General features: G+C 73.7%; 109 protein-coding genes and 2 pseudogenes (2 of these 111 running past the window's edge). 63 read left to right on the top strand and 48 right to left on the bottom strand.

The genetic code is table 11. From position 1 onward, the window contains the following. The 5 genes from ACIRG6_RS24685 to ACIRG6_RS24665 form a co-directional block, all read left to right on the top strand. Positions 1–14 carry the final stretch of an amidohydrolase gene (locus ACIRG6_RS24685; RefSeq protein ID WP_364682525.1) on the top strand. Its footprint begins 1,612 nt before the window's first position, so 14 of the gene's 1,626 nt are visible here — the last part of the coding sequence; the start codon falls outside the window, past its left edge; it ends in the stop codon at positions 12–14. 77 nt (positions 15–91) lie between these two features. Further along, complete coding sequence (locus ACIRG6_RS24680; protein WP_403324601.1) at positions 92–790, top strand: type 1 glutamine amidotransferase; 699 nt, start codon at positions 92–94, stop codon at positions 788–790. Positions 791–1,079: 289 nt separating this feature from the next. Next, the gene (locus ACIRG6_RS24675; RefSeq protein ID WP_403324600.1) at positions 1,080–2,018 is read left to right on the top strand and encodes a hypothetical protein; all 939 of its coding nucleotides are present in this window, start codon (positions 1,080–1,082) and stop codon (positions 2,016–2,018) included. Between the two features lie 334 nt (positions 2,019–2,352). Continuing rightward, positions 2,353–3,156 (top strand): hypothetical protein, encoded by an 804-nt coding sequence (locus ACIRG6_RS24670; RefSeq protein WP_403324599.1) that lies wholly within the window; start codon positions 2,353–2,355, stop codon positions 3,154–3,156. 125 nt (positions 3,157–3,281) lie between these two features. Then, positions 3,282–4,184, top strand: a complete 903-nt coding sequence (locus ACIRG6_RS24665; RefSeq protein ID WP_350726104.1) for a DMT family transporter — start codon at positions 3,282–3,284, stop codon at positions 4,182–4,184. A 23-nt stretch (positions 4,185–4,207) separates the two neighbouring features. Here ACIRG6_RS24665 and ACIRG6_RS24660 read toward each other — a convergent pair. The 3 genes and pseudogenes from ACIRG6_RS24660 to ACIRG6_RS24650 all read right to left on the bottom strand — a co-directional run. Beyond that, a pseudogene (locus ACIRG6_RS24660) lies at positions 4,208–4,300 on the bottom strand (NADP oxidoreductase); the annotation flags it as partial. A gap of 108 nt (positions 4,301–4,408) precedes the next feature. Next, complete coding sequence (locus tag ACIRG6_RS24655; RefSeq protein ID WP_403324598.1) at positions 4,409–4,684, bottom strand: hypothetical protein; 276 nt, start codon at positions 4,682–4,684, stop codon at positions 4,409–4,411. A gap of 118 nt (positions 4,685–4,802) precedes the next feature. Beyond that, positions 4,803–5,693, bottom strand: a complete 891-nt coding sequence (locus tag ACIRG6_RS24650; protein ID WP_364682516.1) for an MBL fold metallo-hydrolase — start codon at positions 5,691–5,693, stop codon at positions 4,803–4,805. A 108-nt stretch (positions 5,694–5,801) separates the two neighbouring features. Here ACIRG6_RS24650 and ACIRG6_RS24645 point away from each other — a divergent pair, with 108 nt between their 5' ends. The 4 genes from ACIRG6_RS24645 (at position 5,802) to ACIRG6_RS24630 (ending at position 8,502) form a co-directional block, all read left to right on the top strand. Beyond that, entirely contained in the window at positions 5,802–5,978 is a 177-nt protein-coding gene (locus ACIRG6_RS24645) for a hypothetical protein (protein ID WP_364682514.1), read from the top strand. Next, positions 5,965–7,335: an amidase gene (locus ACIRG6_RS24640; RefSeq protein WP_403324597.1), complete on the top strand. Its 1,371-nt coding sequence runs from the start codon at positions 5,965–5,967 to the stop codon at positions 7,333–7,335. The genes ACIRG6_RS24645 and ACIRG6_RS24640 overlap by 14 nt, the downstream gene beginning before the upstream one ends. A gap of 28 nt (positions 7,336–7,363) precedes the next feature. Further along, positions 7,364–7,927: a TetR/AcrR family transcriptional regulator gene (locus ACIRG6_RS24635; RefSeq protein ID WP_403324595.1), complete on the top strand. Its 564-nt coding sequence runs from the start codon at positions 7,364–7,366 to the stop codon at positions 7,925–7,927. Between the two features lie 134 nt (positions 7,928–8,061). Then, complete coding sequence (locus ACIRG6_RS24630) at positions 8,062–8,502, top strand: hypothetical protein (RefSeq protein ID WP_403324594.1); 441 nt, start codon at positions 8,062–8,064, stop codon at positions 8,500–8,502. A gap of 27 nt (positions 8,503–8,529) precedes the next feature. Here ACIRG6_RS24630 and ACIRG6_RS24625 read toward each other — a convergent pair whose 3' ends face one another. Beyond that, on the bottom strand, positions 8,530–10,914 hold the full coding sequence (locus tag ACIRG6_RS24625) for a phosphoketolase family protein (RefSeq protein WP_403324592.1): 2,385 nt from the start codon (positions 10,912–10,914) through the stop codon (positions 8,530–8,532). A 552-nt stretch (positions 10,915–11,466) separates the two neighbouring features. Continuing rightward, positions 11,467–11,745 carry a metal-sensitive transcriptional regulator gene (locus ACIRG6_RS24620; RefSeq protein ID WP_189232753.1) on the bottom strand — a complete coding sequence of 93 codons (279 nt, stop codon included), beginning with the start codon at positions 11,743–11,745 and terminating at the stop codon, positions 11,467–11,469. A gap of 75 nt (positions 11,746–11,820) precedes the next feature. Here ACIRG6_RS24620 and ACIRG6_RS24615 point away from each other — a divergent pair, with 75 nt between their 5' ends. The 4 genes from ACIRG6_RS24615 to ACIRG6_RS24600 all read left to right on the top strand — a co-directional run bounded on the left by ACIRG6_RS24615 (position 11,821) and on the right by ACIRG6_RS24600 (position 16,726). Further along, a complete protein-coding gene (locus ACIRG6_RS24615) occupies positions 11,821–12,468 on the top strand; it encodes a TetR/AcrR family transcriptional regulator (RefSeq protein WP_318215862.1) in 648 nt (215 codons plus the stop codon). 54 nt (positions 12,469–12,522) lie between these two features. Continuing rightward, entirely contained in the window at positions 12,523–14,139 is a 1,617-nt protein-coding gene (locus ACIRG6_RS24610; protein WP_364682504.1) for an MDR family MFS transporter, read from the top strand. 444 nt (positions 14,140–14,583) lie between these two features. Beyond that, positions 14,584–16,218 (top strand): ribosomal protection-like ABC-F family protein, encoded by a 1,635-nt coding sequence (gene abc-f / locus ACIRG6_RS24605; RefSeq protein ID WP_364682502.1) that lies wholly within the window; start codon positions 14,584–14,586, stop codon positions 16,216–16,218. Between the two features lie 55 nt (positions 16,219–16,273). Further along, positions 16,274–16,726, top strand: coding sequence for a flavodoxin family protein (locus ACIRG6_RS24600; RefSeq protein ID WP_239769326.1), 453 nt, complete (start codon positions 16,274–16,276; stop codon positions 16,724–16,726). A gap of 81 nt (positions 16,727–16,807) precedes the next feature. On the opposite strand, the gene ACIRG6_RS24595 is transcribed toward ACIRG6_RS24600, so the two are convergent. Beyond that, a complete protein-coding gene (locus ACIRG6_RS24595; RefSeq protein ID WP_364682500.1) occupies positions 16,808–17,740 on the bottom strand; it encodes a M56 family metallopeptidase in 933 nt (310 codons plus the stop codon). Between the two features lie 6 nt (positions 17,741–17,746). After that, a complete protein-coding gene (locus ACIRG6_RS24590; RefSeq protein ID WP_350723527.1) occupies positions 17,747–18,133 on the bottom strand; it encodes a BlaI/MecI/CopY family transcriptional regulator in 387 nt (128 codons plus the stop codon). Positions 18,134–18,359: 226 nt separating this feature from the next. Between ACIRG6_RS24590 and ACIRG6_RS24585 the strand changes: the two genes are divergently transcribed. After that, a complete protein-coding gene (locus tag ACIRG6_RS24585) occupies positions 18,360–19,658 on the top strand; it encodes a phytase (protein WP_403324588.1) in 1,299 nt (432 codons plus the stop codon). Between the two features lie 53 nt (positions 19,659–19,711). Here the strand turns inward: ACIRG6_RS24585 and ACIRG6_RS24580 are convergent, their stop codons facing one another. After that, positions 19,712–21,787: a DUF1996 domain-containing protein gene (locus ACIRG6_RS24580; RefSeq protein ID WP_403324586.1), complete on the bottom strand. Its 2,076-nt coding sequence runs from the start codon at positions 21,785–21,787 to the stop codon at positions 19,712–19,714. Between the two features lie 116 nt (positions 21,788–21,903). After that, positions 21,904–22,917 (bottom strand): zinc-binding dehydrogenase, encoded by a 1,014-nt coding sequence (locus ACIRG6_RS24575; RefSeq protein WP_403324584.1) that lies wholly within the window; start codon positions 22,915–22,917, stop codon positions 21,904–21,906. Positions 22,918–23,030: 113 nt separating this feature from the next. Here ACIRG6_RS24575 and ACIRG6_RS24570 point away from each other — a divergent pair, with 113 nt between their 5' ends. The 21 genes from ACIRG6_RS24570 (at position 23,031) to ACIRG6_RS24470 (ending at position 41,211) form a co-directional block, all read left to right on the top strand. Beyond that, entirely contained in the window at positions 23,031–23,621 is a 591-nt protein-coding gene (locus ACIRG6_RS24570; RefSeq protein WP_364682494.1) for a TetR/AcrR family transcriptional regulator, read from the top strand. A 112-nt stretch (positions 23,622–23,733) separates the two neighbouring features. Further along, entirely contained in the window at positions 23,734–24,186 is a 453-nt protein-coding gene (locus ACIRG6_RS24565; protein WP_364682492.1) for a hypothetical protein, read from the top strand. An 11-nt stretch (positions 24,187–24,197) separates the two neighbouring features. Beyond that, positions 24,198–25,019, top strand: coding sequence for an SDR family NAD(P)-dependent oxidoreductase (locus ACIRG6_RS24560; protein WP_364682490.1), 822 nt, complete (start codon positions 24,198–24,200; stop codon positions 25,017–25,019). Positions 25,020–25,102: 83 nt separating this feature from the next. Further along, positions 25,103–25,759 (top strand): class I SAM-dependent methyltransferase, encoded by a 657-nt coding sequence (locus tag ACIRG6_RS24555; RefSeq protein ID WP_364682488.1) that lies wholly within the window; start codon positions 25,103–25,105, stop codon positions 25,757–25,759. Between the two features lie 127 nt (positions 25,760–25,886). Beyond that, positions 25,887–26,204 (top strand): gas vesicle protein GvpO, encoded by a 318-nt coding sequence (gene gvpO / locus ACIRG6_RS24550; protein ID WP_350723512.1) that lies wholly within the window; start codon positions 25,887–25,889, stop codon positions 26,202–26,204. A gap of 36 nt (positions 26,205–26,240) precedes the next feature. Further along, on the top strand, positions 26,241–26,771 hold the full coding sequence (gene gvpJ / locus ACIRG6_RS24545; protein WP_364824471.1) for a gas vesicle protein GvpJ: 531 nt from the start codon (positions 26,241–26,243) through the stop codon (positions 26,769–26,771). Continuing rightward, positions 26,768–27,547, top strand: coding sequence for a GvpL/GvpF family gas vesicle protein (locus tag ACIRG6_RS24540; RefSeq protein ID WP_364682483.1), 780 nt, complete (start codon positions 26,768–26,770; stop codon positions 27,545–27,547). Before gvpJ ends, ACIRG6_RS24540 begins: the two co-directional genes overlap by 4 nt. 4 nt (positions 27,548–27,551) lie before the next feature. Beyond that, positions 27,552–27,830: a gas vesicle protein GvpG gene (locus ACIRG6_RS24535; protein WP_318215846.1), complete on the top strand. Its 279-nt coding sequence runs from the start codon at positions 27,552–27,554 to the stop codon at positions 27,828–27,830. Beyond that, positions 27,827–28,402, top strand: coding sequence for a hypothetical protein (locus ACIRG6_RS24530; RefSeq protein WP_364682481.1), 576 nt, complete (start codon positions 27,827–27,829; stop codon positions 28,400–28,402). Before ACIRG6_RS24535 ends, ACIRG6_RS24530 begins: the two co-directional genes overlap by 4 nt. Continuing rightward, positions 28,399–29,313, top strand: coding sequence for an SRPBCC family protein (locus tag ACIRG6_RS24525; protein WP_364682479.1), 915 nt, complete (start codon positions 28,399–28,401; stop codon positions 29,311–29,313). The genes ACIRG6_RS24530 and ACIRG6_RS24525 overlap by 4 nt, the downstream gene beginning before the upstream one ends. An 18-nt stretch (positions 29,314–29,331) precedes the next feature. Continuing rightward, positions 29,332–29,676 carry a gas vesicle protein gene (locus ACIRG6_RS24520; protein WP_350723501.1) on the top strand — a complete coding sequence of 115 codons (345 nt, stop codon included), beginning with the start codon at positions 29,332–29,334 and terminating at the stop codon, positions 29,674–29,676. Then, entirely contained in the window at positions 29,673–30,518 is an 846-nt protein-coding gene (locus ACIRG6_RS24515; protein WP_403324579.1) for a GvpL/GvpF family gas vesicle protein, read from the top strand. The genes ACIRG6_RS24520 and ACIRG6_RS24515 overlap by 4 nt, the downstream gene beginning before the upstream one ends. Positions 30,519–30,553: 35 nt before the next feature. After that, complete coding sequence (locus ACIRG6_RS24510; protein WP_350723540.1) at positions 30,554–30,763, top strand: gas vesicle protein; 210 nt, start codon at positions 30,554–30,556, stop codon at positions 30,761–30,763. Further along, positions 30,760–31,053, top strand: coding sequence for a gas vesicle protein K (locus ACIRG6_RS24505; protein ID WP_189232733.1), 294 nt, complete (start codon positions 30,760–30,762; stop codon positions 31,051–31,053). The genes ACIRG6_RS24510 and ACIRG6_RS24505 overlap by 4 nt, the downstream gene beginning before the upstream one ends. Positions 31,054–31,144: 91 nt before the next feature. Then, a complete protein-coding gene (locus tag ACIRG6_RS24500; protein ID WP_364682474.1) occupies positions 31,145–32,248 on the top strand; it encodes a substrate-binding domain-containing protein in 1,104 nt (367 codons plus the stop codon). Positions 32,249–32,374: 126 nt separating this feature from the next. After that, the gene (locus ACIRG6_RS24495) at positions 32,375–33,706 is read left to right on the top strand and encodes an ABC transporter substrate-binding protein (RefSeq protein WP_364682472.1); all 1,332 of its coding nucleotides are present in this window, start codon (positions 32,375–32,377) and stop codon (positions 33,704–33,706) included. A gap of 26 nt (positions 33,707–33,732) precedes the next feature. Continuing rightward, positions 33,733–34,722, top strand: coding sequence for a carbohydrate ABC transporter permease (locus ACIRG6_RS24490; protein ID WP_403324576.1), 990 nt, complete (start codon positions 33,733–33,735; stop codon positions 34,720–34,722). Continuing rightward, positions 34,719–35,582 (top strand): carbohydrate ABC transporter permease, encoded by an 864-nt coding sequence (locus ACIRG6_RS24485; RefSeq protein WP_318215837.1) that lies wholly within the window; start codon positions 34,719–34,721, stop codon positions 35,580–35,582. The genes ACIRG6_RS24490 and ACIRG6_RS24485 overlap by 4 nt, the downstream gene beginning before the upstream one ends. A gap of 56 nt (positions 35,583–35,638) precedes the next feature. Beyond that, positions 35,639–36,619, top strand: coding sequence for a hydroxyacid dehydrogenase (locus ACIRG6_RS24480; protein ID WP_364682542.1), 981 nt, complete (start codon positions 35,639–35,641; stop codon positions 36,617–36,619). Further along, positions 36,616–38,505 carry a DUF2264 domain-containing protein gene (locus ACIRG6_RS24475; protein ID WP_403324574.1) on the top strand — a complete coding sequence of 630 codons (1,890 nt, stop codon included), beginning with the start codon at positions 36,616–36,618 and terminating at the stop codon, positions 38,503–38,505. Before ACIRG6_RS24480 ends, ACIRG6_RS24475 begins: the two co-directional genes overlap by 4 nt. A 426-nt stretch (positions 38,506–38,931) precedes the next feature. Further along, positions 38,932–41,211, top strand: a complete 2,280-nt coding sequence (locus ACIRG6_RS24470; RefSeq protein WP_350723482.1) for a catalase — start codon at positions 38,932–38,934, stop codon at positions 41,209–41,211. A gap of 54 nt (positions 41,212–41,265) precedes the next feature. Here the strand turns inward: ACIRG6_RS24470 and ACIRG6_RS24465 are convergent, their stop codons facing one another. Together ACIRG6_RS24465 and ACIRG6_RS24460 are read right to left on the bottom strand one after the other, a co-directional pair. Further along, on the bottom strand, positions 41,266–42,147 hold the full coding sequence (locus tag ACIRG6_RS24465; protein ID WP_403324572.1) for a YegS/Rv2252/BmrU family lipid kinase: 882 nt from the start codon (positions 42,145–42,147) through the stop codon (positions 41,266–41,268). Positions 42,148–42,262: 115 nt separating this feature from the next. Beyond that, entirely contained in the window at positions 42,263–43,858 is a 1,596-nt protein-coding gene (locus ACIRG6_RS24460; protein WP_364824464.1) for an FAD-binding oxidoreductase, read from the bottom strand. Between the two features lie 71 nt (positions 43,859–43,929). On the opposite strand from ACIRG6_RS24460, the gene ACIRG6_RS24455 reads away from it, so the two are divergent. Together ACIRG6_RS24455 and ACIRG6_RS24450 are read left to right on the top strand one after the other, a co-directional pair. Then, positions 43,930–44,547 (top strand): TetR/AcrR family transcriptional regulator, encoded by a 618-nt coding sequence (locus ACIRG6_RS24455; protein WP_403324571.1) that lies wholly within the window; start codon positions 43,930–43,932, stop codon positions 44,545–44,547. After that, on the top strand, positions 44,544–46,127 hold the full coding sequence (locus ACIRG6_RS24450) for a glycerol-3-phosphate dehydrogenase/oxidase (protein ID WP_364824459.1): 1,584 nt from the start codon (positions 44,544–44,546) through the stop codon (positions 46,125–46,127). Before ACIRG6_RS24455 ends, ACIRG6_RS24450 begins: the two co-directional genes overlap by 4 nt. Before the next feature lie 245 nt (positions 46,128–46,372). Here ACIRG6_RS24450 and ACIRG6_RS24445 read toward each other — a convergent pair whose 3' ends face one another. Beyond that, complete coding sequence (locus ACIRG6_RS24445; RefSeq protein WP_239769699.1) at positions 46,373–46,651, bottom strand: hypothetical protein; 279 nt, start codon at positions 46,649–46,651, stop codon at positions 46,373–46,375. A 162-nt stretch (positions 46,652–46,813) separates the two neighbouring features. Between ACIRG6_RS24445 and ACIRG6_RS24440 the strand changes: the two genes are divergently transcribed. Beyond that, on the top strand, positions 46,814–47,179 hold the full coding sequence (locus ACIRG6_RS24440) for an STAS domain-containing protein (protein WP_350723472.1): 366 nt from the start codon (positions 46,814–46,816) through the stop codon (positions 47,177–47,179). A 33-nt stretch (positions 47,180–47,212) separates the two neighbouring features. On the opposite strand, the gene ACIRG6_RS24435 is transcribed toward ACIRG6_RS24440, so the two are convergent. Next, on the bottom strand, positions 47,213–47,599 hold the full coding sequence (locus ACIRG6_RS24435) for an ATP-binding protein (protein WP_364824456.1): 387 nt from the start codon (positions 47,597–47,599) through the stop codon (positions 47,213–47,215). Positions 47,600–48,003: 404 nt separating this feature from the next. Between ACIRG6_RS24435 and ACIRG6_RS24430 the strand changes: the two genes are divergently transcribed. Continuing rightward, positions 48,004–48,432, top strand: coding sequence for a VOC family protein (locus ACIRG6_RS24430; protein WP_350723468.1), 429 nt, complete (start codon positions 48,004–48,006; stop codon positions 48,430–48,432). On the opposite strand, the gene ACIRG6_RS24425 is transcribed toward ACIRG6_RS24430, so the two are convergent. Beyond that, positions 48,417–48,944, bottom strand: coding sequence for a cellulose binding domain-containing protein (locus ACIRG6_RS24425; protein WP_403324570.1), 528 nt, complete (start codon positions 48,942–48,944; stop codon positions 48,417–48,419). The two genes, ACIRG6_RS24430 and ACIRG6_RS24425, sit on opposite strands and share 16 nt — an antisense overlap. Positions 48,945–49,087: 143 nt before the next feature. Here ACIRG6_RS24425 and ACIRG6_RS24420 point away from each other — a divergent pair. The 3 genes and pseudogenes from ACIRG6_RS24420 to ACIRG6_RS24410 form a co-directional block, all read left to right on the top strand. Further along, positions 49,088–49,499, top strand: a pseudogene (locus ACIRG6_RS24420) (SpoIIE family protein phosphatase); the annotation flags it as partial. Between the two features lie 10 nt (positions 49,500–49,509). Then, positions 49,510–52,260 carry a SpoIIE family protein phosphatase gene (locus ACIRG6_RS24415; protein ID WP_364824451.1) on the top strand — a complete coding sequence of 917 codons (2,751 nt, stop codon included), beginning with the start codon at positions 49,510–49,512 and terminating at the stop codon, positions 52,258–52,260. A 43-nt stretch (positions 52,261–52,303) separates the two neighbouring features. Then, a complete protein-coding gene (locus ACIRG6_RS24410) occupies positions 52,304–53,140 on the top strand; it encodes a chitosanase (protein WP_403324569.1) in 837 nt (278 codons plus the stop codon). 85 nt (positions 53,141–53,225) lie between these two features. Here ACIRG6_RS24410 and ACIRG6_RS24405 read toward each other — a convergent pair whose 3' ends face one another. After that, on the bottom strand, positions 53,226–53,399 hold the full coding sequence (locus ACIRG6_RS24405) for a CsbD family protein (RefSeq protein ID WP_052841170.1): 174 nt from the start codon (positions 53,397–53,399) through the stop codon (positions 53,226–53,228). Between the two features lie 156 nt (positions 53,400–53,555). On the opposite strand from ACIRG6_RS24405, the gene ACIRG6_RS24400 reads away from it, so the two are divergent. Further along, the gene (locus ACIRG6_RS24400) at positions 53,556–53,702 is read left to right on the top strand and encodes a hypothetical protein (protein WP_239769294.1); all 147 of its coding nucleotides are present in this window, start codon (positions 53,556–53,558) and stop codon (positions 53,700–53,702) included. A gap of 33 nt (positions 53,703–53,735) precedes the next feature. Here the strand turns inward: ACIRG6_RS24400 and ACIRG6_RS24395 are convergent, their stop codons facing one another. Continuing rightward, a complete protein-coding gene (locus ACIRG6_RS24395) occupies positions 53,736–55,202 on the bottom strand; it encodes an MFS transporter (protein ID WP_364682451.1) in 1,467 nt (488 codons plus the stop codon). A 219-nt stretch (positions 55,203–55,421) separates the two neighbouring features. Here ACIRG6_RS24395 and ACIRG6_RS24390 point away from each other — a divergent pair, with 219 nt between their 5' ends. Beyond that, positions 55,422–56,786 (top strand): FAD-dependent oxidoreductase, encoded by a 1,365-nt coding sequence (locus tag ACIRG6_RS24390; RefSeq protein WP_225637514.1) that lies wholly within the window; start codon positions 55,422–55,424, stop codon positions 56,784–56,786. 79 nt (positions 56,787–56,865) lie between these two features. Here the strand turns inward: ACIRG6_RS24390 and ACIRG6_RS24385 are convergent, their stop codons facing one another. From ACIRG6_RS24385 to ACIRG6_RS24370, 4 genes are read right to left on the bottom strand one after another with little or no spacing between them, the layout of a single operon-like run. After that, positions 56,866–57,240: a roadblock/LC7 domain-containing protein gene (locus ACIRG6_RS24385; RefSeq protein ID WP_239769292.1), complete on the bottom strand. Its 375-nt coding sequence runs from the start codon at positions 57,238–57,240 to the stop codon at positions 56,866–56,868. A 45-nt stretch (positions 57,241–57,285) separates the two neighbouring features. Further along, entirely contained in the window at positions 57,286–57,822 is a 537-nt protein-coding gene (locus tag ACIRG6_RS24380) for a roadblock/LC7 domain-containing protein (RefSeq protein ID WP_364682448.1), read from the bottom strand. Positions 57,823–57,863: 41 nt separating this feature from the next. Beyond that, the gene (locus ACIRG6_RS24375; RefSeq protein ID WP_364682446.1) at positions 57,864–58,649 is read right to left on the bottom strand and encodes a hypothetical protein; all 786 of its coding nucleotides are present in this window, start codon (positions 58,647–58,649) and stop codon (positions 57,864–57,866) included. Further along, on the bottom strand, positions 58,646–59,044 hold the full coding sequence (locus tag ACIRG6_RS24370) for a hypothetical protein (RefSeq protein ID WP_239769289.1): 399 nt from the start codon (positions 59,042–59,044) through the stop codon (positions 58,646–58,648). The genes ACIRG6_RS24375 and ACIRG6_RS24370 overlap by 4 nt, the downstream gene beginning before the upstream one ends. 349 nt (positions 59,045–59,393) lie before the next feature. Between ACIRG6_RS24370 and ACIRG6_RS24365 the strand changes: the two genes are divergently transcribed. Together ACIRG6_RS24365 and ACIRG6_RS24360 are read left to right on the top strand one after the other, a co-directional pair. Then, the gene (locus ACIRG6_RS24365; protein WP_364682444.1) at positions 59,394–60,461 is read left to right on the top strand and encodes a YihY/virulence factor BrkB family protein; all 1,068 of its coding nucleotides are present in this window, start codon (positions 59,394–59,396) and stop codon (positions 60,459–60,461) included. Between the two features lie 38 nt (positions 60,462–60,499). After that, complete coding sequence (locus tag ACIRG6_RS24360; RefSeq protein WP_364682442.1) at positions 60,500–60,838, top strand: hypothetical protein; 339 nt, start codon at positions 60,500–60,502, stop codon at positions 60,836–60,838. A gap of 25 nt (positions 60,839–60,863) precedes the next feature. Here ACIRG6_RS24360 and ACIRG6_RS24355 read toward each other — a convergent pair whose 3' ends face one another. Further along, entirely contained in the window at positions 60,864–61,658 is a 795-nt protein-coding gene (locus tag ACIRG6_RS24355; protein ID WP_350723448.1) for an SDR family NAD(P)-dependent oxidoreductase, read from the bottom strand. 197 nt (positions 61,659–61,855) lie between these two features. On the opposite strand from ACIRG6_RS24355, the gene ACIRG6_RS24350 reads away from it, so the two are divergent. Continuing rightward, the gene (locus tag ACIRG6_RS24350; protein ID WP_364682439.1) at positions 61,856–63,010 is read left to right on the top strand and encodes a hypothetical protein; all 1,155 of its coding nucleotides are present in this window, start codon (positions 61,856–61,858) and stop codon (positions 63,008–63,010) included. A gap of 23 nt (positions 63,011–63,033) precedes the next feature. Here the strand turns inward: ACIRG6_RS24350 and ACIRG6_RS24345 are convergent, their stop codons facing one another. Next, on the bottom strand, positions 63,034–63,726 hold the full coding sequence (locus tag ACIRG6_RS24345; RefSeq protein WP_364682437.1) for a maleylpyruvate isomerase N-terminal domain-containing protein: 693 nt from the start codon (positions 63,724–63,726) through the stop codon (positions 63,034–63,036). A 111-nt stretch (positions 63,727–63,837) separates the two neighbouring features. On the opposite strand from ACIRG6_RS24345, the gene ACIRG6_RS24340 reads away from it, so the two are divergent. The 6 genes from ACIRG6_RS24340 to tgmB all read left to right on the top strand — a co-directional run bounded on the left by ACIRG6_RS24340 (position 63,838) and on the right by tgmB (position 70,086). Further along, on the top strand, positions 63,838–64,404 hold the full coding sequence (locus ACIRG6_RS24340) for a (2Fe-2S)-binding protein (RefSeq protein ID WP_403324564.1): 567 nt from the start codon (positions 63,838–63,840) through the stop codon (positions 64,402–64,404). Continuing rightward, on the top strand, positions 64,401–65,393 hold the full coding sequence (locus ACIRG6_RS24335; RefSeq protein WP_364682435.1) for an FAD binding domain-containing protein: 993 nt from the start codon (positions 64,401–64,403) through the stop codon (positions 65,391–65,393). The genes ACIRG6_RS24340 and ACIRG6_RS24335 overlap by 4 nt, the downstream gene beginning before the upstream one ends. 25 nt (positions 65,394–65,418) lie before the next feature. After that, a complete protein-coding gene (locus ACIRG6_RS24330) occupies positions 65,419–67,548 on the top strand; it encodes a xanthine dehydrogenase family protein molybdopterin-binding subunit (protein WP_364682433.1) in 2,130 nt (709 codons plus the stop codon). A gap of 921 nt (positions 67,549–68,469) precedes the next feature. Beyond that, positions 68,470–68,775 (top strand): YkvA family protein, encoded by a 306-nt coding sequence (locus ACIRG6_RS24325; protein ID WP_350723436.1) that lies wholly within the window; start codon positions 68,470–68,472, stop codon positions 68,773–68,775. Positions 68,776–68,894: 119 nt separating this feature from the next. Next, positions 68,895–69,086 (top strand): putative ATP-grasp-modified RiPP, encoded by a 192-nt coding sequence (tgmA, locus tag ACIRG6_RS24320; RefSeq protein ID WP_003978169.1) that lies wholly within the window; start codon positions 68,895–68,897, stop codon positions 69,084–69,086. A gap of 16 nt (positions 69,087–69,102) precedes the next feature. Next, positions 69,103–70,086: an ATP-grasp ribosomal peptide maturase gene (gene tgmB, locus ACIRG6_RS24315; protein WP_403324561.1), complete on the top strand. Its 984-nt coding sequence runs from the start codon at positions 69,103–69,105 to the stop codon at positions 70,084–70,086. 6 nt (positions 70,087–70,092) lie between these two features. On the opposite strand, the gene ACIRG6_RS24310 is transcribed toward tgmB, so the two are convergent. The 5 genes from ACIRG6_RS24310 to ACIRG6_RS24290 all read right to left on the bottom strand — a co-directional run bounded on the left by ACIRG6_RS24310 (position 70,093) and on the right by ACIRG6_RS24290 (position 73,904). Then, positions 70,093–70,308, bottom strand: a complete 216-nt coding sequence (locus tag ACIRG6_RS24310; protein ID WP_225637498.1) for a hypothetical protein — start codon at positions 70,306–70,308, stop codon at positions 70,093–70,095. Between the two features lie 200 nt (positions 70,309–70,508). Beyond that, on the bottom strand, positions 70,509–70,772 hold the full coding sequence (locus ACIRG6_RS24305) for a DUF5133 domain-containing protein (protein ID WP_239769277.1): 264 nt from the start codon (positions 70,770–70,772) through the stop codon (positions 70,509–70,511). A gap of 166 nt (positions 70,773–70,938) precedes the next feature. After that, positions 70,939–72,708 (bottom strand): ABC transporter ATP-binding protein, encoded by a 1,770-nt coding sequence (locus ACIRG6_RS24300; RefSeq protein WP_350723430.1) that lies wholly within the window; start codon positions 72,706–72,708, stop codon positions 70,939–70,941. A gap of 223 nt (positions 72,709–72,931) precedes the next feature. After that, positions 72,932–73,477, bottom strand: a complete 546-nt coding sequence (locus ACIRG6_RS24295) for a hypothetical protein (RefSeq protein WP_403324558.1) — start codon at positions 73,475–73,477, stop codon at positions 72,932–72,934. 28 nt (positions 73,478–73,505) lie between these two features. Continuing rightward, complete coding sequence (locus tag ACIRG6_RS24290) at positions 73,506–73,904, bottom strand: ATP-binding protein (RefSeq protein ID WP_403324556.1); 399 nt, start codon at positions 73,902–73,904, stop codon at positions 73,506–73,508. 360 nt (positions 73,905–74,264) lie between these two features. On the opposite strand from ACIRG6_RS24290, the gene ACIRG6_RS24285 reads away from it, so the two are divergent. Beyond that, on the top strand, positions 74,265–74,492 hold the full coding sequence (locus tag ACIRG6_RS24285; RefSeq protein WP_189232693.1) for a DUF397 domain-containing protein: 228 nt from the start codon (positions 74,265–74,267) through the stop codon (positions 74,490–74,492). 139 nt (positions 74,493–74,631) lie between these two features. Next, the gene (locus tag ACIRG6_RS24280; RefSeq protein ID WP_403324650.1) at positions 74,632–75,552 is read left to right on the top strand and encodes a helix-turn-helix domain-containing protein; all 921 of its coding nucleotides are present in this window, start codon (positions 74,632–74,634) and stop codon (positions 75,550–75,552) included. Between the two features lie 102 nt (positions 75,553–75,654). Here ACIRG6_RS24280 and ACIRG6_RS24275 read toward each other — a convergent pair whose 3' ends face one another. The 9 genes from ACIRG6_RS24275 to bdeA all read right to left on the bottom strand — a co-directional run bounded on the left by ACIRG6_RS24275 (position 75,655) and on the right by bdeA (position 87,204). Beyond that, the gene (locus ACIRG6_RS24275) at positions 75,655–76,473 is read right to left on the bottom strand and encodes an SAM-dependent methyltransferase (RefSeq protein ID WP_318215809.1); all 819 of its coding nucleotides are present in this window, start codon (positions 76,471–76,473) and stop codon (positions 75,655–75,657) included. 146 nt (positions 76,474–76,619) lie between these two features. Continuing rightward, positions 76,620–77,900 carry an ABC transporter substrate-binding protein gene (locus ACIRG6_RS24270; RefSeq protein ID WP_364682420.1) on the bottom strand — a complete coding sequence of 427 codons (1,281 nt, stop codon included), beginning with the start codon at positions 77,898–77,900 and terminating at the stop codon, positions 76,620–76,622. Further along, a complete protein-coding gene (locus tag ACIRG6_RS24265; protein WP_364682418.1) occupies positions 77,897–79,042 on the bottom strand; it encodes a branched-chain amino acid ABC transporter permease in 1,146 nt (381 codons plus the stop codon). The genes ACIRG6_RS24270 and ACIRG6_RS24265 overlap by 4 nt, the downstream gene beginning before the upstream one ends. Beyond that, entirely contained in the window at positions 79,035–79,931 is an 897-nt protein-coding gene (locus ACIRG6_RS24260; protein WP_364682416.1) for a branched-chain amino acid ABC transporter permease, read from the bottom strand. Before ACIRG6_RS24260 ends, ACIRG6_RS24265 begins: the two co-directional genes overlap by 8 nt. Continuing rightward, positions 79,928–80,728, bottom strand: a complete 801-nt coding sequence (locus ACIRG6_RS24255; RefSeq protein WP_350723416.1) for an ABC transporter ATP-binding protein — start codon at positions 80,726–80,728, stop codon at positions 79,928–79,930. Before ACIRG6_RS24255 ends, ACIRG6_RS24260 begins: the two co-directional genes overlap by 4 nt. Beyond that, complete coding sequence (locus ACIRG6_RS24250; protein WP_350723414.1) at positions 80,725–81,507, bottom strand: ABC transporter ATP-binding protein; 783 nt, start codon at positions 81,505–81,507, stop codon at positions 80,725–80,727. Before ACIRG6_RS24250 ends, ACIRG6_RS24255 begins: the two co-directional genes overlap by 4 nt. A 450-nt stretch (positions 81,508–81,957) precedes the next feature. Beyond that, entirely contained in the window at positions 81,958–83,226 is a 1,269-nt protein-coding gene (locus tag ACIRG6_RS24245; RefSeq protein WP_318215804.1) for a helix-turn-helix domain-containing protein, read from the bottom strand. A gap of 117 nt (positions 83,227–83,343) precedes the next feature. Next, positions 83,344–86,064 (bottom strand): helix-turn-helix transcriptional regulator, encoded by a 2,721-nt coding sequence (locus ACIRG6_RS24240; protein WP_403324553.1) that lies wholly within the window; start codon positions 86,062–86,064, stop codon positions 83,344–83,346. A gap of 228 nt (positions 86,065–86,292) precedes the next feature. Beyond that, positions 86,293–87,204 (bottom strand): bis(hydroxyethyl) terephthalate hydrolase, encoded by a 912-nt coding sequence (gene bdeA, locus ACIRG6_RS24235; protein WP_239769265.1) that lies wholly within the window; start codon positions 87,202–87,204, stop codon positions 86,293–86,295. 429 nt (positions 87,205–87,633) lie between these two features. On the opposite strand from bdeA, the gene ACIRG6_RS24230 reads away from it, so the two are divergent. Continuing rightward, positions 87,634–88,518: a Gfo/Idh/MocA family protein gene (locus ACIRG6_RS24230; protein ID WP_403324552.1), complete on the top strand. Its 885-nt coding sequence runs from the start codon at positions 87,634–87,636 to the stop codon at positions 88,516–88,518. 6 nt (positions 88,519–88,524) lie between these two features. On the opposite strand, the gene ACIRG6_RS24225 is transcribed toward ACIRG6_RS24230, so the two are convergent. The 3 genes from ACIRG6_RS24225 to ACIRG6_RS24215 all read right to left on the bottom strand — a co-directional run bounded on the left by ACIRG6_RS24225 (position 88,525) and on the right by ACIRG6_RS24215 (position 90,144). Then, a complete protein-coding gene (locus ACIRG6_RS24225) occupies positions 88,525–88,872 on the bottom strand; it encodes a hypothetical protein (protein WP_403324649.1) in 348 nt (115 codons plus the stop codon). Between the two features lie 115 nt (positions 88,873–88,987). After that, the gene (locus ACIRG6_RS24220) at positions 88,988–89,359 is read right to left on the bottom strand and encodes a MerR family transcriptional regulator (protein ID WP_403324648.1); all 372 of its coding nucleotides are present in this window, start codon (positions 89,357–89,359) and stop codon (positions 88,988–88,990) included. Between the two features lie 26 nt (positions 89,360–89,385). Further along, positions 89,386–90,144, bottom strand: coding sequence for an SDR family NAD(P)-dependent oxidoreductase (locus tag ACIRG6_RS24215; protein ID WP_364682409.1), 759 nt, complete (start codon positions 90,142–90,144; stop codon positions 89,386–89,388). 437 nt (positions 90,145–90,581) lie between these two features. On the opposite strand from ACIRG6_RS24215, the gene ACIRG6_RS24210 reads away from it, so the two are divergent. After that, entirely contained in the window at positions 90,582–91,691 is a 1,110-nt protein-coding gene (locus tag ACIRG6_RS24210; protein ID WP_364682407.1) for a PP2C family protein-serine/threonine phosphatase, read from the top strand. Here ACIRG6_RS24210 and ACIRG6_RS24205 read toward each other — a convergent pair. Continuing rightward, complete coding sequence (locus ACIRG6_RS24205) at positions 91,663–93,936, bottom strand: MMPL family transporter (RefSeq protein ID WP_403324551.1); 2,274 nt, start codon at positions 93,934–93,936, stop codon at positions 91,663–91,665. The genes ACIRG6_RS24210 and ACIRG6_RS24205 overlap by 29 nt on opposite strands. Before the next feature lie 205 nt (positions 93,937–94,141). On the opposite strand from ACIRG6_RS24205, the gene ACIRG6_RS24200 reads away from it, so the two are divergent. Beyond that, positions 94,142–94,363 carry a hypothetical protein gene (locus ACIRG6_RS24200; protein ID WP_350726659.1) on the top strand — a complete coding sequence of 74 codons (222 nt, stop codon included), beginning with the start codon at positions 94,142–94,144 and terminating at the stop codon, positions 94,361–94,363. Between the two features lie 96 nt (positions 94,364–94,459). On the opposite strand, the gene ACIRG6_RS24195 is transcribed toward ACIRG6_RS24200, so the two are convergent. The 5 genes from ACIRG6_RS24195 to ACIRG6_RS24175 all read right to left on the bottom strand — a co-directional run bounded on the left by ACIRG6_RS24195 (position 94,460) and on the right by ACIRG6_RS24175 (position 100,670). Continuing rightward, on the bottom strand, positions 94,460–94,945 hold the full coding sequence (locus ACIRG6_RS24195; protein WP_364681466.1) for a DUF5709 domain-containing protein: 486 nt from the start codon (positions 94,943–94,945) through the stop codon (positions 94,460–94,462). A 69-nt stretch (positions 94,946–95,014) separates the two neighbouring features. Further along, positions 95,015–96,490, bottom strand: coding sequence for a hypothetical protein (locus ACIRG6_RS24190; protein WP_403324550.1), 1,476 nt, complete (start codon positions 96,488–96,490; stop codon positions 95,015–95,017). A 171-nt stretch (positions 96,491–96,661) separates the two neighbouring features. After that, entirely contained in the window at positions 96,662–99,016 is a 2,355-nt protein-coding gene (locus ACIRG6_RS24185) for a glycoside hydrolase family 65 protein (protein WP_364681470.1), read from the bottom strand. Further along, positions 99,013–99,753, bottom strand: a complete 741-nt coding sequence (locus ACIRG6_RS24180) for a beta-phosphoglucomutase family hydrolase (protein WP_364681472.1) — start codon at positions 99,751–99,753, stop codon at positions 99,013–99,015. Before ACIRG6_RS24180 ends, ACIRG6_RS24185 begins: the two co-directional genes overlap by 4 nt. A gap of 377 nt (positions 99,754–100,130) precedes the next feature. Continuing rightward, positions 100,131–100,670, bottom strand: a complete 540-nt coding sequence (locus ACIRG6_RS24175) for a GNAT family N-acetyltransferase (protein ID WP_364681474.1) — start codon at positions 100,668–100,670, stop codon at positions 100,131–100,133. Positions 100,671–100,854: 184 nt separating this feature from the next. Between ACIRG6_RS24175 and ACIRG6_RS24170 the strand changes: the two genes are divergently transcribed. Next, positions 100,855–102,456, top strand: a complete 1,602-nt coding sequence (locus tag ACIRG6_RS24170) for a serine/threonine-protein kinase (protein WP_403324547.1) — start codon at positions 100,855–100,857, stop codon at positions 102,454–102,456. A gap of 11 nt (positions 102,457–102,467) precedes the next feature. On the opposite strand, the gene ACIRG6_RS24165 is transcribed toward ACIRG6_RS24170, so the two are convergent. Beyond that, on the bottom strand, positions 102,468–103,934 hold the full coding sequence (locus ACIRG6_RS24165; RefSeq protein ID WP_403324545.1) for an MFS transporter: 1,467 nt from the start codon (positions 103,932–103,934) through the stop codon (positions 102,468–102,470). Between the two features lie 148 nt (positions 103,935–104,082). On the opposite strand from ACIRG6_RS24165, the gene ACIRG6_RS24160 reads away from it, so the two are divergent. Beyond that, a complete protein-coding gene (locus ACIRG6_RS24160) occupies positions 104,083–104,649 on the top strand; it encodes a TetR/AcrR family transcriptional regulator (RefSeq protein ID WP_364681480.1) in 567 nt (188 codons plus the stop codon). Between the two features lie 160 nt (positions 104,650–104,809). On the opposite strand, the gene ACIRG6_RS24155 is transcribed toward ACIRG6_RS24160, so the two are convergent. Continuing rightward, on the bottom strand, positions 104,810–106,462 hold the full coding sequence (locus ACIRG6_RS24155) for a TlrC/CarA/OleB/SrmB family ABC-F type ribosomal protection protein (RefSeq protein WP_403324542.1): 1,653 nt from the start codon (positions 106,460–106,462) through the stop codon (positions 104,810–104,812). 971 nt (positions 106,463–107,433) lie between these two features. Between ACIRG6_RS24155 and ACIRG6_RS24150 the strand changes: the two genes are divergently transcribed. Next, complete coding sequence (locus tag ACIRG6_RS24150) at positions 107,434–108,000, top strand: dihydrofolate reductase family protein (RefSeq protein WP_364681484.1); 567 nt, start codon at positions 107,434–107,436, stop codon at positions 107,998–108,000. 226 nt (positions 108,001–108,226) lie between these two features. Here ACIRG6_RS24150 and ACIRG6_RS24145 read toward each other — a convergent pair whose 3' ends face one another. After that, entirely contained in the window at positions 108,227–109,180 is a 954-nt protein-coding gene (locus ACIRG6_RS24145) for a LysR family transcriptional regulator (RefSeq protein WP_350714771.1), read from the bottom strand. Between the two features lie 162 nt (positions 109,181–109,342). On the opposite strand from ACIRG6_RS24145, the gene ACIRG6_RS24140 reads away from it, so the two are divergent. Together ACIRG6_RS24140 and ACIRG6_RS24135 are read left to right on the top strand one after the other, a co-directional pair. Continuing rightward, a complete protein-coding gene (locus ACIRG6_RS24140) occupies positions 109,343–110,464 on the top strand; it encodes a PrpF domain-containing protein (protein ID WP_364681486.1) in 1,122 nt (373 codons plus the stop codon). Between the two features lie 106 nt (positions 110,465–110,570). Beyond that, a protein-coding gene (locus tag ACIRG6_RS24135) for an SLC13 family permease (RefSeq protein WP_403324539.1) crosses the window boundary here: on the top strand, positions 110,571–110,963 show its start. The gene runs 861 nt beyond the window's last position; only the first 393 of its 1,254 coding nucleotides appear in the window; it begins with the start codon at positions 110,571–110,573; its stop codon lies beyond the right edge, outside the window.

The raw sequence follows: 110,963 nt of genomic DNA, 5'->3' as shown, positions 1-110,963 counted from the left end.
CCGCCAGTCTGTGACGTCCCCCGAGGGTTGGCTCCCGGCGCGGTGCGGGCAAGGGGCTGGTGTCCGGGTGCGGTGAGCGGGAGGTGGGCGGTTGTCACGGCTGCTGGTGGTGCAGAACGGCCGGAGCGGCGGGCCGGGCCGGTTCGGTGACTGGCTGGCCGCGGAGGGGACGGCACTGGACGTGGTGCACGCGTACGCCGGAGCGCCGCTCCCCCGGCGTCTGGACCACTCGGGCGTCATGGTTCTGGGCGGCGGCTACCTGCCCGACGACTACCTGGGCGCCCCCTGGCTGGCGTCCACGCGCGCGTTGGTCGCCGAGGCACTGGAGCGGGGTGCCCCCGTGTTCGGCATCTGTCTCGGCGGCCAGCTGCTCGCGCATGTCGCGGGCGGCACCGTCCGGGGGCGGCACGGCGAGCCGGAGATCGGCAGCACACCGCTGAGCCTGCGCCCGGAGGCCGGGGCCGATCCGCTGTTCCGGGGGCTGCCGGACCGGGTGAGCGCGATCGAACACCATGTCGACGCCGTCACCACCCTGCCGCCGGGGGCGTCCTGGCTGATGGAGAGCGAGCGGTGCCCGTACCAGGCGTTCCGGGTCGGTGACCGGGCGTGGGGCGTGCAGTTCCACCCGGAGGCGGACGCGGACCGGGTGCGGTCGTGGGATCCGGAACGGATCCGGGCCCTGGGCATGGACCCGGCGGAGCTGTCCCGCCGGGCGGAACACGACGGTCCGGCGGCCACCGAGGTCTGGCACGAGGTCGCCCGGCGTTTCGCCGCGGTCCTCGGGGAGTGAGTCGCGAGCCTCGGGCACGGGGCAGGGCGGGCGTGAGGACCGGGCTGTGCCCCGGGGCCGGCTCCGGTCACACACGCGCCGGGGTGGGGCGCAGAGTCCCGTGCCGGCGACGACCGTGTCCGGGTGCGAGCGGGCGGGACGAGGCGTCCGGGTGGGCACCGTCCGGGTCGCGGGGCGGCCGGGGCGGCCGTAGACAGGAGGGAGGAGCGCGGGCAGACCGCACATGGCGTCGCGGAGCGGGCGCAGCCGGCCGTGGCGGTCGTGGACGTCCGAGTGGAGGCCGAGGAGCATGCAGCGTAAGGGCGGGCGCCGGCGGAGCGCGGGCGAGCAGGACGTGGAGGCGGTCCTCGACGAGCTGTACACCACGCCGCCGTCCGACTTCGTCCCCCGGCGTGAGGAGCGGGCCGCCGCCGCGAGAACGGCCGGTCACGCGCAGGACGCCCGCCGCATCCGTGCCGCACGCCGGCCCACCCGCGCCGCCTGGGCGGCGAACCTGTTGCTGCGCTCCCGGCCCGAGGAGAGCCGGCGGTTCCTGGAACTGGGCCAGGAACTGCGCGAGGCACACCGCACCCTGGACGCCGCCGGTCTCAAGGAGCTCTCCGCGCAGCGCCGGAAGGTCGTCTCCGCCCTGTCCCGGCAGGCGGTCCAACTCGCCGACGAGGCGGGTCACCAACTGTCGGAGACGGCGCGGCGGGAGGTCGAGTCGACCCTGCGCGCGGTCCTCGCCGATCCGGACGCGGCCGGCCGATGGGCGGAGGGACGCCTGGAGAACTCACTCACCCCGCCGTCGGAGTTTCCCGCCGCCATCGCACCACCGGATTCCGCACCGGTACGAAAGCCGTCCCGGCCGGCGGCGAAACATGCCCCGGCCGGAACGCGGGCCGAGGACGAGCTCGCCGAGCGGCGGCGCAAACGGCAGGAGGAACTCACCCGGGCCCAGGAGGTCGCCGAGGCCGCCGAGCGCCGTGCCGATGAGCGGCGTGCGGCACGGACGGACGCCGAGGAGGCACTGCGGCAAGCCCGTGACGACCATGACCGGGCGCGACAGCAGGTGTCCGCCGCCGAGCGTCAACTGCGCGACGCGCGCGAGGAGTTGAAGCGCACCGAGCGCGAACGGCGAGAGGCCCGGGAGAGGAACAGGGCGGCCGGCGACGCGCTGGCGGGGGCCGAGCGGGAGGCACGGGAGGCGGCGCGGCACATGGAGCGGCTGGCCGCCCGCGTCCGGTAGTCCGGCCGGACCGTTTGCTGTCCGGGCGTCGGGTGTCTGCGTTCCGAACACCCGGGCGACAACCGGCACCGGGCAGCGCCCCCGAGAGCCACTGAAGGCGTCGATGTGCCGGTGACGCGTACCACGGTGCAGACCTGACGTGGTATACCGGCCCGAAAGCAAACAGACGAACAACAGGCGCCGTCGTCCGTACCATTTGGGAGTCGACGCGGTCGGCAGCAGTACCGAACACTCCGCTGCCCGGCGCCGACCGGACATGACCTCCATGTCCCACGACTTATGTCCTGCCGTCCTCCCGTGCCTTCACGGCCGCGAATCGAGGAGAGTCAACACCATGTCCGAGAGCACCACGCAGACCGCCACCGAACTCGCGTCGCAGTACAGCGTTCAGGTGGCGAGCGACCTGGAGCGCAACGTCAAGGAACAGGAGCGCATCAGCGGGGAGATCACCGACCTGCAGCAGCAACTCGCCGCGCTGCAGCACGACCACGCCCTGCTGGTGAACATGCAGCAGGCGCTCGGTGTCACCACGCCACCCGCCCCGTCGGTGACCGACAAGGCGCCGGTGCCCGCACCCCGTGACAGTGCCGCCGCCGAGACGGCCGCCGGGAGCAAGCGCACGCGGGGCGGGAAGGCCGGTGCCGCGCCCAAGCGCGCCGCGGCCGCGAAGCCGGCGACGAAGCCCGCTGCCAAGTCCACCGCCAAGTCCGCGTCGAAGTCGCCCGCGAAGCCGGCCACCAAGTCGGTCACGAAGGCGGCCACGAAGGCGGTCGGGAAGCCGGCGGCGAAGAAGTCGACGGACCGGTCCTCCTCCCCCGCGGCCGCCGTCTCCTCCGCGTCGTCCTCCTCCGCCGCGAAGCCGGCCCAGCCCACGCTGGTCGAACTGGTCCGCAAGCACCTGAGCGAGCAGAAGGAGCCCCGCTCCGCCGCCGAGGTCACCACGGCACTGGGCCAGGCCCACTCCGACCGCACCATCAAGACCACGGTCGTGCGCACCACGCTCGAGGGGCTCGTCGCCAAGAACCAGGCCCAGCGCACCAAGCAGGGAACGTCCGTCTACTACACCGCCTCCGACACGCCGGAGCCGAAGCAGGACGACGCCGGGGCACAGTCGGGTTCCGACGGCGCCGACGACTGACCCGGCTCCCCGGAAACACGGCCGCGCCGGAGCACCACACCGCCGGGCGGGCCGGACGGCCCTTCGCGCCCGCTCCGGTGGTGCTGCGGCGCGCGGCCGGGGCGAAACGGGGTGAGGATCGGTGGATGGGTGTTGTCCTGCCGGTGCTCTTCGCTCTCGTCGCCGCGTTCAGCAACGCGCTGGCCACCGTGCTGCAGCGGCGGGCCGCGCTGAGCGTGCCGCAGTCCCAGGGGTTCCGTCCGGGCCTCGTCGTCGACCTGTTGCGGCGGCCGGTCTGGCTCGGCGGCATGCTGGCCGTCGTCGTCGCCGGGGTGGGGCAGGCGGCGGCCCTGGCGACCGGGCCCATGTCACTCGTCCAGCCGTTGTTCGTGCTGGAACTTCCGCTGGCGTTGCTGCTGGCCTCGCTGCTGACCCGCCACCGCCTCGCCGACGTCCTGTGGCTCGCCGTGGGCGGTGTGGTCGTCGGCCTGGGGCTGGCGCTGGCGGCGGCCGCGCCGGGCGGCGGCAGCAACGACGTCTCCATGGACCGCTGGGTGCCCGCGCTCGGGGCCTGTGCCGGGGCGGCCGTCCTGCTGGCCGCGGCCGGGCTGAAGCGGCCCGTCGGCAAGGCACGCGCCGGCTGCCTCGGCGCGGCCACCGCGGTCTGCTACGCCCTGACCGCCGGGCTGATGAAGGACTCCATGCGGGTCCTCGACACGGACGGCGTGATCGGCTTCCTGACCGTCTGGCAGACGTACGCGTTCGCCGCGGCCGGTGTGTGCGCCGTGCTCCTGCTGGAGCACGCCATGCAGGGCGGCCCTCTGGTCGCCTCCCAGCCGGCCCTCACCCTCGGCGACGCGACGGTGAGCCTGCTGCTCGGCGTGGTCCTGTACCGCGAGGACGTACGCACCGGCTGGTGGGTGCTGCCGCAGCTGGCCGGCGTCGCCCTCATCGTCGTCGGCGTCCTCACTCTGGCCCGGCGGGGGGTGGATCTGCGGACCGGCAGTGAGTCACGGCCCGGGACGGGTGGCGAAGCACCAAGCACCTGAGAGGAAGCCGCCGACTGGTCCTGCGCGGCAGTCTCTTCCAGGAGTCCGGCACGTTCGAGACCGCCGCCGGCCACGGGTCGGCGGCCCACGTCCTGCACCAGCTCGCGAACGCGCGAGCGATCGCACCTCCGTTGGCATACGCGGCCGGACCGGGCCACCAGGAAACAGAAGAGGGTACGGGGGCTTTGCGTCAGGGGTGCTGAGAGGGAGCATCCGTCCGCGGATCACCGGCAGAACCCGTACGCCTGTTCCAGCCATCGGTGCAGTGCGAGGTGCACGCTGCCGGGGAGTTCGCTGAGCTGTTCGATGGCCGCACGGTCCCCGGCGGAAGGCGCGATGCCCGCCGCGGTCAGGAGGGCGAGCAGGTCCAGGCGGCGCAGGTCGACGGGGTCGATGAGGCAGGGGACGCGTTCGGCGGGGTTGGGCGGCTGGAGCAGGAAGTCGCCCTCGGTCTCCCGGGTGCGGGAGCGCGTCGGGTCGGCGGCAGTCGGGGCAGTCATCGTGTGCATACCGCGGTCCTCCACTTGGTGGTCGCCGTTCTCGACGGCATGAGACACCCGGGCGGCGGCGTCGGTTGCGCACCGCCGCGACGACCACACGGTGGATGCAATCGGCGCCTTATCGCACGAACCGGCCCGGCACGGGCGCCAGCCGGTAGGCGTCCCCGTGGGAGACGACACGGCCCGCGGTGGGCGGCGGGAAGTGGGTGCCCAGCACCAGCGTGTCCGTGCCGGCCAGCGAGGCGAGCAGGGCACGCCGGGTCGACTCGGCCCCCGCCGGGTCGATGTCGACGCAACTGCCCATCGCGGGGTGGGCGAACTGCACGGGATGGTGGACACAGTCCCCGGTGATCAGCGCCCCCGCCCCCACCCCGCCCACGTGTACGGCCACGTGGCCCGGGGTGTGTCCCGGCGTCGGCAGGAGGCGAAGGCCGGGGGCGATGTCGGCGCCGTCAGCGGGGACGTGGACGGCGTCGAGCAGTCCGGCGTCCTCGACCGGACGGACCGAGTCGCGGAACATCTGGCGCCTCGGCTCGTCCATGGCGTACCCGGCCCAGAAGTCGCGCTCGGCGCGGGAGACGACGTAGCGGGCGTGAGGGAAGGTGGGGACCCAGGCGCCGTCGACGTGCCTCGTGTTCCAGCCGACGTGGTCGGTGTGCAGGTGGGTGAGGATCACCAGGTCCACCTCGTCCGGGGGGAAGCCCGCCGCGGTCAGCCGCTCCAGGTAGTCGGTGCGCAGGTCGTGCCAGGCCGGGTTCGCCCGCGTCTTGCCGTTGCCGATGCCGGTGTCGACGAGGACGCGCAGCCCTCCCGTGGTCAGGGCGAAGCTGTGGCTGCCCAGGCGCAGGACCCCGTCGCGGTCCGCGAAATCGGGGTACAGCCAGTCCTCGCGCGTCACCACGTCGGGGGTGGCCCGGGGCAGCAGCCAGGGTCCGGTCGCGGGCGGCAGGAGGGTCTCGTCGATGCGGTGGACGGTGGTGTCACCCACGGTCCAGAAGGGGCTGCTCATGTCGGTGCCGTCTTTCCCTGGGACGCTAAAAGCTATGGGTTTGCGTTTAGCCACCGTAGAACCTAGAGTCCCCTAACGCAAACCGTTAGCTTTTAGCGAGGAGGGCCCATGCCCACCCCTGAAGAGGAACACCGAGCCGTGGTGGCGGCCACCGCCGAACACATCCGCACCGTGGTCTCGGTGCTGCGGGAGCTGGACTTCGGTGACACCCCGCCCGCCGCCGCCTTCCACCCGGGGCACCGGGGCGGCCGTCCGGGAGAGGAGGCGCGGGATGCCGCCGTATGAGCTGACCCTCACCGCCGCCGCGGAGGCGATCCGCGCCCGACGGCTCTCCCCGGTCGAACTGGTGGACTCGGTACTGGACCGCGCCCGGGAGGTGCAGCCGCTGTTCGGCGCCTATGTGACGCTGACGGCGGAGCGGGCGCGCCGGTCGGCCCGCGAGGCGGAAAGAGAGGCGGCGGCCGGCCGCCTCCGCGGTCCACTGCACGGCGTTCCCATGGGCCTCAAGGACCTGATCGACGTCGCCGGCACGGCGACCACGGCGAGTTCCCGGGTCCGCGCCGGGCACCGCGCCCGGCAGGACAGCACGGTCGCCGCGCGCCTGGCGGCGGCCGGCGCGGTACTGGCCGGCAAGACCCACACCCACGAGTTCGCCTACGGACTGACCACGCCGCAGACGCGCAACGCCCGGAACCGGAGCCGGGTCGCGGGCGGTTCCAGCGGTGGCTCCGCCGTCGCCGTCGCGGCGGGGGCGGCGACCTTCGCCCTCGGCACCGACACCGGCGGCTCGATCCGGGTGCCCGCCGCGCTCAACGGCGTCGTCGGCCTCAAGCCGACGTACGGCCTGGTGCCCCGGCACGGGGTGACGTCGCTGTCCTGGTCGCTGGACCACGTGGGCCCGCTCACGCGCACCGTCGAGGACGCGGCCCTGGTCCTGGCCGTCCTGGCCGGGCACGATCCGCGCGACCCCGCCTCCCTGCCCGTCCCGGTGGCGGACCACCGGCCCGGCACCGGGGCGAGGGACCTGACCGGGCTGCGCGTCGGTGTGCCGCGCACCTACTACTTCGACCGTGTCGACCCGGAGGTCGAGGCAGCCGTCCGGCAAGCGGTGCGACGGCTGGAGGAACTCGGCGCACGGCTCGTCGACGTGGACATCCCGATGGCCCGCTACGTCCAGGCGACGCAGTGGGGCCTGATGGTGCCCGAGGCCACCGCCTACCACGAGCAGACCCTGCGCTCCTCGCCCGACCTGTACCAGGACGACGTCCGCGTCCTGCTGGAGGCCGGGGAGCTGATGCCGGCCGGGGACCACCTGCGGGCCCAGCGGGCACGGACCCTGATGCGGCAGGAGTGGGCCGGCCTGCTCCGGCAGGTCGACGTCGTCGCCGCCCCGACCGTCCCGGTCACGGCCGTACCGGCCGGTCAGGACCATGTGACCTGGCCCGACGGCACGGTGGAGAGCGTCTCCGACGCCTACGTCCGGCTCTCCGCGCCGGCCAACATCACCGGCGTCCCCGCGCTGACCCTCCCGGTGGGCCTCGACCGGGAGGGGCTGCCGATCGGGATGCAGCTGCTCGGGCGCCCGCTCGACGAGGCCACCGTGCTGCGCGTCGGCCACGCGTACGAACGGAGCCATGCTTGACGCAAGAACGTTGCTTTAAGGTGTGGGCATGAGCCCCAGACCGATGGCCCGCCCGGGCGGGCGCAGCGCCCGGGTCCAGGAGTCGGTGCACGCCGCCGTGCGCGAACTGACCGCCGAAGTGGGCCGCGACGCACTGACGGTGCCGATGGTCGCCGCACGCGCCAAAGTCACCCCGTCGACGGTCTACCGGCGCTGGGGTGACCTCCAGGAGCTGCTGTCGGACGTGGCCGTCGAGCGTCTGCGTCCCGACACCGCGCCCGAGGACCACGGCGGGCTGCGGGCCGACCTGACGGCCTGGGCCGAGCAGTTCCTCGACGAGATGGCCTCTCCCCCGGGCCGGGCCTACATCCGCGACGCCCTGCTGGGCGATCCGGACGGCACCAACGCGGGCCAGTGCTCCGCCTACGCCGCCGAGCAGATCGACGCCGTCCTCGCCCGCGCGGCCGACCGCGGCGAGACGGCGCCCGACACCGAGACGGTCGTCGACCGCGTCGTCGCACCCATCATGTACCGCATCCTGTTCCGCCCCGGCAGGCTCGACGCCGCCTACGCGCGCCACCTGGTGGCCGGGCTGCTCGACAGGCCCGCGTAGCGGCCGCCGAGGCCCGGCCCGGGGCGTTGCTCCGTACGAGTGGTGCGTTCGTGGGCACGGTCGTACGGTCGGTACGGGGAAAAGCGGAGACAGCGACCCCGAGACGGCCGGGAGCAGACATGGGCAGGAACCCGATGAGGGCAGCGGTCACGCTCTGTGCCGCCGCCGCGCTGGCAGTACCCCTGGGCGCCGCTTCGGCCGCCCCGCAGGCACAGCAGACCGTGAAGCAGCAGGGCCAGGACCCGGTACTCGTCGACTGCTCGATGCAGGGCGAGGTACGGCCGGCGGCGTTCGTGCTGGCCTGCGGGGACGGCAACAGCCGCCTGGCCTCGATGCACTGGGTGCGCTGGGACGCGGCCAGGGCGGCCGGGCGGGGGTACAACGCGGTCAACGACTGCAAGCCCTACTGCGCGGCCGGCACGTTCCGCTCGTACCCGGTGACCGTGCGGCTCGACCGGCCGCAGGCTCGGGAGCAGGATCCGGGAGAGCAGCACTTCACCCGGATGACACTGACCTACACCGACGGCAGGCCGGACGGGTTCCCGCGCGTGGTCACCTACCCCTTGACGGGCTGACGGAAGGCTGGGCGCAGGCGTCGCGGGTCAGCCGGCCCAGGACCAGTCGGCGACCTCGGGCAGGTCGACGCCGTGTTCCCGGATCCAGTCGTGGTGGCGCAGCCGGGTGTCCTCCATGCGCTGCCGCACGGCCGCCGCGCGCACGGCGAGGCCCGGTACCCGGTCGATGACGTCCATGACCAGGCGGTAGCGGTCCAGGTCGTTGCCGAGGACCATGTCGAACGGCGTGGTGGTGGTGCCGATCTCCTTGTAGCCGCGCACGTGCAGGTGCGCGTGGCCGGAGCGGCGGTAGGCGAGGCGGTGGATGAGCCAGGGATAGCCGTGGTACGCGAAGATCACGGGTTTGTCGGCGGTGAACAGGCCGTCGTACTCGAAGTCGCTCATTCCGTGCGGGTGTTCCTCGCTCGGCAGCAGCCGGGCGATGTCGACGACGTTGACCACGCGCACCGCCAGGTCGGGCAGATGGCGGCGGATGAGCTGGGCGGCGGCCAGCACCTCCTGGGTGGGCACGTCGCCCGCGCAGGCGAGCACCACGTCGGGTTCACGGGTGCCGTCCTCGGTGCCGGCCCACTCCCAGATGCCGGCGCCGCGGGCGCAGTGGGCGCGGGCCTGTTCCATGGTCAGCCAGTCGAAGCAGGGCTGTTTGCCGGCGACGATCACATTGACGTAGTCGCGGCTGCGCAGGGCGTGGTCGGCGACGGAGAGCAGGGTGTTGGCGTCCGGCGGCAGGTAGACCCGCACGGCTTCGGGGCTCTTGTTGAGGATGTGGTCGACGAAGCCGGGGTCCTGGTGGGAGAAGCCGTTGTGGTCCTGGCGCCACACGTGGGAGGTGAGCAGGTAGTTGAGGGAGGCGATGGGGGCGCGCCAGGGCAGGCGGCGGGTGACGCGCAGCCATTTGACGTGCTGGTTGACCATCGAGTCGACGATGTGGACGAAGGCCTCGTAGCAGGAGAACAGTCCGTGCCGGCCGGTGAGGAGGTAGCCCTCCAGCCAGCCCTGGCAGGTGTGTTCGGACAGGATCTCCATCACCCGGCCGTGCCGGTCGAGGTCCTCGTCGACGGGCAGGGTCTGTTCCTGCCAGGCCTTTCCGCTGGCGGTGTAGACGGCCTGGAGCCGGTTGGAGGCGGTCTCGTCGGGGCCGACGATGCGGAAGTCGCGGCGGTCGGCGGTGGCGGCCATGACGTCCGCCAGCAGGTCGCCGAGGACCCGGGTCGGCTCGTGCATGCTCGCGCCGGGTTTGTCGACGGCGACGGCGTACGTCTCCAGGGGCGGCAGGGGCAGTTCGCGCAGCAGCAGGCCGCCGTTGGCGAAGGGGGTGGCGCCCAGCCGGCGCGGGCCCTCGGGGACCGCGGCCAGGACGGCGGGGCGCGGGGCTCCGGCGTCGTCGAACAGCTCCTCGGGCCGGTAGGAACGCAGCCACTGCTCCAGTTGGCGCAGGTGCTCCGGGTTCGTGCGTACGGCGGCGAGCGGGACCTGGTGGGCGCGCCAGGTGTTCTCCACGGGCAGGCCGTCGACCTCGGCGGGGCCGGTCCAGCCCTTCGGGGTGCGCAGGACGATCATCGGCCAGCGGGGGCGGTCGCCGCCGCCGTTCTCGCGGGCGGCGCGCTGGATCGCGGCGATGCGGTCGAGGCAGGTGTCCATGGCGTGGGCCATCGCCCTGTGGACGGCGGCGGGGTCGTCGCCGGTGACGTGGACGGGGTCGTGGCCGTAGCCGCGCAGTAGGTCGTCGAGTTCGGCCTCGGGCAGGCGGGCCAGGACCGTCGGGTTGGCGATCTTGTAGCCGTTGAGGTGGAGGATCGGCAGGACGGCGCCGTCGTTCACCGGGTCGAGGAACTTGTTGGAGTGCCAGGACGTCGCCAGCGGGCCCGTCTCCGCCTCGCCGTCGCCGATCACGCAGGCGACCACCAGGCCGGGATGGTCGAAGGCGGCGCCGTAGGCGTGCGAGAGGGAGTAGCCGAGCTCGCCGCCCTCGTGGATGGAGCCCGGGGTCTCGGGGGCGACGTGGCTCGGCACGCCGCCGGGGAACGAGAACTGCCTGAAGAGCCGGGCCATGCCGTCCGCGTCCCGGGTGACGTCCGGATAGGTCTCGGTGTACGAGCCCTCCAGCCAGGAGTTGGCGAGGACGGCGGGTCCGCCGTGGCCGGGCCCCCAGATGCACAGGGCGTCCAGGTCGCGGGCCTTGATCACCCGGTTGAGGTGGGTGTGGACGAGGTTGAGGCCCGGTGAGGTGCCCCAGTGGCCGAGGAGGCGCGGCTTGACGTGTTCCGGGCGCAGCGGCTCGGTCAGCAACGGGTTCGCCATCAGGTAGATCTGGCCGACGGAGAGGTAGTTCGCGGCGCGCCAGTGGGCGTCCAGGGTGGCGAGCTCCTCGTCCGGGAGCCCGGGGGGCGCCTGCTGCGTGTCGACGGACATCGGGGGTCCTTTCCGTGTCGGGACAGCGGTCGGGCCGGGGCGGGTGCGGTTGCTGGGGCGCGCGTGGTGCCCTGCACATCCCAACCCCGTGCGGACCGGGCGGGTACCCGACAGGACCGTTCGGGTCACGTCCGTTCCCGAACGGGGTCGGCGGCATCAGGGGGCGGGGGCGCGGTGACGGCGCAGGCTCTGCCGGCGGGTACGCCGTTCGCGCGGTTCCCCGCGCCCCCGAGGGGCGCGTTCACCGGACGTACCGTCCGGGTGCGGGGAACTGCGCGACCGGCCGACGACGGCCCGCAGCCGCCCGCGATACGGGAAGGGGCCCAGGGGGACGCGTCGGGGCCCGCCGCCGGGGGCGTCGACCGACAGCGGTGGGGACCGCGGGTCCGGTGGCGGGTCCAGGTGGTGCGCGAAGGGCGCGGCGCGTGGCGCACGCAGCACGGCCGGCACCGGTGCCGACCCCGGTGCCGGCCGTGGCTCCGCGGCTCGTCCCCGACTTCACGGCCGTACGCCGGAGTTGTGCGACGCGGCCGGGGGGCCGGTGGCGGGGGGTCAGGCCAGGGACAGGAAGAGCTTCTCCAGACGGGCCCGCATCTGGGCGGAGTTCCGCACCTCGGGATCGTCACTGGTCATGCACTGCTGCAGCCCCGTGGCGATGATCGAGAACCCGGCCCGGTCCAGGGCCCGGGAGACGGCGGCGAGCTGGGTGACCACGTCCTCGCAGTCGCGGCCCTCCTCGATCATCCTGATGACTCCGGCCAGCTGCCCCTGGGCACGCCGCAGCCGGTTGAGCGCCGACTTCAGCTCCTCGGCCGACATGTCGAGTTCCACGCGTCCTCCTCCGCATACCCCTGCGGGTATGGTACCGCGTGGGGGAATTTTGCATGGCGTGCATCTTTGCATACCATGCAACTTATGTCGGAGAAGGGTGCCGCCGGTGGCGGTCTGCGGGAGCGGAAGAAGCGGGCCACGCGTGCCGCTCTCGCCGAGGCCGCGGTACGGCTCGCCGCCGAGCACGGGGCGGACAAGGTCACCGTCGAGGCGATCAGCGCCGCGGCCGGGGTGTCCGTGCGGACCTTCTTCAACTACTTCGACACGCGCGAGGACGCCTTCGTCGTCATCGACGCGGACGCCGGCGCGCGGATGCGGCGCGCGGTGCTCGACGCACCGGCCGGGCTGTCCCCGCTGGAGGCCCTGCGCGAGGCCATGGCCGCGGAACTCGCCGAGGCGGAGCAGCAGCACGAGCTGTGGCGGCTGCACGCCGAAGTGCTGCACGCCTCGCCGCACCTCCTGGCGCGCGGCGTCGGGGCGCACATGGCGGCGGAGGCCGACCTGGCCGATGCCATCGCCACCCGTCTGCGCGGCGCCCCCGGCGACGGGGAACGGCCCGCGGACCCCGGCCTCTACCCGCGGCTGCTGGCCGCGGTGGCGACCGCCGCGGTGCGGACCAGTGTGGACCACTGGTCGGCCCACCAGCAGGAGGCCGCCTTCCTGGACGTGTTCCACGAGGTGTTCACCCTCCTCGCCGCCGGCCTTCCGGCACCTGGCGCGTAACCGCGGCGCAGCACGATCGCGACACCCACCCCACCATCACCCGAAAGAGATGCCGTGACCGCACCTCAGGCGCCCGACGACGCGCCTCCCACCTCCATGACCCACCGGCAGATACTCCAGGCCATGTCCGGGCTGATGGCCGGCATGTTCGTCGCGATCCTGGCCGGCACCGTCGTCTCGAACGCGCTGCCCACGATCATCGCCGACCTGGGCGCCAGCCAGTCCTCCTACACCTGGGTCGTCACGGCGGAACTGCTGGCCATGACGGCGACGGTGCCGCTGTGGGGCAAGCTGTCCGACCTCTTCAACAAGAAGCTGCTGCTCCAGCTCTCGCTGTGCATGTTCGTCGTCGGCTCGCTGCTGGCCGGCTTCTCCCACGGCGTCGGCCTGCTGATCTTCAGCCGGGTCGTGCAGGGCATCGGCGCCGGCGGCCTGACGGCCCTCGCGCAGGTCGTGATGGCCTCCGTCATCCCGCCGCGCCAGCTGGGCAAGTACGCCGGCATCTTCGGTGCCGTCTTCGCCGTGGGCACCGTGGCCGGGCCGCTGGTCGGCGGTGTGCTGGTCGACACCTCGTGGCTTGGCTGGCGCTGGTGCTTCTTCATCGGCGTGCCGTTCGCGCTGCTCGCCATCGCGCTGCTGCAGCGCACGCTGCGGCTGCCGACCACGCGCCGCCAGGTGCGGATCGACTGGCTCGGCGCCTTCCTGATCGTCGCCGGTGTCTGCGCGCTGCTCATCTGGGTGTCGCTGGCCGGCAACGAGTTCGACTGGGCCTCCTGGCAGACCGGCGCCCTCGCGGGCGGTGGCGTGCTGCTGCTGGTCGCCGCGGTCTTCGTCGAGGCCCGCACCGCCGAGCCGGTCATCCCGCTCGACATCTTCCGCAACCGCACGGTGACGCTGACGACCGTCGCCAGCCTCCTGGTCGGTGTCGCCATGTTCGGCGGGACCGTCTTCCTCTCCCAGTACTTCCAGGTCTCCCTGGGCAAGTCGCCGACCGTCGCCGGTCTGATGAGCCTGCCCATGATCCTCGGCCTGCTGGTGTCGTCCACCGTCGCCGGCCAGGTGATCAGCCGGACGGGCAAGTGGAAGCGGTACCTGGTGGCGGGCGCGGTCATCATGGCCGTCGGCCTCGCGCTGCTGTCCACGATCGACGCCAAGACGCACTTCGGTCTGCTGAGCCTCTACATGGCGGTGCTGGGCATCGGCGTCGGCATGCTGATGCAGAACCTGGTCCTGGCCGCGCAGAACGACGTGCCCGCCGCCGACCTGGGTGCCGCGACGTCCGTGCTGTCGTTCTTCCGCAGCATGGGTGGCACCATCGGCGTCAGCGTCCTCGGCGCGATCCTCGCCAACCGGGTCACCAGCGAGATGACCAAGGGGCTCAGGGAGGCCGGCATCACCGCGTCGACCAGTGAGGGTTCGGGCGAGAGCAGTGTGCCGGACATGTCCACGCTGCCCGCCCCGATGCGGTCGATCGTCGAGCACGCCTACGGGGTCGCCACGGCGGACCTCTTCCTCATCGCCACACCGTTCGCCCTGCTCGCGCTGGTCGCCGTCGTGTTCCTGAAGGAGAAGCCGCTGAAGACCACCAGCGGCATGGAGCGTCTCGCCGAGGAGTCCGGCGAGGCCGCCGCGGCCCCGGCCGACAAGGGACCGGCGGCCCCGGTCGGCTGAGCCGCCGCCGGCGCCACGTGACGGAGCCGCCCGCCCCCCCTGGGGCGGGCGGCTCCGCCGTGCGGCGGCGCCGGGCGGCGCATGCTGGTCGGGCCGACCGGCCCTGGTGCTGGTCGAGGCCGGTGATCACGCGATGCTGCGGTCACGACCGCCGGCCCCGCACGGCGTCCTCGGTCGAGGCACGTCCGCCGCCGAGCCCCCTGTCCTGCGCTCGGCCACGCCTCGCGGGAGGCGGCTGTTAGTCTGGGGGAGACGTTGATCGCGTATCGAGAGGTCCCGGACATGGTGGGTGACGACGACATCTGCGGGTGATACCCCGCACTGACGGCCACGGGCAGGCACACAGGAGCGCCGCCGCAGTGGCCGATTTCGTCGTTCCCTTTTCCCTGTTTGTCCCGGGCGGGTGTGTCTCTTCCCCCGCCCCTCCCCTCAGCGAGGTCACCCATGTCCGACGCCGCCGTCATCTGCTCGAACCTCTCCTTCTCGTGGCCCGACGACACCCCCGTCTTCGAGGACCTGTCGTTCACCGTGGGCGCGGGCCGCACCGGCCTGGTGGCCCCCAACGGCTCCGGCAAGAGCACCCTGCTCAGGCTGATCGCCGGGGAACTGCGACCCGGCACCGGGTCCGTGTCCACCACCGGCACCGTCGGCTACCTGCCGCAGACCCTCCCCCTGTCCGGTGATCTCACGGTGGCGGAGGTGCTGGGGGTCGCCGCCGTGATCCGCGCCATCGACGCCGTCGAGTCAGGGGACGTGGCCGAGGAGCACTTCACGACCATCGGCGACGACTGGGACATCGAGGAACGCACCCGTGCCCAGCTCGACCGCCTCGGTCTCGGCGGCCTCGCCCTGGACCGGAGCCTCGACACGCTCAGCGGCGGCCAGATCGTCTCCCTCGGGCTCGCCGCACAACTGCTGAAGCGGCCCGAGGTGCTGCTGCTCGACGAGCCCACCAACAACCTCGACCTGGACGCCCGGCACAAGCTCTACGACGTGCTGTCGGACTACAAGGGCTGTCTGCTCCTGGTCAGCCACGACCGCGCCCTGCTCGACCGCATGGAGCGCATCGCCGAACTCGACTCCGGTGAACTGCGCTTCTACGGAGGCGACTTCACCGCGTACGAGGAGGCGGTGCGGGCGGAGCAGGAGGTCGCCGAGAAGAACGTCCGCAACGCCGAGCAGGAACTGAAGCGGGAGAAGCGGGAGATGCAGCAGGCCCGGGAACGGGCCGAGCGCCGGGCGAGCAACGCCGCCCGCAACCTCAAGAACGCCGGTCTGCCGCGGATCTTCGCGGGCACCATGAAGCGGGGCGCGCAGGAGTCCGCGGGCCGGGCGGGCCAGACCCACGCGAGCCGGGTCGGCGAGGCGAAGGCCCGGCTGGACGAGGCGGGGCGTTCGCTCCGCGACGACCAGCGCATCGTCCTCGACCTGCCGGACACCGACGTGCCCGCCGGACGCACCCTCTTCCTCGGGGAGGGGCTGCGGATCCGGCTCGGCGACCGGGACGTGTTCCCCGGCCAGGGCGTCGGCCTGACCGTCCGGGGCCCCGAGCGCATCGCGCTGACCGGCCCCAACGGCGCCGGCAAGAGCACGCTGCTGCGCCTGCTGAACGGCGACCTGGAGCCCGGGGAGGGCACGGTCAAGCGGGCCGACGGGCGCGTCGCGTACCTCTCGCAGCGGCTCGACCTGCTGGACGGGGACCGCACGGTCGCCGAGAACTTCGCCGCGTACGCCCCCGGCCGGCCCGAGGCCGAGCGGATGAACCTGCTCGCCCGCTTCCTCTTCCGCGGCGCCCGCGCCCATCTGCCCGTCGGTGTGCTGTCCGGCGGCGAGCGGCTGCGGGCCACCCTCGCCTGCGTCCTGTGCGCGGAACCCGCCCCGCACCTGCTGCTCCTGGACGAGCCGACCAACAACCTCGACCTGGTCAGCGCGGAGCAGTTGCAGGGCGCCCTGAACTCCTACCGGGGAGCCTTCGTGGTGGTCAGCCACGACGAGCGGTTCCTGAGCGAGATCGGGGTCGACCGGTGGCTGCGGCTGGCCGACGGCACCCTGACGGAGACGGCGGCTCCCGAAGTGTGAGCCGCCACCCGGCGTCTGTTGCGGCCGGAGGGTGCCGGGCGGCAGGCTTCGGGGTGTGACCACTTTGCTGATCGTGCATCACACCCCGTCGCCGAACTGCCAGGCGATGCTCGAAGCCGTCGTGTCCGGAGCGACCGCACCGGAGATCGAGGGTGTCCGGGTCGTCCGGCGGGCGGCACTGGCGGCCACGGCCGTCGACGTGCTGGAGGCGGACGGCTACCTGCTGGGCACCCCTGCCAACCTGGGCTACATGTCCGGCGCCCTGAAGCATTTCTTCGACCAGGTCTACTACCCCTGCCTGGACGAGACACGGGGCCGGCCCTTCGGCTACTACGTGCACGGCGGCAGTGACACCACCGGTGCGGTGCGCGGCATCGAGTCGGTGACGACCGGCCTCGGCTGGCAGCGCGCCGCCCCGGCCGTGACGGTGGCGGGTGAGCCCGCCAAGGCCGACCTGGAGGCCTGCTGGGAGCTGGGGGCCACGCTCGCCGCCGGACTGACGGACTGACGGCCCCGCCGGCGGCGCGGGGCCCCGCCCGTGCGCTCCTGGGCTTCGAGGGCGGTACGGGCCAGGGTTCCGGCCCACACCTCAGAGGGGCGTCGCCGCGCGGAGGACGAGAAACATCGTGACGGCGGCGTTCGCGGACGACATCGCCGACACGGCCGTTCCGGCCGCCGCGGCCCAGGCCGCCAGGCCCACCGACGTGAACACCGGGGGCCAGGTGCGCGTGGCGGGGGCCGGACCGAGCAGGGCGGCCACCCGGCGGGGCACCGGGCCCGGCGCCGCGAGGCCGGCGAGCGTGGCCACCGGGGTGCCCCGGGAGACCAGGGCCGCCTTGCCGATCGCGGTCGCCACCGCGCGGCGGTCACCGACCGTCCGCGCGGCCTCCTCGTCGGCCCAGCGCTCCGCCGTGTAGGCCACGGCCGTACGCAGCGGCCGCAGGAAGGGGTTGGCCAGCGCGGCCAGCCTGACGGTGAGCAGGAACCGGTGGTGCCGGGCGGCCAGATGGGCCCGCTCATGGGCGAACAACGCCCGCCGCTCGGCCGGTCCGAGGCAGTCCAGCAGGGCCGTGGTCACCACCACCCGGTCCCTTCGCCCGCCGGGCAGCGCGTACGCGTAGGGCACCTCGTCCGGCAGCACGGCCACGGACGTGCCCGGCAGTCCGGCCAGTGCGTGGTGGGCGCGGCGGCGCACTCGGCCGTGACGCCACAGGGCCCGGGCCGAGGCGACGACCACCGCGCACAGCGCCGGGATCGCCGCCTTGCCGGCGACCTCGTCGTAGGGCACCGCCGCCCGTACCTCCGGATCCGACCAGCCGTCGGGCAGCGGATTGCCCGGCAGTTGGGCGGTGCCGACCACCACCAGCAGGGCGAGGCACACCGTGCTGCACAGTGCCATCACGGCGGCCACCGCGGTGAGCAGCCTGGTCGCGGTCCGCGGGTGCAGGTGCTGTTCGGCCAGGCGCGCGATCGGCCACGCGGTCAGCGGCAGGACCAGCGGAAGGAAGACGAAGACCCCCATGAGGCGTCAGTCTTCTCCCTCGGCCCCGGCCGCGCCGCCGAGCAGGTCGCGCAGCAGCCGTTCGTCGGCCGGGTCGAGGCCGGTCACGAAGCTCGCCAGCACCGCCTCGCGGTCGCTCTCCGCGTCCAGCACCCCGCGCATCCGTCGCGCGGCCAGACCCGCGGGGTCCGCCGGCGTCCAGGCGAAGGAGCGGCCCGCCCGTTCCCGGCTCACCGCACCCTTGTCCAGCAGCCGGGTCAGGATCGTCACCACCGTCGTATAGGCCAGGTCCCCGCCCAGGCGCTCCTGCACCCAGCCGGCCGTCGCCGGCCCCTCCGCCTCACGCAGCACCGCGAGCACCAGCGCCTCCAGCTCGCCCTGCCCCCGCCGCCGGGGACGCCGGTGATCCGTCACGCCCGCACTCCCTTCCGCCGCCACCCGTCTCCTGGGCGGACATCGTATAGACGCGCCGGTCACCGCGGTGCCACCGGACCGGCCGCCCCGCGCACACGGGGGCCACGCGCGCCGTTCCCCCGCCGGACGTCTTCCCGTCACCGGCAGGGCCCCCGGGTGACCGAAACCACGTTCAAGATCATCGAATGAACTTGGTTGTCATGTCTTCGACTTGAGGAGTACCGGCATGTCCAGGCATCCCCTCGGCCGACCGGCCGCCTGCGCCCTCGCCGCGGCCGTCACCTTCCTGTCGGCGGTACCGGCCGCGGCGCACGGTGACGACGCGCTGCCGACCGTACGGCCGCGGGTCGAGACGGCTCCGCTGTACGACGACGAGGCCGGCGGGAACGCCGACGCGGACGACCCGGCCATCTGGCGCGACCCCGCCGACCCCGACCGCAGCCTCGTCGTCGCGACGGCGAAGGAGGGCGGGCTGCGTGTCTACGACCTGGACGCCCGGCTGGTGCAGTCGGTGGCCGCTCCCCCGGCCCCGGGTCCCGACGACGCGCCCGGCCGTTTCAACAACGTCGACCTGGTGGAGGGCATGCGGCTTTCCACCGGCCGGGCGGACCTGGCGGTCACGACCGACCGCGGCAGCGACCGCCTGCGCGTCTACCGCATCGACCCGGCCGGCCCCGGCCGTCCCCTGACGGACGTCACCGACCCGGCTGCCGCGCCGGTGTTCTCCGCCGGCCAGGCCGAGATCAACGACCAGCGCACCGTGTACGGCCTGGCCACCTGGACCGACAAGGCCACTCAGCGTTCCTATGCGCTGGTCAGCCGGCGGGAACGCACCCGGCTCGCCCTGCTGGAGCTCACGCCGACGGCGTCCGGACACGTCGGCTACCGCACGGTCCGCACCCTGGACCTGCCCGCGTCCTTCCGCCTGCCGAACGGCACGGACTGGTCGCCGTGCGCCGAGCCCGGCGAACTGCCCCAGGTGGAGGGGATGGTCGTCGACCCGGCCGACGGCACCCTGTACGCCGGGCAGGAAGACGTCGGCATCTGGCGTCTGCGCGCCGACCTCACCGGCACGCCCCGGCTGGTGGACAAGGTGAGGGAGTACGGGGTCCCGGCCACGTACGACGAGGCGGCCGACGAGTGCGTCGCCGGCTCCGACCCCGGGTACGGCGGCACCCGGCTGGCCGCGGACGTGGAGGGGCTGACGCTCCTCCAGGAGTCCGACGGCGACGGGTATCTGCTGGCCTCCAGCCAGGGCGACGACACCTTCGCCGCGTACGACCGCGAGCAGGACGACCACAACGAGTACGAGGGCGGGTTCCGCGTCGGTGCCGCCTCGGCCCGGCTGGACGGCTCCGAGGAGTGCGACGGAGCGGCGGTGCTGAACCGGCCGCTGGGCAGCCGCTACCCCGACGGCCTGCTCGTCGTGCAGGACGGTCACGACACTCCGGGCGACGGCGAACGTGCCGCCACCGACTTCAAGTTCGTCGACCTGGGCGACGTCAAGGAAGCGCTCGACGACTGACGTCCGTTCGGTCCCGGCCGGCGTCGGGACCGAACGGCGCCGTCACGGGGGTGTCACCGGGTACGCCGCCTGGTGCGGAGCAGCAGCAGGCATCCGGCGGCGAAGAGGACGCCTCCGGCCGCCGCGGGCCACAGGCCCAGGCTGGAGCCCGTCTCCGCGAGCCCGCCCTGGGTGCCCTGCGGCTCGCTCGCGGAGCCCGCGGCCGCCGCGGCGCCGCTCCCGTCCGTCCCCCGAGTCCTGTCGGGCGCGGCCACGGGGCTGCTCACGTCGCCCGGAGTCCCGGCGGGCGTGGTGGCGGCCCTGGGCTCTGCGGTGCGGGAGGCCTCGGGCCGGTCCGGGTTCGCAGGCGGGTTCGCGGGTTCGGGCTTCTTCCCGTCCTGGCCGGCGTCCGTGGGTGCCGGCGCGGTGCCGGCCTGCCCGGCCGGGGGTCCGGCGGTCTGCCCGCCGTCGTCGCCCGGCTGTTCCGGGGTCTCCTGGCCGTTCCCGCCGTCCGGCGTCGCGGAGGCCCCGGGGTTCTGAGGGGTCCCTGGGGTCTCCGGGGTTCCGGTCGGCTGCTGCGGGGCCTCGCTCTGGCCGGGGTCCGGGGCGGGGGGTGTGTCCGGGCCGCAGGACCGGCCGCTGTTGATGCAGTCGACCATCTCCCGCATCAGGTCCTCGTCGAAGACGTTGATGAAGTCGCTGTGGTCCGTGACCGGCTTGTGCAGTTGCTCGGGGAAGGAGTCCACGGCGAACAGGGGCGTCGTCCTGCCTCCGTCGTCGAGGCTCGGCGCGTCCACGTCGTACACGATGCGCTGCACCAGTCGCGGGACGGGCCGGAAGCCGTCCGGGCAGCTGCCGTCGGCGGCGGCGAACGCCACGTGGGTGCGGTGGTTGGCGCTGTCGGTGTTGCGGCCGTCCCAGCAGCTCTGGAAGGTGAAGGTGCGCACCACGTCGCTGCCGGCCGGGCAGATCGGGTACTTGTCCTTCAGCTGCCGGTCCTCGTGACCGGTGCAGCTCCAGGAGGCGTTGGCGTTGGTGTTGCCGTTGACGAACGCCTTCGCGTCGCCGGTGATGATGCGCAGCAGCCGCGGCATGTCCGTGACCTTGCCGCGCTCGTTGCCGCCGAACGTCAGCGTCACCTCGGCCGGCGTGACGATCTCGCCGGCGTTGCCCTCGATGCCGCCGCCGGGTGACCGGTCGTCCTGTTCCGCTGTGCCGTTCTGCAGGCGCAGCACCGGCCAGTAGTAGGAGGACTTGTCGCCCTGGTCCGCGCAACTGGTGCCGGCGTTCGCCAGGTCGTCGTCGGAGGCGAAGGCGTTGTTGCCCTGGTTGCCGACGTAGTCGTGGAAGTGGTGGGCGCCGTTGCCCACGCCGGGGGCGGCGATCACGTTGTCGGAGTTGAACAGGCCCTCGGCGTTGACGCCGCAGCTGGTGACGAAGGTGCCGCGTGAGGCGTCCTCGTCCTGGCGCGGCTTCACGGCGTTGGGCCGGACCGTCGTGATGTCGACGTAGTCCGCCGCGACGGGGCCGTTGCCGGCCTGACCGCCGTTGCCCTGCCCCTGTCCCTGACCGGGCTGCTCCCCGTTGCCGGCGTCGTCGCCGGCTCCGGTGCCTTCGCCGTCGCCGGCCTCGTCGCCCGTACCGGTCTGCTGCCCGTCCGGGCTGCCGCTCGTCTGCTGTGTCGCGACCGCGGTGCGTCGCAGGGTGCACGCCGCGAGGGCCTCCAGTCCTTCGGGCCGGTCCCCGGCGCCGTCGACGGCGGTGACGATGCGTGCGATCGTCTCCGTCCGCTGCTTCTCCAACGGGTCGAGGATCGCGCCTTCGTCGACCTCGCCGTCATCGGCGGTGCGTGCCGCTTCCTGGAGTTGGCGGTAGGCCGTGGCGATCTGCTCGTCCAGCCGTGCGAGTTCGCCGTCGACGTCCGGCCTGGCCGGTTCGGGGACCGTCGTCAGCCGCTCGCTCAGGTCGGGGCAGTCGACCGTGGCCGCGACGCCGGAATTGCCCAGAGCAACGGCGGGGCTGGTCCCCGACTCGGTCGCGGAGGCGAACACGTTGGCGGCGATCAGACCACCGCCGCCCAGTATCAGCGCGACCGCGGAGAAGGTCGCGCGCCGCGCCCCGGTCGGGCGTCTGCGCCTGTTGTGTCCCAAGGCGTGCTCCTACGTCGTGCGTCGTGGCGGTCCCGGGCATGAAATGCCCCCGGCTCCATACGGAGTCGGGGGCGCCGGCGTTCAACCGCCTCGAGGATTCTCAGGAATCCCTCACCTCACGGGCGCAGGATCAGCCGGATCGGGTTGCCCTCCTTCTTCTCCAGCCGGGCGACCGCCTCGGCGGCCTCGGCCAGCGGCAGCACCCCGCTGATGGACCCGGAGAAGTCCAGCCGTCCACCCTGGATCAGCCGGAGCAGCTGGGGCAGGGCCACCGGCATGTCGGAGCCGTAGTGGCCGAGGATCCGCTGCTGGAGGTAGCTGAAGCGGGTGCCGTCCGCGACGCCGAGCGGCTTGTCGGTCAGGCCCACCAGCACCAGACGGCCCTTGGGCGCGAGGACGGAGAGCGCCTGTTCGCGCACGGCGGGCACGCCCGCGAAGTCGAAAGCGGCGGCGAGCCCCGCCCCGCCGGTCGCCGCCCCGACGGCCTCGCGCAGGCCCGGGTCGGCGGAGTCCAGGGCGAGGTCGGCCCCGGCGGCCAGGGCACGCTCGCGCGCCACCGGGTTGGGGTCGACGGCGACGACCGGGCAGGCGCCCACGGCGCGCAGCAGTTGCACGGCGTGCACGCCGAGCCCGCCGACGCCCCACACGCCGACCGCCTCGGCGGGGCGGACGCCGCCGGTCTCGGTGATCGCGCCCCACGGGGTGGACACGGCGTCGGGGGTGATCGCGCCCTGGTCGAAGGGGATGGCGTCGGGCAGCGGGGTCAGGGCGGTCGCGGCGGACAGCGCGTACTCGGCCCAGCCGCCGTCGTAGTCGACGCCCCGGGTGTAGGTGACGCCGTCGCGGACCTCACCGGCGTACAGCACGGCCCGCTGCCCGGGTGCCCAGGCGGTGACGCCTTCGCCGACCTCGGCGATCGTGCCGGAGACCTCGTGGCCGAGGGTGACGGTGTCGCCCCGCAGGAGCAGCGGGGTGAGCGTGCCGTCGATGAGGTGGACGTCGGACAGGCACACCCCGGCCGCCTCGACCTTGACAAGGACCTCGCCCGGCCCGGGCTGCGGGCGGGGCACCTCCTCCAGCCGCAGGGTGCGGCTCGGGACGTGCAGGCGGGCGGCGAGCATCTGCGCCATGACAGGACCTCCTCGGTGCGGCGTCGACCCCGGACGGGCCCCACCGGTCCATCGCAGGTCGACTTGCGTTAAACGTACACCCAACGCAAGTCGACCTGCTTTAGGCTGGTGCGATGACCTCTCCGGAATCCGCCGCCCCGCCCCTGCGCCGCCGTGGGGAGCGGATGCGGCAGGCCGTGCTCGCCGCCGCGGTGGAACTGCTCTCCAGCCAGGGCCTGGCAGGGGCGACCGTGGGGGCCGTCGCCCGCGCGGCCGGAGTGCACGAGACGTCGGTCTACCGCCGCTGGGGCACCCGCGAGAACCTGATCCTGGACGCGTTGAACACGCAACTGGACTCCGCGCTGCCGGTTCCGGACACCGGGCACGTCCGGGACGACCTGCTCGGCTTCTTCTCCTCGCTGGCCGGGCTGCTCGGCACCGCCCAGGGACACGCCCTGCTCCGGATCGGCGTCGAGCACGACGACACCCTCGACGACAGGCGCGGGCCCTACTGGAGCGACCGCCTCGACCGCGCCGTCGTGATGGTCCGCCGCGGCATCGAGCGTGGCGAGCTGGCGGCGGACACCGACCCGGGTCTGCTGATCGAGGCCGTGAGCGGCCCGCTGTTCGTCCGGGTCCTGCTCAGCGGGGCACCGCTGGACGAGGCGCTCGTGCGGGGGCTGGTGGACCTGGCGCTGGACGGGGCGCGGCCCCGTTCCGCCTGAGGGCGGGCCGCGGGGTGCGCGACACCGGGCTCTGTTAGGCGGCCACGAGAGGGGAACCCGGGGCCCGTCGTGACCGTCGTGCGCCACCGCGCCCGTCCGAGGGAGTTCCGGGATGCAGTCACTGATCAAGGGCCTGGTCGCCGGCGCGGCGGGGACCGTCGCGCTGAACCTCACCACGTACGGCGACATGCTGCTGCGCGGCCGGGGGGCCAGCGACATGCCGGCCGAGGTCGCGGACCGGGTCGCCGACCGGGTCGGGCTGGTGCTCGGCGACGAGGAGACGAAGCCCCACCGCGAACAGGCCGTCGGCGCCCTGCTCGGCTACGCCACCGGCCTCGGCGTCGGCGCGGCCTACGGCGTGCTGCGCCGCCGGCGCGGACCGCTGCCGGACTGGGTGGCCGGGCCGGTGCTCGGTGCCGCGGCCATGGTGAGCAGCGACGTGCCGGCCGCCGCGCTCGGAGTGACCGACCCGAAGCAGTGGGACCGGACGTCCTGGGTGTCGGACCTCGTGCCGCACGTCGTGTACGGCTTCACCACAGCATCGGTGTACCAGGCGCTGCACTGAAGGGACGACCAGTGGACCCAGTGGAAGCGGTGGGAGACGGCGGCAGGCCGCTCGCCCTCGTCACCGGGGCGTCCGGCGGCATCGGCTACGAACTCGCCCGGCTGTTCGCGGAACACGGCCACGACCTGGTGGTCAACGCCGAGGACGACCGGCTCGAACACGCCGCCCAGCGGCTGCGGGAGACCGGCGTGGCGGTGCGGGCCGTCCGCGCGGACCTGCGGGAGTCCGGCGGCGTCGACCGGCTGGTCGCGGCCACCACCGGCCTCGTGGTGGACGTGGCGGCCCTCAACGCCGGTGTGGGGCGGGGTGGCGCGTTCGTGGACACCGACCCGGCCGACGACCAGTCCGTGATCGACCTCAATGTGACCTCGACGGTGCGGCTGGCCAAGCCCCTGCTGCGCGACATGGTGGCGCGCGGTGTGGGCCGGCTGATGTTCACGTCGTCCGTCGCCTCGACGATGCCGGGGTCCTTCCAGTCCGTCTACAACGCGTCCAAGTCCTTCGTGCAGTCCTTCGCCCAGGCGCTGCAGGAGGAGGTCAAGGACACCGGCGTCACGGTCACCTCCTTCATGCCCGGACCGACGGACACCGACTTCTTCCGGCGGGCCGGCATGGAGGACACCAAGGTCGGCACCATGGACAAGGACGATCCCGCACAGGTCGCCGAGCAGGCGTTCGACGCCGTCATGAAGGGCCGCGGGAAGCTGGTCACCGGCTCGGCGAGGACCAGGGCGCAGGGGGTGGCCGACAAGGTCCTGCCGGACCGCGTCAAGGCCGCCGTGCACCGCAGGATGGCGGAGCCGGGGACGGCGCCGGACGACGCCGCCCGGTAGGACGCCCGGCGGAGCCCTTGTCGGCGGCTCTCCCGCGGTGGAACGATGATCCCGGCACCGGCTCACCCACCGAAGGGACCCACGTGACCGACGGACAGCAACGGCCGCCCGCCGCCGCCGTGTTCGACGCGCTGGGCGCCGACTACGAGAAGGCGTTCGCCGGTTCACCGGCGCACCGTCGCTCGCTGGAGTGGCTGCTCGGGCGGCTCGCGCCGGGCAGCCGGGTGCTGGACGTGGGCAGCGGCACCGGACGGCCCACGGCCGAGACCCTCGCGGGCGCCGGCCACCGGGTCGTGGGCGTCGACGTCTCCCCCGTCATGGTCGAGCTGGCCGCCCGGCAGGTGCCGGACGCCTCCTTCCGGTGCGCCGACATCCGTGACGTACCGCTCGCGGACGGCTCGTTCGACGCGGTCTGCGTGTACTTCGCGCTGCTCCAGCTGGACCGGCGGGAGCAGACGGACGTCGTCCGGCGCCTCGCACGGGCGCTGACCCCGTCGGGGCACCTGGTCCTCGCCACCGTTCCGCTGGACGTGGAGGGCGTCGACGCCACCTTCATGGGGCAGCCCGTGCGCGTGACCAGCTTCACCGCGCCGGGCCTCGTCGCCGTGGCCGAGGACGCCGGCCTGGAGGTCCTGGAGCGGGAGGAACTGCTGTTCACCCCGGCCCACCCGGACGCCGGGCCCGAACCACACGTCTTCCTGCACTGCCGGCGCCGGACCACCGCGACGCCCGACGCCTGAATCCCTGTCGCCCGAGCCCCGCCGACGGCACCTCCGCGCGTCACCTCGCCGTGGGCGGGGACCCACTTGTGCCCGGATGGGGTAACTGCGGACGCGTGGACCGGGACGTGCGGCCAGAGTGGGCTGCATGACAGAACCTGGCGGGCGACGCCGCGGCACGACGTCCACGACCACGCGCGAGCGTGCCGTGCGGGGCGCCCGGGACGCCGCCCAGCGCGCCGCGGACGCCCTGTCCGAGCTGATCCGGCACCGCCTGGAGGGCGTCTCCGCGGTGTGCCGGAGCGAGGACGACGGCTGGGTCGTCAACGTGGACGTGCTGGAGGTGGCGCGCATCCCGGACACCACCAGCCTGCTCGCCACCTACGAGGTCGAGCTGGACGCGGCGGGCGACCTGCTGCGGTACCGCCGGGTCGCCCGCTACCGGCGCGGTGCCCAGGACCAGTGACCGGGCCCCTGGGCCCGCCCCCGGAAGGACCACCGCATGATCACCTATGACGACGAGGTCGTCTGCGCGCCCCGCGCCGGAACGCTCTACGACGTCCTGGAACTCATCCTCGACCGCGGCATGGTGATCGACGTCTTCGTGCGCGTCTCCCTGGTCGGCATCGAGATCCTCAAGGTGGACGCCCGCATCGTGGTCGCGAGCGTCGACACGTACCTGCGCTTCGCGGAGGCCTGCAACCGCCTGGACCTGGAGCACGACGTGCGCTCCAAGACCGTCCCCGAGCTGTTCGGCGGGCCGGTCGCCAAGACCGTGGGCAGGGCGGCGGCCAAACGGGGGACGCGCTCCCTGACCGACCGCGTGCGGGGCATCCTCACGCCCGAGGAACCGGAGCCGGCGGCGGACGAGGAGGAGCTGGAGGAGCCCCTGCCCCGCCGCACCGGCTCGGCCGCCCGCGAACGCGAGGAGCGGGCTCAGCGCCCCCGGAGCCGTCCGGCGGGGCGCCCCCGCGGTGACGACGACCGCCCGCGCAGCCGCCCGCGCCGGCGCACCGGAACGGAGGAGGAATGACCGTGCACGCCACAGCCCCCGTCACCACCACCGCTGCCGTCCCGGAGACCGGGGCCGCCCTGTACGTCTACGGCATCACCCCCGCCGGGGTCAGCGCTCCCCGGTCCCCGGGGGTCGGCGGTGCCCCGGTACGGCTGCTCACCGAGTCCGGCCTGTGCGCGGCGGTCTCGGCCACGCCCCCACGACTCAGGCCCCGCCGCCGTGACCTGATGGCCCATCAGGCGGTGCTGGACGAACTGGCCGCGCAGGGGCCCCTGCTGCCCATGCGGTTCGCGGTCCTCAGTCCCCGTCCGGACGTCCTGCTCTCCCAGCTTCGCTGCGACGCCGCCCACCTGGCACGGCAGCTCGACGGCGTCCGGGGGTGCGTCGAGCTCAACGTCAAGGGGACGGTCGTGCCCGGCAGCTTCGCCGATCTGGTGCGCCGGGACGAGAAGCTGCGGGCCCTGGCCCTGCGCACACGGCGCCGGCCGGACTACGAGGCCAACGTCCGGCTCGGCGAGGCGCTCGCCCGGGCCGTCCGCCGCGAGGCACGGCGCGCGGCCCAGGAGGTCCTCGACCACCTGACCCCGCTCGCCGTGCGCACCGTGGGGGGACCGACCGACGACGAGCAGGTGCTGAGCGCGTCGTTCCTGCTGCGCTCCGCCGACGAACCCCGGTTCCGGCAGGCGGTGGACGCGTGCGCCCGTGACCGCGGGGACCGCCTGGCGCTCAGTGTGACCGGGCCCCTGCCCTGCTACAGCTTCGTCGACCCGTCCCCCGCGCCGGCCGGGCGGTGACGCGGTGGGCATCGTGAGCGGTCTCCTCCTGCTGCCCCTGGCCCCGGTGCGGGGCACGGCGTGGATCGCCGACCACCTGCTCCAGGAAGCCCGGCGCCAGGTCCACGACCCGCGCGCCGTCCAGGCCCGTCTGGCCGCGCTCAACCGGGCCCTGGACGCCGGCGCCATCGACGAGGCGGCCTTCGAACGGGAGGAGGAGCGCCTGCTCACCCTCCTCGACCGCCCGGTCCGGCCCACCGGCCGTACCACCACCACGGATCCAGCGCACGGAAGGCACCTATGAACGACAGCAAGGCGGCCCTCGCGGCGGCCATGGCGGGCGGATATCTCCTCGGCCGCACGAAGAAGGCCAGACTGGCCTTCGCGGTCGGTTCCTACCTGGCGGGGCGGCGCCTGGGGCTCTCCCCGGGCCAGGTGCTCTCCCAGGGGCTGGGCAGGCTGCAGCTGGCACCGCAGTTCCAGGAGCTGTCGGACCAGGTGCGCGGCGAGCTGCTGACCGCCGGACGCACGGCCGTCACCGCCGCGGCGAACCGCCGGCTCACCGGCCTCGCGGACACCCTCCGCGACCGCACCGACGCACTCAACGGCGGAGGCCGACGGGGCGACGGGGCCCAGGAACCGGAGGACGAGTACGACGACCACGACGAGTACGACGACGCCACGGACGAGGCCGAGTACTTCGACGACGAGGAACGGGAAGAGGACCGCGAGCCCGCCCCCGCGCCGCCGCGGAAGGCTCCCCCGCGCAAGGCCGTGTCCGGCGGGAAGCCACCGGCGAAGAAGGCCACTGCCAAGAAGGCCGCCGCCAAGAAGGCCGTACCTTCGGGGAGCCCCCGGGGAGGTGGCCGCGGATGAGCCCCGGCGGACAGGGGAACGGCGCGTCGTCCCCCCTGGGCGACGTGAAGGACGCTCTCGGCGGCTACGTCTCCGCCGCCGGGCACAGGCTCGTGGGCAAGGCCGGTGAGCGGGTCGGCGGTCTGACCGACCGGCTGACCGCCTCGGCCGGCGGGGGCGGGGGTTCCGGCGGGCGGGGCAAGGGCCGGCGCGGAGCCCAGGGCGGCAGCATCAAGGCGACGCACATCATGGAGACCGTCGACATCGGCGTTCCCCTGCGCACCGTCTACGACCAGTGGACCCAGCTCCAGGACTTCAGCTCCTTCACCAAGGGCGTCCGCAGCGTCACCCCCTCGGACGAGGTCACCTCCGACTGGATCGTCAAGGTGGGCCCGTCGAGCCGCAGTTGGAAGGCGACCGTGCAGGAGCAGGTCCCCGACGAACGGATCGTCTGGACCTCCGAGGGGGCCAAGGGCAGCACACGCGGCGCGGTCAGCTTCCACGAGCTGGCGCCCCGGCTGACCCGCGTCGTCGTGGTCGTCGAGTACTACCCGGCGGGCTTCTTCGAGAAAACCGGCAACCTCTGGCGTGCCCAGGGACGCCGGCTGCGGCTGGACCTGAAGCACTTCGCCCGGCACGTGACCCTCATGGACGACGAGGAGCTGGAGGGCTGGCGCGGCGAGATCCGTGACGGCGAGGTCGTCAAGAGCCACGAGGAGGCGCTGGAGGAGGAGAACGCCGACGGCGCCGAGGACGAGGACACGGACGAGGAGGGCACGGACGACGGGGGCACGGACGAGGAGGAAGGCGAGTACGAGCAGGACGAGGACGAGGACGAGTACGAGGGCGAGGGCGACGACGAGGAAGGCGAGTACGACGAGGACGAGGACGAACCCGACGATGACGACGAACGGGCCCGCCCACGTCGCTGACCGCCCGGGGAGTACGCAGTGACAGAGCTCGACCACGGATACCCGGGGCTGGACGCCCAGCCCGGCGCCCTCGTCACCGGCAACCTCGCCGACCTGCTGGAACGGGTCCTCGACAAGGGCATCGTGATCGCCGGCGACATCAAGATCGACCTGCTCGACATCGAGCTGCTCACCATCCGGCTGCGGCTGTTCATCGCCTCCGTGGACACCGCGAAGAAGGCCGGCATCGACTGGTGGGAGACCGACCCGGCGCTGTCGTCGCGGGCCGCGCGGGACGAGCTCGCCGAGGAGAACGCGCGGTTGCGGGCCCAGCTCGACGCACTGGCGGAGGCGGCCGAGGAGCCGACGGGAGCCGTCCGGTGAACGGGCGCCCGGCCGGTCCCGCGGCCCCCGGCCTCGTCTGCGCGTTCGCCGTCACCCGCACCCCGCCGGACCCCGCCGTACTGGCCGCGACGACCGGTCACGAGGAGGGCGGCCCGCTGCGCGTGCTGCACACGGACGGCCTGTGTCTGCTCGTCCAGGACGTCCCCACGGCCCTGTTCGACGACGAGGCACTGGCGGAGCGCCTCGGCCGGCCCGACGACCTGGAACGGTGCGCCCGCGCCCACCACCGGGGCGTCGAGGCCGCGGGCGGGCAGGGCCGCTCCGTCGTCCCGCTGCCGCTGGCGACCCTCTACCACGGCGACCGGAGCGCGCGGCAGGCGGTCGCCTCCCGTGCGGCGGAGCTGGGCGCACTGCTCGACCGTCTGCACGGCCGCACGGAATGGGCGGTGAAGGTGCACGCCGCCGAACCCGCGTCCAGGGCGGCGGTCACCCCTGCCGGCGCCGGCCCGGGTGGTCGTGCCTACCTGAGCCGGGCCAGCGCGCGGAGCCGCGACCGGCAGGACTCGCACGCGAAGGCCCTGGCCGAGGCGGAGGCCGTGGACGCGGAACTGCGGAGATACGCCGTCGCGGCGACCCGGCACCGTCCGCAGAGCGAGCGGCTGACGGGCCGGCGCTCCCCGCAACTGCTGAACTGCGCCTACCTCGTGGAGGACGCGGAGGGCGCCGCCTTCGCCCGCGCGCTGACCGGGCTCACCACGGACCTCCCGTACCCCGCCGTCGAGATCAGCGCCTCGGGCCCGTGGATCCCGTACTCCTTCGCCCGCTGGGACGAGGAATCGTGGGCCCGGCGGGAGCACACCCGGCAGGAGTTCCGCTCGTGACCGCCGCGGACACCCGTACGCCGGGCCCGGCGCCCGTGCCCTGGAACGGGCCCGAGCCGTACGCGCCGGTCGGGGTGCCCCTGGTCGACCTCCTGGACCGCGTGCTGGCGACCGGCGTCGTCGTCAGCGGGGACCTGGTCCTGGCCATCGCCGACGTCCCGCTGGTCAGAATCTCCCTGCACGCCCTGCTGTCGTCGGTGAACGAACGTGTGCCCGCCCCGTGGCCGGACAGCGGGCCGCTGTGACCGCGCCCCGCGCACACGCCCTCGACCTGGACCCCGAGCGCGTCACGAACGACCTGGCCGCGCTGGTGCTCACCGTCGTCGAGCTGCTGCGGCAGCTCATGGAACGCCAGGCCGTGCGCCGTTTCGACGAGGGCACGCTGAGCGCCGAGCAGGAGGACCGGCTGGGCACGGCGCTCATGCTGCTCGACCGGCGCATGGACGACCTGTGCGCGCAGCACGGCCTGAGCCGCGGCGACCTCAACCTCGACCTCGGCCCGCTGGGCCCTCTGCTCGCGGACCCCGAGCCGTAGTCCCGTATCCCGAGGCGCGTACACCCGGCACGAGCGATCGTTATGATGACGCCGAATCGCTCAAACGAACATCTGCGGGTGGGGAGTCCTGATGCGGGAGCCGGTCGATGTCAGGCGGCAGCGGATCCTGGCGGCGGTCCAGGCGCGCGGTACCGCGCGGGTGCGCGACCTCGCCGACGAGTTGCAGGTCTCGGTGGTGACGGTCCGCCGGGACGTGGAGGAGCTGACGCGGGAGGGCAGGCTGCGGCGCGGACACGGTGTCGTCCGCTCGACGCTGCCCGCCGCCGAGGTGCCGGCCCGCGACCTCGCCGACGGCGACCGGGTGGCCGTGGTGGTGCCGGAGCGGCACTCGTACCTGAACGAGACGCTGCACGGTGCCCGCACGGTGCTGGAGGAGGCGGGTGTGCGCCTCGCGCTGCACATCGCGCCCCAGGCGGCCGGCGCCGAACGCCCGCTGGTCGAGCGGGCCCTGGAGGACGGCGCCCGGGGGCTGCTGCTCGCGCCCCGGTGGAGCAGCCTGGCCGCCGAGGAGGCCGACTACGGGTGGCTGGCGGGGCTGGACGTGCCGACGGTGCTGATGGAGCGGCGGCCGCGGCGCGGCAGCGCACCGCACGTGCTGGACTCGGTGTGCTCGGACCACTGGTACGGGGCGCACCTGGCCGTGGAGCACCTGGTGGGGCTCGGTCACCGGCGCATGGTGTTCGCGACCCGGGACGACAGTCCGACGGCGCGCACCCTGCGGGCCGCGTTCGCCGAGATCGCCGGGGCGCATCCGCTGGTGGAGCACTGGGCGTGGGCGCTGAGCGCACCGGGGTCGGGGCCCGAGGGGCCGTACTCCGCTCAGGAGACGGCCGAGCTGCCGGTGCTGCTGCGCGGGACGGGGGCGACGGCGGTCGTGCTGCACGGCGACGTGGACGCGTTGATGATCGTGCAGCGGCTGGCGGACGAGGCGGTGCGGGTGCCGGAGGACTGCTCGGTCGTGGCGTACGACGACGTGGTGGCCGGGCTCGCCACGCCTCCGCTGACGGCCGTGTCCCCGCCCCGTGCGGAGGTCGGCCGGGTGGCCGCCGAGCTGCTGCTCCAGCGGCTGCGGGAGGCCGGCGGGCGCCCCGCGCGGCGCGTCGAGCTGTTGCCGCGGCTGATGGTGCGGGGGTCGACCCGGCGGGCGGTCGACGGTGGCCGGCCGACACATTGAGCGTTTGAACGCTTTATTTTCCTCTGATCGATCTATTGACCGTTTGTGTCGGGCCGGTCCAGGATTCCCGTGTCCCCAACAGCCGTGCCCCGCAGCCGCGGGCACGCAGGAGCCGTGGGAGCCGCCATGCCCGGACGACCCAGCCGTCGCTCCGTGCTCGCCGCGATGGCCGCCGTACCCCTGACAGGAGCCGCAAGCGCCTGCCACGGGGGGAACGGCGCCTCGTCGGCCCGCACGGGCACCACCACCCGCATCACCTTCTGGTCCGCCCTGCGCGGCAGCCAGGAGGTGGTCGACGCCTTCAACCGCACGCACCGGAACATCCAGGTGGAGTTCCAGCAGATCCCCTCCGGCGGGCAGGGCGGATACGCCAAGCTCAGCAACGCCGCCCGGGCCGGCAACGCGCCCGACGTCGCCACCATCGAGTATCCGCAGGTGCCGGGATACGCCATCGACGGCGTCGCCCGCGACATCACCGACCTGGTCGGCGACGGCCTGCGCCGCAAGCTGCTGCCGCAGGCGCTCGGCCAGACCACCTTCGAGGGCCGGGTGTTCAGCGTGCCGCTGGACGTCGAGCCCATGGTGATGCACTACCGCGCCGATCTGTTCGACCACTACGGACTCCGGCCGGCGCGCACCTGGGACGAGTTCGCCGAGCAGGCCGCCACCGTGCGCCGCACGGCACCCGGACGGCGGCTGGTGCTGTTCCCCACCGACGGGATGACCCAGTTCGCGGCGTACGCCTGGCAGGCGGGCGCCCAGTGGTTCGACACCTCGCGCGGTGCCTGGAACGTCTCCCTCGCCGACGCGCCCTCCCGGCGGATCGCGGACTACTGGCAGCGGCTCATCGACCGGGACGACGTCTTCGTGAACGCCGTGGAGAGCAGGCAGTCCGACGCGCAGCTCGGCAACGGACTGGTCCTCACCCGGCTCAGCGGCGCCTGGGACGCGGGCGCCCAGATGAACGCGCGGCCCGGGCAGAAGGGCCAGTGGCGGATCGCCCCGCTGCCGCAGTGGGACACCGCCGGCCCCTCCGTCGGCATGCACGGCGGCTCCACCTTCGCCGTCACCAAGGACAGCCGCCACCCCGAGGCCGCCATGGAGTTCATCGAGTGGCAGGTCTCCCACCCCGACGCCCTGCGCGCCCGTCTGTCCAGCGGCACCAGCAGCCAGTACCCGGCCGCCCCCGCTCTGGTGCCGGTGGGACGCGAGGCCTTCGACCGGTCCTACTACGGCGGACAGGACATCTACGGCCTGTTCGAGCAGGAGGCCCCGAAGATCGGCGAGGGCTGGCTGTGGGGCCCGCGGATGAGCGCCACGCAGAAGGTCATGCAGGACTCCTTCGCCCGGGTCGGCGCCGGCCAGGGCTCCCTGGTCCAGTCCCTGCGCACGGCGCAGGAGGGCACCATGCCCGACCTCAAGGCCCTCGGCCTGTCCACCTCCCAGCGCAGCACCTGAGCCGACGAAAGGCAGGTGACACCCCCATGACCACGACCACTCAGCCCCGGGTGCCGGCCGGCACCGCGCGCGCCACCGGCCCGGAGTCCTCCGCCGCGGGCCTGCGCGCCCGCAGGGCGGCCGGACGCCGCCGCCTGACCGCGTGCGGCGTCCTCATGACGCCCTTCTTCGCCCTGCTGGTCACCGTCTTCCTGATCCCCGTCGGCACGGCGGTCTACCTCAGCTTCTTCAGCGACGACCAGCCCGGCCTCGGCTTCGGCCCCGAACGCACCGTCTTCGTCGGCCTGCGCAGCTACGCGGCCGTCCTCACCGACCCCACCTTCCTCGGCGGGCTCGGCACGGTCGCGCTGTACTGCCTGATCTACATCCCCCTCATGGTCGTCGGCGCGCTCGCCCTCGCCCTGCTGCTCGACTCGGGCGTGGTGCGGCTGCGCGCCTTCGCCCAGCTGGGCCTGTTCCTGCCGCACGCCGTACCGGGCATCATCGCGGCCCTGATCTGGCTGTACCTGTACACGCCGGGCATCAGCCCGGTGATCGACCTGTTCGCCCGCGCCGACATCACGATCGACTTCCTCGGCATCCACACGGTGATCCCGTCCATCGTCAACATCGCCCTGTGGAGCAACCTCGGCTACAACATGGTGGTCTTCTACGCCGCCCTGCAGGCCCTGCCCCGCGAGGTGATCGAGGCATCGGTGGTCGACGGCGCCGGGCCGGTGCGCACGGCGCTCCAGGTGAAGACCCCGCTGGTGCGCGCCTCGATCGTCATGGTCGCCATCTTCACCCTGATCTGGGCGCTCCAGCTCTTCACCGAACCCATGCTGCTCAGCCAGTCCTCCCCCATGATCAACTCCCGGTTCTCGCCGAGCATGTACATCTACGACGCGGCGTTCACCCGCAACAACTACAGCCTGGCGGCGGCCGCCTCGGTCGTCCTGCTCGTCTGCACCATCGCCCTGTCCTACGGCGTCACCCGCTTCACCAGCCGCGCCGACTCCGCCGAGGAGGCCCGATGAGCGCCACCGACAGCTCCCTGCTCCGCCCGGGACTGCTGGGCCGTACGACGGTCAACGTGGTCGTCGCGATCTCCGTCCTCTACACGCTGCTGCCCGTGCTGTGGCTGGTGCTCGCCGCCTCCAAGAGCCGGGACGCGCTGTTCAGCAGCGACCTGCTGTCCCTGGGCGACTTCTCCTTCGTGCGCAACTTCCAGGACCTGTTCGCCATGGACGGCGGGCTGTACAGCCGCTGGTACCTCAACAGCCTGCTGTACGCGGTCCTCGGCGCCGCGGTGGGCTCGCTGCTGAGCGTCGCCTGCGGCTACGCCTTCGACAAGTACCGCTTCCGGCACAAGGAGAAGCTGTTCGGCCTGGTGCTGGCGGCGGTCATGGTGCCGCAGACCGTCCTCGCGCTGCCGCTGTACCTGATGGCGTCCGCGGCCGGTCTGGTCAACACCTTCTGGGCGGTGTTCATCCCGGTGCTGTTCAACCCGTTCGGCGTGTACCTCGGCCGCATCTTCAGCCGGGGCTACGTACCCGACGAGGTGCTGGAGGCGGCGCGGGTGGACGGGGCGGGCGAGCTGACCACGTATGTGCGCGTGGCGCTGCGGATGCTCGGCCCCGGGCTGATCACCGTCTTCCTCTTCCAGCTCACCGCGATCTGGAACAACTTCTTCCTGCCCATGGTGATGCTGTCCGACCAGGACCTGTATCCCGTCAGCCTCGGCCTGTACCAGTGGAACAGCTCGGCGTCCGTCTCGCCGGAGTACTACCCGGTGGTCATCATGGGGTCGCTGCTGGCCGTACTGCCGCTCATCCTCGCCTTCGTCCTGCTCCAGCGCTTCTGGCGGAGCGGGCTGACCGCCGGAGCCGTCAAGTGACCGTGCACGCCCCCGACACCCCCGGCAGCGGATCCCGCCCCCGGGCCGTCGTGGCCATGTCCCGGGACGCCGCCGAGGCCGTCCTCGATCCCGAGTCGCTCGGCGCCTTCCGCCGGGTCTGCGACCTCGCCCCGCTGCCCGCGCTGGACGACCTGTCGACCCCGCGCGCCAGGTCGCTCCTGGCCGACGCCGACCTGCTGATCACCGGCTGGGGCTGCCCGCCGCTGGACGCGCCGGTGCTGCGGACGGCGCCGCGGCTGCGGGCCGTGGTGCACACCGCGGGCAGCGTCCGCGGCCATGTCACCGACGCGTGCTGGGAACGCGGGATCGAGGTCTCCTCGGCCGCCGCGGCCAACGCCGTACCGGTGGCCGAGTACACCCTCGGCATGATCCTGCTGACGGGCAAGCGGGTGCTGGAACGGGCTCGCGACTTCCGGCTGTCCCGCACCCGCGGCAACTGGCTGCGCACCCCGCGCGGCGTCGGCAACTACCGCCGCACGGTCGGCATCCTGTCGGCGTCGCTGATCGGCCGCCGGGTCATCGAGCTGCTGCGCCCGCACGACGTCGAGGTCCTGCTGCACGACCCGTACGTCAGCGACGCGGACGCCGCCGCGCTCGGTGTCCGACGCGTCGGGCTGCCGGAGCTGTTCGCGCGCTGCGACACCGTCAGCGTGCACACGCCGCTGCTGCCCGAGACGCGTGGCCTGGTCGGCCGTGCGCTCATCGACGCGATGCCGGCCGGGGGCGTGCTGATCAACACCTCCCGCGGGGCGGTCCTCGACCAGGAGGCGCTCACCGACGCCGTCCTCGCGGGCCGGATCCGGGCCGTGCTGGACGTCACCGATCCCGAGGTGCTGCCGCCGGACCATCCGCTGTGGGACTGCGACAACGCGCTGATCACCCCGCACCTCGCCGGTTCCGAGGGCAACGAGTGGCGCCGCCTGGCCGACCTCGCCCTCGCCGAGACCGCCCGCTGGGCGTCCGGTGCCGGTTTCCTCCATCCCGTACGACGCGAAAGGCTGGCGTTCCTGGCATGAGCATCCCGTTCGAACTGCCCACCGAGGACCGTGCGCTGAGCCCCATAACGGGGTACACCCGTGCCCACTGGGAGGCCGTCGCGGACGGTCTGCTGTGGGCGGCGTGGCGCTGGAGCACGCCGGGCTGTGCCCTGCTCGACCTGCCGGGGCGCCCCTCGCACTCGGGCGTGCGCTCCGACGGGCTGGAGGGGTTCGCCCGGACGTTCCTCGCGGCGGCCTTCCGGGTCGCGGGCGCCGGCGGCGACGATCCGCACGGCTGGCTGGACCGATACGCGCGCGGCCTGGCCTCGGGCACCCGCACGCCCGGCCGCGACGACACCGAGTCCTGGCCGCTGATCCTCGACCACGAGGTGCAGGGCCAGCCGATGGTCGAGTCGGCGTCGGTCGCGCTCGGCCTGAGGCTGACCGCGCCCTGGCTGTGGAAGAACCTCGACGCCGGGGTGCAGGACCGGGTGGAGGAGTGGCTGCGCGGGGCGCTGCGCCACGTTCCGGCGCCGAACAACTGGTACCTGTTCCCGTACACGGTCGCCGGGTTCCTGGAGTCGGTCGGCCGCGGCGACGCCGAGACGGCCGCGGCCCGGCAGCGGGCGCTGGAGCTGATGGAGGGCTGGTACCGGGGCGAGGGCTGGTACGCCGACGGCGACGGACGCGCCTTCGACCACTACAACGGCTGGGCGCTGCACCTGTACCCGGTGCTCGACGCCCACCTGGGCGGCGACAGCGGCCTCGCCGCGCGGTACGGCGACCGGTTGCGCGCGCACCTCGACGGGTTCGCGTCGATGTTCGGCGCGGACGGGGCGCCGCTGCACTTCGGCCGGTCGCTGTCGTACCGCTTCGCCGCCTCCTCGGCGGTGGGCCTCGGCGCGCTGACCGGGCACACGCCGCTGACGCCGGGCGCCTCGCGGCGGCTGGCCAGCGGCAGCCTGCGGTACTTCCTGGAGCGTGGGGCGCTCACCGACGACGGGCTGCTCAGCCTGGGGTGGCACGGGCCGCACGAGGCGACGCTCCAGACGTACTCCGGTCCGGCGTCCCCCTATTGGGCGTCCAAGGCGTTCGTGTCGCTCCTCGCGCCCGCCGGTCACCCGCTGTGGACCGCCGTCGAGGAGCCCGCGCCGGCCGAGGTGGCCGACCGGGTGCTGGCCCTGCCCGCGCCCGGGCTGCTGGTGCAGTCGACCCGTGACGACGGGATCGTACGGCTGCACAACCACGGCAGCGACCATGTCCGGCCGCACGAGGGCGAGTCGGCCGCCGAGGACGACCCGCACTACGGCCGCCAGGCGTACTCGACCCGCACCGGCCCGACGGCCCTCGGCAACGTCGCGGACAACCACCTGTCGGTGGAGGTGAACGGACGGCGCAGTGTGCGCCGGCGGATCCATCCCCTGGGCGCGGGGCACGGCGACGGCTGGGGCTGGGCGGCATCGTGGCACCGGCCCGTCTTCGCCGGCGGGCCCCCGATGGTGCCGGGGCTGCGGGTGGAGAGCGTGACCGTGGCGCGGGGGCCCTACGAGCTGCGGGTGCACCGGGTGACCGGTGCCCCGGCCGGGGCCCGCCTCACCCACACCGGGTGGGCCACCGGACCCGACGAGCCGCTGGTCTCGGCGCTGCACGGCCTGCACGGCTGGAGTCCCGAGCCGGAGACCGTCCGCGCCCCGCAGGGCACCGCCTACGCGCCGTGGGCGGAGGTGCCCCGGCTGTCCGGCGACGCGGGCGGGACCTCGCTGCACGTCTGCCTGGCCGCGCTCACCGGTGAACCGGGCCCCGGGCCACTGGCGGACGCCGTCACGGAGGTCGTGACCGACGGCACCGGAGTCGAGGTGGCCTGGGCGGACGGCGGTGGGCGCACGCGGGTCTCGTTCGAGCCGGTGCGGGTCACGCACGGCTAACGGGAGGTACCCGAGGCCCCCGACCGGCACCGCGCCGGTCGGGGGCCTCCCTCGTGCGCCCGCCTCCGGTGGCGCGCCGTACCGGGGCCGGTGACGCTGGTACGGCCACCGGCGAGAAGGAGTCCCCCATGCACAACGCGTGGCGCGCTGCGCCCGGACCCGCCGGCCGGGTCCGTGCTGTGCGCCGCCTCGGTGGAGTCCGCCGGAGCTCGCGCCGCGCACCGTCCGGGCGGGGTGGCGGCGACCGTGTGCGTCGAGGGCGGTGGAGCGGTCGTCGTCCGTGCGCACGGAGTTCCCGCGTCCGGCCGCCATCGCGCATGCCTTGAGTCCCGGTGGCGGGGTACGCGGTCACGGCCCACCACGGCAGTCGGTACTCGAAGACGACCGGCCGCGTGAAGCGGCCCGCCCAGAACGGAGAAATGGCTGATGAGCGAGGCCAACCCCCTCAAGCGGGTAGCCCACAAGGTCACCGAGAGCCTGCAGGGAGAGAGCGGCGGGCCGGCGGACGGGGTGCCCGGCAAGCCCGGCCCCGAGTCGCCGCCGGTCGCCGAACCCACCACGCCCCGCGAGCCGCTGCCCCCGAAGCCGGACCAGAGCGGCCCGGACACGGTGTCGCCGACCGGGCAGCCCACCGGTGCCGACCAGGCCCGGGTCGCCCAGTCCGGGTCCTATCTGACGAACGCGCAGGGCACGCGGCTGTACGACACGGACCACTCGCTGAAGGCCGGGCCGCGGGGTCCGGTACTGCTGCAGGACCATCATCTGCGCGAGAAGATCATGCACTTCGACCACGAGCGCATCCCGGAGCGCGTGGTCCACGCCCGGGGCGCGGGCGCGCACGGGGTGTTCCAGAGCTACGGCACGGCGGCCTCGGTGACCAAGGCGGGCTTCCTCGCCGCGGACGTGGAGACGCCGGTGTTCACGCGGTTCTCCACGGTGGTCGGCTCCCGCGGGTCGGCGGACACCGTGCGGGACACCCGGGGCTTCGCGACGAAGTTCTACACCAGTGAGGGTGTCTTCGACCTGGTCGGCAACAACATCCCGGTCTTCTTCATCCAGGACGGCATCAAGTTCCCGGACGTCGTGCACGCGGTGAAGCCGCACCCCGACCGGGAGATCCCGCAGGCGCAGAGCGCGCACGACACCTTCTGGGACTTCGTCTCGCTGCACACCGAGGCGACGCACCACACCATCTTCTTCATGGGCGACCGGGGCATCCCGCGCTCCTACCGGATGATGGAGGGCTTCGGCGTCCACACCTTCCGGCTGGTCAACGCCGAGGGCGCCACGACGCTGGTGAAGTTCCACTGGAAGCCCAAGCTGGGTGTGCACTCCCTGGTGTGGGACGAGGCGCAGATCATCAACGGCGTCGACCCGGACTTCCACCGCCGCGACCTCGCCGACGCCATCGAGGCGGGCGCGTACCCGCAGTGGGAGCTGGGCATCCAGACCTTCCCCGACACCCCGGAGCAGACCTTCGAGGGCATCGACCTGCTGGACCCGACGAACCTCGTGCCCGAGGAGCTCGCCCCGGTGCAGCCGGTCGGGCTGCTGACCCTCAACCGCAATCCGTCCAACTTCTTCGCCGAGACGGAGCAGGTCGCCTTCCACGTCGGTCACCTGGTGCCGGGCATCGACATCACCGACGACCCGCTGCTGGCCGGACGGCTGTTCTCCTACCTGGACACGCAGATCACGCGGCTGGGCGGCCCCAACTTCCCGCAGCTTCCGATCAACCGGCCGCAGGCGCCGGTCAACGACATGCTGCGCGACGGCATGCACCAGACGGCGGTGCACCGGGGCGTGGCGCCCTACCGCCCCAACTCCCTGGACGGCGGCTGCCCGTTCACCGCCGGCGCGGACATGGGCGCGTACGTCGAGGCGCCGGTCAGGATCCCGGAGGCGTCGAAGGTGCGGGAGGCGCCGGAGTCGTTCGCGGACCACTTCAGCCAGCCGCGCCGGTTCTGGCTGAGCATGAGCCCGGTGGAGCGCGAGCACATCATCGGCGCCTACACCTTCGAGCTCGGCAAGTGCTACGAGCAGTCCATCAGGGAGCGCACGCTCCAGGTCCTGGCCAACATCGACCCCGAGCTGTGCGCGGGGGTCGCCGAGGGCCTCGGCCTGCCCGCCCCGAAGCCGACCGTGCCCCTGGCCGACGTCGAGCCCAGCCCGGCGCTGTCCCAGGTCGGCGGGACCTGGCCGACCGAGGGCCGCGTCGTCGGCATCGTGACCAGCGGGGCCGACCTGGAGGGTGTGACGGCCGTGCGGGAGGCGGTGCTGAGCGCCGGGATGGTGCCGCTCGTCGTGGCGCCGACGGGCGGCGTCCTCGGCTCGGGCGACGCGGCGGTGACCGTCCAGCGCAGTTATGTCACCGCTCGGTCGGTGGAGTTCGACGCCGTTCTGGTGGCGGGGACGCCCGCGATGGGCGGCGACGCGTACACGCCGCGGGACTACAAGGCGGCGCCGGCGCCCACGGGGCCGGGGTCGATCGACCCGCGGGTGAGTCTGCTGCTGTCGGAAGCGTTCCGGCACGGCAAGGCGATCGGTGTCTGGGCGGGCGGCGAGACCGCACTCGACGCGTCGGGCGTGCCCGCCGACGCCGCCGGCGTGGTCGTCGCCGAGTCCGGCACCGCCGCGCTGGAGCAGGTCACGCGGCTGCTGGGCTCCCACCGGGTGTGGGAACGCTTCACCACTCCCCGGGGCTGATCCGCACGCCCACAGGGCCGGTCGCCGCTGTCGGCGGCCGGCCCTTCGGCATGATCAGCGCAGGACGCGCAGCGCCGCGGGAAGCACCCTGGCCGTGACGGGGACGACGGCCTCCACCTCGCCGTCGGCGCCGTAGGGCACGGCCCGGTCGGCCTCGATGCGGACCTCCTTGCCGCGCAGCACGTGCACCTGGGGGCGGTGGACGTGGGCACCGGAGGCGAGTTCGTTCATCAGGGCGAAGAACAGCCGCCGCGGCGCGTGGTGGATCATCACGACCTCCAGCAGGCCGTCGTCCACCTCGGCGACGGGGGCTATGAGGCGGTCGGAGCCGTAGTAACCGGAGTTGGCGGCCACCACGGTGTAGCCCGTGAAGGCGTGCTCCTGTCCGTCGACGGTGACCCGGTAGCGCGTCGGGCGCCAGGTGGTGATCGCGCGTAGGGCGCCCGCGTAGTAGGAGGCGGTGCCGCGCAGCAGGCGCGCGTGGTTGGCGTGGCGGTTGGCGAGCGCGTCGACGCCCGCGTAGACGCTGCCGAGCACGACGGTGCGGTCGTGGACGGCGGAGGTCACCTCGATGGTGTCGACGGGGCGCGGCTCGCCGCGCAGCAGCAGCTCGGCGAGGGCTTCGGGCTCGGTGGGCAGGCGCAGCGCGCGGGCGAAGTCGTTGCCGCGGCCCGCCGGGACGAGGCCCAGCACGGCGCCGGTGCCGCTGAGGGCGCCGCCGATCCCGCCGGCCATCCCGTCCCCGCCGACGGCGAGCACCACCCGGCCCCGCTCCCCGGCCTGCCGGGCGACGTCCCGGGCGTGCGCGAGGCTGCGGCTGTACTCGGTCTCCAGTTCGGCGCCCGCCTCCCGCAGCAGCCGGGCCACCCCGAGCAGCGCGGCGGCCGAGGTGGCGCCGCCCGCGGTGGGGTTGACGACGGCGGTGAACTGTCGCATCGATGTGCCTCCGGGCTGACGGGTGGTGCCGGACTGTTGTCTCACGGGACGGCCGGGGACCGGCCGGCGGGGGCCTGGCGTTCGGGCCGCGGGAACTCGGCGCCCTCGACCGGCCCTAGTCGCCCGGCAGGAGCACGCCCGGGTTGAGCAGCCCCGCCGGGTCCAGGCGCCGCTTGACGGCGCGCAGGGCCTCGATGCCGAGGGGGCCCGCCTCCCGCAGGTACCAGTCCCGGTGGTCGGTGCCGACCGCGTGGTGGTGGGTGATGGTCCCGCCGGCGGCGAGGATCGCCTCGTTGGCGGCGTGCTTGGCCCGCGTCCAGTGCGCCACCGCGTCGTCGCCCTGGGCGGAGACGACGGTGAAGTACAGGGAGGCGCCGTTCTCGTAGACGTGCGAGATGTGGCACATGACCAGCGGCGGGGTGCCGGCCTCGGTGAGCGTCGTCGTGAGCGCGTCGCGGACGGCCGTGTACAGCCCGGGGATCCGGGACCAGTAGGCCGCGGTCTCCAGGGTCTCGGCGAGCGCCCCGGCGTCCAGCAGGGAGTCGCGCAGATAGGGCGCGGAGTACCGGCCGTGCGCCCACCGCTCCCCCGGTTCCCCGCCGGCGAACGTGCCGCCGCACTCGGTGAGTACGGCCGCTGCCGCCTCGCGGCGGTGGGCGGTGTCCTGTCCGGTGCCCTCGAAGCCGACGATCGCGAGGCATCCGGCGTCCTGTTCGGCGAGGGAGGCGCCGATGGCGTCGGGCTGGGCCAGGCCGATCAGGGTCTCGGTCTCGTCGGACAGCCGCAGCACCGTCGGGCGCGGGCCGTCCTGGGCGAGCCGGCGCAGGGCGGCGGCGCCCTCGTCGAAGGAGGCGAAGCGCCAGCCCTCGTAGCGGCGGACGTCCGGCACCGGCCGGATCCGCACGGTCACGGAGGTGATGACGCCGAACGCGCCTTCCGAGCCCAGCACGAGCTGGCGCAGGTCGGGGCCGGCCGCGGAGCGGGGGGCGCGGCCCGTGTCGAGGGTGCCCTCGGGGGTGGCGAGGGTCAGGCCCAGCACCATGTCGTCGAAGCGTCCGTACCCGGCGGAGGCCTGGCCGCTGGAACGGGTCGCGGCGAACCCGCCGATGGTGGCCCACTCGTAGGACTGCGGGAAGTGGCCGAGGGTGTAGCCGTGTTCCGCGAGCAGGGCCTCGGCCTCGGGGGCGCGCAGCCCCGGTTGCAGCGTGGCGGTGCGGGAGACCGGGTCGAGGTCGAGCAGGCGGTTCATGTGCCGCAGGTCGAGGGCGACGAAGGGGCCCGGCCGGCCGGGGGCGAGGCCGCCGACGACGGAGGTGCCGCCGCCGAACGGGACGAGCGCCAGGCCGTGGTCGGCGCAGGCCCGCATGACCGCCAGCACCTCGTCGTGGCTGCCGGGCAGGACGACGGCGGCCGGGGTGTCGCGGACGTCGCCCCGGCGCATGCGCAGCAGGTCGGGCGTGGACTTGCCGCGGGTGTGCCGGACGCGGGTCCCGGCGTCCGTGCGCACCCGGTCGGCGCGGTCGCCGACGGCGGCGGACAGCGCCTGGCGGGCCGGGCCGTCCAGGGCGGCAGGGACGTCGATGTCCTCCAGGCGGACGGGCGCGGTGCCGTTCTCCTTGACGCCGAGCAGATCGCGCAGCAGCCCGGTCACGGTGTCGGGCAGCGGCGTCGCGCGGGCCGGGTCGCCCCAGCCGTTCCACAGCATGTCCATTGCCTGTCGTCCTCACCGGTCGATGCGGGGGATGCCGCCCGTGCGGCCTCACTGGCGTTACACTGTTACACATGGCGCCCAATCGTCACAACCACTCGACCCGGCCGAACTCCTCGGACAACGACCCGGTGCTCGACGCCGTACGCGACTGCGTCCTGGCCGTCGGCGTCCGCCGTACGACCATGACCGACGTGGCCCGCCGCGCCGGCGTCTCCCGGATGACGCTCTACCGGCGCTGGCCCGACGTGCGGTCCCTGGTCGGCGACCTGATGACCCGGGAGTGGATCGCCGTCGCCACGGGGGCCATCCCCGCGCCCCGGCCCGGGCTGGACACCCGCCCGCGCATCGTCGAGGGGCTGGTGACGGGGGTGGAGGCGTTCCGCGCCCACCCGCTCTTCCGCAAGATCGTCGACGTCGATCCCGAGCTGCTGCTGCCCTACGTGCTGGACCGGCGCGGGGCGAGCCAGGAGGCGCTGCTGGAGCTGCTGGCCGCCGCGCTGCGGGAGGGGCACGCCGACGGGTCGGTGCGCGCGACGCCCCCCGAGCGGCAGGCGCGGTCCGTGCTGCTGGTCGTGCAGTCCTTCGCCCTGTCCCTGCGGACCATGACCGACGAGGACGACCCCGGCCTGACCTCCGCCGCCTTCCTCGCGGAGCTGCGGACCATCCTCGAGAGGACCCTCACGCCATGAGCCCCACCAGCCGTCCCGCCGCCGGGGCCGCCCTGTCCGCCGCGCGGCGCTCGCGGGAACTGACCGACACCGTGGGCGGCCCGGTCGTCGACGTCCTGGTCGTCGGCCTCGGCGCGACCGGCGCCGGCGCCGCCCTGGACGCCGCCGCCCGGGGCCTGAGCGTCGTCGCCGTGGACGCCCACGACCTGGCCTTCGGCACGTCCCGGTGGAGCTCGAAGCTCATCCACGGGGGCCTGCGCTACCTTGCCTCCGCCCAGCTCGACGTGGCCCACGAGAGCGCGGTGGAGCGCGGCGTGCTGATGGAGCGCACCGCCCCGCACCTGGTGCGCGCGCAGCCGTTCGTGCTGCCGCTGACGCCGCTGGTCTCCCGCGCCCAGGCCACGCTGGCCTGGGCGGGCTTCCGGGCCGGCGACACGCTGCGGCTGGCGGCGCGTACGGCCCGGGCGACGCTGCCCGCTCCGCGCCGGCTGTCCGCCGTGGAGACCCGCCATCTGGCCCCGGCGCTGCGCTCCGCCGGGCTGCGCGGCGGCCTGCTGTCCTGGGACGGCCGGCTCACCGACGACGCCCGGCTGGTGACCGCCCTGGCCCGCACCGCCGCCGCGCACGGCGCCCGGATCCTGACCCGGGTGCGGGCGCTGGAGCTCACCTCGTCCGGCGCCCGCACACGGGACGAGGTCACCGGCGAGGAGGGCGAGATCCGCGCCCGGGCGGTGATCAACGCCTCCGGGGTGTGGGCCGGCGACCTCGTGGACGGCATCCGGATCCGGCCCTCCCGCGGCACCCACCTGGTGCTGCGCTCGGACCACCTCGGCCCGCTGCCCGCGGGACTGCACGTCCCGATCCCCGGGGAGACCAACCGCTTCGTCCTCGTCCTGCCCCAGGGAGACGGCCGGGTCTACGTGGGGCTGACCGACGAGCCCGTGGACGGCCCGGTCCCGGACGTTCCGGAGGTGCCGGAGACCGACATCGGCTTCCTGCTCGACGTGCTCGGCTCGGTCCTGGACGTGCCCGTCCACCGCGAGGACGTGGTCGGCGCCTTCGCGGGCCTGCGTCCGCTGCTGGACACCACGTCGCAGGACCGGCCCGGCGCCGGGGCGCGGACCGCGGACATCTCCCGCCGGCACGCCGTGCTCACCTCGGCGGAGGGTGTGACCACCGTGGTCGGCGGCAAGCTGACCACCTACCGGCGCATGGCCGAGGACGCCGTGGACGCCGCCGTCGCCGCCCGCGGCCTCGCCGCCGGGCCCTCCACCACCGCCGCGCTGCCGCTGGTCGGTGCCGCCGCGCCGCACGTCCTCGCCGCGCTGCGGGCACCGCGCCGCCTGGTGCAGCGCTACGGCACGGAGGCACCGGCCGTGCAGGCCCTGGCCGACCTGGACCCGCGGCTCGGGGAGCGCGTGCTGCCCGGCCACCCCGTCACCGGGGCGGAGCTGGTGTGGGCCCTGCGTCACGAGGGAGCGCTCGACGAGGCGGACCTGCTCGACCGGCGCACCCGCATCGGGCTGGTGCCCGCGGACCGGGCCGCGGCACTGGGCGCGGTGCGCGGCCTCGTCGGCGAGGCCGCGGCCCGGCAGGGCTGACCCGGGCCCCACGGGCGCCTGGCCTCACCACGGCCCGATCGGCAAGTCCGACAGGAGATCGAAGCGACGGACCCGGGCCTGGGCAAGGGCCCAGATCCAGGATCAGGCCAAGAGCCCGAGCCAAGGGTCCGGGCCCCAGCCACAGGCCGGGGCCCGGACCCACGGGCGTGGGCCCCGGCCGCGGATCGCGGGCGGGCACGGAACACATGACCGCCCGGCCCGGGCCGGGGCCGGTGACAAGCCGCTCAGGTCCCCGGTCGCCCGTCCTGGACGGCCTTGCGGACCTTCGCCTCGAGCTTGTGCCGGGACTGGCCCTCCTCCTTGCCGTACTCCGTCATCGCGGTCTGCGCGTCCCGGTCCAGGTCGCGCCATGCCCGTACGGCGGTCTCGTACGTCTGCGACTGCCGTCGGGTCCACTCTTGCTGCGTAGGAGGCCCGTACGAGTCGCGCAGCTCCTCGACCCGGTGGTGTGCCTGGTCCGCCGCGCGGCGCTTGTGCACGAGCTCTTCGAATGTGTGAGCCACCACACCTCGACGGTAGTCAGAGGACGGCCATCGCGCGCGTCGAGACACCGCGGCCCGCCCGGGGACCCCTTCCGGTCCGCACAAGTGGCACACACGACCCCCGAAGAGCCTTAACATCATCCCACCAACGACGGCCGGGCATATGCGAGAAGTGAGGAAAGCGTGGCGGACATCGAGGGAGCGGCAGTACCCGAGCGGCTGCTGATCACCCGTACCACCACGGGCGGGGACATCAGCGTCGTCACCCTCGCCGGAGAAGTCGATCTCGACGGCAGCAGTCAGCTCCGCGACGTCCTGCTGTCCTGTGTGGAGACGGCGCCGGTCACGGTGGTCGACTTCTCGGAGGTCGCCTTCCTGGACTCCAGCGGCATCAACGTGCTGATCTCCACGCACCAGGCAGCCGACTCCCGCGGCGTCTCCTTCCGGCTGGCCGCGCCGCAGCAGGCCGTCCTGCGGGTCCTGCAACTCGTCGGGGTGGACACGCTCATCCCCTGCTATCCCACCGTCGACCAGGCCCTGGCCGCCTGAGAGCGGCGCGCCCGGGCCGCCGGTGCCGGCGGATCACCGCAGCGGCAGACGCGCGGAGACGGTCTTGCCGGTCGCGTGCGGCTTGGTGATGACCTCGTCGCACAGGCGCGTCACGATCTCCAGGCCGTGCCGGCCGACGCGCAGGGGATCGCTCGGCAGGAACGTGGGGAATGCCTCCCCCGTGTCGGACACCGCTATCTCCACGGCGTCCTCCACCAGCGTCAGCACCAGCCGGCACGGGCCGGGCGCGTGCCGGAGCGCGTTGGTCACCAGTTCGCTGGCGACCAGGCGGGCGGCGTCCAGGAAGGTGTCGGCCGTTTTCACACCGGCCTCGACGAGTCGCGCGACGAAGCCCTGGACGATGTCCCGGGAAGCCGGGATCATCGCCGATCCGCCCCTGAACTCCACCGTGGTGGACACGGCAGGGGCGTCCGCGGCATCGGGTCTGTGCGCCGGAGTCATACAGAGCCTCACCGTCCGGTCCGGGGCCCAGGAGTGGAAGCGAAGGCCCGCGCTGAATCACGATACGCACCGAACCGGCCCCGCCCCTTGCTTTGCCCCAACTTCCGCCGCACACACCCCGTTCCGGACAGGTGACGACCACCGCGGGGCGACGGAAACGGCGTTGACCCGGTCCACGGCGGTCAGTAACGTCGGCCGGGTGACTGCCGGGTCGGCCATGGGCCATACACGAGTGAGGGTCCCGGCCCCGGCATGACCTCGCGGCGGGCCCGAGGCCCGCCCCCCGTCTCCGCGACCTCGTTCCGGACGCCCGTACAGCGGGCGCCGCGCCACCCAACCCGAGACCCGGAGACCTCCGAGACATGCCTGACGATCAGCAGTACCCGTACTCCCCCGAGCCGTCGACCACGACCGTGCAGCTGAACCACACCGCCGTCCTCGCCCGGGACCGGCGGCTGTCCGCCGAGTTCCTCGCCGCGATCCTCGGGCTGGAGGTCGGCGCTCCGTTCGGCCCGTTCCTGCCCGTCGACCTCGGCAACGGCGTGACCCTCGACTACTACGAGAAGCGGGACGAGCCGATCCAGTCGCAGCACTACGCGTTCCTCGTGCCCGAGGAACGGTTCGACGGCATGATCGCCCGCCTGGACGCGGTCGGCGTCACGTACTACGCCGACCCCCGGCACACCGAACCCGGCCGGATCAACCGGCTGTTCGGCGGCCGGGGCGCGTACTTCGACGATCCGGACGGCCACAACCTGGAGATCATGACCCGGCCCTACGTCCGGCCCTGACGGCCCCGGGGGGCGATTCGGGCGGCGGTGCGGGTGCCGACGGCCGGTGCGGTGGTGCTGCCGTTCTTCGCCACGGTGAACCCGAAGCTGGTCGACGTCCCTGCCGCGAGGGAGCCGTTCCCACTCGGCCGTACCGTCATGCCGGTGCCACTGGCGTCCCAGGACGGCGAGCCGTTCCAGGTGGCGGATACCTGCTGCGGCGGCGTCAGGGCGACCGGCGTCGACCATGAGGTGACCGGCTTGCTCCCGGCGGTGATGGTGACCTGGCCGTTGCAGCCGGTGCTCCGGTCCGCGGCCCGCGTGCAGGTGGCCGTGCGGCTCACCGTGCCGTCGCCTGCGCCGCCTCCCCCGTCACCGCCGCCCGAGCGGCCGAGCGCGGCCAGGACCGCGTCGTACGCGGGCTTCTTGCCGTGGTCGCCGTCGAACAGCAGCGGGGTGCCGCCGCTGCACCACGAGTACGTGTCGGTGATGCCCCGGACGGTGACGCGGGCGCAGCGGCTGACGCGAGACACGCCTCGGTGACCGTCCGGTGGCTGTCCACCCGGGGGGCCTCGCCGAGGTGGCCGGCGGCGAGGGGGGCCGGACAGCCCCTTCCCCGTCGCCGACGCCCGACGCGGACGTACGGCGTCCTGACCGTCCTGCGTCACGCCGGTCCCGGTTCGCGAGCCGCTGCCGCATCCGGCTGGACCCGGCCACGGGACGGGCCCGCGCCGGGCATCCGCCGCCGATCCTGCGCCACCCGGACGGGCGCACCGGGGTACCGGACCTTCCCGGCGGGGTGGCGCTGGGCGTGGACCCGCAGGCCCACTGCCCACTGACCGCTTCCGGCTCGATCCCGGTGCCGTCCTCGGGCGAGAGCGACCGCACCGACGGAACGGCCCGGCACCGACATCGACCACGGCATCACCGCGCTGCGGGCCACCGACCGCCCAGACGACATCGCTCCGCGGCTCGCCACCCGCCCGCCCGGCCTCGGGAGCCCCGGGCGAAGGCGGGTCCCCAGTCCGGTCCCCGGGACACAGCCGTCCCCGCGGATGCCCCTCGCCTCACGCGGCCCGGCAGTGTAGACATGGGCACATGGTCCGACTGATGGGTCGATCGGGACAGCGGTCGCCCCGTCGTCCCATCGGTTCGCTCGCCCGGCAGCGCGACGCGGACCGGTCACGACGGGCAGCGGCCGCGGGGCGGCGGGGTCGAGTCGCGGCTCTGCGGTCGGCGCTGTCCGGACGCAGTGTCGCCGGCCAGGTCTTCGTGCTGAACGTGGTCATCGTGCTGCTGCTCGTGGTGGTGGCGGCGGTCTCGCTCGTGCTCCAGGTGCAGCGCGACAGCACGGTGGAGGCCCGCAACCGGTCGGTCGCCGTGGCCTCGACGTTCGCGAACTCCCCCGGCATCGTCGAAGCCCTGCGCAGCCCCGATCCCACGGCGGTGCTCCAGCCGCGGGCCGAGGCGGCGCGCAAGGCGACGGGCGTGGACTTCATCGTCGTCCTGAACACCGACGGGGTCCGCTACACGCATCCGATCCCCGAGCGCATCGGCAAGAAGTTCGTGGGGAACATCGCCCCCGCGCTGGCCGGGCAGACCGTCGTCGAGGAGATCAACGGCACCATAGGCCGGCTGGTCCAGGCCGTGGTACCGGTCGAGGCGCCGGGCGGGAAGGTCGTCGGCGTGGTCTCGGCCGGCATCACGACGGAGAACGTGGGCGGCGCCGTCGACCGGCAGCTGCCGCTGGTACTGATCGCCGCGGGCGTCGGACTCGCCCTGGCGACCGCGGGCACCGCGCTGGTCAGCCGACGGCTGCTGCGGCAGACGCACGGCCTGGGCCCGCACGAGATGACCCGGATGTACGAACACCACGACGCGGTCCTGCACTCCGTCCGGGAGGGCGTGCTCATCATCGGCGGGGAGGGCAGGCTGCTGCTCGCCAACGACGAGGCGCACCGCCTGCTCGACCTGCCCCCCGACGCCGAGGGCCGGCACGTCCTTGACCTCGGCCTGCCCGACGACACGGCGCGGCTGCTGGAGTCCGGGCGGGTCGCCACGGACGAGGTGCACCTGGTCAAGGACCGGCTGCTGGCGATCAACCTGCGGCCCACGGACGAGCGGGGCGGCCCGCCCGGCAGCGTCGCCACCCTGCGCGACTCCACGGAGCTGCGGGCCCTGTCCGGCCGTGCCGAGACCGCCCGGGAGCGGCTGGACATGCTGTACGACGCCGGGGTGGGCATCGGCACCAGCCTGGACGTCACCCGGACCGCCGAGGAGCTGGCGGAGCTGGCCGCGCCCCGGTTCGCGGACTACGTCACCGTGGACCTGTTCGACTCGGTGCTGAGCGGCGGCCAGCCGGAGGCGGTGACCCCGCTGCGCCGCACCGCGATCAGCGGCGTCGACGAGGACGCGCCGCTCTACCCGGTGGGCCGGCAGATCCGCTTCGTGGCGTCCTCCCCGCAGGGCCAGGCCCTGGCCACCGGCCGCCCGGTCCTGGAGCCGGACCTCGGACAGGCCCCGGGCTGGCAGGCGCAGGACCCCGAACGTTCCGCGCAGATCGTGGACTACGGCATCCACTCGCTGATCGCCGTGCCGCTGCGCGCGGGCGCCCTGGTGCTCGGGGTGGTCGGCTTCTGGCGTTCCCGGCGGCCCGAGCCGTTCGACGAGGACGAGCTGACGCTCGCCGAGGAGCTGGTCGCGCGTGCCGCGGTGGCCATCGACAACGCGCGCCGTTACACGCGCGAGCACGGCATGGCGGTGACGCTGCAGCGGAGTCTGCTGCCCCGGAGGATGCCCGAGCAGAACGCCCTGGACGTCGCCCACCGCTATCTGCCCGCGCAGGCGGGGGTCGGCGGGGACTGGTTCGACGTGCTGCCGCTCTCCGGGGCCCGGGTCGCGCTCGTGGTGGGCGACGTCGTCGGCCACGGGCTGCACGCCGCGGCCACCATGGGCCGGCTGCGGACCGCGGTGCACAACTTCTCCGCGCTGGACCTGCCGCCCGAGGAGCTGCTCACCCTGCTGGACGAGCTGGTCGCCCGGATCGACCAGGACGAGACCGCCGAGGACGGCAGCGCCCCGGTCACCGGCGCGACCTGCCTCTACGCGATCTACGACCCGGTCGCCGGCACCTGTGTGGTCGCCCGGGCCGGTCATCCGCCGCCCGCCCTGATCCGCCCGGACGGCAGCGTGGAGTTCCCCGAGGTGCCCGCCGGCCCCCCGCTGGGCCTGGGCGGTCTGCCGTTCGAGACGGCCGAGCTGCACCTGGCGGAGGGCAGCCGGCTCGTGCTGTACACCGACGGGCTCGTGGAGGACCGGGAGCACGACATCGACGTCGGTCTCGAACAGCTGCGCAGGGCGCTGGAGAACTCGGGCGAGTCGCCGGAGGACACCTGCCGGACCGTCCTCGACGCCCGGCTCCCGGACCGGCCGGGCGACGACATCGCCCTGCTCGTCGCCCGGACCCGCGTGCTGGGTCCGGACCGGGTCGCCGAGTGGCGGGTGCCGTCCGACCCGGCCGCCGTGGGCGAGGTGCGGGCGCAGGTCACCCGGCGGCTGGCGGAGTGGGGGCTGGACGAGCTGGCGTTCACGACGGAGCTGATCCTCAGCGAGCTGGTCACCAACGCGATCCGGTACGGCGGCGAGACCGTCCACGTGCGGGTGCTGCGCGACCGCAGCCTGATATGCGAGGTCTTCGACAGCAGCAGCACCTCACCGCACCTGCGCTACGCGGCCATGACCGACGAGGGCGGGCGCGGACTGTTCCTCGTGGCACAGCTCGCCGAACGGTGGGGCACCCGCTACACGCCGGCCGGCAAGGTCATCTGGGCGGAGCAGCCGGTGCCCTGACGGGGCCGGGCGTCGTCCGTCGGTCCGAACACCAGGAGAATCCGTGAACCACCCCTCCCCCGATCCGGCGCGCCCCCGGGGTGTCCTGCGCGGCGCCCTGCTCGCCCTGACCTCCGCGTCGCCGGCGGCGCTCCCTCTCCTGCGCCCGTCACGCGCGGCGCCCGGGCGCCGGGCAGGGCTCGGCGACCCGGCGAAGAAGGAGATCGCCATGCGTCTGGTGTCGAGCGCCGAGAACTCCTCGCTCGACTGGAAGGCGCAGTACGCCTACATCGAGGACATCGGGGACGGCCGCGGTTACACCGCGGGCATCATCGGCTTCTGCTCGGGCACCGGCGACATGCTCGACCTGGTGGAGCTCTACACCGACCGCAGGCCGGGCAACGTGCTCGCGCGCCATCTGCCGGCGCTGCGCGCGGTGAACGGCTCCGACTCGCACGCGGGTCTCGACCCGGACTTCCCCGGGGACTGGCGCCGGGCCGCCCGCGACCGGGAGTTCTGCCGGGCCCAGGACGACGAACGCGACCGCGTGTACTTCGGCCCGGCCGTCCGGCAGGCCACCGAGGACGGTCTGAGGACCCTCGGCCAGTTCGCGTACTACGACGCGATCGTGATGCACGGCGGCGGCGACGACCGCGCCGGCTTCCCCGCGATCCGCGAGCGGGCCCTGCGCCACGCCCGGCCCCCGGCCCTCGGCGGCGACGAGGTGACCTACCTGCACGCCTTCCTCGACGCGCGGGTGTGGGCGATGAGGCAGGAGGCGGCGCACAGCGACACCAGCCGGGTCGACACGGCCCAGCGCGTCTTCCTGCGCGCGGGCAACCTCGACCTCGATCCGCCGCTGCACTGGCGGGTGTACGGCGACAGCTACCACATCGACTGATCCCGCCGGGCAAGGCGACGGGCCGCGGAAGGGGCCGTACGCCCTCTCCCGCGGCCCGCGTGGTGCCGCTTCGCCGCCGCCGGCGTCAGTGCCGGAACGCGTCCTTGCCCTTCTCCTTGGCCTGGCGTGCGTCGCCCTTCGACTGCTCGGCGCGGCCCTCGGCCGTCATCCTCTCGTTGCCGACGGCACGCCCCGCCGCCTCCTTCGCCTTCCCCTTGGCCTGTTCCATCTTGGCCTTGGACTTCTGGTTGCCGGCCACGTGTGCTCACCTCACGGCGTTGGGTTGCGATGTCCTGTCCTGCGGGTCGCCCGTCCCGGCGGCGTCAAACCCGGGATCTTCCCGCGGGCTGATCCGGGGCCCGCCGGGTACAAGGACGACGTACATGAGGACAGGCCCGTCGACCCGGAGGACGTCATGCCCGGAATGCTGGACCGGATCAAGGAGTTCGCGCGCAGCCCGCAGGGCCGCCGGACGGCGGAGCAGGTGCGCCGCGCCGCCGCGGACCCCCGCCGCCGTGCGCAGGCGCAGGAGATGCTGCGGAAGTTCGGCAAGCGCCGCTGAGCGGGCCGGGGCGGTTCTCCGGAGGACGGTCTCTCAGCCGTGCCCCGCGTGGGTGTGGCTGTGGGACGTCTCCGGCGGGCAGCCGGCCTTGCCGTGGCGGTCCCGGCGCCAGTCGAGGACGGCGACGGTCAGGGCGCACAGCATGGCGGCGACACCGGAGCCGACCGACAGGGCCATGGCCTCGTGGTAGTCGTCGTGGGTGGCGTTCAGCGTCAGGTAGAACAGTCCCGGCAGCGCGGCGGTGCCCACGGCGCCGCCGAGGCGCTGACCCGTCTGGAGGGCCCCGCCGGCGGCGCCCGCCATCCGCACGGGGACGTCCCGCAGCGTCATGGTGATGTTGGGGGAGATCACACAGCCGCTGCCGAGCCCGCCCACCAGCAGCGCCGGGGCCGCGAACCAGGCGGCGCGGTCGGAGGGGGCGAGCCACAGCACCAGCGCGGTCGTTCCGAGTCCCGCCATGGCGGCGACGAGTCCCCAGACGGTCAGCAGCCGTCCGAGCCGCTCCACCAGCCGCCCGGCCACGGCCGCCGCGGTGGCGGAGCCCACGGCGAACGGGGTCACCGCCAGTCCGGACATCAGGGGCGAGAAGCCCAGCCCGTTCTGGAAGAAGAGCGCGAAGACGAGCCACACGCCGCTGAACCCGACGAAGTACAGGGCGCCCAGGCCCGCGCCGGTGGCGTAGCCGCGGGTCTCGGTGAGCAGTCCCGGGTCCAGCAGCGGCTCCCCGCCGCGGTGGGCGACACGGCGCTCCCACCCCGCGAAGCCGAGCAGGACCAGCAGCCCCGCCGGAAACAGCCACCACGAGCGGCGCACCCCGCCCGCCTCGGCGAGCACCAGCGGCAGCATCACGGCGAGGATCCCGGCCCCCAGGAGCGCGACGCCCACCGGGTCCAGGCGTCCCCGGCCGCCGGGCGCGACCCGCGGCAGCAGGCGGAGGCCGAGCAGGAACGCGACCACCCCCACGGGCACGTTGACGTAGAAGATCCACCGCCATCCCTCGGGCCCGGCCAGGGCCAGGATCACACCGCCGACGACCGGGCCCACGGCGCTGGAGACACCCACGGTGGCGCCGAAGAGGCCGAAGGCGCGTCCGCGTTCGGCGCCCCGGAAGAGCTGCTGGATCAGCGCCGAGTTCTGCGGCGCGAGGCTGCCCGCGGCGATTCCCTGGGCGAGCCGGGCGGCCACCAGCAGCTCGATGCCGGGTGCCGCCCCCGCCGCGGCGCTGAACACCACGAAGGCGGCGAGGGCGACGAGGAACACGCGGCGCCTGCCGAACGCGTCGCCGATCCGGCCGGCCGTGACCAGGGTCAGGGCGAACGCGAGGGCGTAGCCGGACACGACCCACTGCACGGACGCCGCGGAGGCGTGCAGTTCCCGCTGCATGGACGGCAGGGCGACGGCGACGATCGTCACGTCCAGCAGGCTCATGAAGCCGGCGACCAGCGTCACCCACAGGGCCCGCCACCGGTTCGGTTCCGGGCGGTCGTCCGGACGCTGCACAGGGGCTCCCCTCACCAGGTGGACGTGGGGCGCGTTCGCCGCGCCCCACGCCTGCGTCACCCGTGACCGGAGGTTCAAACCCGGACCGCAAAGCCGAGCCATGAGCTCCCATAAGCTGACCTTATGGCCCCATAGACCGGACCCGCGTACCGACTTAGGCTTGCCTCAGCTTAGGCTTCCCGGAGAGTCGATCTGTTACCGCTCGAAGGGAACCTGAACATGCCCCGCCCTCTGCGGGTAGCCATCGTCGGATCCGGCCCGGCCGGGATCTACGCCGCCGACGCCCTGCTCAAGTCCGAGGTGGCCGCCGACCCCGGCGTGTCCATCGACATCTTCGAGCGCATGCCCGCCCCGTTCGGGCTCATCCGCTACGGCGTCGCCCCCGACCATCCGCGGATCAAGGGCATCATCACCGCCCTGCACCAGGTGCTCGACAAGCCGCAGATCCGTCTCTTCGGCAACGTGGACTACCCCACCGACATCAGCCTGGACGACCTGCGCACGTTCTACGACGGCGTGATCTTCGCCACGGGCGCCACGGCCGACCGGGCGCTGTCCATACCCGGCATCGACCTCGACGGCTCCTACGGCGCCGCCGACTTCGTGTCCTGGTACGACGGCCACCCGGACGTGCCGCGCACCTGGCCGCTCGAGGCGGAGAAGGTCGCCGTCCTCGGCGTCGGCAACGTCGCCCTCGACGTGGCCCGCGTCCTCGCCAAGACGGCCGACGAGCTGCTGCCGACCGAGATCCCGCCGAACGTCTACGAGGGTCTCAAGGCCAACAAGGCCCTGGAGATCCACGTCTTCGGCCGCCGTGGCCCGGCGCAGGCGAAGTTCAGCCCGATGGAGCTGCGGGAGCTGGACCACTCCCCCACCATCGAGGTCATCGTCGACCCCGAGGACATCGACTACGACGACGGCTCGATCGCGACCCGGCGGGGCAACAAGCAGGCCGACATGGTCGCCAAGACCCTGGAGAACTGGGCGATCCGCGACGTCGGCGACCGTCCGCACAAGCTGTTCCTGCACTTCTTCGAGTCGCCCACCGAGATCCTCGGCGAGGACGGCAAGGTCGTCGGGCTGCGCACCGAGCGCACCGCGCTGGACGGCACCGGCAACGTCAAGGGCACCGGCGAGTTCAAGGACTGGGACGTCCAGGCGGTCTACCGGGCCGTCGGCTACCTGTCCGACCAGCTCCCCAAGCTGCCCTGGGACCTCGACTCCGGCACGGTCCCGGACGAGGGCGGGCGCGTCGTCCAGGAGTCCGGCGAGCACCTGCAGTCGACGTACGTCACCGGCTGGATCCGGCGCGGCCCGGTCGGCCTGATCGGCCACACCAAGGGCGACGCCAACGAGACGGTGTCCAACCTGCTGGACGACTACGCCCATGGCCGCCTGCACACGCCCGCCTCTCCCGGCCCGGAGGCCGTGGACGCGTACCTGGCCGAGCGGAACGTCCGCTTCACCACGTGGGACGGCTGGTACCGCCTGGACGCCGCGGAGAAGGCGCTGGGCGAGCCGCAGGGACGCGAGCGCGTGAAGCTCGTCGAGCGCGAGGACATGCTCAGGGAGAGCGGCGCCTGAGCCGCGGATGCCCGGGTGCGGCCCGGCGGGGCGTCCCGCCGGGCCGCACCCGTGTGCCGTGCCGTCGTGCCGAAGGGTGTCAGACCTCCAGCTCGCCCTCGATGCGGCGCAGCTGGTGCCGGGCCATCGCCAGGTTGGCGCGGCTGCCGTCGAGCACGAGGTAGAGGAACAGCCCGTTGCCGCCGCGGCCCTTGAGCAGGCGGATCAGGTGGTACTGACTGTTCAGGGTGATCAGGATGTCCTCGATCTCCTCCTTCAGACCGAGCAGTTCCATCGTGCGCAGCTTGGCCCGCACGACGTCGGTGTTGCCGGCGGCGGCGACCTCCAGGTTGAAGTCCTTGGTGCCGCCCAGCGTGCCGAGGGCCATGCCGCTGGTGTAGTCGACCAGCGCCGCGGCGGTCGCTCCGTCGATCGAGCTCAGGCATTCCTTGAGCGAGGTCTCCAGGTTGGCCATGCGCGGGTTTCCTTCCGTACGTGATCGGTGGACACCTGACCGGAGTCAGATGGGCCGGCGGTGGCCGCCGGCCTGGGGGCGTGGTTCGTGTGCGGGCCGTTGCGGGGTGCGCACCGGCAGCGTGCCGATCGGCCGCGCCAGGTCGGCGGGCGTCGTCGTGGCGTGCTCGCCCGGTGCCGGCCGGTCGCCGGGGCGGGTGCGGTCGTGACCGATGTGGGCGGCGACGAGTTCGCCGATGCGGGCGCCGCTGCGCCGGCCCTCCAGGTGCAGCCGTCCCACGTTGACGCGGCCGTCGGCGAGCAGGGTGAGCACGGCGGCCGGCCCGGCCGCGTAGGTGGCGACGTAGCCGTCGGCCCCGCGCAGCAGCAGTTCGCGGAAGCCGCCGCGTGCGGTGGCCTCGGCCATGCGGTGGGCGACGCCGAGGGCGGCGGCGGTGAGCGCGGCGAGGCCCTCGGGTTCGGTGCCCGGCGCGTCGTGGGCCAGTACGAGCCCGTCGACGGTGGCAGCGAGCGATCCGGTCAGCTGGGGCACGCGGTTGCGCAGGCGGTGCAGTTCGTCCAGGACGTCGCTCTCGACGGCCATGATGAGCAGTCTCCTTTCGGCACGCTGGCGACGCGCGCGGATCACAGGGCCTCCAGGGCGTCTCGGAGCCGTCGCAGCAGTGCCGTGTCCGGGTCGTCCCAGGCGGCCGGGTACGCCTCCTGGCCCGCCGGGGCCGGCGGGGGTGTGCTCGGGGCGGCGGTGACGAGTCCGTCGGCGGCCAGGCGGCGCAGTTCGACGAGGGTGTGGTAGGTGCGGCAGGCGAGGGACGCGGCGATGTCCGCGGCGGTGCGCACGCCGTCGACCTGGGTCAGGGTCCGGCCGCGCCGGGCCGGGAGGTCGCCGGTGCCGGCGCCGGGGACACGGGCGAGTGGCACGACGTCGATGTCGGGGTCCGGCCAGATGCGCTCCAGCAGGTCGCGGCGGCGGCGCGACTCCCGCACGACGGTGTCCACGGGCACGGACCGCACCGCGCCGAGCCAGTGCAGGGCACCCGGCCGGAAGCGGTGCGCGCGCGTGTCGTGGGCGAGGACGAAGTACGCGGCGTCGAAGAGCGCGCCCAGGTGGCAGACCTCCAGGGCACCGGCGGCGAGCCGGCCGCTGTCCACCAGCCGGTGTCCGACCCGGTGGTGGATGCCGCCCCGGTCGACCGCCTCCCACCAGCCGTCCGGCGGGACGGCGCCGCTGCGGGTGAGCAGCGCGCCGAGGTCCGGGGTGAGCGCCGACTCCACGTGCACGACGCGGCCCGCGGAGAGGTAGACGATGCCGCGCTCGCCCGACAGGGCGCCGGTCGCGCCTTCGGCCGCCAGGGTGCCGAGCGCCTCGGACGTCGTCCCGTGCTCGGTCCACGCCGTCGCCGCCGCGGTCATCCGAGCACCAGCCGGTCCGCCATCTCGGCCAGCCGGATGCGCGCCAGGGCGAGGTTTCCGTCGTTGCGGTCCAGCCAGAGGTGGAGGAAGACGGTGCTGTCGAAGGGGGTGCTGACGAACCTGAGCAGGTGGTAGGAGTCTCCCGTCGTGACGATCATGTCCTCGACCGGCGGTTCCTTCTCCGGCACGGCGGACTCGCCGGCCGGTGCCAGGGAGCCGCTCTCGGCGACGTGCCGGGCGAGTTCGGCCGTCTCCGCGGCCGTCGCCTCCGGGTCGCCGCCCGGCGCTTCACCCACCGCGCCGAGGGCGAGTCCGCTGATCCAGTCGACCAGCGAAGCGCCCCGGGCGCCGGGCAGCCGCATGGCTTCCAGCAGACTCTCGTCGATTCCGGGCACGCCGGATCCCCTCCCCCTGCACGGCTGTACCGCGAACGTGACGCCGAGACTACGGAAGGTGCACGCATCCGGTGAGGGCTTTGGCATTTTCCAGAGGAACGTGCCCCCGGTGCGGCATACTGCGACGATTCGGCCCGGGAAGAAGGGGGCGCGGGCAGGCCCGCGCCCCGGTGCGGATGGTGGGCGGGACCTGTCCGCGCGAACCATGGTGCGGGCGGCCCGGGGCCCTCCGCCACGAGTGAGCGGCACCACCTCGGGTGCGCGCCGCACACCCGGTGCGGACACCGGCGCACCGGCGCGAGCACGGGCGCACAGGCGTGGACACGCCGCGACGGGCAACCCGCCGGACATGGCAGAACAGCCCCCTCCCCACGACGGGAAGCACGCACCGGACCAGGACCGTACGGCGGACGGCAAGACGCCCGAGGACTACGGTCCGGGCGCCTCCACCGAGCGGGCCGCTCCCGACTCCCCCACCCAGCTGCCGAAGCGCTCGTGGTCCGCGCTGCTGCGGCGCGTCCTGTCCGAGTTCAAGGACGACGAGCTCACCGACCGCGCCGCCGCCCTGACCTACTACGGGATCCTGTCGCTGTTCCCCGCTCTGCTGGTGCTGGTCTCGCTGCTGGGGATCGCCGGGCAGTCCGCCACCCAGGAGGTCCTGGACAACATCCAGAAGCTCGCCCCCGGGTCCGCGCGGGACGTCATCACCGACGCCGTGAAGCAGCTGCAGTCCAAGGCCGGCCTGGGCTCCGTACTGGCGGTGGTCGGTCTGCTCGGTGCCGTCTGGTCGGCGTCCGGCTACGTGGCCGCGTTCATCCGCGCGGCCAACGCGGTCTACGACGTGCCGGAGGGACGGCCGGTGTGGAAGGTGCTGCCGCTGCGGGTGGCCCTGACCGTGGTGCTGCTCGTGCTCGCCGTGGTCAGCGCGCTCATCGTGGTGTTCACCGGCACTCTGGCCCGGCAGGCGGGCAGCGCGCTCGGCGTCGGCGACACCGCGTTGACCGTGTGGTCCATCGCCAAGTGGCCCGTCCTGGTGCTGCTCGTCACGAGCATGATCGCGATCCTGTACTGGGCCACGCCGAACGCCCGCCCGCGGGGCTTCAGGTGGATCACGCCGGGCAGCGTCATCGCCCTGCTGGTCTGGCTGGTGGCCTCCGCCGGGTTCGCCTTCTACGTGGCGAACTTCGGCTCGTACAACAAGACGTACGGCACGCTGGCGGGCGTCATCGTCTTCCTGGTCTGGCTGTGGGTGACGAACCTGGCGATCCTCCTCGGTCTGGAGTTCGACGCCGAACTGGCCCGGCAGCGCGTCATCGACGGCGGCCATCCGCCCGAGGACGAGCCGTACGTCGAGCCCCGCGACACGCGGGCCTGGGACGCCGCGGACCGGCGGCGCGCGGCATCACCGGACCAGTGACGCCACATGGCCCCGCGCCTCATGGGTACGCGGACGCCATGACTGACAGCAGGACTCCAGAACCCCCCGAACGCCCGGAACCGCAGGACACGGCCCGGGCCGAGCGGACCGAGGAGGAGCGCGCCGCGGCCCGGCCCTTCGAGTATCCCTATCCGGAGCGGCACGCCAATGTGCGGGCCACCCGGCACATCAGCCGTGAGCAGGCCGACGCCGACAGCGTGCCCGGCGTGCCGGGCGGCTACGGCACCACGGGCGGCGGGCAGCCCGGCGGCCGGAGCACACCGCGCCCCGGCGACGACACGGCGGACGAGTCCGGCGTCACGGACGTGGTCGGCGGACGCGAGACCCGGGCGCCCCGGAAGAACGAGAAGCGGTAGCCGCGACGGCCCCCCTGAGCGCCGCCTACGGGAGGATCGAGTCGACGTAGCCCCCGTCGGCGCGCACCGCCGCGCCGGTCGTCGCGGACGCCTGCTCCGAGCTGAGGTAGACCACGAGGTTGGCGATCTCCTCGGGCTCGATCAGCCGCTGGAGCAGCGACTGCGGGCGGTGTTCGCGCATGAAGACCCGCTGCGCCTCCTCCCAGGGCAGGTCGCGGTCGACCAGCTGGTACACGAAGTCCTCGACGCCCTCGGTACGGGTCGGTCCGGCGATGACGGAGTTCACCGTGACGCCGCTGCCGGCCGCCTCCTTGGCGAAGCCGCGGCTCACCGCCAGCAGGGCCGTCTTGGAGACCCCGTAGTGGATCATCTCGGCCGGGATGACCACGGCCGAGTCACTCGCGATGTACAGCACCCGGCCCCAGCCCCGTTCCCTCATTCGGGGGAGATGGGCGCGCGTCAGCCTGACGCCCGCGAGGACGTTGATCTCGAAGTAGCGGCGCCACTCGTCGTCGCTGATCTCCAGCGCGGGGACGGCGCCGAAGATGCCGAGGTTGTTGACCAGGATGTCCACGTCGGGCAGCGTACGGACGGCCCGGTCCGCGCCCTCCTCGGTGCCGAGGTCGGCGGCGACGGGGACGAACTCGCCGTCGGGCACCGCGGCCCTCAGCTCGACGACGCTCTCCGCCAGTCGGGCAGCGTCGCGTCCGTTGACGCCCACCGTGGCACCGGCCCGGGCCAGCTGGGCGGCGATCGCCGCTCCGATGCCCTGCGAAGAGCCGGTCACCAGCGCGGTCCGCCCGCCGAGGTCGAGGTTCATCGGGTCGCTCCCTGTCGTGTCGTGAGGTCTTCCGCCGTCCCCCCTGCCCAGCCTCGCCCACGACCCGCCTTCCGCCCCGGCGAACCGCGCCGGGCACGACGCGCGGCACGCCCGGTCGGCGGACCCCGGGTGATCTCCGGCGGCCCGCGGCGACGATACTGGCCTTTCGCCCGTATCCCCGCCTCACAGATGGACTCATGCCGACCTCTCCCACCGCCGCCCGCCCCACGACTCCCCCCACGGTGTGGCCGGCTCGCGGCCGCCACGTCGGATCCGCCGCGGAGGACACCGTCCGGCGCACCCTGCGACGGCTCAAGGACCGTCACGTCCTCGACGACTTCCAGGAGCTGCCCGACGGCCCGGCCGAGGACGGCGCACACGGCGTACGCGTCTTCGAAGCGCGCTGGAAGGCCGGCGGCACCGTCACCGTGCGCGCCCGGCTGACGCTGTCGCCCGGCTCGGCGGGCGGACAGGAGTGGACCCTGCTCGCGGAGGCCGAGGAGGCCTGGGACCCCGCGTGGCCGTCGCCCGCCACCATGTTCTGGCCCGATGACCCCGACGTCACCTGGGACCGCGACATCGCCACCGGTCTGCGGCTGCGGGGGATCAACACCCTGCCGGACGACGACAAGGCCGTACGGCGGCTGATCAAGGAGGCCGGGCGCGGAGCGTGGAACATCCACGTCGTCGTGCACGAGGCGATGACCCCCGACCACCGCGGCCGGGTGCCGCTGGCGGAGCGGCTGCCCGCGAGCCTGCGCCACCGCGTGGTCGAGCACCGCGCGGCTCCGCAGCAGCTGCGGGTCGTCAACTGGGCGCTGGAGGACTTCGGCGTCCAGGTGCCGCGCGGCGGCGCGGTGATCCTGCCCGGCACCCCGGCCCCGGCCGACTACGACGCCCAGGACTTCTCCGTCCGCAGCGTCTTCCTGGACGGCACCGAGCCCGTCGACCTCATCGCGGCGGTCACGGCCTTCGCGGCGCTGCCCCGGCCGCTCGTGGACGGCGCCGAGGAGGCGCTCAGGGCGCTGCGGGAGGACTGGCGGCTGCTGACCCTGGAGGAGGAACTGGCCCGCGAGCGCAAGCTGGTGGCCATGTACGCCGAGGCGCTGGAGGCCATGACGCAGTCCCGCGACCTGTACCGGGAGGCGGCCGAACGCGCGGCCGAGGCGCTGGCCGCGTACCGGGAGTCCGCCGGTCCGGCGCCGGCCGCGGCTCCGCCGTCAGCGGCGCCGTCGCCTTCCCCGCTGCGCGGGCTGACCCGCACGCTGGAACGGTTCAGGAGCGCCGGCCGGGCACCGCGGCCCGAGGCCGGTGGCCGTCGGACCCCGCCGTCGGCCGGGAGCGGCGCCTGACGACCGCCGGTGGCCGGCGCGGCTCAGCTGAAGAGCGGGAAGCGGTTCGCGTCGGCTCCCAGGACCCGCCGTTCGTCGTCGGTGAGCCCGGCGCGTCCGGTGGCGGCGCGGGCGTAGTGCTCGTCGCTCCAGTCCAGCGGGACCGGGCGGCCCAGGAGGCCGTCGAGGGTGGCGCGGACCGCGGTCAGCCCCGCCGGTGACGGCCCGGGCGCGGCGGCCGGTGCGACGGTCAGGTCGAGGTGGTGGACGGTCGCCTCGACGCCGAGGGTCGTCAGCAGGTCTCCGGCGGTCAGCACATGCCCCTGGGTGCGCACCCGGCGGCGGGGCTCGGCCGTCGCCGCGGCCGTCACGGTGGCCGCCGCCGTCTCCAGGTACGACTCCTTCAACTGACCGAAGTCGAGGAACATGCTCGCCGCGACCCGGTTCCAGCGCCGCCCGTGGGCCGCGCCGACGGGGTCGGGTGTCCAGTCCCGCCAATAGGTGACGGCGTCCCGGTCGGGCTGTTCCGCGGCCGGGGTGTGCAGCGCCACCAGGGCCCGCTGGGCGTCCCCGAGCAGGTGGAACACCAGATCGCGCACCGCCCATCCGGCGCAGTCGGTCGGCAGCCACGACTCCTCGTCCCCGAGGGGGCGGACGACCTCCGCCAACGCCCCGTACGCCTCGCGCACGACGCCGGCCGGGTCCGGGTCCGTACGGACCTCGTGTTCCGTGGTCATGGCGCCACCCTAGGTCGTGTCCGACTGAGGGCACCCTCACGTGTCAGTCGGCGTGACGTGGATACGCGGTCTGCACAGCAGCACGGCCCGTCCCGGAAGGTCAGCGACGCCATGGACAGCCAGCACCGGAGCGCCACCCCCGCTTCCCGCACGTCCGGGTCATCCCGCTCGGACACCACCCTGCGGGTCAACGGCAAACCCCACACCCTCACCGTCGACCACCGTCGCGTCCTGCTGGACCTCCTGCGGGAGGATCTCGGGCTCACGGGCGCCAAGAAGGGCTGCGACCACGGGCAGTGCGGCGCCTGCACGGTCCTGGTGGACGGCCGGCGCGTCAACAGCTGCCTGCAGCTGGCCGTCGCCCTGGACGGCTGTGAGGTCACCACCGTCGAGGGCCTCGCCGGGGACGGCGAGGAACTGCATCCGCTCCAGCGCGCGTTCCTGGAGCGCGACGCCTTCCAGTGCGGTTACTGCACCCCCGGCCAGATCTGCTCCGCGATCGGCGCGCTCGCCGAGGCCGAGGCCGGTCATCCCTCCCACGTCACGGACCCGGCGACGCCCTCCGGCGAGCCCGTGCCGCTGGACCGGGAGGAGATCCGGGAGCGGCTCAGCGGCAACCTGTGCCGGTGCGGGGCGTATCCGCGCATCGCCGACGCGGTCGAGGACGTGATCCCGTGAAGCCCTTCGCCTACGTACGGGCGGGCAGCGTCGAGGAGGCCACCGACGCGTTCGCCACCCACCCCGGCGCCCGCTACCTCGGCGGGGGCACCAACCTGGTCGACCTGATGAAGCTCGGCGTCGAGACGCCCGCCGCGCTCGTCGACGTCACCCGGCTGCCGCTGGACGCGGTGGAGGAGCTGCCCGACGGTTCGCTGCGCGTCGGCGCGATGGTGCGCAACAGCGACCTCGCCGCCCATCCGGCCGTCCGCGACCGCTACCCCGCGCTGTCCCAGGCCCTGCTGGCGGGTGCCTCGGGGCAGCTGCGCAACGCCGCGACCACCGGCGGCAACCTGCTGCAACGCACCCGCTGCCCCTACTTCCAGGACCTGTCCAAGCCCTGCAACAAGCGCGAGCCCGGCACCGGCTGCGGCGCGCTGGAGGGGGTGCACCGCGACCACGCGGTGCTCGGGCAGTCCGCGCTGTGCATCGCCACCCATCCCTCGGACATGGCGGTGGCGCTGGCCGCCCTCGACGCGCGCGTGGAGCTGTACGGCACGGAGGGCGCCCGGAGCGTGCCCGCCGCCGAGTTCCACCGGCTGCCCGGCGAGCACCCCGAGCGGGACACCGAGATCCGCCCCGGCGAGCTGATCACCGGCGTGGTCCTGCCGGCCGCCACGGCCGGGCTGCCGTCGGCCTACCGCAAGGCCCGGGACCGGGCGTCGTACGCCTTCGCGCTGGCCTCCGTCGCCGTCGTGCTGCACCTGGCGGACGGCGTGGTGGACCGGGCCGGCATCGCGTTCGGCGCGCTCGCGCACCGGCCCTGGCGGGCCCGGCGGGCCGAGGAGGCGCTGCTCGGCGCGGCGCCCACGACGGCCGCGTTCGAGCACGCCGTCGACCTGGAGCTGGAGGCGGCCGAGCCGCTGCGGGACAACACCTACAAGGTGCCGCTGGCCCGCCGGCTCGCCCTGGACGTACTGGGCCGGCTGGCGCCGCCCGCGACCACCTGACACCGGCGTCCACGAGGAGGACTCCATGACCGGCACCGAGACCGTCCTGGGCGCTCCCGCCGAGCGCCGGGAGGGGCGGGAGAAGGTCACCGGCATCGCCCGGTACGCCGCCGAGTACGACTTCCCCGACCGTGCCCAGGCCCGGCCCGTGCCGGCGGCGATCGCGCGCGGCCGGGTGACCGGCGTGGACGTCGCGCCCGCGCTCGCGCTGCCGGGCGTGCTCGCGGTGCTCACCCACGAGAACGCGCCCCGGCTGGGCGAGCCCGACGACCCGACGCTCGCCCTGCTGCAGAGCCCGCACGTGCCGCACCGGGGCTGGTTCGTGGGCCTGGTGGTGGGCGAGACACTGGAGGCGGCCCGGGCGGGTGCCGCCGCCGTCCGCGTCACCTACGAGGCGGAGAGCCACGACGTGACGCTCACCGCCGGCCACCCCGGGGCCTACGTCCCCGAGACGGCCAACGGAGGTTTCCCGGCCGCCACCGAGCACGGCGATGCCGAGGGCGCCTTCGCGTCCTCACCGGTCCGGGTCGACGTCGCGTACGAGGTGCCGCCGCTGCACAACCACCCCATGGAGCCGCACAGCAGCACCGCGGTGTGGGACGGCGAGCGGCTGACCGTGCACTCCTCCAGCCAGGGCAGCACCGCCGTGCAGAAGGAACTCGCCCGGCTGTTCGGGCTGACCGAGGACCGGATCACGGTCCTCTCCGAGCACGTGGGCGGCGGTTTCGGGTCCAAGGGCACTCCGCGCCCCGACGTGGTCCTGGCCGTGATGGCGGCGATGCACACCGGCCGGCCGGTCACCGTCGCGCTGCCGCGCCGCTACCTGCCCACCGTCGTCGGCCACCGCGCGCCGACCCTGCACCGGCTGCGCCTCGGCGCCGAAGCCGACGGGCGGCTCACGTCGCTCTCCCACGAGGTGACCACGCACACCTCGCGGGTGAAGGAGTTCGTGGAACAGGCGGCGGTCCCCGCGCGCGTCATGTACGGCACTCCCGCCCTGCGCACGCTCCACCGCGTGGTGCCCCTGGACGTTCCCACGCCGTCCTGGATGCGCGCGCCGGGCGAGTGCCCCGGCATGTACGCGCTGGAGTCCGCGATGGACGAGCTCGCCGTCCGGCTCGGCGTCGACCCGGTGGAGCTGCGGATCCGCAACGAGCCGGAGACCGAACCCGACAGCGGCAGGCCCTTCAGCAGCCGGCACCTCGTGGAGTGTCTGCGCGAGGGCGCGCGCCGGTTCGGCTGGGCGGAGCGCGATCCGCGCCCCGGGTCGCGTGCCGAGGGTCCCCTGCTGGTGGGCAGCGGGGTGGCCGCCGCCACGTATCCGGTGATGGCCGCGCCCTGCCGCGCCTCGGCCAGGGCGCTGCCCGACGGCGGGTTCCTGGTGCGGGTCAACGCCACGGACATCGGCACCGGAGCCCGGACGGTGTGCGCGCAGATAGCGGCCGACGCCCTCGGCGTGCCCCTGGAGCGGATCCGCATCGAGGTCGCGAACAGCGACCTCGGGTTCGCTCCGGTGGCGGGCGGCTCGTCCGGCACCGCCTCCTGGGGCTGGGCCGTGCACGAGGCGTGCGCGCGGCTGGCCGACCGTCTGGCCGGTCCCGTCGGCCCGCCGCCCGACGAGGGCATCGTGGCCGAGGCCGACACCTCCGGCACCGCCGACGCCGAAACCCCGTACGCGCGGCACGCGTTCGGGGCGCACTTCGCCGAGGTCACCGTCGACACGGTCACCGGGGAGGTGCGGGTGCGGCGGATGCTGGGCGTCTTCGCCGCCGGGCACATCCTGAACGCCCGTACGGCGCGCTCGCAGTTCGTCGGCGGGATGACGATGGGCCTGGGCATGGCGCTGACCGAGGACAGCACGGTGGACCCGGCGTTCGGCGACTTCACCGAGTCCGACCTCGCGTCGTACCACGTGCCCGCGCACGCCGACGTCCCGTCCGTGGAGGCGTACTGGGTGGACGAGGACGACGCCCACCTCAACCCGATGGGCAGCAAGGGGATCGGCGAGATCGGCATCGTCGGTTCGGCGGCGGCGATCGGCAACGCGGTGCGCCACGCCACCGGCATCCGCTTCCGCGAACTCCCGCTCACCCCCGACCGGGTGCTCTCCGGACTGCTCGAGCACGAGCACCCCGCGGGCATGCTGGGGGCTTGACGGCGGCCCACCGTGGTCCGGCCGGCGTCCGGCGGGACCACGGTGGGCCGAGTCGGCGGTCGGTCCGCGACGCGGCGTGCCCGGGCGACCGGGCGGGCCGGCCGGCTCCTGGCGGGCGCCTGCGAGGCGACCCGTGCGCACGGTGCCGTCAGCGTGACCGGTGACGCCGGTACGGCGACCCCCACGGCGGCCCGGACGCGCGCGAGGGTGAGGTCGACGGTGCGGGACGTCTCCACCGAGGGAGCGGTGGTGCCGTGGAGCTTGGCCGCCGCCAGTGCCGCGGACAGCACGACCGCGACGGCGAGCACCGGCACGGCGGCGCGCACGGTCAGGACCGGCGCGACGACCAGGCGGAGCGCGGAGAGGCCGAGCGCGAACGCGTAGCCGCGGACGGTCGCGTCGTTCTGTTGCGGCGGAAAGCAGGCCACGCCGCAGCCGGCGAGTGCGAGGACGGTGAGCCACGTCGGCCACCGTGCCCGCCGGGCGGCCGGCCGTGCCGCAGGACCGCGGTCGCGGTCACCCGGCGCGTGGTCCCGGGTCCGGGTCCGGTCCCGCCGGGCCGGGCGCAGGCGGCGGCGTTCGCGGCCACGGGGACCGGCTCCCGCGGGCGCGGGTGATTCGGCGGGCGCCGCCGCCTCGTACGCGTACGGGTCCTCCTGGACGGGCTGCGCGAGCCATGGGCGGCGCGCTCCGCGCGGTCGGCGTCGACCGGTCCGTGGAGGACGTTACCCGGCCGGCGGGCCTGCTGACCCGGCCTCCCCGCCGTCCGGACGGCGGGGACGAGGCGATCCGGGCCGCGGCGGCGCACCTTGCCCCTCGGGTGGTCCACGGGGGTGAGAGACCCGGCGCGCAGCCTTATCGCCGCCCCGAGCGGGAATCCGACTGGCAAGGCATGTGCCGCGCACCAGGAGGAGGGGCGGGGTGGATACGACCACAGTGGTGATCGCCGCGGCGGTGTCGCTCGCGGCGGTCGCCCTCTGCGTGGCCGTCGGGGTCCTGGTACGGCTGGTCCGTACCCGACGGGACCTCAGAAGGGCCGGGCTGCCCAGCGGGCCCCGATGGGTCTTCTGGGGCGCCGTCCTCTATTTCGTGCTGCCGGCGGATCTCGTGCCGGATCCGGTGTACCTGGACGACATCGGCGTACTGCTCCTCGCCCTGCGCTCCGTGCGCGGCTCCCTCGGCGGGCGGGGACGGGGCACGCGTCCGCCCCGCGACTACGCTGCGTAAGGAAACCATTCACCCGTTCGATTCGTATAAGTCTCTGGAAGCCGAAGGAAGTCGGCGGACCAGGCGACGGCGCACAGGGACCATCGCTTGATCGGCGCAGCACCGACTAGGGAGAGACGATGCAACCGTTCGCGCTCAACTACGCACGGCCCGCAGTGGAGTTGGAAGCGACGACTCCGTACGTCTACGACTCCGGGCTGCAGTTGAACGTGCTCCTCGACGGGCGTGTGGCCGCCTGCGACCACGCGCTGCTGAGAGAACTGGGGACCACGACCTCCACGGCGGGGTCGAAGACTCACTTCGACGACTGAACACGGGCCGTCGAGAATGACCGTGCTGATCCTGACCTGTGAAGAGGACGTCACCGCGGACATGGTGGTCGTGCACCTGAACGCGTCGGGAGTGCCGGTGGTCCGTCTGGACCCCGCCGATCTGACCCATTCCGTCGCGCTCTCCGGCGAGTTCGTGCACGGCTCCTTCCGCGGCCATCTGTCCTCGGGGGGACGCCTGGTGAGCATCGGAGGGCTCCGGTCCGTCTGGGTGCGCAGGCCGGGCGGTGCGGCCGCACGGGCCACCGAGCCCTCGGCGTGGCTGACCGAGGAGTCCTCGCAGGCGCTCTACGGCATGCTCCGCGGCTGCGGGGCGCGGTGGATGAACCAGCCCGACGCGGCCCACCGGGCCCGGTACAAGCCCTGGCAACTGCGTCACGCCCAGGAGTGCGGGCTGCCCGTGCCGGCCACGCTGATCACGACGTTCCCGCGGGCGGCACGCGAGTTCGCCGAGCGGTACCCGGATCTCGTCGTCAAGCCCGTCTCCGGCGCGCACCCGCAGGATCCGCCGCTGGCGGTGCCGACCAGCCGGGTCCCGCCCGAGGCGGACTTCTCCGCCGTCGCGCACGGCCCGACGCTGCTGCAACGCCGGGTCGCCAAGCGTGCCGACGTCCGTCTCACCGTCGTCGGCGACCGGCTGCTCGCCGCCCGCAGGACGGCCCTCGCCGGCCGGGACCCGGAGGTGGACGTCCGCTTCTCCTCGTCCGGTGAGCCGTGGCGGCCGGCCGAGGTGCCGCAGCGCGTCGCCGAGGCCGTCCTGGCCTACATGCGCGGGGCGCACCTGGCGTACGGGGCCTTCGACTTCGCGGAGGACGGGGACGGCACCTGGTGGTTCCTGGAGTGCAACCAGTCGGGTCAGTTCGGCTTCGTCGAGGTGGACACGGGTCAGCCGATCGCCCGCACCATCGCCGAGTGGCTGGCCCGTCCGGGCGGCGCGGAGCCGGCGGCGGCGGACGGCGCGGACCCGGCGGTCGTCGGGTGAGCCTCGTCAGTGCGGGCGCGGGCCGGGCAGCAGCGCGGTGCGCTGCCATCCGGCGCCGGGGGACGGGGAGCGCTCGGCGCCGGGCAGGTGGCCGGGCGAGTGCAGGGGACGCATGACGACCTCCAGTTCCCTGCTCACTCGCTCGGCCTCCCGGCGCACCTGCGTGGGGACGTCACCGCATTCGGCGACGAGTCGGTCGTAGATGGGGGAATCCTGGAACACCCGTCAACGTGCCTTTCGTGTCGTCCGCCCCCGTACGGAGGCGCGACTGAGCAGTCTAGGCGTCCGGCCGTCCGGTGGTGCGTTTTCCCCCGAGTGGGTGACGGGAACTCAGCACGTCCGGTCGTGCGCGGGGCCCGCTCCGCGGGCCGGGCCGGACGGTCCCGGCCGGATCCGCGGGACGGGCCCCGGGTACGGCGGTGTCACACGGCCAGGGACAGGCCGCTCTCCCCGTCCGGGTCCGCCGCCCTGGCGGCGGCCGGTGTCCGCCCCTTGGCCAGCAGCAGCGCGTCGGCCTTGGCCACCGCGTCATGGATGCTGGTCGTCGCCATCATCACGCACAGCGTGTAGCTGACGTCCGCCAGCTCGCGCGCCGCCGCCGGCCGCTCCCTCTCCGCCTGAGCGATCCGCAGTGACGCGTACCGTGTCAGCAATTCCCTGACGACCTTCGGGTCCGGTTCGAGCACGAAGCGCCCCTCTCTCGATTTTCGCTGCGTATGCCCGAACCCTGACGAAACATTCACTCCACGAGCGCACTCGATCGTAATTGACGGAATTCCTTCGTTTTGTGTCCGACCGGCGCCTTGGTAGTCGACAACAAGGGGGAAAAGGGACGGAACGCCGTGGTGGCGGTCAGGCGACCTGACCGCTGTGCAGGGCCGTGTACGCCCCTTGTCTGCGCAGCAGTTCCTCGTGCGTGCCGGTCTCCAGGACGCGGCCCTCCCCCATCACCACGATCCGGTCCGCGCCGCGCACGGTGGACAGCCGGTGCGCCACCACGAAGGTGGTGCGTCCGCTCAGCAGCCGGGCGAGGGCCTGCTGGACGAGCGCTTCCGACCGGGTGTCCAGGGCCGAGGTGGCCTCGTCCAGGATGAGCACCTTGGGGTCCCGGATCAGGGCCCGGGCAATGGCCAGCCGCTGTCGCTGCCCGCCGGACAGCCGGGCGCCGTGCTCCCCGACCAGGGTGTCCAGGCCCTGCGGCAACCGCTCCACGAACTCCAGCGCGTTGGCGTCGCGCAGCGCCGCACGCACCGCCTCCTCGTCGGCGTCGTCCATGCCGTAGGCGACGTTCTCCCGGATCGTGCCGTCGAAGAGGATCGACTCCTGCGGCACCACGGAGACGAAGCGCCGGTAGGTGCGCAGGTCGAGGGTGTTCATGTCGATGCCGTCGAGCAGGAGCCGGCCGCTGGTGGGACGCAGGAAGCCGATCACCAGGTTGAGCACGGTGGACTTGCCCGCGCCGGAGGCGCCGACCAGCGCGATGGTCTCGCCGGGGTCGACCGCGAGGGTGAAGTCGCTCACGGCGGGCCGCCCGTCGCTCTCGTAGACGTGGCCGACGTTCTCGAAGGTGACGGCCCCGCGCAGGGAGCCGAGCTCGGCCTTGCCCTCGTTGTCCTCCAGTTCGGGCGCCTGGAGCACCTCGCCGACCGAACGGACGGACTCCAGGCCCTTGGTGATGACCGGGGCCAGGCCCGCCAGCGTCGTCGTGGAGTTGGTCAGCGTGGTCAGGAAGGCGCTGAGCATGACGACGTCGCCGGCGCTGACGCCCCACACGTCGTAGTACGAGACCAGTGCCGCGCCCGCGAGGACCGCGACGCCGACGACGTTGAGGACGACCCAGGACAGCGAGCCGAAGCGGCCGTTGACCAGGTCGAGGCGCATCCCGGAGGTGAGCAGCCGGTCCAGGGTGCCGTCCATGCGGCGCAGCGCCTTGCCCTCCAGCCCGTGGGCGCGGGTGACCGGGATGAGCCGGGTCATCTCCGTGACGCGGGAGGAGAGGGTCTCCACCTCGTGCCGGAAGTGCTCGTTGTGGGCGCGCAGCCGGGCGCGCAGCCGGGCGACGAGGAGGGAGGCGGCGGGCACGACGACGAGGAAGACGGGCAGGAACTCCGGCGTGCGGACGGCGATGATGACGAGGCCGCCGGTGAGGACGGTGAGCGCGCCGAGGCCGGTCTCGGCGGTCTGCTGCACCATCTGTTCCACGGTTTCCACGTCCCGCACGACCTTGGCCTGCAGGACGCCGGCGCTGACCCGCGAGTGGTAGCCGATGGACAGCTGCTGCATGCGCGTGCACAGGGCGGACCGCAGGGCGGTGCCCATGCGGCGGACGCTGCCGTACAGGAGGCGGACGTACAGCAGGTGCAACGGATAGTTGACCACCAGGATGAACATGATGATCCCGGTGCTGGTCCACAGGGTGCCGATCGGCCGGTGCTGGACGACGGTGTCGATGATGGACGCGGTGATGAGGGGCAGCAGCCAGACCGGGCTGTGCTTGACGGTGAACACCGCGACCGCACCGGCCAGTTGGCGGCGGTCGGCGCGGAGCAGATAGACGAGCGTGCGTATCGGGTGCTCGCCCCGGTAGCGGTGGTCGAGCGGCTTTTCCAACGACGACGCCATCGGCGTGGTCCTCCTGGTGACCGAGGGGCAGGGCAAGCGCTTTCTCGCCTCGCGCTTTCTTACCTCTTCGGCCAGGACCGCGCCACACCGTCCCGCGGGCCGGGAACGCGCACGTCGGGGAAACGCGCGCCTCGGGGACGGCGTGCGTCGCCGATCGCGTACGGGGCAATCGCGTACGCCGGGAGGGAGACCCGCGCCTTCTCCCCCGTGGAGGGCGCGGGCCTCAGTCTCCGAGCGTGCGGGCCAGTTCGGTGGTGGCCCGCGTGATCTCGCTGTCGCCCTCGGCCAGCAGCCGCTGCAACTCGCCGCGCCGAGCGCGGACGGCCTGTCGGGCGGCGCGCTCCCACGCCACCGGGTTCTCCCGGTGGTTGAGGAGCTTGGGATAGGCGGTGGCGGTGGTCTCCCACTGCCGGGCGTCGGCGATGCTCTTGAGCAACTGGATGATCTGCGCGCGGCAGTTCACCTGGGGCCGCTGGGCCAGCTCCCACAGGAAGGGGACGGTCGCGGCGGTGGCCTGTTCCACGACGAAACCGAACTGGCAGATCCGTTTCCGCAGGTCGCCGAGGGCGGCCCGGGCCGTCTCGGCGTCACCCCGGGCGACCTTGTCGAGCAGCCGGGGGATGGCCGCGGCGGAACCACTGGAGTCCTGGATCTCGGCCCAGGGCACCCGGTCGAGACCGGCGAGGGGCTCGGTACGGAGCGAACCGGCCGGCGACGTGTGACGGTCGGTGCGCCCGGTGCTCGGCTGTGGTGTCGGAGCGCTGCGCATGGTGTGGGGCCCTTCCGCGGCAGTCGGGTCAGGTGAGGGAGCGGGTCGACAACGTGGCCCAGACGGTCTTGCCCGCCGGCGGTCTCGGGGTCCAGCCCCACTCCTCCGCCAGGGCGTCGACGATGGACAGACCGCGCCCGTGCTCACGCAGGTCGCAGTCGTCGGACGAGGTGCGCACGGGCGCGTTGTCCCCGGGGTCGGAGACGCTCAGCGTCAGACGGCCCGGCTGCAGGCTGAGTGCCAGCCGGACCTCCGGCCGGTCCGTCGCGGCCGAGGGCACCGCGTGCGCCACGGCGTTGGCGGCGAGTTCAGTGATGACGAGGACCGCGTCGTCACCGCAGTGGTCGAGGGACCACCGGCGCAATGTGTCCCGAGTGAACACCCGGGCGAGGGCGAAGCCCTCCCCGCTGCAGGCGATGCGCAGCACCGCGGGCGCGGGAGGGGCGGGTGGTGCACATGGTGTCGCGCGGGAGCCGGGGAGCGGCCGCTCTGCGGGGCGGGCGGCCGCTCGTGCCGTGCGCGGAAGCTCCTCGAACCGGCTCGCCGCGTCCGTCTCCGGCACGGGCTCACCGGGCGACCGGAGCGTTGGATGCGCAGGTGACGGCACGGCATCTCCCTGATGCGACGTCAATACGGGGCGCGAACCCAGGGGTTGACGCCACGGCTATTATCCACGCAGACAGCGCCCGCGTGCAATTGCACGAGAAATTGCGCAGAAAAAATCGGGCGGGAGCGCGCGAGGGCCGACGTGACGCGGTCCGCTCCCCCGGACAGCAAGGAGACTGCGGTGCCACCAGTGCGGAACGGAGTGCAGGCCAGTTCCCTGGACGCCTGCTGGAAGAAGAGCCGGCACAGCAACGCCGAGGGCAACTGCGTCGAGGTCGCCCTCGTGGACGGGGGCATCGCGATGCGCAACTCCCGCGATCCGGACGGGCCCGCACTCGTCTACACCTCCTCGGAGGTCGCCGCCTTCCTGGCCGGCGCGAAGGACGGCGAGTTCGACCACTTGCTGTGACGGGGGCGGGAGAGGCCGCCGCAGCGCACGCCGACAGCGAAGCGGAGGCCAACTACCCGATTTCTACGGGCTTATGCCGCGGAGACCGGCAGGGTGAGATAGTGTGTTCATCAAGTCTGCCGGTCTGCTGGGAGTCAGGATGTCCGCCGCGTCGCCCCGCATCTCCCGTCTCGAACCCTATCTGGACCGGACCGAGCCGGCTCCCACCCTGCTGAAGATGCTCGTCGGCGTGCAGCTGGCGGGTTTCCGCGAGGACGCCGGCCTGTCCCAGGACCAGGCGGCGCGGGAGCTGGGGTTCAGCCCGGCGAAGCTGTCGCGCATAGAGTCGGGCAAGGGCCGCAGGCCCCCCACGGAGAACGACGTCCGTGCGCTGCTGGACCGCTACGGCACCGACGACTACGAGGCATCGGTGCTGCTGAAGCTGTTGCAGCGCGCCGGCGAGCCGGGCTGGTGGCAGCGGTACGACAAGCGCCTGATGCCCGAGTGGTTCGACCGCCTGGTCGGCCTCCAGGAGGCCGCGTCGACCATCCGGACGTTCGAGATCCAGTACGTTCCCGGCCTGCTCCAGACCGCGGCCTACACCCGTGCCGTGGTCGAGCGCGGCCTGCCGAACGCGCCGGCCTCGGAGGTCGAGCGACGGGTCGAGCTGCGCATGCGCCGGGCCGAGCTGCTGCGCCGCGCGGACGCGCCGCAGCTGTGGGCGATCATCGACGAGTCCGTGCTGCTGCGTGTGCTGGGCAGCCGAGAGGTCATGCGGGAACAGCTCGAGCATCTCGTGGAGATGGCACGGCTGGCCCACGTGACGCTGCAGATCGTGCCGCTCGACGTGACCAACGCGTCGGCGCCCGCGATCCCGGTGACCTATCTGCGCTTCGGTGGCAGCCACCTGCCCGACGTGGTCTACCTGGAGCACATCAAGAGCGCCAACTTCCTCGAGGACCTCGACGAGACCGAGGAGTACCGGGTCGCCCTGGACCGGCTGGCCGACGAGGCGCTGACGCCGCGCGAGTCGCTGAAGATGCTGACCGAGACGGTGTCGGGGCGTTACGCCGCGAAGTGAGCGGGCGAGAACGAGTGGAGTGACGGAGCACGGAGTTGCCCGGCAGCGAGCAGGCCGTGCGCCGCGTCTCCGCCGTCGCGCACGGCCCTCGTTCCGTGCCGGCTAGCGAATGCGGCCCAGGCCGCCGAACTCGATCCACTCGTCGGTGAGCTGACGGGGAGCCACCTCGGTGTCCGGCCGCCAGGTGGAGACCTCCACCAGGCCCGGCTCCAGGATGTCCATGCCCTCGAAGAACGACTCGACGTCCTCGGGCTCGCGGACCCGGCCCCAGTGTCCCTGCGTCGCCTGGTTCATGAAATCGGTGACGAACTTCCGTACCTCGGCGTCCTCGCTGACCAGCTGGCAGATCACGGCGTAGCTGCCGGGCACGAGCCGCTCGGTCACGCGCCGTATCACGGCCTTCGGCCCGTCGGTCTCGCTGTCCGGGATGCAGTGGAACACCGAGTTGAACAGCACCGCCACCGGCTGCGAGAAGTCGATCAGGCGCTGCGTCTCCGGGTGGGAGAAGATCTCCTCGGTCGAGCGCATGTCGGCGTGTATGACGGCGGTCTGGTCGTTCTGGTCGAGCAGGGCACGGCCGTGGACCAGCACCATGGGGTCGTTGTCGACGTACACGACGCGGGACTTCGGGTCGACGCGCTGGGCGACGGTGTGCACGTTGTCCTGCGTGGGCAGGCCGGACCCGTGGTCGAGGAACTGGCGGATGCCGTAGTCCTCGGCGAGGGTCCTGACGACGCGCTGCAGGAAGCGCCGGTTGTTCAGGGCCAGCCGACGGGTACTGGGGACGACCTTGTCGAGTTCCCCGACCGCCGCCCGGTCGGCCGCGTAGTTGTCCTTGCCGCCCAGGTAGTAGTCGTACATACGTGCGGCCGTTGGCACGTTGGCGTCGATCTCCGTGGACAGCTGCTTGTCGGCTTGCATCTTTCCCCCAGCTCCGTACCGCGCCAACTGCACTGGCATGACAGAGAGTACATCCTAGGGACCCGGAGGTCGGACGAACCAGGGGTCGGACCGAGGGACCGCCAAGGCGGCTGTCGGCAGCACTACTTGACGGTCCCTCAGTTCTGTCAGCCGCGTTCGGCCAGGTACGCGTCGACCCCGGGTGCCTGGTGGGCCTCCTCGACGCCGACCAGGCCACCGGCTGCCTTGGCGTCGGGCTTCAGCACATAGGTGGAGCGGCTCGCGGGCGCGGAGACGTCGGTGAAGTTCTGCGGCGTGCCGAGGCCGGTGTCGGCGTTGTGCTGCGAACGGTGCGCCTTGACCACGTCCTCGCGGGTGAGGCTGCCGCCCTCGCAGGCCTTCTTCAGATCGGCGCCGATCAGCTGGGCGGCGTTGTACCCGGAGAGCACGCCCGAGTCGACCGGTGAGCCGGGGTACTTCTTGCCGTAGGAGGCGACCATCTTCTGGACGCCCGGCAGGTCCGAGCTGACGGCCGGTGCCGCGCTGACCACGTGCACCATAGCCTCCAGCGCCTTCGCCGCGGGCGTCTTCATCAGTTGCGGGGCGTACCCCGGCGCGCTGCTGACGATCGGCACCGTCAGGCCCTTGGAGGCGGCCACGCCGGCGAGGGAGGCGGTCTGGGCGGGGCCGGCGCTGATCAGGACGGCCTTCACGCCTGCCTTGCCGAGCGCCGACACCTGCGCGGACAGATCGGTGTCGGTGGCCTTGATCTTCTGGCCGGCCACCTTCATCCCGGCCTTCTCGGCGGCCCACGTCGAGCCTTCCAGCGCGTTGGCGCCGTAGTCGCCCTCGAAGTAGACGTGGCCGATGGTGTCGCCCTTGGCGACCTTCTTGGTACGGGTCAGGAAGTCCACGGCGGCGATCATGTCGAGGTCGTAGGTGGTGCCGAGGACCTGGACGGAGTCCTTGCCCAGCAGGGAGGCCGCCCAGGCCTGCGGGAAGGTCAGCATGTGGTCGCGTTCGATGTCGTCGAGCAGGGCGGCGACCACCGGGGAGCCGATGACCTGGGGCAGGGCGACGACGTCCGGGGAGATGTCGGCGTAGGCGGTGACCGCCTTCTGCACGTCGTAGCCGTGGTCCTTGACGACGATCTCCACCTTGCGTCCGCAGATGCCGCCCGCGGCGTTGGTCTCGTCGGCCCACATCTGCTGGGCCTGCACGATGCTCTTGCCGAGGGTGGCGTAAGGGCCGGTGAGGTCGGTCAGGGCGCCCAGCTTGATGGCCTTGTCGCTGACTCCGGGGCCGGCCTTGACGCCGTCGGCGCCGTCGTCGGTGCTCCCGCCGTCCGCCTTGGAGCTGCAGGCGGTGCCCGCGAGCAGCACGGCGGCCAGAGCCGCGGCCAGGGCGGCGGTCCGGGTGGTGCGGGGCCTGGGGTGCGTGACGTTCACGGGGTGTGCTCCTTGGCTCGTGCGGTGGTGGCAGAGGTGGTCCGGGGCGTGGGCCCGGCGTCGGGAGGGTCGGTGACCGGGGGCCGGCGGCGCAGCCGGGCGCGGGTGCGGCGGGCCAGGCCGTGGAGGCCGTCGGGGGCGTAGAGGAGGATCACGACGATCGCCGCGCCGTAGAGGTAGCGGGCGGCCTCGGTGGGGCCGATCGAGCCGTCGCCGGAGCCGGGGGTCGCGACCAGGGGGAGCTGGTCGGCGTAGCGCGTCATCAGCAGGGGCAGCGCGGTGACGAAGACGGCCCCGGCGGTGGCCCCGGCGACGGAGCCCAGGCCGCCGATGACGATCATGGCGAGGTAGTCGACGGAGAGGGCGAGGGAGAAGTAGTCGGGCACGACGCGGCGGAAGGAGAGCGCCAGCAGCACGCCGGCGAGGCCCGCGTACATCGAGGAGACGACGAACGCCGCCGAGCGGTACTTCGCCACGTGGACGCCCATCACGGACGCCGCCGTCTCGCTGTCGCGCAGGGCCACCAGGGCGCGCCCGGGGCGTCCGCGCAGCAGCCCGCGCGCGGTGAACCAGGTGACGGCGAACAGGGCGAGGCCCAGGTACCAGAGCCGTTCCTCCGCGCCGAACGGCACGCCCAGGACCGTCAGTTCGGGGTCGGACGCGGCGAACGTGAACCCGCCGAGCTCCAGCGGCGGCACCGAGCGGCCGTTGAATCCGCCGGTGACGGAGTCCGCGGTGAGCAGGACGTGGTGGCCGAGGAAGACGAGGGCGAGGGTGGCCACGCCCAGGTAGATGCCCTTCACCCGGGCGGCGACGGGGCTGAACAGTCCGCCCGCGGCTCCGGCGAGCAGGACCGCGAGGACCGCGGCGAGCGCCGGCGGCAGCCCCGGTCCGGGCTCCCCCGCCAGCCATACGTAGCCGTAGGCGCCGACGGCGAGGAAGAAGGCGTGGCCGAGGGAGAGTTGCCCGGCGGTGCCGCTGAGCAGGCCGAGGCCCACGGCGCCGATGGCCGCGGCGATCGAGAACAGGCCGATGCGCAGCCAGAAGGCGTCCAGGTAGAAAGGCAGGGCGCACAGGAGGAGGGCGGTCAGGAGCAGGGGACCGCGCCTGAGGAGGCCGTTCGCCTTGAGGAGGTCAGACACGGGCCGCCCCCTTCGCCGCGAACAGCCCGGCGGGGCGGACCAGGAGGACCAGCACCATCACGGCGTACGGGGCGACGTCGCCGAAGCCCTCGCCGAGGACGTGCAGATCGGACTGGTAGCCGGCGACGAACGCCTCGGTGAGGCCGATCAGCATGCTGCCGACCAGGGCGCCGACCGGGGAGGCCATGCCGCCGAGGATGGCGGCCGGGAATGCCTTGAGGGCGATCTGCCCGGTGGTGCGCTCCAGGCCCGGCGCCGGGAAGGCGACGAGGAAGACGGCGGCGAGCGCGGCGAGGCCGCCGGCCAGGCACCAGGCGACGGTGCGTATCCGGGTCAGCCGTACGCCCATGAGGGCGGCGGCCTCGGCGTCCTCGGCCGCCGCGCGCAGGGACAGGCCCCACGGGGTGAACCGGAAGAGGGCGAAGGCGCCCGCGATGGCCACGGCGGACACCAGGATCGCGGCGACACGGCTGTCGGCGACGGTCACCGGCCCCAGGTCGGTCACCGCGTCGCCCCAGGGGTCGCCGAGGGGCAGCAGGTCGCCGCCGATGCGCCGGGCCAGGTCGGTGACCAGGACGATGTCGATGCCGATGGTCACGATGGTCTGCACATGGGCGCCGTGGGCGTCCTGCTCCCCGCGCTGGAGGAGCAGGCGGTCGAGCGCGCCGGCCACGCCGGCCGTGACGACGACGGCCAGGGCCAGCGCGCCGGCGAAGCCGAGGTCGTCGTGGAGGACGGCGACGAGGTAGCCGCCGAGCAGCAGCAGGGAGCCGTGGGCGAAGTTGAGGACGCCGGAGGCCTTGAAGATGGTGACGAAGCCGAGCGCGATCAGGGCGTAGACCGAGCCGAGGGCGAGGCCGTTCAGCAGGTTGTCGAGGAAGCCGCTCATGCCGCGTCCTCCCCGGTGGTGCCGCTGCCCAGGTAGGCGCGCAGCACCTCGGGATCGCGCCGGACCTCGTCCGGGGTGCCGTGGGCGATGGCCTTGCCGAAGTCGAGGACGGTGACGTCGTCGGCGAGGCGCATGACCAGGCCCATGTCGTGCTCCACCAGGACCACGGACAGGCCGAGTTCGGCGCGGACCTCCCGGACGACCTCGGTCATCCGGACGCGTTCGGCGGCGTTCATGCCGGCCACGGGTTCGTCGAGCAGCAGCACACGGGGCTCCAGGCAGAGGGCGCGGGCGAGTTCGACCCGCTTGCGGTCGCCGTAGGAGAGCAGGGCGACGGGTGAGTCGAAGTGGGCTCCGAGCCCGGTGAGTTCGGCGATCTCCCGGGCCTTGGCGAGGTGTTCGCGCTGTTCGCGCACGGCGCGCGGCAGGCGCAGGGCGCTGGCGGCGAAGCCGGCGCGGGTCAGGGCGTGGCGGCCGAGCATCAGGTTGTCGGCGACGGTGCCCTGGGTGGTGACGATGTTCTGGAAGGTGCGGGCCACGCCGAGGGCGGCGATCCGGTGCGGGGCGAGCCGGGTCAGCTCGGCGTCGCCGAGCCGTACGGTGCCGGTGGCGGGCCGGTACAGGCCCGACAGGACGTTGAAGCAGGTGGACTTGCCGGCGCCGTTGGGTCCGATGACGGCGTGCACGGTGCCGGGGTCGACCGTGAAGGAGACGTCGTCGAGGGCGGTGAGGCCGGCGAAGCGCACGGTCACGTCGCGGACCTCGAGCGCGGGGGGTGCGGCGGTACGGGTGGTCACGCCGCCCCCTGGTCGTCGGCGGTCTCGCCCAGGTAGAGGCGGCGTACGGCGTCGGTCCGCGCGAGTTCGCCGGCGGGGCCGGACAGGCGGATCTCGCCGACCTCCAGGACGTGGGCGTGGTCGGCCAGGGAGAGCGCCATGCCGGCGTTCTGCTCGACCAGGAGGACTGCGGTGCCCTGCGTGTTGATCTCGCGGACCACCTCGGCGATCCGGTCCACCATGAGCGGGGCGAGCCCGAGGGAGGGTTCGTCGAGGAGGAGCAGGCGGGGCGCCGCCATCAGGGCGCGTCCGATGGCCAGCATCTGCTGCTCGCCGCCGGACAGCAGGCCCGCGGCCTGGCGGGTGCGTTCGGCGAGCCGGGGGAAGAGGGCGAAGACGCGGTCCCGGGCCTCGCGGACCTGGGCCGGGGCGCGCCGGGAGAGGCCGAGGCCGCCTGCCCGCAGGTTCTCGTCGACGGTGAGTCCGGCGAACACCCGCCTGCCCTCGGGCACCTGCACGACTCCGGCGCGTACGGCGGCGACCGGGTCGCGGCCGTCGAGGGCCGTGTCGCCGTAGCGGACCCGGCCGGCCGTGATCGCGCCGCGGTGCAGGCGCAGTGTGCCCGACACCGCGCGCAGCAGGGTCGTCTTGCCGGCGCCGTTGGCACCGAGCAGCGCGACGACGCCGCCGTGCGGGACGGTCAGGGACACGGAACGGAGAGCGGACAGTGCGCGCCCGTACGTCACGTCGAGGCTCTCGACGTGCAGGGCGGGCTCACCGTCCGGTGGTGCTGCGGGCATCGCGGCTCCTGAGGACCGTGCCGGGAGGGGCACGGTGACGGGGGAAGGGGCGCTCACCACAACACGAGGGCCGGGGCGCGTACAGGGGGTGCGGGGTGGGTCGCTGCGGCGTCCCAGTCCGGGGGCGGGGAGTCTGTGCGGATGCCCACCGCTGCCGGTGGGACGGGGTGCGGCGTGGGTGCGCTGCCCGGCGGTGCGGGGTGACCGGGGTGGGTGCGGGCCGGGTCATGCGGCCCGGCGCGGGTGGGTGACCGGCGTGGGTGCGGGCCGGGGGTGGGTCGCGTGGCCCGGCGCTGCCGGGGTGCCGCCGCGCCCACCCGTGCCGCCCCAGCGGCACGACTGCCCGCAGCCAGGGCAGCGGTGCGGCCCCGCGCCGCCCCACCCGCGCGCCGCCCCGCAGCTGGGGCAGCGGCGCGGGCGGGTGCCGTGGGGCCGTGTGGTGGCTTGGGGTCAGGTCGGGAGGACTCGGTGGGCGGTCAGGGACAAGGTGATTTCCACGAGGTCGGCCGGGCGGGCCAGGGAGCGGCCGGTCAGCTGTTCGCAGCGGCGCAGCCGGTTGAGGACGGTGTTGCGGTGGCAGTAGAGACGTTCGCCGGCCCGCTGCGCCGAGCCGTCGCAGTCGAGCCACGTCGTCAGGGTGTCCAGCAGGACGTCCCGGTCGGCGGGCTCCAGCCGCAGCAGCGGACCGAGCACCCTGTCGGCGAGGGCCCGGCCGAGGTCGGGGCCGGCCACGACCAGGGCGGCGGGAAGGTGGTCGGCCAGCCGGACGGTGCCGCCGGCCTCGGGGCAGATGCCGAGGGCCGTGTCGGCGAGCCCGCGCGCTTCGCCGACGGCGGCCAGTCCCTCGACCGGGCTGCCGACGCCGACCCGCAGGCCGGGAACGCCGTCGCCCGGCACCGGGAGTTCGTCGTCCCCGGCGCCGAGCAGGACGATGCCGTAGTCCACCTCCGCCCCGGTGTGCCAGTGGACGCGCGTCCCGTCCGGCACGAGGGCGGCACGGGCGGCGGCGGAACGCGCGGGGTTCACGCCGGTGACGGCGACGACGACGTACCGGCCCTGCTCCGGCAGATCCAGCGCCTGAGCGGCCTCGGGCAGGTCGGCGATGCGGCTGGTGCCGTCGAGCAGACCGGCCGCCAGCATCCGGGCCCTGTTCTCCCGGCGCCGGCTCAGCTGCCACTCGGTCTGCCGGTAGGCGTCCGCGACGAGCGTGCAGTGCTCGTCGACGAAGTTCCACACGTCGGCGGCCACGTGCACCAGCAGCCGGACGTCCTCGGGGGCGGTGCGGGAGGTCTCCTCGACCAGCCGCTGCCACACCAGGGAGCCGCCGAGGCGGAAGGCGTGCAGCAGGGCGTCCAGCGGCAGCCCCTGTTCGGCGCGGGTGGTGCCGATCCGCCAGGAGCAGCGGCGGGCCGCGTCCCGGGCGCCCCGCGGGTCGAGCAGCGAGGTCACGCTGTGCCGCAGCGAGCGGTGCGCCTCCTGCCAGGTCGCGGTGGGGTCCTTCGCCAGGGCGGCGCGGTACGCCGGTTCCTGCTCCCGCAGCAGCGCCACCAGCCGGTCGGTCAGCCCCGGCAGGTCATCGAGCAGCCCGCGGGCCGCCCGGTGCAGGACGCGCAGGGCGTCGGCGTCCATGAGCGAGGCGACGCTCGGTGTCCGCGGGCGCGGAACGGGCGTCAGTCCGGCGGTGCGGATCGCTGCTCGTGACCGTACGGCGTGTTGCATCGCGGTCCTCCCCAGGCCAGGGCTTACGGAGGAGACCCGCCGCGGGCCGTCCGCCCGCGTCCGGCCTGCCCCCTGACTCGTCCTGCCCCGAAGGATGGCATACCGTCTGGTCGGTCCCTAGGGTTGTGCACCGGTCTTTTCGGCGCGTTCCCCCTGTTCCGCCTGTTCGACCACGCGCGCCAGTTCCAGCCGGGACCGTACGCCCAGGGCCGCGAAGACCTTGCGGAGGTGGTAGTCGACGGTGCGGGTGCTCACCGCGAGGGTCAGCGCGACCTCCCGGTTGGTGGCGCCCTCGGCGACGTGCCGGGCGATGCGCAGTTGCTGCGGGGTCAGCCGGGTGAGTGGGCCGGCGGGCGCGGAGCCGTGCGAGGCGGCTCCGAGCGCCCGCAGCTCGCCGCGCGCCTGCTCGGCCCAGACGCCGGCGCCGCAGCGTTCGAAGCCGGCCAGCGCGGTGCCGAGGCGGTCGCGGGCCTCGCGCGGCCGGCGTCGCCGGCGCAGCCACTTCCCGTACAGCAGGGCGGTGCGGGACCGTTCGAAGTCGCCGCCCGCCTCGTCGTGCCGGGCGAGCGCGCGCCCGTACAGCTCGTCGGCGTCCTCCGGCGGTGCCAGCAGGGCGTGACAGCGGGCCAGTTGGGCGGCGGCCTGCGGATCGGCACCGAAGGCCGCCCAGCCGGCGAAGTCCGTCAGGAGCGTGCGGGCGTCCGCGTGCCGGCCGGCGAGGGCGGCGGCCTCCACGAAGCAGGGCACCGCGAGCCGCCACACCGCGAAGTGCCCGCGCCGGGGCCCGGGCAGGACCAGGAGGCCGAGCCGGTCGGCGGCGTCGAAGGGACGGCCGCGCCCGAGGTCGGCGCGGGCCGTCGCCCACTCCGCCAGGGTGGCCGCCTGGGCGAGTCCGTGCCGGCGGGCGGTGGCCAGCGCGGCTGCTACATGCCGGGCGACGTCGTCCGGCTCGTCCTCGATCGACGCGGCGAGGGCCAGTACCGCCCGGTGGTGGGCGGCCGTGTTGCGCTGCCCGGCCCGCAGCGCGGTGCGCAGGCCCTCCTCGGCGTGGGCACGGGCCTGCGGGTGCCGGCCGGCGCGCAGCTCGGCGTAGGCGAGGTACTCCAGTGCCTGCGGGACCAGCGTGTCCGAACCGAGGTGCCGGGCGGCGGCGAGGGCCCGTGCCCCGGCCCGGCGTGCGGCGTCCACCTCGCCCAGGAGCAGCGCTGCCGCCGCCGCCCGCAGCAGGGCCTCGGGACGCTCCTCGGTCCCGGCGCGTTCCACGACGTGGCCGAGCGGTACGACCGCGCGGTCCAGCCGTCCTTCGAGCAGCGCCCTCATGCCGACGCGGTGGTCGCGCACCGGGTCGGGGGGCGGGGCCGGCTGTCCGGGGCGCCGGTCGGGCAGGGGTGGTTCCGGGCCGAGGGTCGCCAGGCAGGACGGCAGGTCGCCGGCCGCCCAGGCCGCGTCGGCGGCGGCCAGGGTGGCGGCCGCGGCCTGGTCGGGGGCGTCGGCGGCGAGCAGGGACGCAGCCAGCAGCAGGGACTGGTGCGCGTCGCCGACGGGGCCGTCCCGCAGTTCCGTCAGCCCGCGCACCAGCTCGGCCCGTCCCCGCACCACGGCGGGGGCGGCACAGCTCCGGGCCGTGGTGAGCAGTGGACGCGCGCGGTCCGGCCGGCCGGCGAGCAGCTCCTGCTCGGCCGCGGCCGTGTACCGCTCCGCCCGGTCCGGGCCGTCGGCCGACAGCTCGGCGGCGCGGGCGTACGCCGTCGCGCGCAGCCGGTGCGGCGCGCCGGTCCCGTCGGCGGCCCGGGCCGCGAGCCGGTCGGCGAGCGCGGGCGCGGGACCGGCGCCGGTCAGGGACCAGGCGTGGTGCAGCAGCGCGGGGAGCCGCTGCCCGGCGGCCTCCAGGACGTGGGCCAGCGCACGGTGGGCCGCGTGCCGGCGGTCCGGTGCGGCGGTGGCGTGGACGGTGCGGCCGACCAGCGGGCTGCGGTAGCGGAGCCGGCCCTCGGCGAGCGCGAGGAGTGCGGGCACCGGTTCCAGGCGCGGCGCGGGCGCGGTGGCGGGCCGCAGGTGCCCTACGGCGTCCAGGACGAGGTCCGCGTCGACGTCCGGGGCGTCCGACGCCCGGGCGGCCGCCGCCACCGTCAGCAGCAGGTCCCGTGCCTCCGGCGGCAGCCCCGACAGGGCCTCGCCCGCCACGTCCTGCAGGGTGCCCGCGTCGGCCAGGGGTCTGGGCGGTGGCCGGTGCCCGCGCAGTTCGGCGGGCGACAGGCGGCGGACCAGGGCGAGCAGCAGGGCCGGGTTGCCCTCCGCCTCGGCCAGCAGACGGGCGCGCACGGCCGGGTCGGCGGTGCCGTCGGTCGCGTCGTCCAGCAGGGCGTCGGCCTGCGGCGGCGTCAGCGGGTCCAGGCGTACGGCGGGCAGGTGGACGAACTCCGGGTCCACGGCCCGGTGTCCGGCCACGGAGAGGAGCAGGCCGATCCGGCCCGCCGGGTGCAGGCGCCCGGCGGCGCGGCCCAGGGCGGCCCGGTCCGGCGGGTCCCACAGGTGCGCGTCGTCCACGCACACGAGCAGCGGGCCGTCGCCGGCCGCCGTCCGCAGAGTGGCGAGCAGTTCCTCGGCCCGCAGCGGTGCGCACCGGTCCGTCCGGGCGTCGAGGCGCAGTACGGGACCGGCCGTGAAGGCGTGGGCGGCCCACTGGAGGAGGGTGGTGCGGCCGAGCCCGGGCTCCCCGGTCACCACCAGGTGGCCGGCTCGGGTGCGCAGTCCGTCCAACAGCGCCTCCACCGCGCGCCGTTGCGCGCCGCGGCCGTGGATCCGCGCGGCCGTACGTACGGTCGTCTCTCCGGTCATTCCCGGGAGGTTACGCGCGCGTAACCTGAGGCGGAAGCCATCGGTCCACGCCCGCCGCGCACCGGCTGGGCCGGGTGTCGGCCGTCCCACCAGCGGTTCCCTCGTGGGACGGGCGGGACAGGGCTGTGCGGTTGCCCAGTGCGCGCGGCCTGCGACCGTGCGGGGGCACAGCGCGCCGGCGGCGGTCGCGTCGTGCGCGCGACCGCCGCCGGACCGTGCGGTGGAGGGTCAGGAGTTGTGCGGGCAGTTGCCCCGGTACTCCTCGATGGTCAGGCTGGGCCGCGGCAGCGGGCACAGGAACTGCTCGTAGCGGGTGTCGTTGTCGATGAAGCGCTTGAGCCAGGAAATGCTGTACTTCGCGATCGTCGTGTTCGACGTGTTCGGCGAGAAGTGGGTCGCGCCGTTCAGCTCCAGGTACGCGCGGTCCGTGGTGGAGGGCAGGCTGGAGTAGAAGGGCTCGGAGTGGGAGGCGACCGGGGCCACGGTGTCGCCGTCAGCCCCCACGATCAGGGTCGGGGTGCTGACCTCGGGCCAGGTCTTGTCGAGGTTCCAGGGGGTGAGGGGGATGGCGGCCTGGAGCGAGGGCCGGGACTTGGCGGCCTCGAGCGTGCCGCCGCCGCCCATCGAGTGGCCCATCACGCCGAGCCGGCTGCTGTCGATCCGCCCGCGCACGGAGCTGCGCTCGGTGAGGTAGTCCAGCGCGGCGAGCAGCTGCCGTCCCCGGGAGTCGGGCTGGTCGAGGGTGGTGAGGGTGTCGATGGTGAAGACGACGAAGCCCTGCGAGGCCAGACGCGGACCGAGCCAGGCGATGGAGGACTCGTACGCGGTGAAGCCGGGCGCGATCACGACGGCGCCGAACGTGCCGTCGCTGGTGCTGGTCGGGTAGTAGATCGTGCCACCGCCGAAGCCGGTGACGGTGAGGGAGGAGACGCTCGTGTCCGACACCGCGTAGGGGCCGCGCAGTGCCTCGATGCTGGAGGTGGTGGGCGCCGGGCCGCGCTCGTACGGGTTGTCCGCGGCGTGGGCGCCCGGGCCGGTGAGGGTGCTGAGCGCGACGACGGCGGCGAGTGCCGCCGTGAGACCGGCCAGCCGCCGCCGCGTGGCGCGGGGGGCGGCGGGGGTGTGGGGGTTCTGCTGCACGACGAGTCGTCCTCTCTGTCGTGGCGAGTCGCCCGGCCGGTGGTCGCACACGGCCCGGGACACGTGGGGTCGCGTCCCGGGACATCCGCCGGGCGGGCTTCGCCGATGAGCTGGCGGTGCCACTGTCGACGGGCGTGGCGGCGGAGGGGATCGGCAGAATCACCGGTCTCGTGGGGCGCGGGGAGCCGGGGGGGGCGGGTGCCTGGTTCTGCCGGGAGTGATGTGCGCACCGGTGCGGGGATGCCTCGACCTGTCACCGGGGGCCGGTGTGCCGCCGGGGCGAGCCGGTGTACCCGCCGGGGGCGAGCGCGTCGTGTTCCTCGGCCGAGGGCTTGCGCGGGCACCCGGTGCGTGTGCCACGCTCGGCGTCGGCCGGGCGGCGGTGTGCGCCGGCCGGCGTCGGGTCGGGCACCTCGGAAAGGCGGCGGCATGCGTATCGGACTGCTCGGTACCGGTCCCTGGGCGGACATGGCGCACGCGCCGGCCCTGGACGGGCACGACGACGTGGACTTCGTGGGCGTGTGGGGGCGCCGGCCACAGGCCGCCAAGGAGTTGGCGGAGCGGCACGGCACGCGCGCCTACGACGACGTCGACGCCCTGCTCGCCGACGTGGAGGCCGTCGCCGTGGCGCTGCCGCCGGCCGTGCAGGCCGAGCTCGCGGTGCGCGCGGCGCGTGCCGGGTGCCATCTGCTGCTGGACAAGCCGCTCGCGACAACGGTGGCGCAGGGGCGGGCGGTGGTCGAGGCCGTGCGGGAGGCCCGTGTCGCCTCCGTCGTCTTCTTCACGACCCGGTTCCAGCCGGAGACCGAGGCATGGATCGCCGAACAGGCCGAGGCCGGCGAGTGGTTCACGGCGCGTGCGCAGTGGCTCGGCGCGGTGTTCGGCGGCGACAGCCCGTTCGCGCGCTCGCCGTGGCGCCGTGAGAAGGGCGCCCTGTGGGACGTCGGCCCGCACGCCCTGTCCGTCCTGCTGCCGGTCCTGGGGGACGTACGGCAGGTGGCGGCGGCCGTGCCCGGTCCCGGCGACACCGTCCATCTGGTCCTCGACCACGCCGGCGGGACGTCCAGCACGCTCACGCTCAGCCTGACGGCACCGCCCGCCGCGGCGGGCGCCGCGGTGGAGCTGCGGGGCGGTACCGGGGTGACGCTGATGCCGGAGAGTTCGCAGGGTCCGGTGCCCGCTCTGCAACGGGCCGTGGACGCTCTGCTGGCCGCCGCGCGCACCGGGCGTCCGCATCCGTGCGACGCCGTGTTCGGTCTCCGGGTCACCGAGATCCTCGCCGGGGCCGAAGCGCTGCTCGGCGACGGACGGTGACGCCGGTCAGCCGTCGGCGTCCTTCGTTCCCAACGGTGACTCGCTCCACCGGAACCAGGCCCGCTCCCCCTCGATGTGCAGGAGGAACCCGGCGACCGGGCCGTCGGGCGAGGCCGGCGACACGCGCGCTCCGATCCGGGCGTGGACGGCCTCCCACTCCTCCCAGTGGCCGGCGTCGTCCCGCTCGGCCAGGGCGAGTTCGCGGGCGAACAGGTCCCGGACGGCGCCGAACGCCGGACCGGGACTGAACCGGCCCGAGAGCCAGGGGAAGTCCGCGTCGTCGACGACGATCTCCCCGACGTCCGCCCCCGTCGTCCGGTCGCGCACGCGCCAGACGTCGCCCTCGAACCCCATGTCGCCTCCGCCGTCCGTGCCGTCGACCGCCCTGCCGGCCGGCATGCCACCCGGCACCGGCACGGGGCGGGAGGGCGTCGGGCCCGGCACGGGGAGGGAATCGCCTGACGGCCGGTCAGGCCACCGGCCGGACACGACGGCCCGCCTGCTGCCGTAGCGCGGATTCCAGCCGGTCGCGGACCTCGGTCTGGGCCGCGATGCGTTCGTCGAGCACCGCCAGCCGTTCCCGTGCCACCCGCAGGCCCTTGTCCGAGGGCGGTGCCGCGGCCACGTCGCCGTCCAGGCACGGCAGGAACACGCGCACGTCGTCCAGGGTGAGTCCGACGGACAGCAGGTGGCGGATGTTGCGGACCCGGACCACCGCCCGCTCGTCGTAGACACGGTAGCCGTTGTGCGCCCGCTCGGAGCAGATCAGCCCGGCCTCCTCGTAGTGCCGCAGCGCCCGAACGGTCGTCCCGGCTGCCCTGGCCAGTTCACCTATCCGCACCCGTCGCACCTCCCGGGCCATGCCTATCACGCCACGACCGCCCCGCCGTCGACCGGAAGCACGACGCCGGTGACGAAGGACGCGGCCGGTTCGGCGAGCCGGGTGATCGCCCAGGCCACCTCCTCGGGCCGGCCGATCCGGCCCAGCGGGGTGTGCGCGAGCTGCCACCGCCGCACCGCGGCCCTGCGCTCCGGCGTGAGGCCCTGGTGCTCCCCGATGGGGGTGTCGATCGCGCCGGGGGCGACCGCCACCACCCGGATGCCGCGAGGAGCCAGCTCGACGGCCCAACTGCGCGTCAGCAGTTCGAGGGCGGTCTTGGTGGCCGCGTAGACCGAGCTGCCCGGCCAGGCCCGCTGCCCCACCGACGTACTGACGTTGACGATCACACCGCCGGACGCCTCCAGCGACGGCAGCGCGGCCTGGGCCAGCAGGACGGGGGCGACGAGGTTCGTGTCGAGCTGAGCCGTGATCAGCTCCGCGCTCAGTGTGCCGAGGGCGCCGCTGTGCACGACGGCGGCGTTGTTGACCAGCACGTCCAGTCGGCCGTACGCCTCCGTCACGGCCTGGACGATGCGTTCGGGTTCCCCTTGGACGGTGATGTCCGCGGGCAGCGGTGTGATCCGCTCGTGCCCGGTCGCCGTCTCCGCGAGTGGTTCACCGCGCCGTCCGACGGCGACCACGTGGGCCCCCTCGGCGGCGAAGGCACGGGCGGTCGCCCGGCCGATGCCCGTACCGGCTCCGGTGACGACGACGACCCTGCTGCTTCCTGTCGTGCTGAAGTCCATGCCGTCATCGTGCAACCCTGCCGTCAGCGGCAGGGTCAACGTGTCGGGCCGCCGGTCAGCGTGCGGCACGGCGGCGGTCGCTCCGTGCCCCCGCCGCTCCCGTCCGCCTCCACCCGGTACAGGCCCCCGAGGTGCGGGACACCGTGTCCGTCGGCACGCCGTCCGTGGAGAGGGGGCGCCGACGCCGTCGTCCGGTGCCCGGCCGGCGGGGAGCGAGCCTTCGGCCACGGCCTGTCGGTAGGAGGGGCGGCGGCCCGGTCGGCTGTCGGGGTGCGCGCAGTCCGAGCCGGTCAGCAGGCCGAGGCCGTCCGGCAGGAAGGTGAGCGGCCCTGAGGAGGACACGGCGCCCACCGGGATCCGGCTGACGCTCACCGCGTTCTGGAGGCCGGCACGCTTCCCGGCGTGCGCCGGGCGGCGCGGCGTAGGAGCGTGGTGGTGTGCGAAAAGTGCCCGTCGTGCCGCCGCGCCGGAGTGAGGACCGGCGCGGCTGGCTGCGGGGGGCGCCGCCGCCCCGCTGGGTACGGGCGCTGCCGCTCGTCCTGGTCGCGGCGATCTGCGCGGCGACGCTCATCAGCCACGATCCGCTCGACGTCGGCTTCCTGCTGGGCGCCATTCCGCCGCTGGCCGTGCTGTCGTACAGCCCGCTGGCGACCGCGGCGCTGGGCGGCGTGGTGGTCGCGCTGCTGAACGTCCCGGCCTTCCAGCTGAACCGGCCGGGCAACACCGACCTGCTGACCATCGTCTTCGTCTCCGTGCTCAGCGTGTTCGTGTCCTTCGTGCGCAGCCGCCGCGACGCCCAGCTGGATCTGGAGCGCACCGTCGCCGAGGCCGCCCAGCGCGCCGTCGCGCCCCCGCTGCCCGAGCGGGTCGGGACGGTGCGCTGCGTGGGGCTGTACCGGGCGGCGCAGCGCGGGACGCTGGTGGGCGGTGACTTCTTCGACGTGCGGGACGGCCCCTTCGGCGTCCGGGCCGTGATGGGCGACGTGCAGGGCCACGGACTGACGGCGGTCGGGACGGTCGCCTCGCTGCTGGGGGCGTTCCGGGAGGCGGTGCTCGACGAGCCCGACCTGGTGTCGGTCGCCGCCCGGCTCGACCGCAGGCTGCTGGTGGACTCGGCGGACGCGCGGCACGCCGAGCTGTTCGCGACGGCCGCGCTGCTGGAGTTCTCCGCCGACGCCCGGGAGGTCCGCGTCGTCGTCTGCGGCAACCCGCCACCGCTGCTGCTGCGCGGCACGAGGGCCATGGAGCTGGAGGTCCCGCCGTGGACACCGCTCGGGCTGGGGCTGGCGGACGCCGGCGCGATCGAGGCGTGGACGGTCTCGTTGCGCCCCGGTGACCGGCTCTTCCTCGCGTCCGACGGCGTGGTCGAGGCCAGGGACGACAGCGGTGCGTTCTATCCGCTGGCCGACCGGCTGACCGGTCTGGCCGCCGGGGAGCCCGCCGCGCTCGCCGAACGGGTCTGGGCGGATCTCGTGGGCTTCTGCCCGGACGTGGACGACGACGTCACGATGCTCGTCCTCACTCCTTCGCCCCCGCCCGCGCGCTGAGGTTCCGTCGGTGCTCCCCCTCGGCGTCGATGTGGGGCAGGATCCGGTCGAGCCACCGCGGTGTCCACCAGGCACGGGTCCCCAGCAGGGTCATCACGGCGGGTACGAGGAGCAGGCGTACGACGGTGGCGTCGATGAGCACGCTGACGGCCAGGCCGAGGCCGAGCATCTTGACCACGATGTTGTCGCTGACGACGAACGCCGCGAAGACACTCACCATGATCAGGGCCGCGCAGGTGATGACCCGCGCGGTGATCTCCAGCGCGTGGGCCACCGCGCCCTTCGCGTCCCCGGTGCGCAGCCAGGCCTCGTGCACGCGGGAGAGCAGGAAGATCTCGTAGTCCATGCTCAGTCCGAAGATGATCGCGAACATCATCATCGGGACGTAGCTCTCGATGGGCACGGTGCCGGAGACGCCGAGCGCGGGGCCGCCCCAGCCCCACTGGAAGACGGCGACGACGACGCCGTAGGAGGCGGCGATCGACAGCACGTTGAGGACGGCGGCCTTCAGGGCGACCAGCGGGCCGCGGAAGACGGCCAGGATGATCAGGAAGGCCAGGGCGACCACGACGCCGATGATGAGCGGCAGCCTCGCCGCGACGATGTCGCGGAAGTCGGCCTGAGCGGCGGTGGTGCCGGTGACGTAGCCCTTGGCGTCCGTGCCGGCGACCGCGTCCGGCAGGGTGCTGTCGACCAGGCGGTTGGTCAGGTCCGTGGTGGCGGCGTTCTGCGGGGACTGCTTCGAGTAGACCGTGGCGAGCAGGACGTCACCGTCCTGGGTCGGCGTCACGGGCGTGACCGCGGCCGTGCCGGGCACGTCGCCGAGGCTCTTGGTGACCTGGGAGGCGAGGTCCGAGCGCTGTGCCTGGGGTACGCCGCTCCGGTCGACGACGACGGTCAGCGGGCCGTTGGAGCCGGGTCCGAACGCGTCGGTCATCAGGTCGTACGCCCGGCGGTCGGTGAAGGTGGTGGGGTCGGCGCCGTCCCCGACGTGGCCGAGCTGGAGGGAGAACAAGGGGACGGCCAGCACCACGAGCACGGCCACTCCGGCGGCCAGGTAGTGCCAGGGCCGTCGTTCCACCCGCTGCGCGTAGCGGTGCCAGGTGCCGTGCGGCTCCGTGCCCGGCTCCGCGTCGGTCTCGGCGACGGGACGGCGCACCTTCAGCCGGTCGATGTGCCGGCCGAGGAGGCCGAGCAGGGCGGGCACCAGGGTCAGCGCGCCGAGGACGGCCGAGACGACCGTCACCCCGGCGGCGATGCCCAGCTTGCCGATGAAGGACACCCCGGACGCGTACAGGCCCAGCAGCGCGACGATCACCGTGCAGCCGGAGACGAGTACGGCCCGGCCGCTGGTGGCGGTGGCGTGTCCGGCCGACCGCACCGGGTCGGCGCCGTTCATGAGGTTCTGCCGGTGCCGGGTGATCAGGAACAGGGCGTAGTCGATGCCCACGCCCAGTCCGATCATGGTGGCCAGGGTCGGTGACACGGTGGCGAAGGTGAACGCCGCGGCGAGCAGGCCAAGACAGGCCAGGCCGCCGACCACCGCGATCAGCGCGGTCACCAGCGGGGCGACGGCGGCGAGGACACTGCCGAAGCCGACCAGCAGGACGACGATGGCGACGCCGAAGCCGATCAGCTCGCTCACCCGGTCGTCGGCGGCCGGGCGCGCCAGCTCCCCGAGCGTCCCCCCGTACTCGACCTGGGCGCCGGCCGCGCGCAGCGGCTGTACGGAGTCGTCCAGCCCGTGCAGGTAGCCGTCACCGAGTTGAGAGGGCTGGATGTCGAAGCGGACCGTGAGGTAGGCGGTGCGGCCGTCCGTGGACAGAGGGCCCACGTTCGGACCGGACGACGAGCCGGAGGCGGGGGTGGCGGTGAGCGGGTTCTGCACGGACAGGACGTGCGGCAGCTTCTGCAGGTCGGCCACCGTGGTGGCCATCTGCGAGCCGAGCGAGGTCAGCGGCTCGTCGGCCTCGTGCACGACGATCTGGGCGCTGTAGCCGCCGGCCGCGGGGTCGTGCCGCTCCAGGACGTCCAGGCCCTGCTGCGACTGGGAGGAGGGCAGGGTGAAGTTGTCCGAGTAGTCCCCGCCGAAGGAGCGGTCCGCGAACTGGAGGGCCACCAGGGCGGCGAGCCACGCGACGACGACGATGGCTCCGTGCCGGGCGCACCACTCGCCGCACCGGCGCAGGCCGCCCGCTCCGCCCCCGGTCCCTCGCCCCCCGGCGCCGGTACGGCTGCCTGCCATGCGTGTGCCCTTTTCTGCCGGGCGGACTGCTCGATGCGTCCCATTAGACGACGCGTCGACGGGTGCGGCACCTCGAGGCCTCAGGCCTCACGCGGCCCCTCCGGATGCGGGAGGCGCTCCGGCATTGAATGGTGTTATCGGGATAGTCGGGACCGATAGCAGAGCACCGGCACCGAAGCAGCGATCCGGACCGAGGAGCAGCCATATGTCCACGTCAGAGTCCGATGCCTCCCGGGAGTCCGAAGTCCGCGCGAACGAGGACCGCGCCACTCCGGACGACCGGCTCCACATCCGTACCGGCACGGAGGTGTCCCCCGAGGACATCGTCCTCGCGGCCGGCCGGGACCTCACCCCGAAGAACCTCGAATGGGCCAGGAACAAGCTGGCCGAGGAGGGCCCTGCCGCCCTCGACAAGCTGCTGCCCTGACCGAACCGCCGGGGGGGGGGGGGCCCCCCCCCCCGCGCGGGGGGCCCCCCCCGCCGGCGCCCCCCCCCCCCCCCCCCCCCCCCCGGTTCGGTCCCGCTACCGCTCCTCGCCGTCGGGCAGCACCGTCTCGTCCTCCACGACGTGCATGGCGGCCTCCTCCGCACCGGCGGCTCCTCCGTCGATGCCCACGTCCTCGGCGACCGTCTCCTTGGTCGTGTCGGTGCGTACGCCCTCGTCGGGGGCGACCAGGCGGCCGGAGCGTTCGGTGCCGGCCTCCGGGTCGACCGGTTCGCCCTCGCCTCCGGGCTTGTCGCCCACCCCGTCCCCGTCGGGCGCGGACACGTCGGGCACCTCCTGGGCCAGCCGTTCGTCCAGGGTCTCGCCGTCGTGCTGCTCGGCGGCCGTGGTGCCGTGCTTGGTCACGCCGAGGGGCTTCTCCGGCGGGGAGTAGCCCTCGTCGAGCGTCTCGTCGTAGTCCCGCTCGTCGACGGCGTCCTGGAGGTCGAGGGGCGCGGCGTCCTCCTGCTCCTCGTTGCTTCCGGTGGGCTGGTAGACGTCGTCGGCCATCGGGTCCGTGCCCATCGCTGCCTCCCTTGCGCTGCGTCGGCTCGGTCGTTCGGTGTCCGGTTCGCGTTTCCCGATTCGCGATCTTTAACCCGGAGGTGCGACGCGGATGTTCAGGTCACCGATGCGGTACGGGGTCCAGGAGCGGGCGTAGGCAGGCGGGGTGCCGCCCGGTGCGGTGATGGCGGCGACGGGGATCCGGCGGGCCGTGTCCAGGATCTCGGCGACCGTGGTGTTCTCGTTGTTGCCGCCGGTCGCGCCGGAGGAGCAGCCGGTGTAGTAGCCGATCGGGATGGCCTCGTGGCCGGTGAGCAAGCAGGGCGGGCGGACACCGAGGCGGTGCAGCGCGCCGGCGGTGCGGGCCCAGTCCTCGCGGCTTTCGGCGGTGCGGTCCACGGTGTGCACGAGGACGACGAGCTGCACCGCCAGGTGCCCGGCCAGCGCGAGGGCGACCAGCGGCGCGCCCACGGGCCGCCGGCGGCCTCGGGGTGTGCGGGCCAGGTGCCGGAGCGCGTCGGCGACGGGGACGGCCAGCAGGGCGTAGGCGGGCTGGAGGAAGCGGGGCGCCGCGTAGCCGATCAGGAAGAGGTACGGCACGGCGGCCGTGGCGGCGCAGGCGAGCGGGACCAGAGTCCGCACGGTGCGCCGGGCCCGCACGGCGACGGCGAGTCCGGCGAGGGCGACGACCGGCAGCAGGAACCACCACAGGGTGATCACCGGGGGCGGCATCGACCCGGTGCACGGGCGGCACAGGGCACGTCCGCCCAGGCTGCGCAGCTGGTCGTCGACGGCGATCTGGAGGCCGAGTCCGCCCTGGATGCGGGAGGCCTCCTCCAGCCGCTCCCCCAGCCCTCCGTACCAGGCGTACGCCTCGATCACCCACTCCACTCCCCCGGCCGCGAGGCCCCCCACGAGAGCGAGCAGCAGCCGCCCGTGCCGGCGGACCAGGGCGAGGACCAGCAGGGGCAGGATCACCCAGACGGCGTCGGTGGGCCGCATCCACGCCATGAGCGCGGCGCCGGCCACCACCCCCCACGGGGCCCCGGGCGCGGGCCGTTCGCTCCGGGCCCGCAGGAAGCAGCCGACGCAGATCAGGGCGCCGATCGCGACCCAGTAGTTGGGCATGGCCTGCGGACCGTAGAAGAGCGTCACCCACAGGGTGGCGAAGAACCCGCCGGCGGTGGCCAGGACGCTCACCGGGAACAGGCCCCGCCACGCCCGCAGCCCCAGGTACAGGCCGGCCCCGGAGAGCACGGCGAGGTAGACGCGCAGCAGCTCGCTGGACGACGACCAGGACGCGACGGGCGCCACCAGCAGGGAGACCCCGCGGGCGCGCGGGGCGCTGAAGAAGGCGGCCGGGTGGTGCGCGGTGACCTGGCTGACGTAGACCGTCTCGTCCCAGCCGAGGCCGAGGCCGGGGCGTACGAGCAGGAGTTGGGCCAGGGTGAAGGCGGCGGCCACCGCGGCGAGCGGGGCGTCACCGCCCAGGCGCCGGGAGGCGCGGGACGTCCTCCCCTCGCCTCGCCGTCCGCCGGTGAGCAGGGGGCCGGCGCCGTCGGCCATCGTGCACCCCTCACCCCCGCCGCCCGCGGGGCCGCTCGAACCTCGCCTCCTGCCGCCGATGGCGGGAGCCCGGCACTCCGGAAATCAAGGTCAAACTAACCCGCACGCCACGGATGCGCAGGCGGGATACGGCCGGTCGCGCGGTCCGTCCGGTCCGGCGCGTCCGGCCGGTCAGTGGGCGTTCGGGCGGCGGTGCGGGGGCTGTTCGGGGGTCGGGCGCCGTTCGGGGGCGGGGACGGGGAGGGTGACGGGTCCGTCCCCGTTCATGAGCACCGGCCTTCCGTGGTGATGGATCGTCAGGGGGTCGCCCGTCAGCAGCTTGTACGTCGCCTTGTCGGCCTCGATCTCCACGCTCACGGAGCGGCCGCGGAACTGGAGCCGGAAGGCCAGCCTGCTGAACTTCTCGGGCAGCCGCGGCGAGAAGCGGAGGCTGTTGCCCTCGCGGCGGGTGCCCCCGAAGCCGGCGACCAGCGCCATCCACGTCCCGGCCAGGGAGGCGATGTGCAGCCCGTCGCGGGTGTTGTGCTCCAGGTCCGCCAGGTCCATCAGGGCGGCCTCGGCGGCGTAGTCGTAGGCCAGGCGCAGATGACCCGTCTGGGCGGCGACGACGGCCTGGCAGCATGCGGACAGGGACGAGTCCCGCACGGTCAGCGGCTCGTAGTAGGCGAAGTTGCGGGCGATCTGGTCCTCGTCGCAGTGCGCGTCGAACCAGTTGCCGCAGGTGTACATCGCCAGGACGAGGTCGGACTGCTTGATGACCTGTTTGCGGTAGATGTCGAAGTAGGGGAAGTGCAGCATCAGCGGATACTGGTCCGCGCCGGTGTTGGCGAAGTCCCAGCGCTGGTGGCGGGTGAAGCCGGCGTGCTGCTCGTGGACGCGCAGTTCGTCGTTGTAGGGGATGTGCACGCTTTCCGCGGCGTCCCGCCAGGCCGCGCTCTCCTCGTCGTCGACGCCGAGCCGGGACGCGTGGTCGGGATGGCGTTCGCAGGCGTCGGCGGCGGTGAGGAGGTTCGAGCGCGCCATGAGATTGGTGTACGTGTTGTCGTCGGCGATGGCGCTGTACTCGTCGGGGCCGGTGACGCCGTCGATGTGGAAGACGCCGTGGTGGTCGTGATGGCCGAGGGACCGCCACAGCCGGGCGGTCTCCACCAGGAGCTCCAGGCCCGTGTCCCGTTCGAAGTCGGTGTCACCGGTCGCCGCCACGTACCGCACCACCGCGTGCGCGATGTCGGCGCCCACGTGGAAGGCGGCCGTGCCGGCCGGCCAGTACGCGGAACCCTCGGAGCCGTCGATGGTCCGCCACGGGAACGCCGCTCCGCGCAGTCCCAGCTGGGCGGCGCGGTCCCGGGCGGCGGGCAGGGTGTCCTGGCGCCAGCGCAGCGCCTCGGCGACGGCCTTGGGCTCGGTGTAGGTCAGCACGGGAAGGACGAACATCTCGGTGTCCCAGAAGGCGTGTCCGTCGTATCCGGAACCGGTCAGCCCCTTGGCCGGAATCGCCCGCTGCTCGGCGCGGGCGCCGGCCTGGAGCACGTGGAACAGGGCGAAGCGGACGGCCTGCTGGACCTCCTCGTCGCCGTGCACCTCGACGTCCGCCCGGGCCCAGAAGTCGTCCAGGTAGGCATGCTGTTCGGCCACCAGTCCGTCCCAGCCGCGCTGCGCGGCGGCGGCCAGCGCCGCCTCGACCTGGTCGCTCATCGCGGGCCGGGAGCGGGCACTGGACCAGCCGTGGGCGACCGTCTTCTGCACGCGCAGCCGCTGGCCCGGCTCCAGGACGGAGGTGATGGTCAGGCGGGCCACGTCCTCGTTGCTCTCGCTGCTGGTGGTGGTCTCCTCGGGGCCGTCGACGATGTGGTCGGCGGCCACGGCGACCCTCATGCCGCTGCGCCGGGTGCGGTGGACCAGGCGCAGCCGGGGGCCGAGCGCCAGGTCCTCCTCGGGTTCGAGCGGGGACTTCAGCGCCTTGGCCGTGCGCGGGTCGCCGTCCGAGCCGGGCAGGCTCTCGTTGGTGACGAGCTCGGACTGGATGACCACCCGGGTCCGGCTGTCGACGGGTTCCACCTCGTACTCGACGGCGGCGATGGCCCGCTGGGTGAGGGAGACCAGCCGGGTGGAGCGCACCCGGATGGTCGAGCCGGCCGGTGAGGTCCACTCGCAGAACCGCTCCAGCACGCCGCGCCGCAGGTCCAGGATGCGTTCGTGCTTGACGAGCCGTCCGTAGCGCAGGTCGAACGGCTCGTCGTCGACCAGCAGGCGCAGCAGCTTGCCGTTGGTGACGTTGATGACGGTCTGCCCGGACTCGGGATAGCCGTAGCCGGCCTCGGCATAGGGCAGCGGGTGCAGTTCGTACACGCCGTTGAGGTAGCTGCCGGGCAGGCCGTGCGGTTCTCCCTCGTCGAGGTTGCCACGCCAGCCGATGTGCCCGTTGGAGAGGGCGAAGACCGACTCGCTCTGGGCGAGGAGGTCGAGGTTGAGCTCCGTCTCGCGCACCGACCAGGGCTCGACCGCGTAGGTCCGGTTGGTGATCACGCGTGGCCTCCCAGCTCGGCGAGGTCCTTGACGACGCGGTCGGCGCCGTGGGCGTACAGGGCGTCGGTCTGGCCGACGCGGTCGACGCCGACGACGTAGCCGAAGTGGCCGGAGCGGCCGGCGTCCATGCCGGCGAGGGCGTCCTCGAAGACGGCGGCGCGGGACGGCTCGACGCCGAGGTCGCGGGCGGCGGCCAGGAAGGTGTCGGGACGTGGTTTGCCCGGCAGTTTCCGCTCGCGCGCCACCACGCCGTCGATCCGTACGTCGAACAGGTGCTCGGCGTCGATGGAGCGCAGCACGTCCACGGTGTTGGCGCTGGAGGAGACGATCGCGGTGGCGAGCCCGGCCGAGCGGACCGCGTCGATGTAGCGCAGGGTGCCGTCGTACGCCTCGACGCCCTCGGTGCGGATCTTCTCCAGGACCAGCTCGTTCTTGCGGTTGCCGACCCCGTTGACCGTCTGCGCGTCCGGTGGGTCGTCGGGACTGCCCTCGGGCAGTTCGATGCCCCGGGAGGCGAGGAAGGTGCGTACACCGTCCGCGCGGGGGCGGCCGTCGACGTACTCGTCGTAGTCGGAGTCGGTGAACGGGCGGAAGTCCGCGCCGTCCCGCTCCCGCAGAAAAGCGTCGAACGTCTCCTTCCAGGCAGCGGCGTGCACCACCGCCGTCCGGGTGACGACCCCGTCGAGGTCGAAGAGGCATGCCTGGATGTCGTCGGGAAGTCCGAGCTGCGTCGTCATACCCGACACAGTTCCCCGCCGGGGCGCGTCCCATCGGGTGGTACGTGCCACAAGGTGAGCGACGCTATGGAAGGGGGCCGCCCCCGGCGGACGCAGCCGCTCACGCCGAGGGCTCCGCGGCACCGCGGCACCCGCCGCGCACGACAGCCCACAGCCCCACGGACGGCGGTCGACGGGCAGCAGCTCCCGGCGTACTCGTCACAGCGCCGGGCGGCGTCAGCGGGGCGGCCGGACGCGTGGCGCGGCCGCCCGCCGGTGCCTCCGGCGCCGGCGCGACGATGAGGCCGGAATCGTCCCTTGCCGGGTCGAGCGCCGCGGAGTGGAAGACCGACGCGTGAACGTGCGTCCGGCGCGGATCCGCGCCGTCGGGCACGAGCTCAAGCGGACGGAGCGGCCGGGGACCGCAGGCCGAGCCACTGCTCGGCGTCCCAGGCCGTGAACCGTTCCACCTCGGTGAATCCCAGCTTCGCCGCGAGGCGCATCGAGCGGACGTTGGCGGTCTGGGTGGTGAGCACCACCGGCTCGCCGGGAAGGACGCCGTCGAGCCAGTCGAGCGCCGCTTCGCACGCTTCCGCGGCGTACCCGTGTCCCCACGCTCGCGGCAGGAACAGGTAGCCGAGGTCGACCTTCCCGTCGGCAGCCGGACGACGGTGCTCCGGTGCTCTCCTGAGCAGGATCTGGCCGATCATCGCTCCGTCGAGATCGACGACGAAGCTGCCGGGCCATTGCTCGGGCGCCCGAGGCATCTCGCGCTCAAGCTCGGCACGCGGGCGGGGGCCGCCGAGGTAGGTGTGCACCTCTGGCGACGCGAGCAGCTCGATGAACACCGCCCGGTCTCGGGCCTCGGGCTCACGGAGCACGAGCCTCTCGGTCGTGATCGGCGCGGGTGGCCAGGCGACGGGTCGAAGGTCGGACATGCCGGCCAGCCAATCAGCGGGCTCGGCAGCGATCAAGACGTGAGGGCCTGTCAACCCACCGGCCCGTGCCGCACGGTCAGCCATGGCGGGGGGAACATCCCGGGTCGGCCGGTCCGCCCAGTCCGTTTAGGCTTCTGTCGGGTTCGGCCCTTCGGCCGGTCAGGGATCAGGGGACGGCAGTTCGATGACCAGCGGCAGCACCGGGGTGTTCCAGCCTCTCCAGGCGGGCGACCCTTCCGTCGTGGCCGGCTACCGGCTGGTGGCCCGGCTCGGCTCGGGGGGCATGGGCCGGGTGTACCTGTCGCACACCCGGGGCGGCCGCCCGGTGGCGATCAAGGTGGTGCGGCCGGAGCTGGCCGACGATCCGGCCTTCCGACGGCGGTTCCGCAGGGAGGTGGAGGCCGCCCGCCGGGTGAGGGGCGCCTACACCGCGGAACTCGTCGATGCCGACACCGACGGCGTACCCCCCTGGCTCGCCACGCTGTACGTGCCCGGACCGTCCCTCACGACGGCCGTCGCCCGGCGTGGCCCGCTGCCGGTGTCCGCCGTACTGTGGTTGATGGCCGGCGTGGCCGAGGCGCTTCAGGCGATCCACAGCGTGGGGGTCGTGCACCGGGACCTCAAGCCGTCCAACGTACTGCTGGCCGCCGACGGGCCACGGGTGATCGACTTCGGTATCTCGGTCACCGTCGGCCTCTCCTCGCACACCGCCACCGGCTCCACCGTCGGCACGCCTCACTTCATGGCCCCCGAGCAGGCGACCGCCGGTGAAGTCTCCCCGGCGACCGACGTCTTCGCACTGGCCCAGACGGCGGCCTTCGCGGCTCTGGGCGAACCGCTGTACGGGGACGGCATGGCGCCGGTCGTGCTGTACCGGATCGTGCACGAGGAACCCGACCTGTCCCGGCTGCCGGAGCCGTTGCGCCCGCTGTTCGCCCGGTGCCTGGCGTCCGATCCGCGGGAGCGGGCCACGCCGGCGGAGGTCGTGCAGTGGTGCCGGGTGCGGCTGGGAGCGGACGCCGCCGCGGGCGCGGGACCGGCCGTCTGGAACGAGGTCACGGGACCCGAGGCGACCGTTCCGGGTCCGGCGCGCACTCCCGTGGCTCCGTCGACCGCGGCCGCGACGCTGTCGCTGAGGCCCACCCGGCGCAGGGCGCCCGGGCGGCGAACCGCGTTGGTCACAGCCGCGACCGTGACGGCGGGCGCTCTGTTGTGGACGGGTCTGACGTGGTTCGGCGGCGACCGGTCCGGCGCCGGCGAGCGGGCCGCGGACACACCCGCCTCGACGCCCGCACCGACGACGTCCGCACGGTCCACGGCGGCGCCGTCACACATCTCGCCGGCCGCCGGTGACTCCCCCCGGGCCTCGCAGCCCGCCCCCGACGCCGGCCTGGCGACGGGAGCCGTCGCACTGGCCCCCGTGTGGCTGTACCGGACGAACTCCCTGAGCCTCAGCGAACCGATGCTCCGCACCGATCGCCGGGGCGACATCCGCCTCGATTGCGAGGACGACGCCGACTGCGCGCTGCACAGCGGTACCAGCCGGTTCGTGCAGTTGTTCGACGGGAAGGCCGCCTCGCCCGACGTCTGCCGTCACCTTCTCAGCGGCGCCACCGGCTCCGCATACCGCACCTGGTCGCTCACAGCGGCCGACCCCGGCACACAGATCTGCGTCGGGAACGACTCGGGCGACGTCGCGGCACTCACGATCCAGGTCAAGCAGACGGTCCTGCCGGAGGACGCCTTCCTGCAACTGGGCATGACCGTCTGGAGGAAGACGGCCTGAGGCGTGCGGGGTCAGAGGCGGCTGTTCGCGGACGCGTCGTTGGTGACCGCACCTGGATCAGTGGGACGTTGCGGCGCCGCGGAGCCTTCCGCGGGCTTGGACCTCGCCAGCCACAGGCCGGAGAACACGGCGGTGGCCAAGGTGATGGCGCCGGCGGCGAGGAAGGCGCTGTTGAGGCCGGCCTCGAAGGAGGCGCCGCCGGATTGCCGGGTGCGGACGACGGCTCCGAGCACCGCCACGCCGAGCACCGCACCGATCTGCCGGGTGGTGCTGCTGATGCCCGAGGCGAGGCCGCCCTCCTGCGGGCCGACCGCTTGGATGGCGGCGCCTGTCAGGGGGGACATGGCCAGTGCGAAGCCGATGCCGGCCAGTCCCAGCCGCCACCACACGTTCCCGTAGCCGGTGTCGGCGTGCACCATGCCGAGCGCCAGCAGGCCCAGGCCGGCCAGGGCCAGGCCGGTGGTGACCACGATGCGGAAGCCGTACCGGGCGGCGAGACGGCCCGCGTACGGGCTGACGACCACCATGGCGAGGGATACCGGCAGGGTCTGCAGGCCGGCGCGCAGGATCGAGCTGCCCTGGACGTACACGAAGAACTGGGAGAAGAAGAACGACGAGCCCATGAGCGCGAACCCCACCACCACCATGGCGGTGTTGGACACGGTGAACAGCCGCTGCCGGAACAGCCGCAGCGGCAGCATCGGAGCGGAACGACGGGCTTCGACGGCGACGAAGGCGGCGAGGAGGATCGCCGCGGCGGCGAAGCTTCCCAGGATGACCGGTGAGGTCCAGCCGCGGGCACCACCCTCGATCAGCCCGTAGGTCAGTACTCCCACCGCCAGGACGGACAGCACCGTGCCCGGGATGTCGATCGCGGGGGCGCTCGGGTTGCGGGTCTCGCCGAGGTGGCGCAGGCCGACCAGCAGCAGGACCACGCCGATGGGCAGATTGACCAGGAAGATGGCGGGCCAGCCGAAGGCTTCCGTCAGCACGCCGCCGGCCACGGGGCCTGCGGCCAGACCGATTCCGCTGAAGCCGGCCCACAGCCCGATCGCCTTGATCCGTTCTTGCGGCACGGGATGGGCGGCGGCGAGCAGGGCGAGTGAGGCAGGGCTCAGCGCCGCTGCCCCGATGCCCTGCAGCACCCGGCCGGCGACCAGCCAGCCGACCGAGGGCGCGAGGCTGCACAGCAGCGACGCGGCGGTGAACACCGCCACGCCGGTCAGGTACACCCGCTTGCGGCCGAACCGGTCGGCGAAGACACCGCCGGACAGCAGCAGCATGGCGACCAGCAGGACGTACGCGTCGACGATCCATTGCAGACCGGTCAGCTGCGTGTGCAGCCGGTGCTGCATATCGGGCAGCGCCGCTCCGACGATCGTGTTGTCGAGCAGGACCATGAACTGGCCCAAGCAGGTCACCGTGAGCAGCACGGCCCGGTTCGATCGACTGCCTGCGGTCGCATGCGACGCAGTCATGGAATCCCCCTCAATCGTCAGTTCGCCCCGTCGAGGTCGACGCGATGGCGAGACATCTGAGCGCACTAACGCAGTCGTCGACTGCGTTAGGCGACTATAAGGAGGACTGCAACGCAAACGCAAGCGGCAACTGCGTTAAGGTGGGGGCGTGAATGAGCGACAGCGAGCCCGGCGGCCTGGCGGGCGCAGCGCCCGCGTCGGCGCGCAGGTGCACCAGGCCGTCACCGACCTGATCAGTGAGCGCGGCTACGGCAACTTCACCGTCGGCGAGGTCGCGGCCCGCGCAGGCGTGGCCGACAGCAGCATCTACCGCCGGTGGGGCAGCCTGGAAACCCTGCTCACCGACGTGGCGCTCACCCGCCTCAACGCGCAGTCACCGATGCCCGACACCGGGAGCCTCGCCGGTGACCTGCGCACTTACGCGGCCCAAGTGGCCCGCGAGATCACCGGACCCGACGGTCCGGCGGTACTGCACCTGGCTGTCGCCCTGTCGAGCAGCGGTCAGCAGGGCATGCAGGCCGGTGCCGCCCTCCGCGCCGAACGCACCCGGCAACTCCAGGCCATGCTCGATCGCGCGCGCGACCGTGGCGAGCAGGCACCCGACGCGTTCGACGTGCTGGACCACATCCTGGCCCCGATGTACATCCGCGTCCTGTTCGGCATGGTCCCGCTCACCCCGGACTACATCGACGGGCTGGTCGACCGATTGCTGTGACTTCGGCCCGGTTCCCGCGCTCAGCCCTCGGACGCCACGGCGAAGCTCCGCGAGGTGCTCGCCGACACGTGGCCCGGTTCTCCGGCCCCCACCGTTTCTCCCCCACCGCAGCCAGAACCACCGGGCGGCCGGCATCAGCATGACCCGGCGTGCACCGAATTCACTCCATCCGGGCTCCCGCTACCTCCGGCAGTCCCAGATGCTCGCCCTGGAACCGCGCTCGCAGTGCGCGGTCGTGGGTGACCAGCACGATCGCCCCCGGGTATCCGGCCAATGCCTCCTCCAGTTCCTCGACCAGCGCCGGTGACAGGTGGTTCGTCGGCTCGTCGAGCAGGAGGAGGTCGGCGGGGTCCGAGACCAGTCGGGCCAGATCCACGCGGCGGCGCTGACCGTACGACAGCTCGCCCATGCGCAGCCGCAGTTCCGCGGGACGGAAAAGGCCGAGGGCGAGCAGGGCATCGGCGTGCTCGTCGGCGGAACCCGCACGGCCCAGCCCGAACGCCTCGGCCACCGTCAGGTCCGGCGGCCACGGCGTCTCGTCCTGGCGCAGATGGCCCACCCGGCCGGGCACCCGCACCGAGCCCTCGTCCGGCCGCAGCTCACCGGCGAGCAGCTTCAGCAGCGTCGTCTTGCCGGCTCCGTTGGGGCCGGTGACCAGAAGCCTGCCGCTGCGGCCGAGGGTGAGGGAGCGAAGGCGCAGGCGGTTTCCTGCCCGCACGTCCGAGAGCTGGGCGGCGGGAAGCTCCGGGAAGGCGGTTTCGGTGCGTGTTCCCGCGACCGCTCCCGTCGTCGCCATGCGCGCGGTGAAGGCCAGCGGGTCCGGCGGCGGTGCCACCGGGCTCGCGGTCAGCCGCTCGACCCGCTCGCGGGCGTTGCGGATGCGGGCCATCGCGCCGTGCGCCCGGCCGCGGGCCCGGAAGCCGCCGTGGCCGAAGTTGGCCAGCGGCGCCTTGCGGGGAATGGTGTCGAGGCGGGCAGCGTGGCCGGCGGCCAGCCGCTCGTTGCGCGCCAGTTCGGAGCGCCACGCCTCGTGCTCCTGGAGCCGGCGGCGGCGCTCCGCCGCCTTCGCCGTACGGTAGCCGGTGTAGCCGTCGCCGTAGCGGGTGACCTTTCCCCCCTCGGCCTCCAGGACCGTGGTGGTCAGGCGTTCCAGGAAGACGCGGTCGTGGGTGACCGCGAGCACCGTGCCGTGGTGCGCCCGCAGCTGCGCCTCCAGCCACTCCACGGCCTGATCGTCCAGGTCGTTGGTCGGCTCGTCCAGAAGGAGCAGTTCGGGGCGGCCGGCGAGGACGCCGGCCAGGGCGAGACGGGAGCGCTCGCCGCCGGAGAGGGTGCCGAGCCGGCGCTCACGGCAAAGAGCCGGCAGGCCGAGGTGGTGCAGCGCGATGTCCACCCGGTGGTCGGCGTCGTACCCGCCCCGGGCCTCGTAGCGCCCGAGGAGCAGGCCGTACGCGGCGAGCGCAGACGGGTCCCGACCGTCACCGAGCGCCTGCTCGGCCCGGCGCAGCTCGGCCTCCAGAGCACGCAGGTCCGCGAGGGCCAGGTCGACGGCGTCCTGGACGGTGGCGGTCGGGGGCAGGGGGATGCTCTGCGGCAGGTAGCCGACGCCGCCGGCGGCGGTCACGGTCACCTCGCCGCTGTCCGGGCGCTCCTGACCCGCGACCAGCCTGAGGAGCGTGGACTTGCCGGCGCCGTTGTCACCGATCAGCCCGGCCTTCTCACCCGGCTTCAGCGTGAAGGAGACCTGGTCCAGAACGGAGCGGCCGGGGTAGCGCTTGGTGACGTGACTGAGCGTGAGTTGTGAGGTGTGCAAGATCAGTTCCCTCCTGGCCGCGCGGGCTTCGGCCCGGGCCGGATCGGGGTGGACGGCTGCGCGGTGAGGCGCGGCGACGGCGGAGCACTGCTCTACGCCGTCGGCGCCGGTGATCTCACAGGGAACCCATGGGCAGGACGGTACGCCACGACGCGGGGATCGGCAAGACGAAACGTCTCGCCTCGTTTTTCTGCGTTCTCCGTGCCAGGCCGCGCCCACACGGGATCGAGCCAGTCCTGCGCGGCGGTCCGGTCGGGTGGTGGCCGGGCACAGGACGAGCGGCGCGACCGGCACCCCGACGGAGAACAGCGACTCCCGTCGCACCCGGTACGGCTCGTCCGTCAGCAGGCGCTGCGTCTGTGTGCAGGCGCGGCATCCGGGTGCGGCGGACGCGGGGCCACGGCGACGAGCACGCCGGTGGCGGGAGCGTCAGCCGGACATGGCAGTACGTGCTGGATAACGAACCGTTCCGGGCAACCCCGCGCACCAGGGGTCGTCAGTCCCCGTCCTGGACGACTCCGCGCGTCGAGCGCGTGACGGGGTCACCGGTGGTGAAGTCGCCCGTAAGGATGCCCGGGTGGTGACCGCCGCTCGGGGGCGGGTTCTGGTCGCGCGCGATCAGGGTGAGCCGGGAGACGACGCGGTAGCGGTCGGTGCGCCGGCCCGTCTGTAGGAACTCGCCGCACGCGAGAAGGGGGAGCGGACGTGCAGCCCGTCCCGTGGTCCGACGGCGGCGGTCCCGGGCGTGTCGGCGTGCCGCAAGTCCTGGCCCTCTGGGCTGCTCACGGCCTTGTCACCCGCGATCAGTTCACAATCCGTGGCATCGCTTCGCGAGGGCGAGGTCGAGATCTGGCGGCTCGCCCGTGCCGGCCGAATACACCACGCTGAGCCCGAGCCCAGATCGCGCACCGATGAGTTTCCCGCGCCACGCTGGTCTGTACACCGGGCACCCACGGACGGAAGGCTGGGCCATGCGGAAACTGATCTACGGCATGAACCTGACCCTGGACGGCTACATCGCCGCGCCCGGCGACGACATCGGCTGGAGCGGACCGCCGAGCCACGAGCTGTTCCAGTGGTGGCTCGACCACGAGCAGGCGAGTGGCCTGTCGCTGTACGGGCGCAAGCTGTGGGAGACGATGAGCTCCTACTGGCCGACCGGCGACCAGCAGCCCGACGCCACCCCGGCGCAGATCGAGTTCGCGCGGAACTGGCGGGACACACCGAAGGTGGTGTTCTCCTCGACGATCGACAAGGCCGACTGGAACACCCGCGTGGTCACCGGCGACGCGATCGCCGAGATCACCCGGCTCAAGGCCGAGGACGGCGGCACGATGACCATCGGCGGCGCGACGCTCGCCGGGGCGGCCATGCGCGCCGGGCTGATCGACGAGTACGCGATCGCCACCCATCCGGTCCTGGTGGGCGGCGGCACGCCGTTCTTCACCGCGCTGGACAGCTGGGTGAACCTGAACCTGGTGGAGACGCGGACGCTTCCCGGCGGTGTGGTCCTGACCAGGTACGAGACAAGGCGCTGAGCGGCAGCACGCGATATGGGGATCACCACAAGCGGCGCGCGGCCGTTCAGTGGTTCCCCATCCGACCCGGCCCCCGGAGCAAGGCGGCCCCCTCTTCCTGTCCCGGACAGACCTGATGTTGTCCGGCAACCCCTGACCGCTGCCGGTTCCGCCGCGGCCGTCTCAGCGGTCTCGTGCGCCGCGCAGGGCATGGTGATCACCGGGTTCAGGGGGTCGCGTCAGCGGTTCAGCTCCGGCGCACCGCGCCCAGTTGGGCGCGGTGCAGTCCGGGATCCGCGAAGCGTTGCGCCACTGCGCGCAGGACCCGGGCCATCGCCTCCGCGGGCGGGGTGGCGGGCCGGGAGCGCGCGCTGGCGAGCAGGACACGACGGGTGGGGGCGGGCACGTCGGAGGCGAAGGGCAGGAGGCGGACGTCGCTGCGGCGGCTGGTGAGAGCGAGCCGGGGCGCCAGCGCGATGCCGAGACCGGCCGCCACCATGGCCTGCGCCTCCTGGTAGTCGTGCGAGGCGTAGGCGATGCGCGGTTCGAAACCTGCCTGCCGGCAGCTGCGGCGCAGCACGTCGGCGACGGGGTGGTTGTCGGCCCGGATGATCCACTCCTGGTCGGCCAGGTCCCCCAGGCGCACGGCGGGGTCGGCGCACAGAGGCGAGTCTGCGGGCACCACCAGCACCGTGGGGTCGTCGAGGAGATGGGTGAGGGTCAGAGCCGGGTCGTCGACGCGGCTCCAGCTGTAGTCCCACAGCAGCGCCTGCTCCACCTCGCCGGTGAGCAGCATCTCGCGGAGTTCGGCCAGGACTCCGGCGCGCACCTCGATGCGGACTCCGGAATGGCGGCGGCGGAAGCGGGTGAGCGCCAGCGGCAGCAGCGACGCGCTGGCCGTGGGGAAGGAACCGAGCCGCAGGGTGCCTTGGCCGAGGTCGGCGAACGACTCCAGGTCCGCCTGGGCGGCACGCAGCTCGCGGCGGATCGTCTGTCCGCGTCGCGCCAGCGCGGCGCCGGCCGGGGTGGGGCGGATCCCGCGCGGCAGTCGCTCGATCAATGGCTGCCCGGCCTCGCGTTCGAGCAGGGACATCTGCTGCGAGGCGGCCGAGGTGGTCATGCCCATGGCCTCGGCGGCGGCGGTGAGCGAGCCGCGTTCGGCGGCTTCAGTGAGCAGGAGCAGACGGCGCACGTTCAGCATGCCGCCGAGTTTAGCTCCGCTAAACCCTGGTGAAGCAATCTGCCATTGTGCCCAAGTCACACCTCTGCGAAGGTCTTCGCATCGCCGGAACGGTTCACGTGGTGGCAACGCGTCCGTAACCCTGCCCGGCCGCCCATGCGTTGATCGAGAAAGAGCCCTGACGTGCACACTCCCGCGACCCTGGTCCGCGGCGGCACCAGCAAGTGCTGGCTGTTCCAGCAGGTCCATGTCCCCGCTGAACGCGGTTCACTGGAGAAGCTGCTGGTGGCTGCCTACGGCGCCACTGATCCTGTGGAACTCGACGGAGTCGGTGGAGCCACTCCCACCACCTCCAAGGCAGCGGTCGTGAGCGCCTCCCCCGAGCCCGGCACGGACGTGGACTACCTGTTCGCCCAGGTCGGCATCGGCACCGGGACGGTCGAGTGGACGAGCAACTGCGGCAACTGCGCGACCGGTGTCGCCCTGTACGCGGTCGCAAAGGGCCTGGTGCCGATCACCGGCGACCGGACTCGCGTACGGATGCGCAACCTCAACACCGGCGCGGCCCTGGAAGGCGTCGTGGACACCACCGGCGGCCTGGTGCACGACTTCGGTGAACAGACGGTGCCGGGCACCCGGGCGGGTGGTGTCGCGGTCGGCCTCACCTTCCTCGATCCGGCCGGCCGCACGACCGGCTCCCTCGTGCCCACGGGCCGGGCCGTGGAGGAGTTGCGGGTCGGCGCCGCGGCCCCGGTGCCGGTCAGCATGGTGGACGCCGGCGCTCCGGTCGTGCTGGTGGACGCCCGCGGCGCCGCGCTGACCGGCTCGGAGACGCTGGACGAGATGCGGACGCACATCCCCTGGCTGCGTGCCGTCCGCCATGCCGCCGCGCCGCTGATGGGGCTGCTCGAACCGGGGCAGTCGCCGGGTGACGCGGTACCCAAGGTCGGCCTGGTCGGCGAGCCGGTGCCCTACACGACGACGTTGGGCGAGGCCGTGGCGGCCGAGGACTACGACGTGTCGGTGCGCATGCTCAGCATGAACGCCCCGCACCCGGCCATCGGCCTGACCTCCGCCGTCGCCGTCGCCGTCGCGGGACTTCTGGAGGATTCCGTGGTCTTCCGGGCCGCGGGCGGACCCACCGGTGACTGGCTGCGTCTGGGCACTCCGGCCGGCGTGGTCGGGGTCCGCTGCTCGGACCTGAGCGACGGCGTGCCGGGCCGAGTGACCGTGCAGCGCGCGGCACGCCTGCTCGCCGACGCCCGGATCTACGTACCCGAGCCCGGTCGGCCGCAGGCGGCCTGAACGGGACGTTCGTCGCCTCCCGGGGCCTTGTCCGCGACCCTGGCCCCGGGATGATCTCGCGCCTTCACAAGCGCGCACTCCTGTCCCCACCGCACCAAGGACAAAGATGTCTGCTGAAGTGATCTCCATAGGCGCGCTGCTGGTGATGTTCGTGGTCGGCACCGTTCTGCCGATCAACCTGGGCATCCTCGCCTTCGTCGCCACCTTCGCGGTCGGCACCGCTTCGCTCGGCCTCACCGAGGACGAGATCTTCGAGGGCTTCCCGGTGGAGCTCTTCGTGACCATCGTCGGAGTCACCTACCTGTTCTCCGTCGCCCGCCGCAACGGCACCATCGACTGGCTCGTCGCGGCCGGTGTCCGCCTCGTGGGCGGCAGGGTGGCGCTCATCCCGTGGGTTCTGTTCCTGGTGGCCGCGACACTCACGGCGTTCGGCACCTTCACGCCGGCGGCCGTCGCGCTCCTGGTGCCGATCGCGATGAACTTCGCCTACCGCTACAAG

It is taken from the genome of Streptomyces flaveolus (genome assembly GCF_044765825.1).
GTDB lineage: Bacteria > Actinomycetota > Actinomycetes > Streptomycetales > Streptomycetaceae > Streptomyces > Streptomyces flaveolus.
This window is presented reverse-complemented; position numbering and strand designations above follow the sequence as displayed.

Bases quoted from the DNA above. Each gene is read 5' to 3' on its own strand.
- ACIRG6_RS24675 (WP_403324600.1), top strand. From the start codon at position 1,080: ATGCAGCGTAAGGGCGGGCGCCGGCGGAGCGCGGGCGAGCAGGACGTG.
- ACIRG6_RS24670 (WP_403324599.1), top strand. From the start codon at position 2,353: ATGTCCGAGAGCACCACGCAGACCGCCACCGAACTCGCGTCGCAGTAC.
- ACIRG6_RS24665 (WP_350726104.1), top strand. From the start codon at position 3,282: ATGGGTGTTGTCCTGCCGGTGCTCTTCGCTCTCGTCGCCGCGTTCAGC.
- ACIRG6_RS24655 (WP_403324598.1), bottom strand. From the start codon at position 4,684: ATGACTGCCCCGACTGCCGCCGACCCGACGCGCTCCCGCACCCGGGAG.
- ACIRG6_RS24650 (WP_364682516.1), bottom strand. From the start codon at position 5,693: ATGAGCAGCCCCTTCTGGACCGTGGGTGACACCACCGTCCACCGCATC.
- ACIRG6_RS24645 (WP_364682514.1), top strand. From the start codon at position 5,802: ATGCCCACCCCTGAAGAGGAACACCGAGCCGTGGTGGCGGCCACCGCC.
- ACIRG6_RS24640 (WP_403324597.1), top strand. From the start codon at position 5,965: ATGCCGCCGTATGAGCTGACCCTCACCGCCGCCGCGGAGGCGATCCGC.
- ACIRG6_RS24635 (WP_403324595.1), top strand. From the start codon at position 7,364: ATGAGCCCCAGACCGATGGCCCGCCCGGGCGGGCGCAGCGCCCGGGTC.
- ACIRG6_RS24630 (WP_403324594.1), top strand. From the start codon at position 8,062: ATGAGGGCAGCGGTCACGCTCTGTGCCGCCGCCGCGCTGGCAGTACCC.
- ACIRG6_RS24625 (WP_403324592.1), bottom strand. From the start codon at position 10,914: ATGTCCGTCGACACGCAGCAGGCGCCCCCCGGGCTCCCGGACGAGGAG.
- ACIRG6_RS24615 (WP_318215862.1), top strand. From the start codon at position 11,821: ATGCAACTTATGTCGGAGAAGGGTGCCGCCGGTGGCGGTCTGCGGGAG.
- abc-f (WP_364682502.1), top strand. From the start codon at position 14,584: ATGTCCGACGCCGCCGTCATCTGCTCGAACCTCTCCTTCTCGTGGCCC.
- ACIRG6_RS24595 (WP_364682500.1), bottom strand. From the start codon at position 17,740: ATGGGGGTCTTCGTCTTCCTTCCGCTGGTCCTGCCGCTGACCGCGTGG.
- ACIRG6_RS24585 (WP_403324588.1), top strand. From the start codon at position 18,360: ATGTCCAGGCATCCCCTCGGCCGACCGGCCGCCTGCGCCCTCGCCGCG.
- ACIRG6_RS24575 (WP_403324584.1), bottom strand. From the start codon at position 22,917: ATGGCGCAGATGCTCGCCGCCCGCCTGCACGTCCCGAGCCGCACCCTG.
- ACIRG6_RS24570 (WP_364682494.1), top strand. From the start codon at position 23,031: ATGACCTCTCCGGAATCCGCCGCCCCGCCCCTGCGCCGCCGTGGGGAG.
- ACIRG6_RS24565 (WP_364682492.1), top strand. From the start codon at position 23,734: ATGCAGTCACTGATCAAGGGCCTGGTCGCCGGCGCGGCGGGGACCGTC.
- gvpO (WP_350723512.1), top strand. From the start codon at position 25,887: ATGACAGAACCTGGCGGGCGACGCCGCGGCACGACGTCCACGACCACG.
- gvpJ (WP_364824471.1), top strand. From the start codon at position 26,241: ATGATCACCTATGACGACGAGGTCGTCTGCGCGCCCCGCGCCGGAACG.
- ACIRG6_RS24540 (WP_364682483.1), top strand. From the start codon at position 26,768: ATGACCGTGCACGCCACAGCCCCCGTCACCACCACCGCTGCCGTCCCG.
- ACIRG6_RS24530 (WP_364682481.1), top strand. From the start codon at position 27,827: ATGAACGACAGCAAGGCGGCCCTCGCGGCGGCCATGGCGGGCGGATAT.
- ACIRG6_RS24525 (WP_364682479.1), top strand. From the start codon at position 28,399: ATGAGCCCCGGCGGACAGGGGAACGGCGCGTCGTCCCCCCTGGGCGAC.
- ACIRG6_RS24500 (WP_364682474.1), top strand. From the start codon at position 31,145: ATGCGGGAGCCGGTCGATGTCAGGCGGCAGCGGATCCTGGCGGCGGTC.
- ACIRG6_RS24495 (WP_364682472.1), top strand. From the start codon at position 32,375: ATGCCCGGACGACCCAGCCGTCGCTCCGTGCTCGCCGCGATGGCCGCC.
- ACIRG6_RS24490 (WP_403324576.1), top strand. From the start codon at position 33,733: ATGACCACGACCACTCAGCCCCGGGTGCCGGCCGGCACCGCGCGCGCC.
- ACIRG6_RS24485 (WP_318215837.1), top strand. From the start codon at position 34,719: ATGAGCGCCACCGACAGCTCCCTGCTCCGCCCGGGACTGCTGGGCCGT.
- ACIRG6_RS24480 (WP_364682542.1), top strand. From the start codon at position 35,639: ATGTCCCGGGACGCCGCCGAGGCCGTCCTCGATCCCGAGTCGCTCGGC.
- ACIRG6_RS24475 (WP_403324574.1), top strand. From the start codon at position 36,616: ATGAGCATCCCGTTCGAACTGCCCACCGAGGACCGTGCGCTGAGCCCC.
- ACIRG6_RS24470 (WP_350723482.1), top strand. From the start codon at position 38,932: ATGAGCGAGGCCAACCCCCTCAAGCGGGTAGCCCACAAGGTCACCGAG.
- ACIRG6_RS24465 (WP_403324572.1), bottom strand. From the start codon at position 42,147: ATGCGACAGTTCACCGCCGTCGTCAACCCCACCGCGGGCGGCGCCACC.
- ACIRG6_RS24460 (WP_364824464.1), bottom strand. From the start codon at position 43,858: ATGGACATGCTGTGGAACGGCTGGGGCGACCCGGCCCGCGCGACGCCG.
- ACIRG6_RS24455 (WP_403324571.1), top strand. From the start codon at position 43,930: ATGGCGCCCAATCGTCACAACCACTCGACCCGGCCGAACTCCTCGGAC.
- ACIRG6_RS24450 (WP_364824459.1), top strand. From the start codon at position 44,544: ATGAGCCCCACCAGCCGTCCCGCCGCCGGGGCCGCCCTGTCCGCCGCG.
- ACIRG6_RS24430 (WP_350723468.1), top strand. From the start codon at position 48,004: ATGCCTGACGATCAGCAGTACCCGTACTCCCCCGAGCCGTCGACCACG.
- ACIRG6_RS24415 (WP_364824451.1), top strand. From the start codon at position 49,510: ATGGTCCGACTGATGGGTCGATCGGGACAGCGGTCGCCCCGTCGTCCC.
- ACIRG6_RS24400 (WP_239769294.1), top strand. From the start codon at position 53,556: ATGCCCGGAATGCTGGACCGGATCAAGGAGTTCGCGCGCAGCCCGCAG.
- ACIRG6_RS24390 (WP_225637514.1), top strand. From the start codon at position 55,422: ATGCCCCGCCCTCTGCGGGTAGCCATCGTCGGATCCGGCCCGGCCGGG.
- ACIRG6_RS24385 (WP_239769292.1), bottom strand. From the start codon at position 57,240: ATGGCCAACCTGGAGACCTCGCTCAAGGAATGCCTGAGCTCGATCGAC.
- ACIRG6_RS24380 (WP_364682448.1), bottom strand. From the start codon at position 57,822: ATGGCCGTCGAGAGCGACGTCCTGGACGAACTGCACCGCCTGCGCAAC.
- ACIRG6_RS24375 (WP_364682446.1), bottom strand. From the start codon at position 58,649: ATGACCGCGGCGGCGACGGCGTGGACCGAGCACGGGACGACGTCCGAG.
- ACIRG6_RS24365 (WP_364682444.1), top strand. From the start codon at position 59,394: ATGGCAGAACAGCCCCCTCCCCACGACGGGAAGCACGCACCGGACCAG.
- ACIRG6_RS24360 (WP_364682442.1), top strand. From the start codon at position 60,500: ATGACTGACAGCAGGACTCCAGAACCCCCCGAACGCCCGGAACCGCAG.
- ACIRG6_RS24355 (WP_350723448.1), bottom strand. From the start codon at position 61,658: ATGAACCTCGACCTCGGCGGGCGGACCGCGCTGGTGACCGGCTCTTCG.
- ACIRG6_RS24350 (WP_364682439.1), top strand. From the start codon at position 61,856: ATGCCGACCTCTCCCACCGCCGCCCGCCCCACGACTCCCCCCACGGTG.
- ACIRG6_RS24345 (WP_364682437.1), bottom strand. From the start codon at position 63,726: ATGACCACGGAACACGAGGTCCGTACGGACCCGGACCCGGCCGGCGTC.
- ACIRG6_RS24340 (WP_403324564.1), top strand. From the start codon at position 63,838: ATGGACAGCCAGCACCGGAGCGCCACCCCCGCTTCCCGCACGTCCGGG.
- ACIRG6_RS24330 (WP_364682433.1), top strand. From the start codon at position 65,419: ATGACCGGCACCGAGACCGTCCTGGGCGCTCCCGCCGAGCGCCGGGAG.
- tgmA (WP_003978169.1), top strand. From the start codon at position 68,895: ATGCAACCGTTCGCGCTCAACTACGCACGGCCCGCAGTGGAGTTGGAA.
- tgmB (WP_403324561.1), top strand. From the start codon at position 69,103: ATGACCGTGCTGATCCTGACCTGTGAAGAGGACGTCACCGCGGACATG.
- ACIRG6_RS24300 (WP_350723430.1), bottom strand. From the start codon at position 72,708: ATGGCGTCGTCGTTGGAAAAGCCGCTCGACCACCGCTACCGGGGCGAG.
- ACIRG6_RS24295 (WP_403324558.1), bottom strand. From the start codon at position 73,477: ATGCGCAGCGCTCCGACACCACAGCCGAGCACCGGGCGCACCGACCGT.
- ACIRG6_RS24280 (WP_403324650.1), top strand. From the start codon at position 74,632: ATGTCCGCCGCGTCGCCCCGCATCTCCCGTCTCGAACCCTATCTGGAC.
- ACIRG6_RS24275 (WP_318215809.1), bottom strand. From the start codon at position 76,473: ATGCAAGCCGACAAGCAGCTGTCCACGGAGATCGACGCCAACGTGCCA.
- ACIRG6_RS24260 (WP_364682416.1), bottom strand. From the start codon at position 79,931: ATGAGCGGCTTCCTCGACAACCTGCTGAACGGCCTCGCCCTCGGCTCG.
- ACIRG6_RS24250 (WP_350723414.1), bottom strand. From the start codon at position 81,507: ATGCCCGCAGCACCACCGGACGGTGAGCCCGCCCTGCACGTCGAGAGC.
- ACIRG6_RS24245 (WP_318215804.1), bottom strand. From the start codon at position 83,226: ATGCAACACGCCGTACGGTCACGAGCAGCGATCCGCACCGCCGGACTG.
- ACIRG6_RS24240 (WP_403324553.1), bottom strand. From the start codon at position 86,064: ATGACCGGAGAGACGACCGTACGTACGGCCGCGCGGATCCACGGCCGC.
- ACIRG6_RS24230 (WP_403324552.1), top strand. From the start codon at position 87,634: ATGCGTATCGGACTGCTCGGTACCGGTCCCTGGGCGGACATGGCGCAC.
- ACIRG6_RS24225 (WP_403324649.1), bottom strand. From the start codon at position 88,872: ATGGGGTTCGAGGGCGACGTCTGGCGCGTGCGCGACCGGACGACGGGG.
- ACIRG6_RS24215 (WP_364682409.1), bottom strand. From the start codon at position 90,144: ATGGACTTCAGCACGACAGGAAGCAGCAGGGTCGTCGTCGTCACCGGA.
- ACIRG6_RS24205 (WP_403324551.1), bottom strand. From the start codon at position 93,936: ATGGCAGGCAGCCGTACCGGCGCCGGGGGGCGAGGGACCGGGGGCGGA.
- ACIRG6_RS24200 (WP_350726659.1), top strand. From the start codon at position 94,142: ATGTCCACGTCAGAGTCCGATGCCTCCCGGGAGTCCGAAGTCCGCGCG.
- ACIRG6_RS24195 (WP_364681466.1), bottom strand. From the start codon at position 94,945: ATGGGCACGGACCCGATGGCCGACGACGTCTACCAGCCCACCGGAAGC.
- ACIRG6_RS24190 (WP_403324550.1), bottom strand. From the start codon at position 96,490: ATGGCCGACGGCGCCGGCCCCCTGCTCACCGGCGGACGGCGAGGCGAG.
- ACIRG6_RS24180 (WP_364681472.1), bottom strand. From the start codon at position 99,753: ATGACGACGCAGCTCGGACTTCCCGACGACATCCAGGCATGCCTCTTC.
- ACIRG6_RS24175 (WP_364681474.1), bottom strand. From the start codon at position 100,670: ATGTCCGACCTTCGACCCGTCGCCTGGCCACCCGCGCCGATCACGACC.
- ACIRG6_RS24170 (WP_403324547.1), top strand. From the start codon at position 100,855: ATGACCAGCGGCAGCACCGGGGTGTTCCAGCCTCTCCAGGCGGGCGAC.
- ACIRG6_RS24165 (WP_403324545.1), bottom strand. From the start codon at position 103,934: ATGACTGCGTCGCATGCGACCGCAGGCAGTCGATCGAACCGGGCCGTG.
- ACIRG6_RS24150 (WP_364681484.1), top strand. From the start codon at position 107,434: ATGCGGAAACTGATCTACGGCATGAACCTGACCCTGGACGGCTACATC.
- ACIRG6_RS24145 (WP_350714771.1), bottom strand. From the start codon at position 109,180: ATGCTGAACGTGCGCCGTCTGCTCCTGCTCACTGAAGCCGCCGAACGC.